Below are 104,723 nucleotides of genomic sequence, written 5' to 3'. Positions count from 1 at the left end.
AAGCAAGTTCAATATACCGATATCATTGATTTATTTCAAGTGCAAAATGTTTCAAAACTGTATATTCAATGCAACTTTTTCACGGATTTAGGTATATCCTCAACAATGTTCGCCATTCGTCCCAGGAAAGCAGTTCAACAGACAACAAAAAACCGAATGCTAAAACGCATCCACCGATGCCGCACCAGAAATCGCCCCAGCTCCAGTGCCCTTTACTCCAGACATCCAGCGACTCCTTGACAACAGTGACGATCAAACCCGAGAGCAAAAGCGGCTGCCAATACACACCACAAAGCGTCAAAACAAATCCCCAGAAAAAATGCAGCTGGAGATCCCATCTGAAAAAATTCACGATCAATTCGCCGTAATAGCGATACCTTTCCAACAACGTCATATGCACGCCTCTCTCATGTCTATTCTAAGAGTTCACCTTGATTGAAACAGACTTGTTCTGGCCAGATTTATGACCGCCAGGACAGCGGGGTGTTTCAAACGACGCTCAGGGGAAATAGCGAAAAAATTAAGATCTTTTTCTTCAGAACAACCAATAGCCACAACTGCATATTGTTTGACAACCTCGTCGGCCATAACCGACGGAACAGGGAAAAACCCCAACCCCCTTTGGCCGAAGGCTTTAAGGAGAGTTGTGTCATCAAATTCGGCGACAATCTTCGGCAGGAGATTTTTTCTTGATAGCCACCGATTAACGGCACTCCGCAAGGAGGTGCCCGCTGACGGCATCAACATTGGGGCTTTCTGAAGCAAGTTGGGAAAACTTTCCTTAAAATGGCCTAACAAGATAGGACTTGCACAAAAAGTTACTCCAGATTGTCCGAGTTCATGATTATATGCTTTAATAGCCATCTCTTTGGGCAAGGCACGGTCGGCGATCACCAAATCTAACTTGTGAGTGGAGAGATCCCCAAAAAGTCGTTCAGGCTTGTCATTATGGCAGACCAGACAAATTGGTTCTGCAAGTGTTAATGTCACACTGAGGAGTTGGGAAGCCATTGACTTGGGGACTGCATCGACGATTCCGACACGAAACAACGCACCTTCGGTTAAAGCAGAGGCTTTAATCAACAGCTCGAGTTCACTGCCAATTTGGAAGATGTCATCCGCACGCGACAATGCTACTTTACCAGCCGGAGTGAGTTCCAGACGCCTACCAACCCGTCTGAAGAGAAGGACTCCCAAGGATTTTTCCAAGTTAGCAACTTGCTGGCTGACAGTCTGTGGCATTACATGGAGACTCTCTGCAGCGCGAAGCACTCCCCCTAATTTGGCAACGTTCAAAAAATAGTAAAGCTGTTTATAGTTTAACATGAAGTCCCCTTTGTGATATCAGTTTTTTTGGAAGAAGTATTAAGTTTAATCCGACTTTTTTTTTTAATGACAACGTTTTAAAAGGCTAATTAGTCGATCATGAAAAATTGTTAAAACGCCACGTCAGGCACAGACCTGTACGGGCTAAACATTGGGTCGAAGTATGTGCCCAAGGAATTTGAGGCACAAAAAACACAGAATCCGGATGAACTTCCGGAAATTGAACGCAGCACAGGCCATGAACAGATTCACGGAGTCGCCGACCTGGCCTTTCGAGGATCAAGTTGATCGAGCAGATCCGGGCATAGGAAACTGCGCTGGTGGCCCGATTTTTTGGGCTGCATCGTTGATAACCTCGGAGTGATTTCGACCAGAAAAATGCATTTCGCACTGCATTACTGGTTATTCAAAATACGTTATTTCTGAGTATATTTCAATTAATTTCAGCACATTGTCATATTTTCAGGGCCGACTAATTAAGCGAAATACGTCTGCTCATTTTTCACCTGCTGGATCAGAGAACCACGCGATTTTCGGTCTGAAAATTTTTAATTGAAGAGCAATTATCGCCTCAAAAATTCCGAGAACTGACTTTTTGCAGTTTTCAAACGCACTAATACTAGGAATGTAGCCTAATGGCCCTTTCGTTACGCCGTATTGAGACAATAAAACAGGTCAGAGGCCACCTTAAATCATGCCTTCGGGCAGGAGACATGCAGGATTACCTTGCGTGCATAGTGGGTAATCCGGGCGCAAATGCTCATCATGCTCCGCATGACCGTCTTGGTTCTTCGACGATTGGCTTTTTTCAGCCCCTGCATCCGAGCCACAACCAAGTCAACGGAGGCTACCCGAAGCATGTTGTAGGCCAGCATGCCCAAGCGCAGAAAGGTTGCATTCACGCAAAACTTGCCCGACGGTGGGCGCTCCATGGCCATCTCGGTTTTGAATGCCCCGTGATGCTGCTCGCTGGTACTCCGATTGCGATACAGCGTCAAAGCTTGGCCGGCATCAAATTCCAGGTTGGTCCACAAAACGCAGACGCGGACCTCTGAAATCATCATGAACACACCGTCCTTGCTCAATACTTCCGTGACCTCGAAAATCTGGCGGACCGCCCTGCGAACCCCTGTCGCACCCAATGGGTGCAAAAACTCATTCTGGAAAAGCAAGTTAAAAATGCCTGTATCACTGATTTATTTCAAGAGAAAATGTTTCGATACGGTATATTCAATGCAACTTTTTCACGAATTTAGGCTAACTGTTTAAGGCTCAAAAAAATATAAGGAGACATAAATTTGAACTATTTGTCGTTATATAGTGAGCGAAATGTGTTTCAGGAAGCAATATCTACTGCGGTTGAAACGCTATTGCGCGGCGGCTTGATATCATTTCCAACTGAGACAGTATATGGATTGGGTGCTGACGCTTGCAATTTTAATGCTGTTAGTCGTGTATTTCTTGTTAAGGGACGTCCATTAGGTCATCCGCTGATTGTGCACTTGGCTGGTGAGGCTGATGTCGAACGTTGGTCAAAAAAAGTTTCTGGTGTTGCATTGCGAATAATTCAACATTTTTGGCCGGGACCACTGACGCTGATCCTCAAACGTCACCCCAAGGTTTTGGATATTGTAACCGGAGGGCAAGATACCGTGGGTTTAAGATGCCCGGCTCACCCTGCTGCCCTGGCACTGTTGCAAGCATTTGGTGAAGGGATAGTGGCTCCTTCTGCTAACCGGTTTGGTCGTCTGAGCCCAACGTGTGTCGCAGATGTGGTGGCGGAACTCGGGGGAGCCATCGACAGCCATATTGATGGCGGCGCGTGTCAGATTGGTATCGAATCAACCATACTTGACCTCAGCGGTGGAAACCCACGCATATTGAGGCCTGGTGCGGTTACCGCGTTGGCAATAGCGGAGGTTTTGGGGGAAATTCCTAAGAGGGCCTCTGCATCTTCGCTGCGGTCTCCTGGATTGTCGCCGTACCATTATGCTCCATTGTCACCTCTTCGATTGGTTGAAGACGATAGCCTTGAAAACATCGCTCTGTATTATTTGAAGAAAGGTTGGGGAGTTTCCGTATTGTCCAAGCGTCAACCCAAAGAAAACTTGGTCGGCGTACGTTGGTGCCAGATGCCGACTGCGCCGACTTCTTATGCTCGCAGACTTTATGCACAACTGCGTGCCGTTGACACAGGCGCCCGGCAGTACATCTTGGTTGGATGCCCGCCAGCCTCTTCGGAATGGGAGGCAGTAATTGACCGTTTAGATCGCGCATCTGCTGGCAGCAGCGTTAGGGAGGTCGCATTGTGATCTGTCTTACTCTAGTGAATTCCATCGAAGATATTGCTCGCGCCGGTAGAGAAATAGAAAATCTTCTCTCCATGCGCTGTAAAAAGCGGCAAGAAAATTTGTTACAGCATCACTTGGGCATTTGGGTTCATCGGCGAATGACTGTACAGCCTCCCTCCTGTCTTGTTCGGACGACCACCTCAGGGGTTGTCTGTAGATACAAACTTGTACAGACCGCCTCATTGCTCGGCATATGGACTCTTTGCTGGTTGGAACCCGTACCGCCAGCGCCATCTCCTCCGTCGCAACAGGAACTTTTCAATTGTCTACGCGCAACAGCAGGAGAAGACGCTGAAAACGGGCTATATCTCCCTTTATACACTTCTGGCTTAAATTTGGCCGAAGCTTTGACGTTGCGTAACACTAACCCTAAAAGTGTCCATCCTCCGCTATTTTGGGATTCCGAAAAGAGCAGGTTTTCGCGAGTGAGGCTGGTGAGACAGACTCCCCGCAGCGAAAAACAGTCTGGCTGAACCCTCTCGATCAACCCGACGAAGGAATTGAAATGGACGTAATTATACTATTTTTCTTATTTGGACTTGCGGCTGGACTGCTGCGCTCGGAGTTGCGTTTCCCAGCCGCCCTCTATGATTTCCTCAGCATTGTTTTATTGCTGGCTATCGGGCTCAAGGGGGGGGTCGAGCTGGCCAAGCAGCCGTTTGCCGACTTGCTGCCTCAGATACTGGTCGTGATCGCCATGGGTCTCACCCTCCCGATGATAGCCTATCCTGTTTTACGTTACGTCGGCAAATTCAAACGGGCCGATTCCGCGTCGATAGCCGCCCACTATGGTTCTGTGAGTGTCGGCACCTATGCCGTGGCGATCGCGTATCTGGGTAGCCGTCACGTCGAGTTTGAAGCGCACATGCCGCTGCTGCTGGTGGTGCTCGAAGTCCCCGCCATCCTCGTCGGCATCATACTGGCCCGCGGCGTTGACCGGCAAACCCAATGGGGGAAGGTCGCCCATGAGGTTTTTTTAGGAAAAGGGGTCGTTCTGCTGCTTGGTGGCGTGCTGATTGGCTGGCTTGCTGGCCCTGAAGGCACGGCTCCGATCAGGCCGCTGTTTTTTGATCTTTTCAAAGGGGTACTGGCATTATTTCTACTTGAAATGGGGCTTCTGACAGCCGTCCAGTTTGGCAGTCTTCGGCGGTATGGGCTGTTTCTGCTCGGTTTCGGCGTGGTCATGCCGTTGTTTTCGGGGGTAGTGGGCACTTTGCTGGGCTATCTGCTCGGGCTGTCGGTGGGCGGCACGACCATGCTGGCCATCCTTGGCGCTAGCGCCTCCTACATCGCCGTGCCGGCAGCCATGCGGATATCTGTCCCCGAAGCCAATCCCACCCTGTCTCTGGCAGCTTCACTGGGGGTAACCTTCCCCTTCAACGTCCTGTTCGGCATACCGATCTACCACCTGCTGGCCATACAAGCTCACAATCTGCTGGGAGGATAAGATGACATCCCGTTCGCGCAAACTGTTGACCATCTTTACTGAAGCCGCGTTGGAAAACACCATCATCCGCGATATCGAGCGACTTGGAGCATCGGGCTACACGATTTCTGAAGCCCGAGGCAAAGGGACTCGGGGTGCTCGAAATGCCCGTTGGGAGGCAAACAGCAACATCCGCGTGGAGATCATCTGTGATGACGAAGCGGCTGAAACCATAGCCGTTTTTCTTCAGGAGCAATACTACGACAACTACGCCATGACCATTATTATGGTGGATGTTACTGTTCTGCGCCCGGCAAATTTTCTATCAACCCAGTCAAAAAATAAGTGGGGTTGATCGATCAGATTTGTGTAGTGTCCCTCGGTGCTAATCTCGGAGTGATTTCGACAACAATGCATTTTTTGCTGCATTACTGGTTGTTTGAAATACAAGATATTTTCGATTAAATTTCAATTAATTTTTGGCATATTGCTCTAATTTCAGGGTTGACAAACAACGCTAACACGGGAGGATTTGCATGAAAACAGCAACGTACAAAGTGGTTGTTGGACCGGAGGGGTATTTACCACCAGCGGCCGCAACGAGGGGAGTGACGCTTCCCGACACCGGTCAGGCAATTATGGAAGGGGCGTTGGTTGACGTCGATGCCGCCATGTCAGCAATTGCACAAAAGTTGGTTTCGGCTAAAAATCCGGTCTTTTTTCCAGGTCCCCTGATTCTTTGGGACTGGAAGCCAGGAGTGGCGGAGAAGGCGATAGCCCTTAAAAGCCTGGCAGAGGTGGTAGGCGCCAAAATCATTCCGATGCCTGATTACCGGCCGAAGTACCCGATGATCAATCCAGCCATCGAGGTCAATCCGAACCACCCAAACCTGACCATCTGGCACAATAAGATCGACGTCTGTCTTTTTATTGGCGTCCACTGTCACTACGCGAATGTGGCGCTGAAAATCATCCGTGGCGGTACCGACTGCTACACGGTCGCCCTGTGCGCGGAAGCGGGCCATGAAGATGCGATGATTTCTCTGCGGGATAGCGGGATCTGCGAACTGCAGCGCTTGAGAGAATTGGTGAACGAACTGAAGGCAGGACGAGCAAATGATTGAACAAAAAATAGTTGATCCTGATTTCCTGTTTTTTGAAGCGCTGCGAACCAGCGAGTACATCACTGGCAGCGAGGCTGTGCGAGAGGCCATAAAGCGCGCCAATTTGGATATGGCCATCGCCTATCCAATTACCCCTCAGTCTGAAAGCATGCATCTTGTCGGCGATCTCTATGCCGAAGGTTATGTGAAAGAATATTATCGAGGGGAGAATGAATTTGCCGTCATGTCGGCGGTGGCTGGAGCCTCCATGGGCGGCGCAAGGGTCTTCACCGCCACCGGAGGTCCCGGCACAATGCGGGCCTTTGAAATGTTTCCCACTTGGTCCGGCGCCCGCTTGCCAATTGTCTGCGCCTTTATGACTCGGGGAATCAATTCGCCGCTGACTATTCAGCCGGACAACATTGAAATGGCTTTTCTGCTGGAGACCGGCATGATCATGCTACATGCGGAAGGCTCTCAAGATTTGCACGATATGATTCTGATGGCGTTCATGGTCGCGGAAAAAACCGATGTGCATATTCCGGTGGGAGTATTCGTTGACGGCTTTTTCGTGACCCACACCCGAACAAACGTGAACCTTTTCCCCGAAGACTGCAAGCTTCCCACATACAATCCTTACGATTCTCCAGTTCCAGTAATGGACATGGAAAATGTTCCGATACGGCAGATGCGAGATCCTTTTGTCATGAAGAGCAATTTCATCAGTTATGCCGCCCATGCTTCATGGCAGCAAGAAGTTGACGCGGCAATGGAACGTTCACGCAAGTATCTGCTTCACTACCTAGGCGGCCTGATTGAGACTGAACACGAGGATGCCGACATTCTCGTCGTGGCCTCCGGTACCGCCGTCAGTCAGAGCCGTGAGGCCATTCGTGTCGCCCGAGATGAAGGAATTCATGTCGGCCTAATCAAGATCAAAAGCATCCGGCCCTTTCCGCGCGAGGAACTCCGGGCACTGACTTCTCGGGCCCAAGCTGTCGTTGTGCCGGAATTTAATCGGACGGGGTGGCTTGCCAGGGAGTTATGTAACGTCATCAATGAGCCCCGCAAGGTGGTTCAAGGACCTAGGGTCTTTGGTGGAATGACCATGCCGCCGGAGCTGATTCTCGAAGAAATAAGAAGGAGTACTCGATGAAGACCGGAATGCTGAGAATATCGCCTGGATTCGATGACATCATGCCTTCGGAATACCGGGAGCTAGTTGATAATGGTCCGTACGGGCAAGGTTACGCCATCAAGGATCTTGGTTCTTTTAAAGAGTTGTTGGAAGAGCATCCCCTTTGCGCTGGATGCGGCTTAGCCCTTGCACTAAGGCTGACCCTGGCATCGCTGCCCGCGCCAGAAGACACAGTTGTGGTCGGCTCTACTGGTTGCAGCGCGCTTGCATTCCCGCAGGTCGCGCTTCATAATATTCATTCCCTTTTCGGCAACCAGAATGCCGTGGCCACTGGTTTGAAGCGAGCGCTGAGGCTGAGATTTCCGGACAAAGTAAAGGATGTGGTGGTTATTGCCGGAGACGGCGCCATCGCCGACATAGGCCTGGACATGGTCATGCAGTCCTGGCTGCGTCGCGAGAATCTCACCACCATCATGCTGGACAACGAAGCCTACGCCAACACGGGCGGCCAGGAAAGCGGCATGTCCGTGCAAGGGGCTGTACTAAACATGGCTCCCAAAGGGAAAAATTTTCCGAAACTGTCACTTCCTGAAATTGCCCAGGCCTCGGGCTGTGCATATGTGGCTTCGGTTTCGCCTGCAAAACCTAAACAACTTTCAAAGGCGGTTAGACGGGCAATTTTGGTCGCGCGAGACACCGGACCGACCTATGTGCAAATCTACAGCCCCTGCCCCACAAATTACAAGATTAATTCCAAGGAAACCATTTCGTATATCAAGTGGCGGGAGAGGGAGGGATTGTACAAGACTACGGAGTTAATATCGCAGCAAGCCCAAGCGTTTCTGGACACCATCGAGGAAAAATCATGAATTCGATAGAAAAAACTTTTATCCGTATGTCTGGCCTCGGAGGGCAGGGCGTGGTGACAGCAGCTCACATTCTGGGAAGTGCTGCTAATAAGGACGGCCTGGAAAGTGCAGTAAATCCTTTTTTTGGCGCAGAAAAGCGGCTGGCGCCTGCGGAAAGTTATGTCCGCATCTCTTCAGAGAAAATTTTTGAAAAAGGAGAGATTTTATATCCTAACATCATTATGATCTTCCATTCCCACGTCATAACTCTGGGTAAATGCTACACCATGCCTTTTTTCGATGGGATCCAAGAAGACGGTTCGATCCTGATCAACGCCGATTTGCCTCTTGCCATCGCTGACGAGGATCTCGAACGCCTGGCAAAGCTTAACGCAAAGATTTACTATGTGCCGGCGACGACAATTGCCAAACAAATTGCCGGATCTGAACTGTCAACCAACATCGCCATGCTCGGTGCTCTCTATGGGATACGGAAGCTGACCACAATGGAGGCGCTACAGGTCGCCATTCAAGAGCGTTTTGGGGGCGGAAAATTTGTCGCTTCCGGTACCACAGCAGTCCTCGACGACGCAGTTAAGAGCAAATTCGCCAAGATCAGTCAGATGATAGAGAAAAATAATGAGTTAATCACTGCCGCCGGGGCCGCACTGTCTGAATTCTCTTTATTAAAATAATAAAAGGAGGAATTAAGATGTATTTTTCAGCCAGAGTTGACAATGACAGATGTATAGGGTGCAAACTTTGCATTACAGCCTGTCCAGAACCCAACGTCATCGCATTCCTGCCTGAGCAGAAGCTAGTAGTAGTTAAAGAGAGTCGCTGCAAGGGCTGCGGTCTTTGCGTTACTGTTTGCCAGAAGGAGGCCCTTGAAGTCACCTAGCCAGGTCGAGTTCCTTAGTATTATTGTGGTTCCTCTGGCTGGATCGTACTTTTGACAAAAAGAAAGGACATGGGGTTCATTGAGTTTTCACGCCAATGAAAACCAAGAGGATGAACCGCCATGTCCACTAACTTCTTTTACCATGCGTTCGGGCTGTCTGGCTATGACTACGGTCGGCAGGAATTCGTAGGGGGAAGCGTTCTCCTGCATGTGCGACCCAAAAGTAAGTTGATCCGCAGCCCACTGCCGAAGCCGCGATGTCCTCCATCGTGGCGTGTCAAAGCGATGGCTGCGTAAGGTGCCCGTTGGCTTCAAGCCTGCTTGGCTGGTCGTCGAGGTGCCACGGATTGGGTGTGCGTCACGTGGACTTGTCCGTCGGACCGAGTTGCGTATTGCCGAGCCACGGCGACGGCACGCCAAGGCGTTCGCACGCTTTGTCCTGGCGCGGACCTCGGCTTGCCGAAATGCCTGTGCAGATGCCGTCACATCCCAGCCGCCGCCCAACAGCGTGGCAACGTCCAGCATCGTCATCGCCGAGCTTGACCGGTCTTGAGTACTTCGCCATTGACGAGATCAGTGTCCACAAAGGTCACAAGCACCTGACCCTGGCGATAAATCTGCGCAGCGGCAAGGTTGTCTTCGTGGGCGACGGCCGAGGAGCTGACTCTAAAACCGCTCTGAGAACGACTGAAACGCTCTCGGGCCAGGATACGGGTGGTGGCGACGGATATGAGCGCAGTCTATATCGGGCCCGTGGTCGAACATCAGACCGGCGTAGCAGTGGTCCTTGACTATTTCCATGTGGCGAAGCTGATGAACGACACGCTCACGGAGGTGCTGCGCAAGCACCACCGCGAGCTGCAGGACACGACGGGTAAGAGCGTGCTCAAAGGCAGCTGCTGAATAATCCGGAAAGCCTCAATCCCTAGCGGCAGGAGCACGAGCGATTGCAAGAGGCGCTGGCGGCTAATGAGCCGCTGGCCAAAGCCTACGACCTCAAAGAGGAACTGCGCCAGATCTGGAAGCAGCCGAGCAAGGCCGCTGCGACCGAGCATCGCGAGCAGTGGATGCGTAGCGCCCTGGCTTCAGATGTGGGGCCGTTGGTGTAGATGGGCAAGACCATGACCATGTCAGGAGGTTTATTTTGTGTGCATGCAAAAAGAAAGATGACGATCCGATTGCGAAGCTGTTGTACGGTCCTCGCACAAAATCCTTTATCACCGGCAGCGAAGCCGTAGCCGAGGCGGTGAAGCGGGCGTCGATCGACATGGCGATCGCCTATCCAATTACGCCGCAGTCGGAAAGTATGCAGCTAGTGGGAGATCTTTACGCCCAGGGTTATGTTAAAGAATTCTACAGAGGTGAAAACGAGTTCGCTGTTATGGCGGCTATTCATGGCGCCGCACTTGGAGGAGGTCGAGTGTTCACCGCCACCAGTGGACCTGGCACACTGCGGGCGATGGAAATGTTTCCGGTTTGGGCCGGTTCCAGGCAGCCCATCGTCTGTGCTTTTATGTGTCGTGGCGTCTCTCTCCCTCCCTCGATTCAACCTGAAAATATCGAGATGGGGATGTTGCTGGATACCGGTATGTTGATGTTTCACGCCGAGAATAGCCAGGATTTTTATGATATGATCCTTCAGGCCTACCTGGTGGCGGAACAGCCCGAGGTACACCTACCTGCGGGTATTTTCGTGGACGGTTTTTTTGTCACGCACTCCAGGGAAGAAGTGTTGCTTCCGCCACCTAACACCACCCTTCCTCCCTATGACGCAGGCCTTGCGCCGGTGCCTGCGTTCGATATGGAAACCCCTCCGATGCGCATCACTCGCGACCCATTGCTCATCAAAAGTAACTTTATCAGCGGTTCGGCCAATGCCAGCTGGCATCAGGAGGTGCTGGCCGCTGCGGAGCGTGCCCGCAGGCACATTGAACGCTTCATGGGCGGGCTGTTGGAGACCGAAAACGTGAACGCAGAAATAATGCTCATCGCCTCCGGCACCGCTGCCTCCCAGTCCCGCGAAGCGTTGCGTCTGCTGCGGAGTGAAGGGATTGATGCTGGGCTGATCAAAATCAAAGCGATTCGCCCTTTTCCCGAAGAGGAATTACAAATGTTTCTCGAAAAGACTAAGATCATCGTTGTGCCTGAATTCAACGCTGGGGGCTGGCTGGCACGCGAAGTCAAGGCGACCCTCGACCGCAACCGGCGCGTCATAGGTGCGCCTCGGGTTTTTGGCGGAATGAGCATGCCTCCTGGGCTGATTGTTGATGAAGTTAAAAAGGCCATAAAGGCCGGATACCTCCGGGGAGGAAATTGAACCGTGTCGAAAAAAATCATCACTCCCGTATCGGCTCTGGCAGACATTCTGCCCAAAGATTACCAGGATTTGGTTACTGAAGGCCCCCACGGTAAATCTTTGGGAATCCAGAACCTGGGAACATTCAAGGAGATTACCGAAGAGCACCCACACTGTGCCGGATGCGGCGTTTCTCTCGGAGTGCGTCTTGTTTTGGCGGCGCTTCCGGCTCCCGAGGATACGTTGATTGTCGGAACTCCGGGTTGCTCTTTCTTTGCCTTGTCACAAACGTCGCTGAATTACGCAACATCCGCCTTTGGCAATCAAAACGCTGTCGCCTCGGGGCTGAAAAGAATGCTCAAGATTCGCTACCCGGAACAGATCAAAGACGTAGTGGTAATGGTTGGTGACGGCGGCATTGCCGATATCGGCCTGGACTTGACCCTGCACTCCTGGTTTCGAGGCGAAAACATAACCACCATTATGCTCGACAATGAAGTTTACGGCAATACCGGCGGACAAGAAAGTGGCATGTCGTCCCAAGGGCGAGTGCTGTCCATGGCTCCCAAGGGAAAAAACTTCCCCAAGGTCCCTGTTTTTGAATTGGCTCGGACATCAGGTTGCGTCTACGGTTCGAAAGTGACCGTCGCCGACCCTAAACGAATCGGCCAGTCGGTTGTCAAAGCCATCCTAATCGCAAGAAAGCTTGGGCCGACCTATGTGCAAATATATACCCCCTGTCCGACAAATTTGAAATTCAATCCTTCCGAGACCATCAGTATCGCTTGGAAAGCCCAAAAGGACCATTATGCCTTTGAAGAATTTATAACTGAAGAAGCTGCCGAGTTGATGGCTGCAAGGGCCGCTACATAGAGAATCCATAAGGCGGCAAACACGAAATAGCTCAATATACGGAAATAAATCATGTGTTCACTTGGCCCTGACGTGGCATGACAGCCATGAGGCGATGTCCTGCCACGGAGCGGCATGGGTGAACGAGTAGCTGAGACGCACCGACGGCAACGACAAAGACTTGGGTTTTGCTGACGATTCCGGTTAGGGGATCGATAATCTCCATGGTCGGGCCAGCGAAGTCCACAAAGGTCTTCTCGCCTGCCTTGTGCTCGACACGTGTGACGACCGTTTACCGCCAGCCCCGGCTCGATAGAGCTGACAGAACCACGAGAGCTGTACCCGTCGGGGTGCTCCTGATGGTATTCGAGCCGGAGGATCCGCAACGTCACGCCCTTGCGGGTCTGTGCATGGCGGACGTGCTACCCAGTCGGGGAGCGTTTTGCCCTTCTCGGCTTCGACAGGCAGCAGGGATCGGGGAAAGAGCAAGGCGTCGAGCGCCATCCAACGCGCCAGTGACGCAGGCATCACTTGATCTGCTGTTTCCCGATTCAGTGGGCAACTGCTCTTCCATCTGCTGTCAAGGCACTACAAGCAGACGTCGGTGACACGCCCGGAGGGGTCCAGAATTGGACGCCGATGGCCGGTCACTTTTCGATGCCGTTTTACAATCAATGATGGGATGGCCCCACCCGCCTAAAAGCGGTACATTTGCTGAGCGCAAAGCGATGATCGACCGCGAGCACGAGGTTTCAATCAAGCGGCAGGCCGAACTGGTCGGGATAAGTCGCGGTAGCGTGTACTATCAGCCTCGGCCGGTGAGCGCCGCCGACTTGGAGCTCATGCGCCGCATTGACGAGCTGCATCTTGAGCATCCGTTTATGGGTGCCCGGATGCTTCGGGATCAACTGAATCGCTCAGGTGTCGCTGTTGGGCGTAAGCATGTCGGCTCGTGGATGGCTCGCATGGGGATTGCTGCGCTGTACCGGAAGCCTGGCACCAGCAAGGAGCATCCTGGACACAAGGTATATCCCTATCTGTTTTTGCTGAGTTGGATTATTTGCGGGGAGATCGTAATAGGAGGTTGTATGTATTCAGGCGAAATTCAACGTGCAGCTTTGCTTACAAAACATGGCAAGGAGCGGGTGATTACTCCGGTGCTTGAACTAAAAATGGGCTGGCAGATTATATTGATCGATACTTTTGACACCGATCATCTCGGCACGTTCACTCGTGATATACCACGTTACGGCTCACAGTTAGATGCAGCCCGCAAAAAGGCCCGCATCGGCATGGAGCTGTCAGGCCTGCTACATGGGCTTGCTAGTGAGGGCAGATTTGGAGTCGACCCATTCATAGGGATGTTTCCATGGAACGTTGAGTGTGTGATTTACGTCAACGACCAATTCGGTTTTGAGGTCGTCGGAGTGGCGCAGGGCAAAGCGATAAGCGATCACTGTTTGGCGGAAGATTGGGCCGCAGTGGAAACATTTGCACGCGCCGTCGATTTCCCCAATCACAATCTCGTGCTCAGGCCGCAAGGCGAAGACGATCCGCGTATCCGCAAGGGAATTGCTGATTGGACGTCGCTCAAGACAGCCTACTCCTGCATGGCACGGCAGTCGGCAACCGGTCACGTGTTTCTTGAGGTGGATGCACGCGCGCATGCCAATCCCACGCGCATGGAAATGATCCGCCTCGCGGCCGAGGATCTGGTGAAGAAACTGCTGTCGCCATGCCCGGCCTGCGGCGCGCCGGGCTTCTGGCTCGTCGAGCGCGTGGGCGGCCTACCCTGCGCCGATTGCGGCGCGCCCACCCGCGAGACCCGAGCCGAGGTGCACGGTTGCGTCAAATGCTCGCATCGCTTGACCCGCGAGCGCACCGAGCTACGGTTCGCCGATCCCAGGCGTTGTGATTACTGCAATCCATGACCTGGCCTCCAAATCCACGAATGCCCAGAGGACCACTGGCCGCTAGCGACTCTTTCCGCGTAAGGCGGGCACGGCATCCAGTAGGTCCAGGCAGGAATCGAGGTGTGCCCGCACAGCACCGCCACCAACACCCGCAGGTACATGCTATGCCCGCCCGGCCGGAAGCCTTCGAGCCGGTCGACGGGCGGCATGTCGCGTTGCGGGTCGGTGAAGGTCACCAATTCCCCATGGATCAGATCCCAGTCACCGGTAGGGCGGCCGAAGCGTGGCGTGCCGATCTCCTGTTGTCTGCGGGCGTCGGCCAACGGATCGGCGGTGCCCCGGGACAGGATCAGCCCTTCCGGCACTTCCAGGGCCGGGAACCCGGCGTTGAGATGGTAGAGCCTGCCCCAGACCACGGCCGGTTCGATGCTGCGGGCCTGGGCGCAGAAGCGTTGATGGTTCCAGTAGCCCCGCTTCAGGGTGCCGTAGACGAAGAGCCGGAGGATGGTCTCGGGGCTGTCTTCCGGGTTTGTGCTGACTCGGGCCGTCCCTGGCCCTCGCCCTGCGGGCGCACTTTCAGTGCGTCCAAATTCGATGTCCTGCGGATTTGTCAGCTTCGCGGTGTCTCCAATGTTCATGCATTCACTCCTTCGGGCAATGTCCCTTTGCGTTCCTGGGGGATGAAGCGGAATTCGCTGTTATCGATGGCCCGCACATCCGCGTGGCGGATGGTGAGCATGGTCATGGGAGGCACCTCCAGTTCGCGCCAGCCCTTCTCGTTGTCCACGGCAAAGTCGATAAAGGCGTCGTCTGAGGCGTAGAGCACCACCCGATGCTGGCGGTGGATGCGCAGGCAGAGCGGCTTGTTACCCTTGAGCACGGTGATGGTGCCGGGGTCGAGCCGTGAGGCCAGCACGGCGCTCATCTGGCCGCGACAGAGGGCAAGCGCCTTCTTCAGCCCCTCCTGGTCGATGGAGCCTTCGGACGCGAAGCGGTCGGCCAGGCGGAAAATCAGTTCGCTGTCCACCTCGGCGTAGCGCGGCAGCCCGAGGCGGCGGAACAGATAATCGGCGTTGTAGATGGTGCCGTTGTGGGTGCCGATGACTATCCCGGCCCGGATGGGATGGTTGTTGCGGTTGTTGAACTCGTTGCCCCGGGTGCGCCAGCGGGTATGCCCCATGAGGATGGTGGTCTCGTTGTCGACCTGCCCGAGCAGCTCCTGGAACGGTTTCTCGTAGACCAGCTCGTGCGCCCGCATCGGCCGCTTGAAGATGCGGTGGCTGCCGTCGGTCTTGAGCCAGGCGAGACCGGAGGCGTGCGGGCCGCGCTCCTCGCTGTGCAGCAGCATGCGGATGAAGAGCTCGCGCAGGGTATCCCGCTCGTCGGGCCGTCTGCGCTTGCGGCCGAAGATGATGCCTACTTGTCCGCACATGGAGCCGGGTCCTCCTTGCCGCCGAAGTTCTTGCCGAGCGGTCTCGTCCCCTCGAGAACGAAGGCCGCGTATTCACGCCGGTGGTCCGCCAGCCACACGGCCACCTCCGGGTAGCCCATCTCGGCGGTCAGCCGGGTCACCTCGGGGTGATCGAGCATGTTGGTGCGCCCGGAGAGCCGCACCGTCTCCAGGGCTTCGAGGAAGCGTTCCGGCCAGGGATCGCTGGCCTTGTCGTCGGGGAGGAATTCGATCAGGCCGTGCCGCGCCAGACGGGTGAGAAACTCGGCGGCCGCAGCGGCGGTGTCCTCCGGCAATGGCTGGGTCGGTCCGCCTTCGATGCCTGAGAGCACCTCGGTCATGTAGTCCCGGGGCGCTCGGCTGGCGGTAAACGGTGTCTGGCCGCGCATCAGCTCGACAACTTCAAGGCAGTCGGCGGCTTGCAGGGTTTCCCCGCTGCCAGGGATCGGATCGCCGTCCAGCGTGGTGGAGCGGATCAGAATCTTCATGGGGCACCTCCTTAAACAGTGAGGCCGGGAACTTGCCCGGCCTCGTTGGTGAGAGTGGTGGTTTCGGTTTCATCCGGAAGGACGTCCTCCGGTTTGGGCCGTCCGTTCTTGAAGGCTGCGTCGCCGGGCATGTTGGCCATCAGATGCTTGCGGGCGGTCTTGAACTCGTCGCCGATCAGACCGAGGTGGAGCAGGAATACCCGGAAGTCGTACTTGGCGCTCTGGGGATCGAAGTCCCGCTTGCGGCTGGAGGCCGCCCGACCGTTGAGCGCCTTGGCTGCGACGGCGAGGCAGAATTGCAGGTAAGCCTTGATCCGCCCCGCGTGAAGGGTCGCCTCGAACCAGCGGAACTCCACCGTGCCCCGGTACCAGACGTTGTGCAGGTTAACCCCGTGGTAGCGGCTGTTGTCGTAGTGCTGGGGCTGGCGGTTGTGGTAGCCGTACCAGATGCGGTTGAGCTGGTCCTTGGTGCGGGGGCGATGCTGTTCGATACGCTGGATCAGCTCGTCGCTGACCGGCCGGGTGTAGCGGTTGAGCCGGTCGCGGCTGATGCCGAGGGCGTGGAGGATCAGCGGCTCCTGCTTGTAGATGATCTTGGCCAGGTTACCCAGGTGCCTGCCGTCGAAGGGCGCGGCGTCGATATGAATGTGGATGCCGCACTGGCTGTTGATCTTGCCTCCGGCGCGGCGGATGGCCCGAACCACCTCCTGCAGTTGCGGGATATCGTCATAGCCGAGCACCGGGCTGACCACCTCGGCCCGTAGATGGGCCGGGACGCTGGTCAGGGAGGCGTCCCCCACCACCTTCCAGACGCGGCCGCGCAGGTCCTCGACCTCCCAGGGGTCATAGCTGCTGGGGATGCCGACATGGCGGACCGTGCCGCCCACCACCGAGTGGATGGCCCAGGCGATCTGCTCCTGGGTGCGTTTTACGGTCTCGATCTCGATCCCGTAGTGGATCTCTTTCAGGTTCATGCGTGCCTCCGTCGTTCGTGGCGCTTATAAGTCGGTGTCTGGCAAGGCTTTTCAGCCTCCGCTTACACCATGAATGAATGCTTCTTTCCGGACACAAATCAAGTAGAAGAACAGCCGAAGACGACATTTAACACGTTTATTTTCAATGACTTGCGAGATTGGCCGGATTGGGCGGCGCACAGGCGGCAGAAACCCCGGAACGGGCTGGCCGTATCCGGGGTTTCTGGGTTGGCGGTGGCAGTGATCCGGTCAGCCGGAGGCGGTATCGGAGGTGATCAGGCTGGCGTGCAGCTCGAGGTTGCGCGACTCATCGGCCCGCATCCGCGCCAGCAGCGCCGTGAAGGCCTCCGCTTCGTCGGTCGGGAGCTTTGATGCCCGTTCCAGCCGCGCCAGGCGCTGGTGCAGATTCTCCAGTAGTCCCAGGGCGTGGTCGCGGATCAGGCCGTCGCGCTTCTCCTGCGGCGTGGGGATGAACTCGGTCAGGCCGCCTTTGCGTCGAACGATCATGGCCGTGCCTCCTTAGCTCAGGGTCGCGCCCAGCGAATGGATGCGCGGGTAGATCAGCGGCGTGCCGGTCATCTCGGCCTTGTAGCGGACCTTGTTGCCGGTGTTGTCGGTGAAGGTTCGCACCAGGGTGTACTCGGTCCAGTTCTCGTCGATGGGCCGGGTCTCCTGGATGGTCATCGCCTCCCAGGTCAGGCCGCCGTCGTTGCTGGCGAACCATTGCAGGGTGGTGCCGCTGGGGATTTGCATCTGCACATAGGCCTTGGTCGATTCCACCCCCTGGGTCAGCTCGTTCTCACGGGTCAGATAGGCCCCGGTGGTTTTGTTGAGGTAGCCCACCAGGTTGACGTCGCGGAAGTTGATGGCCGGGGTGTCGTTGGAAAGCGAGCTGCTCAGGCGCACGCGGATCTGGACCCGGGTGGCGAGGTTGGGCAGCCGCTCCTCCTCTGCGGGAACCATGGCGTCCCAGGTCACGCCGCCGTCGGTGGAGTATTCCCAGTCGAAGCCGGTGCCCTGGGGGATGGCCGAGTATTCGTCGAGGTTGATATCGGAGAACTGCACGCCGGTGATCGGCTGGAAGCGGATCATGCCCTCGGATTGAAAGTTGTAGCCGTAGATCTTCATCGCCAGGTCGGAGCCGTTGAGCGGCGTCCAGGTTTCGGCGTTGGAGCTCTCCAGCAGCACGCCCTCCATGTAGGTCTGCCGGGTGATGATGCCCCAGCGGCCCATCTTGCCGAGGGTGGCGGTGCGGACCTTGTAATTGGTGCTGTTGGTCAGCAGCACCACGGCATAGCTGGTGTTGGCCTCGGCGTAGAACGGGTCGTCGAAGCGAATGCGGGTCTCGCCACTCAGGCTGATCTCGTTCGGGGCCAGCACCTTTTCGGCGAACACCACGCCGTTGGGCAGACCGGTGGTGACGCCGCGAATTTGCACCGTGACCGGGATGCTCGGGTCCCTGGCGGTGAACTGCAGTCCGATGCTGGAGATCACCTGGTTTTGGGTGAAGCTGAAAGTCTGGGCCAGCGGATCGCGGGGCACGAAGATGGTCTGGGTGCGCCAGACCACCTGCACCACGGGCACGCGGATGATGCGGTTTTCGATGATGCGCTCGATGCGGGTGATGACCAGCGGATCGTTGATCTGCAAGCTGGCCCGTGCCGAGTAGACGCCGTCGGCCATCTCCACGATGCGGTTGCCGTTGCGGGCGTTGGTCGGAATGGTGAAGGAGGCGCTGACCCGACCGGCCTCGTCGCTGATCAGGTTGCTGGCCATCACTTGGCCGTCGCAGCGCAGCACGATGCCGGACTTGCTCGAGGTGAAGTTGATACCGGTGACGGCGATGCCGGTCTGGCCGCGCCGCCCGAGGTTGGGCGTGATCTGCAGCATGGCCGGTGGCTTGTCGAATACCGCGTAGGGGTTGATGTTGCGCTCCTCGGACCAGTCGTTCTGCTCCACCAGCACGGTCTCGTTGCCCGGCAACAGCGCCAGGCTGCCGAAGAAACTCGCGTTGCTGCCCGCCTGATCGACCGAGAGAACGGTGGAGTGTGGAATGCGGTCCGGCGCGACGAAGCGGGCGATTTCGTTGACCCTGGCGTCCCATTCGGCGTGGTAGATGTCCGACTGGGCGGTGTTCGAGAAGTCGTCCGAGTAGATGCCTTTCTTGGTCTGGGCGTCCCGGTTCTGCAGTTCGTTGTTCATCTGGTACTGGGCGTCGTTGTACTTCAGGTCCTCGACGTCCTGGATGATGTCGTGAATCTGGTCCATGGTGATGCGGGTCAGGCCGAAGTTGCGGATCTCCATGTCGGTGGAGTTGGGCGGGCAGTCGATGCTGCACAGCCCCAGGGCGTTTTCCGGCACGATGGGCAGCTTGGGGAAATCGGCCGGAGCCCCTTCCAGCCGCTTGATCTCGGTGGTGGTGGCATAAACAATGTCGCGGCGGCCAAGGTAATAGTCGTAGTCCAGGCTGCAGTTGGAACCGTTCACCGGCTGGTCGCCGAGGCTGCCGCGCCCGAAGTTGATCACGTTGAGGTTGCCCAGCTCGAGCTGGACCGCCGACATGGTGAGTCCGGCCGTGTTGGTGGCCAGAGGCGAAGCGGTGCCGATCTCCTCGACACCGTCGTCGACGTAGGAGAGCGCCTCGCTGCCCAGTTCCATCAGTCGCTTGTAGTCGGTGCGTGCGCCGTTGGTGGCGGCCCGGTAGACGCGATAGCCTGTCGCGCCGCTGACCGGCAGCCAGGAGAGCTTGTTCATCTCACCGGCGGTGGTGGCCCGGGCAACGACCGCAGCGGCGTTGAAGGCCGTCTCGCCGGTGGCGTTGTAGGCGGTGACCAGATAGAAATAGTTTCCGGCCGCCGGATGGTTGGCCTGCCCGAACCAACCGCTGTCCACATAGTCGGTGCCCTTGACCATCTGCTTGGTGTAGGTCCAGCGCACCGTGTAGGTGGTGCCGATGGCCGGTTCGTTGCCGGAGCCGAGCCAGTCGACATGGTTGCCCGACTGCTGCCAGTCCACGCCCTCCTGGAAAATGGTCGCTCCCTGGCTGACCTCGAGGATGTCCACGACGGGATTGGGGTCGAGCAGGTCTTCGCCGCCGCCCACCGAGCCGCGAGTGACGTTGCGGGTGATCTCGACGATGGCCTCCACCTGGGTCGTCTCCTTGAGCGGCGTGGAGTTGACCGGATAGCGGCGCTTGTTGATATCGAAGGTCTTCTGCTCGCCGCGCACCGACTTGGTGGCGATGGATTTGGGCACCAGGGTCGAGGTGGGCAGATCGCGCTGATGCCGGAAGCCCTGGATGTAGGCGCGTCCGGCGTTGGTGATCGCCTCCACGCTGTCGTCGTCGACGCCGCCGATGAAGGTGTCGAAGCCCCGCACCAGATAGCTTCCGGCTTGGTCGAAGGTGCGCTCGGCCAGGTTCTGAATCAGTGAGTTGAGACCCTCGGCGGCGGCGAAGGAGAGCTGGTCCTCGGTGATCGAGGAGACGGTGATCCGGCTGCCCGGCAGCGTGCCCAGCAGATCCCGCAGGTAGAGGTTGGACTTCTCCTGCACCGTGGGCGTGACGTCGCCGCTCTCGCGGTCGAACTTGTAGATCGGGATCACCCGGCGCTCGGCCACGTTGTTGGGCAGCGTCTGGCCGCTGGTGTCCGTCGCCTTGAGGGAGAGAACCCATTTTTCCCGCTCGGCGGTGGGCTCGCCGGTGGCCGGATTGATCAGGGCCGGGTCCTGGGTGTAGCCGTAGTTGTACTTCAGCAGCTCCACGTAAACGTAATCGGCCCCGCTGGTGGTGGCCGGGTCATAGGTCAGGGTCGCGCCGCTCACCTGTTCCAGATGGCCGTCGATGTAGACCACGCCCGGGGCCAGGGTCAGGACGTTGGCGGCCGCGCTGACCTCCAGGCCCATGATGATGGAGCCTTCCTTGAACAGGATGTCGGCGATCTTGCGCCGCTCCAGGTTGATGATGTCCTGTTGTTCGTTGAGTTCGGAATCCAGCAGGTCGCGATCCTGATGGTAACGGATGCGCTTGTAATTCTTGGTCGGGTCGAATGTCTCGCGTGAGATGCTCATGTTTGAATCCTCCAGTTAGATCTTGATGATCCCGACCAGCTCCACGCGGGTGTCGGAAATCTTGTTGAAGTCGGGAATGTTCTTCACCTCGTACAGGTAGCCCGGGTGCAGCACCTCGCCGGTCGGGTTGGTGTCCTGATGGAACACGCCGCTCATGGCGAGATCCCCGGTGACGCTGGCCGTGTACTGCACGTCGCCGCCGAAGACGCCGTATTCGCGGATGGTGATGCCGTTGGCCTCGGCCTCGTCGAAGCGAAAGAAGACGCCGATGGTGTTGGTCTCCTCGCCGGTTTCGAGATAGCGCACGCCGTTGACTAGCAGCGCCCCTTCGGCGTCCTCCTTGAGGAAGGTCCGCTTGTAGTTGCGCTTGCGGGCGCGTTCGTTTCTGAGCCCGGTCTGGCCGATGTCCGGCGCGGGCGGATTCTGCGGGTCGGTGAAGCTGGCATCCCCGTCGCCGATGGCGCAGTGGGTGATGCCGTCCACGGCCTGGCCGAGGAGGAGTTTGGCCGTCAGTATCCGGCCGGTTTTGACGATGAGTCCCAGTGCCATTGCTGTTCTCCTTTAGGTCTGAATTTCGTGGTCTTGATCGATGAGCACCGCGAACAGGATCTGGCGCGTGTCGGCAAGCAGCCCGGCCGGGATCGCGATGCGCTGGACGGTGTCGGATCGGCTGATGTGTGCGCCGGATGTTCGAACGCTGGTGTCGATACTCCGCAGCCAGGGGCGCGTCACCCGCACCGCCGCGTCGGCATCGACGCCCAGACGGCCATGGATGACGAGCCACCGGTCGGCGCTCCGGTTCAGGCGGTTGTGGATGACTTGGCCGGTCGCGAGCAGCCTGGCGACTTTGGCGAGGACGACAGCCTGAGTCTGCGCCAGCACTTCGAAGGACTGGTGGATACGACACGCCGCATCCATGTCAGCTTCAAAAGCGCGAACAACCCGGTTGGCGGTATCTGTATCCACAAGAAGTGAGCCCAGGAGCACCGGACGTGTGTCCAGGTCACTTGCCCAAGGCCGGGTCACCCTCGCGGAAATATCGATATCAATCGTGATGCCAGCCATCTATGCGCCTCAGAGAATCGGGTTTTCCGTGCCGGTCAGGCGCAGCTTGATGTCGAGTTTGTTTTGCACTGGAGTGCCCGGGAGCACGGTGCAACGCCGCCAGAAAGACAGCGTCTGCTGGAAGGCCTTGTCTCCGAGATTGAGCGGTGCGCCCTGGGTGGCGGTGTCGAGTCCGGCCTGGGTCAGGGCCAGGCGGTACCAGACCGATTCGTCGGTGCTGGTCTCATCAATGGGATCGAGCACCAGCCCGGTGTAGTCGTAGCCGGAATAGACGGTCGTTCCGGCGTCGTGCGCGGCCGGAGCGGTGTTGGCCACGCCCCGCTGCACGGTGAGATTGGCGGTGCCGCCGCCGCTTTCGATGAGCATCTGCTCGCCGTCGATGATGATGAGTTCGCCGTCGGCAAAGCGCGGTTCGGCCAGGGCGATGGAGGTCTGCGACGCGTCTATGGCCGAGGCGAGGCTCGTCTGCTCGTTGGCGACGTAGAGCTGCCGATCCTTGATGTCGCCGTCGGTGCCGTTGTAGCTCTCGGCCTCGGGGCGGCTGAAATCCCCCTCGGAAATCTGCTGAGTCAGCGCTTCGTCAAGATAGAGATGTATCGCCATGGGTTCTCCTTCAGGTGGGCCACTGGGTGGCGCGATAATTATTGGTGGCGGCCTCGAACCCGGCCTGCGTCGGCGCGTGCAGGTCCTGCTGACGGAACAGCCAACGGTAAGACGGCCGCGACCAGCGGAATCCGGCCTGGTTGAGGCGCATGCGGCTGACGCGCATGGGGCGGGTCCGATCCACGGAGAGGCGCAGGCCGGTGGTGTTGAGCGGGCTCGCGCCCAGCTTCATGGTCTCGACCCGATGGCGCTGGAGAGAACCTGTGTCCACGTAGACTTCAAGCGAGGCCCGTTCGCCGGTCAGATTCGCATTGCTCAGATACCGGGTGTTCAGGGTGTTCGCGTTGAGCCGGAACATAGGCCCTCTCCGCCGCCATCGGTCGATCCGGTCGACGGCCAGGGTGACGTCCGCGTCGCAGCCAGCGGTGGAGGCGAGCAGCAGGTTGCTGATGCCGCCCTGGTTGGCGGTGAGGTCGAGACCGGCGTTGAGCCTGGAGCGGCCAAGCTGGAAGCAGAGGCGGTGCCGGGATTCCAGCGGCAGGCGCAGGTCGTACTTGGCTTCCGCTCGTTCAACCGGTTCCGCCTGCGTGTCGAAAAAGAAGTCCTTCTGCCGAAAGCAGTAGCGCAGCGCGGTCTCGCCATGGGTCAGCGGCTTGCGGTTGAGATGGTTCTCGCCCAGCCCGAAGCCGCTTTCCAGTACATCCCCTTCGAAGTCGCGGCCGGTGTAGATGGGCGTGCAGAAGGAAACCCGGTCCTCGCCGACGCGGGTGTACGGAAGCCGCCAGTCGTTGAGGGCCTTGTGGTTCAGGCGCATCCGGTTCTGGCGGCCGTGAAAACGGGAGACTTTTACGGTGGCCCGGTCGATTTCCGGGACCATTTCCGTGGTACTGGTGAGCTGCAGCAGCTCCCAGGCCCTCTGCTTGTTGGTCAGGTGACGGCAGGAACCGAGCGAGGAGCGGCCAAGGACGAAGGTCTCGTCGAGAAACGCCAGCACGATCCGGCGCACGGCGTTGGCGTGCCCGAAGTCGAGCATTGCGCCGCCTTCGATCCATTCCAGGAGGAACTGGAACCAGAAACAGCGCGTGCCCGCCGGGTGGTGAAATACCAGAGCGTCGCGCAGCCCCTCCGTCTGGTTGAGACACAGCACGCGAAACACGCCGAGGCTGAACACCAGCCCGGGTAGTTTGGCGCTGCTAAGTCGGGAGCGGGCATTGAGACGCAGCGCCGAGCGGAAGGTTTCCTGGAGTTCCCCCTGCCAACCGAGCGCGTCGAAGTCGCGTTCGATGGCAGGAATGGTGCCCTTGCGGCGATAGATTTCGACCGCCTCCCGCACGCGGCGGCGCTGGCAGTCTGGCGAACAGGTGCCGTCCACTTCGAGGCCGACGAGCCTTGCCAGCAGCGGCAGAAAGCGCTCGTCGCAATGATCCACATCGAAGATGGTCGGGAAGTCGTCGATGGCCTGCTTGAGTTCGTCCAGCGTTCCGGCTGGAAGGCTCAGAAATGTGCGCAGGTCAACGGCCCCGTCGTTGTGCTCGTAAAGCGGCGGCAGCAGGCCGAGCAGATTGTCCTTGAACCAATCCGACATCAACCGGCCCTCCGCAGATCGAGGTTGACTCTGCCGAGAACCGGAATTTCGCCGTGGCGCAGCTCGATGTCCTGCTGGGGCGCGTAGAGATGCATGTGGCTGACGCCGCGCACGCCGTCGATCAGGGCCACCAGGTCGGAGAAGTGAATGGTCTGCCCGAAGGAGACCCGGTCGAAAGAAAAGAAATCGGTGAGCGCGGCTTCGATGCGGCTGCGTACGTTTTCCAGCGGTTCACCGGGCCAGATGTAGACCTCAGCGTCGATGGAAACGGGCCGGTAGATCGGGTCGAACAGGTTGATCTCGACCGTGATGACCTTGCGGCGTTCGAGAAACTCGGCGAGGTCCCGTTTGAGCAGCGCCGAGGGCATTCCGCCGCCGTTGGGGGCGATGGCCAGTTGAACGTTGTAATAGCGGATGTTCTGGCAGGCATTGGTGTCGAGCACCTTGGCCTTGGCGACGCCGGGGTAGCCCTCGGCGAGGGCCTGGTAATCCTCCAGGGTGACGGCCTTCCAGAGACTGCGCAGCTCCGCCGGTGCCTGTCGGCGGGCGTGTTCGAGTGCTTCCCGCGAAGCGCCACCGGTGGCGGGCACCGGGTTGGTGACGGTCAGAGAGACCTGGCCTCCGTCAAGGTAGATCGGGCTCAGCAGTTGAGTGATCCGGTTCGGACCGAGATTGCCCTGGTCCCCGATGGTCTGCAGATAGCTGACGGCGATGGCGCTTCCCTGAGCGGGTACAGCGCCGCTTTGCCCGTCGCCGAAAATCAGGGTGGAGATGTCGAGGGCGTCCAGGTCGGCCATTAAATGGCGGCTGTCGGCCAGGCTGTCCTGGAAGTGATCGACCTCGCTCCAGGCGTCGTCCCCCACCGTAACGGTGATGGTGCCCTGGGCGATGACGTCGCCGGTCAGGCGGATGCGCTGGAATGGCAGCCCCGTCGAAGTGAAGGTCTCGGTGCGGCGCACGCCTTGCCGACCCGGGATGTCTACCGAGAGTACGCCTCGCGGGATCAAGCCGTCCTCGACCGTCTCGAAATCCGCCTCGCCGTCACTCAGCAAGGCGCGGCAGGCCGTCCCCGCCGGAATGGTCAGATCCTTGCCGAGCGGGGCGGAGAGCCGGAAACGCAGCGTGGTGGTGGAGGCCACCGGCGAATCCAGCCGGTAGCCGATGAGTTTGCAGAGGTTGATGACGTTCTGGCGCTGGCGGGCCGTGGGCAGAAAGGCCTCCGCCGCCTGGGCGTCCAGGTAGTAGGCCAGCATGTCGCCCACGCCGCAGAACAGATCGAGCAGGACGACGCCGAGATCGGAGTGGTTGAAATCGGTCCAGCGGTCGGTGAGTTGCGGGATCTTCGCCAACAGCTCCTGGCGGATCGATTCGTAATCCTTGTTGATGTATCCGATGCTTGCGCGGCCCATGGTCTCTCCGGTTTTCGGCGGTTATGCGAGAGCGCCTGATGCTCTCGCCACGCCGGTTACTTACCGGAAGGGGCCTGGATGTGTCGGAGGCGGGATGCCTCAGAGCGGGCCGCGCAGTTGCCAGACGGGATTGGGCTGTCCGGAGGTGTTGTTGAGGTAGTGGGATTCCTTCTTGCCCTCGAAATAGAACAGGCCGATGCGACCAGACTCCGACGTGGTGATCCGGTGAACGGTGCCAGCGGCGTTGTCTTCCGCCTGGCTCTGGGTGTTGAAGCCCAGACCGCTCGCAGCCAGATAGAGGGCATGCTCGGCCTGGGGCGCTTCCGTTTCAGGCGCTCCCTCGAAGACCAGGTAATGGCCGTGATTGTCACCCGGATCGCTGACGATCCATTTGCCGTTGCGGTCCTGAAAGGCTCCCTCGATGTAGGCGATCTCGTATTCTCCGGCTGGCCAGATGAAGGAATCGTCCGGATCTGGACTCATTTCGGCCGCGTCGAACCAGAGCAGATTGAACAGTGAGCGCACGTCCGGCGACAGGTGCACGCTGCGCACCGGCGGTGGTTCCGGCTCGGGTTCCGGCGGTGGTTCCGGCTGGGGATAGCTGGGCGCGGGATTGTTCGGGTCTTCTCTGTAGAAGGGATAGACCAGGTTGCCGTCCACCTGGCTCTGGATCACCCGGTAGGCGATATGTACCAGCAGCAGGTTGCCGTCGATGTTCAGCGGCCGGTCGTCGAAGCGCACCTCCGTGATGATCACCCGCTTTTCCCAGCGCTTGATGGCGTCGATCACGTAATGGCGCAGCAGGCCCTTGAGCACCTCGTCGTTCTGTTCGAACACCAGATCCTTCAGCCGGGAGCCGAACTCCGGATTCATGAACCGTTCGCCGATCCGGGTGCCGAGGATCTGCAGGATGCTTTCGCGGATATGCTCGTGCTCCCGCGAGGTGGCGGTCGAGACCTGGGTGCCGCCGGATACCGACTGAAACCGGAACGGGTAACGCAGCCCCTTGCCGAGAAAGTCGTAGCTCATCAGGTACGCTCCTCGCAGTCGAGGCCGCACTGTCCCGAGCAGCCATTTTCCGGTGCGCCGTCGTCGATGGCTTCTCCCTGGAACCGGACCACCAGATCTAGACCGCTCTTGAGTCCCAGATGGATGGTTCCGTCCGCCTCGATCAGCCCGCCGTGGTCGGACTGGCCGCACTGGAATCCTTTGGCTCCGCCGGAGAGCAGACGGACAGCGATGGTTTCGCCGATGCCCTCGATGCGGCCGATGCCGATGATGTCGATAGGTCCGGCCGGATTGATGAGGGTGATGAACCGCTCCCGGTGATTGACGTCGAGACGGATGCCCTCGGGTAGATCCACCGCGAAGCGTTCCGCGCCCATGGCGGTCGGCTCGATCCCGGCGGGCAGTCCGCTGATACCGGCTGCCTCCTGGGTCGCGCTCAGATAGGACTCGACCAGGGTGTAAAGGCGTCCCGGGGCGACCTCTATGGCCGTGCCGGGTCCGGGGGTGATGACCTGCTGTTCCCCGCCGTCGATAACGCAAATTCGCTGGTCGTCCGTGGTCCGCAGGATCATGCCGTCGGGCAAGGTGAAGAGCCGGTTGCCATCCGGCAGATCCCGGGGTTCGGTGCCCGCTGGCAGTTCGACAAAGGGATAAAAATCGGGCTCCGGCTCGATCTGTACCTGCTCCAGGTACTCCTGGGTCCTGGCCTGCTGGGCCTCAAGATAGGCCTGGGCCTGGCCACGCATCGCCTCCGAGGCGGCGTGACTGGCCTCCAGCAGCGTGCGGATGCCGGAAAGTTCTTCACGGATGCCGGACAGGTGATCGCAGAGCGCCCGCAGCACATACTGTTGTTGGCCGGAATCGGTTTGTTCGATGGTGGCCTGCAAGTCGGCGGGTTCTTCGGAAATCATGGACAACCTCCATTACATGCCGACGTTGGCGGGTTGGGATTGATAGCTCATGGCGTTGACCGGCGTCACTGTTCCAGTCGCGCCGTCGATTTCGAACACGGTCCAGACCGTACCCGGGGCGTTGGGAACGGTGAAGGTCTGCTCACGGCCATCGCTCAGGAACACTTTCACCGTGGCTCCGGACTGCGCCAGGCCGGTGCTCGGATTGGTGTTGCGGTTGGTGTAGTCGTGGACCGCGTAGCGGTAGACGCCGGGGATGAGCCGATGGATGGTGATGGTCTCCGGCCCGTAGGAGCTGGTGTCGTCCACGTCCAATTCCGCCGCCTCGTTTTCGATGGTGTGGGAATAGAACACATGGAAGCGACCGCCCGATGGCGTCGGTCCGGTGAGATGGGAATCGAGATCCCGGGGGTTGAGCCCCCACTGCAACACGATGCGGGCGACCTGGCCGTCGAGTTCGGGCGAGAGAACGATCTGGATGTCGCCGGAGGTGTTGGTGTCGGCGTTCACCCAGCCATGCCAGGCGATGTATCCCGGCGCGGTGACCTCCACGTAATAGAACCCCTCGGGCACGGTCAGCTCGAACCCGCCATAGGCGTTGGCGAAGGTCTGGAACGCCGCCGGGCCGGTTTCCGAGCGGCGGAATTCGATCAGCGCGTTGCCGACGCCGCTGGTGTTGAGGGCGTTGACCACCATGCCGCTGAGGAAGACCGATGCTCCGCTGGCAAAGTCCGGGTGGTCGGCGAACCAGGACGGATCGCGGACCTCCACCAGAACATGGCGGAGGCTGTCCCGGAACGAGGATCGCCAGACCATGAGCACGGCGTTGCCGATGGTCCAGCCGCAGCGAATGACACCGTCCGGCCCGATCTCCGCGACCTCCGGATTGCTGGAGGCAAAGACCGGGGCGTCCACGTCGCCGCGCAGGGAGAGCGGAACCCGTTGCTCGAACTCGCCAGCGGAGAGGCGGATGGAGCGAGGCTGAACCTCCCAGTGGCTATAGTCTGGCGCGGTATCCGTCATGAAGGAACCTCCACCGGTGCGGAGACGCCACCGCCATAGACCTCGACCTGGACGTGACGCAGGCTGAGCCGCTCGGGCGAATCCCAGACCAGGATCATGGCCGCCCCGGGAACGAAGCCGCACTCGACATTGCCGTCCTCATCGACACTGGCCACGTCGGGATTGGACGATTCGAACACCGGCGCTTCGGGTAGACCACGGATCGAGAGCGGAATGCGCTGGACGAATGGGGATCGCGAGACCCGGATCAGTTTCGGGAAGACATCCCAGTAGTGCGGTTCCTGCGGCTGTTCGAGATTGTTCATAGCGGCCCCCTCAGTTGTCGATGGTGTCGGGACTGCCGGTGACTATGATGGCTCCGCAGGCGGTGATGTCGCCGATGCGGGCGTTGGGCAATCCTTCGGTGATGGTGTCGAAGCTGCCGGTCACAATGGGCGTCACGCCATGCCCAGGGATGGGACAGACGTGCAGATCACCCATGCGGGCCACTGGCATGCCGTTGTCCAGCGTCCGGCTCGCCCCGGTGATGATGACGCCGCCGTGACTGCTGATGTCGCCGAGCCGCGCCTGGGAGCTCATGGGTTCACCTTCAGCAGCAGATGGATCAGAAAGCCGACGAGTCCGCCGATGGTGCTGCCGATGGTCAGCACCAGGCCGACGATCTTCCACATGGTCTCGGTCCCCATCTTAGAGCCGACCCGGGCATGCAGCCGGTCGATCTCCTCGGCGTGCCGGTGCAGATCGGAATAGATCGAGCGGACCAGCACCTCGACGTTTTCCTTGTCCGATTTCTTCTCGATTTCACGCTCGATCTTCTCGAGGCGGTCCTGGATTTCCCGGCGGTGACTTTCGAGGATGCTGCGGAATTCCTCCCGCCAATGATCGAAGGTCCGGGCCAGCAATTCCTCGCTGGCCGAAAGTCCGGAGGGCGTTGTTGTTCTTTCTCCCATGCGATGCTTCCTTCAGGTGTTGATCAAGACGGTGTTCGTCGAGCGAATGATGATGTTTCCGGCCACCCCATCCATGAACACGAGGCTGCCGGACTTGTCGGTGGCGCTGATGCTCTCCTGGCCGGGCGCGGCGTTCATGCGCACCACCTGACCGGCCTTGTCGGTCAGCCGGATCTGTTCGGCGGCGGCGGTGGAATCGACGAGGATTTCCTGGGTGCCGTTGAGTCCCCAGATGTGAACCTTCTCCCGACCCTTGGTGGTATCGATGAGGATCTTCTGCCAGCGGGAGCGGCCCTTGTCGCACGAGAGGATGTGGACCTTCTCCTTGTCCTGCCAGGCTTCGAGGATCACCTGCTGGCGGCAGAGGTCGGTGAGCTGGATGCGGGCGCGGGAGCCGACGATCTGCGAGGCGATGTCGAGCTGGTCGCCTTTCTCGGCGTCCTTCGTGCCTCGGCGCAGAGCGTTGCCGCTCTGCATCTCCGGCTTCACCTTCCCTTCCATGGTGAGGATCTGTCCGGCGCGGTCGATGATCCGCAGCAGCTCGTCGCCGTCGCGGTCATCGGCCAGGATGGTGTGGCCGGTTTCGGTCTTGAGCAGGACCTTCAGTCGCGGGCAGTAATACGGCGGATGGCCGTGGTACTTCTTGTGTTCGAGATCGTCGTGCCGGTTGGCCTGATGTTCGACCTTGTCCTCGCAGTCATGGCAAAAGGCATTCGCGCAGGTGCGCTTGGATTCCTCGGGCTGTTCGCCGGGATTGCTCTTGGCCAGCCAGACCCCGGTCCAGATCGGATACTGGACAACGCCGCCCTCGAACTCGGCCCAGACCGAGGCCCCTTCCTCGGGGACCAGGAACATGCCGGTGTCGTCGTTGCCGCCGTAGGGGAAACAGGGAGCGGCCCATTCGGACCAGTTCTCCCGCCCGCTGCCAAGCACGGCGGGGATCTCCAGCCGGACCCGGCCAAGGCGTTCTGGGTCGTTGTTGTCGCGCACGAAGGCCCGGTACTTGCCGTACCAGCGGTTGCGGTAGCGCTCCTCGGATTGACGGTCGCGGGTTTCAAGCATGCTCCGTCTCCCGTTTTCGACTGGCGTCCCAGGCCAGCCAGCCGCCCAGGCGAACCGCCCAATACATGACCTGCCTTTTCCACAGAGGCACGCCCAGGGCAGCCATCAGTTCGAGAAAGACGCGGTCGGCAGCAAGCCGCGAGACCTTGCCGGTGTGGTAGAGGTAGTCGTGAACGACGGCGGCCGGGGAATATCGCCCCCAGGGTGGCACCACGCGCCAGAACAGGCGCGGCACCGAGGCGAAATCGGTCTCGAACCCGGCGGGCACTTCGATGATGCGGCCAGCGCCGGTGCGGACACGGAACGGCTGAGTCAGCCTGGCGGTCATTCCATTGGGAAGTATCTCTACCCGAAGCGGCCCGGAGAGACCCAGCGCGGTGCCGGAAAACAGGGTCTTGGTTTCGGCGCTCATGACCGCCACCTCGCCTTGCCCGACTGGCGCACGTCGAGATGGACCCAGGAGGCATAGACGCCGATGCCGCCCTCGCAAAAAAGAGGGATCTCCTCGGCGATGACCGCCAATTCCTCGGGCGAAACGCCAGCGGGACAGCTCACGTCGGCCGCCATACCCAGCGTGTGGAAACTCTGCTCCGCTCCGCCCACCGCCTTGTTGTGCCGGTTACAGCGGAAGCCGCTGGTGATGGACAGCGGTTTGCCGATGTGGTCGCGCAAAGCCTGCAGGGCGTCGACCAGGTCGGGATGGACCGCAGCCGAATGGCCGCAGCAACTCTTGCCCTTGCAGGCGAATTCCAAACGGTTGAAATTCTTGCTGAGATCACCCATTACCGCCTCCTTGTGTGACCGCGCCGGAATCCGCGTCGATGGTCACCATGGCTGGCGGCTCGTTTTGCGGCGTGGGCGGGGCCTCCTTGTCGTTGGGTTTGCCCTGGGACTCGGCGGACTTGTCGCCCGCGCCCTTGCCGAGGGCGTTCTTCTTGAGTTTGAGTTCGCAGAGATAGCCAGCGCCGCTGATGCTGTGGCGCACCGAGTGGCAGTAATAGATGCCGGAAAACTTCCGTCCCACGCCCTTGATCTCGACGTTCTTCTTGGCGCGTAGCTGGGGAATGCCGATGGTGGCCGCATCCGCCTCGACCTGGCGCAGTTCCGCCTCGCGGAATTTGCCTTCGGCGCTGTCCTGGGCGGGCTCCTGGCGCGGCTCTTCATGAAAGCCTTCGGAACGGTCGAAGCTCGGCACGATCTGCCCCGTCTCCTGTTCCTTGAAGCTGCCTTCGCCGGTGTTGCCGTCGACCAGATAAGTCTGCTTGCCCAAGGCCGTCCGCTCGGGCGTGGTGGCGTTGTTGGCCTTGTGCTCGACCACGTCCTTCTTGCGCGGGTCGACGCCGACCGTCTTGGTCTCGACACCCGCGCCCTTGGCCCCCTGCGATTGGGTGCTGGGGCGGAACGAGCGCAGCAGGCCCTTGGTGTCGGTGAAATATTCGAGGGTCAGAAGCGGCGTCTGGTCGAGCTCGCGGGGATGGAAATGGAGTTCGTCGTCCTGGATGTAGAAGACATAGCCGCTCACGCCGTCGCCATCGCGGTCGCGGGCCTTTTCCGCCAGCTCCTTGAGGAACTGGGCGTCCGAGATGTTGCTCTGGGTGACGCGGAGATGGGTCCCCTTGGTGGCCGTGACCACCGGCGAGAGGCCGTTGGCGGCGGCGATCTGTTCGGCGATTTCCGAATAGAGGATGCCGGGAGCGGGTTTCTGCCAGACTTTCTGGTTCTCCTTGCCCGCCAATTTGAAGCCCTTGTCGTAGGCCTTGATGCGGATGATCGGATCGCCGTTTTCCGGGAAGTCGTAATCGATGTCCTTGATGACCGCCTTCTTGCGCGGAGAGAGGTTCCCCACGTAGCCGAAGCGGGCCACGATCTCGTTGCCTTCCTGGAACAGCGGATCGTCGACGAACTGCAGGTTGCGGTCGGTCACCGACAGTTCGAGGACATCCAGCTCCTCCTCGTTGTCGGTGAAGACGAACGAGGTGATCTCCTGGGTGATGTCCTTCGAGAGGTCTTGCCCCTCGATCTGAATCAGAAATGTCGGCTTGAAGGTATCCAGATCCATGCGTCTCTCCGGCGGTTCGCAGTTCCCTGCTTACTTACCGGAAGGCATGGCGAGGTGTCGGATGCTTCAGTCGAGCAGGCGCATCTGGACGTGTTCGCGGGAGGGAATGCGCAGCGCCAGACCCGGCTCGAGCGCCAACGGGAAAAAGAGGTCGTTGTAGTCGCAGATGATCCACCAGAGCCGGGCATCACCCAGATAGCGGTGAGCGAGCAGATCCAGACGGTCGCCCTCGACTACGGTGTGTAGGCGGTCGTCGTGTCTGGGGGTGGTGTCGATGCGCTGGCGCATGCCGAGGGAGGTGCCGTCGCTGTCCCGGTAGAGAAGACAGCGGGCGTATCGGGAATCACGGCCGATCATGAACGTACCTCCGACCAGTTGATGGACTGATCCACATATTCCTCGAGGACGATGTCCACCTCGGCCCGTTGCGGCAGCAGGTTGTCCCGGTCGAACAGGCCGAAGAACCGCGCCTTCACCTGCCGGACGATGCAGGTCACGCCCGGGTAGAGATCGCCGAAAATCAGCAGTACGCGGTGCGGCGCATTCTTGAGCATGGTTCCGGCGTGCTCCGGATATTGCAGCGAGCGGAGCCAGTCGACCTTCTGTTTGACCGGCCCCTTGAACAGCTCGACCTTGAAGGCGATCCGGCGCGGTTCTCCGGCGACGTACTGGTAGCGCGGGTGGCTCATGCCGGGGATTTTGATCGTTGCGTAGTCGGTCGACTTCTCGTCGCTGATGGAGTTGGGGTTGTACTGGAATTCGAGCCGCTCCCCCGTGTCGGCGTCTACCAGATATCCCTTGATGGGCTGTTGATCCCATGCCATTCCTTACACCTCGGCGATCTCGATGATTGGCTTGCCCAGTTGTCCGGCCCGGTCGAGTTCCCGCCGCATGCCGCTGGAAATGCCGTTGCCGGTGAACGCCCACACTTCGTCGCAACATTCCATGTAGGCCAGGCCGCAGGCGATGCCCGTCTCTCGCTGCTCGGTGACGCTGTCATCGGTGAAGGTCGGATATAGCAGATGCGGCGCGAACGGCGCGTGACCGCTTCTCATGACCTGGCGGCAAAGTGCCTCGGCGACCTTCACGTTTCGGGCTATGTCGCCCGCGAACGGGCTGCAGACAAAGATGCGTTTCATCGGTCCTCTCACAGGGTTTCGTAGTTTCTGATCTTCCGCTCCCGCAGGTCCTTGTAGACGGCCTCGGCCACCTTCCGGCCATCGATGTTGGTGGTCACGCTCAATTCCACCGGGCGGTCGGCCAGGCCATCGAGGCGCGAGAGCAAGGATTCCAGCAGTTCGCGCACTCCCGGACCGGCTTCCTCTCCGCGCAGCGGTGTCGCGGGAGCGGTGCGAGCCGGAGCGATCAACTGTTCGGAAGGCACCGTCTCGGTGAGCCCGGATTGCAAAGGCTTCGCTATCGGAGTCGGAGCGGCGGTCATGGGCCGCTCGATCCCGGCCGGAGCCAGAGAGGCATCTCCGTTTTCCAGTGCCGGTTCCACCGCGAACGGCTGGATATAGCTCTTACTTACCGGCTCGACGGCCGCCGCGACGGTCTGCACGATGCCGTTCATCGGTTGCGGAGGCGGCGCGGCAGTGGCCATGACCGGCTGGAGCATCAGCATGGCGCTCAGGGCCTTGGGCACCAGGCGCTCGTCCAGACGCGGCACGAGACTCAGCACGCTTTCGATGATGCGTTGCCCAATCGATTCTGCGGGCTGCGCAGCACCGAGTGTTTGCTTCTGCTCGGCCACCTGCGGAATCGGGGTCCGGACTCCCAGCATGGCGCGAGCGGAGGAGAGCAAACCGTTGGCGATCCCAGCGCTTCTATCCTTGATCGCCTGAATGCCCGCGCTCGCGCCGCTGGAAAGCCTCTGCCAGAGGGTTTGCCCCTCGGCACCGGCGTAGGTAAAGATTCGACCGACAGCCCCGGGGACGGCCGACAGTGTGGCAACGATCCGGTTGCGGAGATTGACGGCTCCCGTGGCCAGCGCGTCCCAGGCATTGACCTGGGGCGGTTTGAGCGCCAGTACGGGCGTGTCGCCAAACAGGGATTGTTTGAGACCGCCGAAGATGGCGCCGGCCTTGGCCGCGACGGTTTGAGCCCCGGAGGTCAACCCATCCCAGAGTTTTCCAGCCATCCGGAAGGGAGCCGAGGCGGCGTCCATGAGGTTTCCGCCCGCCGTCTTGATCTGCTGCCAGGCTCCCGCAGCGGCCGAGAGAATCCCGCGAGCGGCGAAGCCGAACACTTTCGCAGGCAGCGACTGGGTAAGGCTCATGCCGTCGGCGAGGGTCTTGAGCAGCGCGGAACCGGAGGCGGTCAGGCTGGCGAGCGGTCCCTCGCGGGCATCGGAGAACGGCAGCAGATTGCGCAGCTTGCCCAAGGCGTTCTTGAGCATGGTGAAGGGATAGGTCACGGCCGACCAGATCCCCTCACCCAGGCTGATCAGCAGCTTCTTGCCCGCCTCGAAAAAGGTCGTGTCCCCGGCGAAGAAGGATCGCACGGTGGCAAACAGCTCACGCAGGGTGCTGATAATCGGGAGATTCAGAATCGCCTGGCCAATCTGTCCGGCGGCGTCGGCCACCAGGCGTCCGATGGAGGTGAAGATGACGGAAATGAAATTCCAGACACCGACCACCACATCCCGCGCCCAGCGGAACGGGGTGGCAAGAAAGTCGTAGACCGCGCCGCCAATGGACTTGAGACCGTCCAGCAGGGAGATGTCGCCGGTCAGCACCTGCCAGACCGCATAGACGATCTTCCCGGCGGCCATAAATGCCTCGCCGATCATGCGCAAGGGCAACAGGAACTTGTAGATGAACTTGGTCGCTCCAACCAGTGACCCGACGATGGCCTTGCCGACCCAGACCACGCTGCGCACCACCACCGCCAGGGCTCGGACGATGAGCGACAGGTTCCAGGCCACGATCTTCAGGGCGAACGCCAACCCCTGCAGAAGCACACCGGCGACGGTGCCAATAACAGTGCCGAAGGTACGCCAGGACGACCCATCGGTGGCGCTGGCGGCCACGCCGAAGATCTCCACCACCGAAAAGACCGCGCTGGCCAGCGCCGCATAGGCACTCATCAGTGTGCGGACGGTCGGTTCGAGGATGGCGCGGATGCGGCCAAAGGCATGGGAGAACGCGCCCCACAATCCGGCCATGGCCTCACGAACCCGGTAATAGGCCTTGAAAACGGTGACCACGAAGCCCAACAGCCCTGCGGATTCGAGCTTCTGTGCCAGTTCGGCCGACATCTGCCCGACGCCGCCGCTGAGAGAGCCCACCAGCTCTCTGATCCCCTGGAAGACCAGCGAGACCTTGTTCCAGGCCCCGGTGATGATCTCCTGAATGCCGCCGAAGTTGGTTTCCCAGGCGCGTTTGAGCAGATACACCGACAGGATCACGCCCGCGATGATCGCGGTAACAGGCAGAAAATAGGTCGCGACCGCCGAACCCACCCCGGCGAGCGCGGCGCTGATGGCCACGAACCCGGCCTTGATGGCGGGCAGCATGAGTCCCACCATGCCCACAGCGGCGGTGACGGCTCCGGCCACGACCAAAATGGTGCCGAGGGCCATGGATAGTCCAAGGACCACCCGGGTCACGCCCGGCATCGATTTGGCCATGCGCTGCAGGAACAGAATGACGCGGGAGACGCCGTTGATCACCGGCGTGACCACCGGCAACAAGGTGCGACCCAGGATTTCGCTGAGGTTGGCCATCTGCTGGCGCAGGAGCAGGAACCGGGCTCCGATGTCCTGGTTCATGGCGTCGGCCATCTGTTCGGTGACCGCCGTGCCGGTCTTCATGGCTCGGCCCACCGACTGGATATTGCCTTCGAGGCTCTCCGTGCCCGCCGACATCTGCAGCAGGAACTTGACCGCCTCGTCGGAACCGAAGGCCTTCTTCAGCTTCACCTGGGCGGCTGCGTTGGAGAGATCGGGGAACTGGCGCTTGATCTCCTGCAGGATGGGAACCACGCCCTTGAGACGGCCACTGGTGTCGGTGAAGGACAGGCCAAGCTCGTCACCGGCCTCGGCCGCCTTCATGATGAACGCCTTGTACAGCGTGCCCGCCTCGGAGCCGGGCATGGTGGTCTGGAGCTGGCCGAGCACGGCGAGCTGCTCGTTCAGGGGAATGTTGCTCGCGGCCGCCACCGCGCCGATGTTCTTGATGGCGTCGGCCATCTGGGTGCCGTTGGTCTTGAACGAGGCCACTGTCTGCGCCATGGCTCCGGAAAAGGCGGTCGCCCATTCCATGTCGTTCATGTCGGCCATGATGGGCTTGAAGATCCCGTAGGCCGTGGTGAAGGTGCCAACCATCTCCTGGGTGGTGGCCTTGGTCGCCTTGGCCGTCATGGCGGCCATGGAGGTGAAGACGCCCACCGCCTCGTCGCTGAGGTTGGACAGGGCCGATTTCACGTCGTAGGTGGCGGTGATGAAAGCGGCCTTGTCGGCACCGGACCATTGGTTGGTGAAGGATTCTGCGGCGTCCTCGATGGCCCGGAGGTCCTGCACGCCGAGGGACGCCAGCTCGCCCAGGGCTTTCTGGGTCGCGGCGGTGGAGGCGAACAGGGCGGCGGGTACTGCCATCAGGGCCAGTCCCGCCCCCAGCATCATGGTCCCTTGCTGGATGCGGTCCAGGTTGCGGGTCATCCGCTCGCTGGCATCCGCCACGGTGGAATCGAGGTCCATCATGGAACCACGGATGCGCTGCGCGTTCTGCGAGAACGCATCCTTCATCGATACCACTATGCCCAGTCCGAGATCGCCGTTCATCTATCGCCGTTCCGTTTGCTCACGTTCAAAATCAAGTTGCCGCTCAAGGGCCTCGACGAACTGACGCCGGACCCTGAGAGGCAGCGAGCGGGTTTCCGACCAGCCCCAGTGCAGTCCGCCGTAAGCGAGAAAGAATGCGTCGCTTACAAGCGAACTCCGGGGAACAAAAAAGCCGGTTCGGCCTCCAGGCGGGTACGGATCTTGGTGCCGCAGCCATCGCAATCGGTCTCGACCGAGGTGTCGATTCCCGCGTCGACCCGCGACATCTCCTGCCGCAGCGCGTTGCGGTCGCGCATCGACATTTCCGCCAGGCTCTTCTTGGAGGGAGCCTTGCCGTCGATGTCGAGGACGCGGATGAGCATGGCCGAGGTGATGTTGGGCTCACGCAGGCTGGCCAGACGCTTTTCCTTGTGGCCATCGAGATATCCGAAGCGCACGGTTTTCTTCGAGCCGGGCAGCTTGAAGGCGAACTCCCGCTCCTCGCCGTAGGGGGTGACCTTGAGATCCTCGAGATTGATGGTCACAAAGTTGGTCATGCGGCAGGAGCTGTTCGGGCAGCTCAGCTCCAGCTCCACCTCGTCGCCGAGGGAAATCTGGCGCAGGCGGACCAGCGCGAACAGCCGGTCACCCGAGAGCAGGTTCATCACCTCGGCGAGATCGGGATCGGTCTTCTCGCCCAGCCGGACGAAACAGTTGCGGAGCACCTGGTTGATCGCCTCTCCGGAACGGATCAGGCGCTGGTTGGTGAGCAGTTCTTCCTCGGCCCCGGTCATTTCCCGAAGCTCGAGTTCAGTGCCGCTTGGCAGTTCAAAGCTGTACATGGTCGATCCTCCGGTTTAGGTCCAGTATTGGAAGCAGATGGTGAGCTTCTCGATGGTGTTCTCGGTGTTGCCGCCTTCGAGCTCGTCGTATTCGAGCGCCTTCACCCAGGCACCGTGCAGGGTCCAGCGGCGGGTCTCGTTGCCGGTGCGGTCGTAGCGGACAACGTCGATGTCGCGCATGTAGTCGGCCGGAAGACCGCCGGTGACGGCGTTCACGTCCACCTGTTTCTTGATCCATTCGCGGGCCGCCTCGTCGGAGCCGTCCTGCAGGTTGCCTTTCTCGAGGGTGATGTCCTCGAACTTGACCCGCCCTGCCACCTTTTGGTCGAACATCGAACCGGCCGGGGCAAAGGCCACTTCCTCGAATTCTGTTTTTGGCTCCTGTCCCTTGTGGAACAGGGCCACGTCGAAGCCATTTACCTCGATGGCGAATTGCCAGTTCTGGTAAAGGCTCTTGGGCATGTTTCCGCTTCTCATAGCCGTGTTCTCCCGTTAGATGATTTCTTTGAAGTCCGCGCCGGTGCTGGTCAGGATGAAGTTCAGCTCGATGAACTCCGCCGTCTTGGTCGGCTTGACGAACACGCGGGCCACCATTTCGTTGCGGTCGATGACCGCCGGGGTATTGGTCTCCTCGTCGCACTGGAATGCGAAGTCGTAGAGGCCACCCTTGTCCTTGATGTCCTGCAGGAAGGGGTTGATCAGGCGGCCGAGGGCACGCCAGGTCTGGGGGTGATTCGGCTCGAACACCACGAAGCGGGAGGATTCCGAGATGGCTTCCTCCATGAACATCATCAGACGGCGCACGTTGATGCGGTCCACGGCCGAGGGCTGGCTTTGCAGCGTCTTCTGGCCCCAGATGTTGATGCCGGTGTCGGGGAACACGGCGATGACGTTGACCCCTTCCGGATAGAGCACATCGCGCTCGCCACGGCTGGTCTTGTAGGCCAGGGAGAGCGTGTTGAAGATGCGGCCACGGTCGATACCGGCGGGCGCGTTCCAGACGTTGGTCTTCTGGTCGCTGCGGGCGATGCATCCCGCCACCGCGCCGCAGGGCGGCACCAGCTTCTTGCGCGAGTTGACCGGATCGCTGATCTCCAGCCAGGGGTAGTAGAGCGCCGCGTAGGAGGAGTTGAAGGCCGCGTGGCTGTACATCCCTTGTCCCTTGCGGAAATCTACCGCTTCGAGCGGCTCCAGGTGCATGGGCGTGTCGGCGATGAACAGCAGATCCTTGCGCCCCTCGGCATAGGCGATTCCGGCGTTGATCACCGGCACCGTCGTGACGCCGGGGACCATCAGCAGGTTCAGGGCGTCGATCTCGTCAAAGCCATAGAGGCCGGTATGCTGCGAGGGATCGCCGATGAAGTCCGCATCGGCCAGATCGGTCAGACCATTGTCGCCGCCGCTGAGCGTGAACACGCCCAATGCCGGACGGTCGCTGGGCGTTCCCATTGCTGCGGCCAGATCCTGGACCAAGATGAAATCCGAGCGGTCGTTGATCGCCAGCTCCACATGGTTCGGCAGCGTCTCGTCCATGCTCAGATCCTTGAACACCTCGACCACATCGCCTTTGTGCCGGACCACCAGGTTGAAATGGTTGGCCGGATCGAGAGAACCGTCCTCGATGGAGATGGAGAGTCGGTCGCCCCAGACGCCTTCGTTCACGGCCTCGATCCGCAGGGCGTCGGCGGGCGTCGCCTCCCGGTTCTGCAGCACGATGGAAGATTTGAGCGCCGTCAGGGTGTCCCGGTCGGTGGAGTCGGTGAGATGGGCGATGCGGGTGACGTAGAGGACCGACCCGCCGTTGTCGAAAAACGCCCGTGCGGCGTAGGCCAGATAGCTTTCGTTGATATAGGAGCCGAAACGGTTGATAAACTGTTCCCAGCTCGTCACCAGCACGGGCTTGTTGATCGGGCCTTTCTCGGCCACTCCGACCATGGCAGCCGACGAGGTCGAGATCTGCTTCACATAGAAACTGAAGTCCGTTTCCCGGGTGTAAATCCCGGGCGATAGATAGGTCGGCATGGTTATTTCCTCCGCTTGCTGGTGGTCTTGGCCTCATCGGCTGCGGCGTCATCGGTTGCCGTGGGCTTTTCCGGTTCTGGTTCCGCGCCGCCGGTCAGGTCGGTGATGCGCACCAGGCCGCGTTTTCCGGCGGTCTTGATCTCGGCGGAGAGGTCCTTGCGGGCGATGCTCTTGCGTTCTCGCGGCCCGAGGTGAAGGGTTCCCTGGCCGGAGAGGTTGAACGTCAGGGGTTGGAACTGCAGGTTTCTGATCTCGATCACGGTTGTTCTCCTTTACGGTTGAATGGTTCGTTGCTCTGTCACGTCGCCGTGAAACTGGAAGGTCCGGTCCCGGATCAGCCGACCGTCGCGCAGGTCGCCGTCGTACACCGGGCAGGATTCGATGCGGATGCGTCCGGAGCTTTGCCGGAGGTTGGAGAGGTTCACCCGGGCCAGGCCGCCCAGAGGAACCAGTTCGGTAAGGTTCAGGCTGCCCTGGTCGGCGATGGCGATCTCCGGGTAAAGCTGGAGGAACCGCGACACCGATTCGTGAAAACCAAGCAGTTCGGCCTCCCGGTCCACGGTCACCACCAGGTCGAAATCGAGGTGATAGAGACGGGGAAACCGGCACTCCTCGAAACTCAGCTCCGCGACATTCTTCTCAAACAGGCGGCTCTGGCTGCGGCGGAAACGGTCTTCCGCCAGCTTCGGCCCCTGGAGGATGACGCTGGGGGTACGCTGGACCTCGAACAGGTCATCCGGGAACACCAGCACGGTGTCCGGGTGGATGGCCTGTTTGGCCAGGCGGATCAGGATTTCTGTGACGGTCTGTATCGTGCTCAAGGGACGCCTCCGTTTTCTGCCTGGTTACTTACCGGAAGCGCTGGCGATGTGTCGGAGGCTCAAAGCGCGGAGCGGATCGCCTCGCGATAGTTCTGGAGGATCTGCTCGCGGTACTTATCCATCACCGGATGCAGAAAGGGTCTGGCGGGGATGATGATGGTCGCGCCGTTCGGATGTTTGATGGTGGCCCCGTACTCCATGACGGCACCGATGTTCACCATGTCTTCCCCGTCCTTGTTGACGGTGCCGCGCAGCAGGCCGACGAACGCCTTGTCGGCCATGATCTTCTGGGTGATGGCGTTGACGAGAAAGCCGGTGTCGATGAGCGCCTTGCTTGAGCCTTTGCGCTCGATGGTGCTCTCGGCGAGTTTCACGAAGGCCTGTCCGCCCGGGGCCTGGGAGCGAATCCCCCGCTGGATCTCGCGCACCAGAAAAAGGGCGTTGCGGATCGTGGCCTGTCGCAGGGCCGTGGCCAGACGTGGCCCCATGCCGGTGGTCAGCTTGGCGCGGGCCTTGTCCCAGTCACCGGTCCGCCTAACGCCCATTGAGCTTCACCAGTTGCAGGTTCTTATGAGTGACGGTGCCGAAGAAGTGTTCTTCTTCCACACTCTGTATGCGATAGGTTTCCCTGTCTGAGGCCAGGCGGTCTTCACCCCGGACATCGGCATCCGGAAGGACACAGGCGAGCGCGTCGATCTTGCCGCTCAGCTCCTCCGGCGGGGTTTCGTTCAGTTCGAGGGGGATGACGGAGATTTCCGTGTATTCGGCATCGTCGGTGCCGTAGAGCCGCTCGCCGGGAACCACGCGCAGGATGCGTGCGGTCTGGCCCGAGGAGAGGATCAGCCGGGCGACATCGGCCACGGCTTCGGCGCGTTCCCGGTCATTCAACAACATCGAGATCGATCCCTTGTTCGTAGATGACCGGCGTAAGGCCGCTCGGGGTCAGGATGTAGGCTTCCTGATCGAGCTGGGTGGCCGGACGCAGCTCGGTGAGCCGCTGCCGGTAGTCGGCGAGCAGATCGGCCTCGAGCTTGGCCCAGTGGCCGGGCTGTCCGGTTTTATCCACTCTCTTGTCGCCGCTGGAAAAGGAGAAGGCGTTGGCGGTGGCCGAACGCATGACCTGGCAGGCGTGGATCTGCGCCATGATCACCAGGAGCTCGCGGACCTCGCCGGTGGGATCGGGGGTGATCTCTCCGACCGTGATCGTCAGCGATTGGTCGAGGTCACGGCCGACCCGGAAAACGGCTTTCCGGACGCATCTCTCCAGAGTCTGGTCCTCGAAGAGAGATGCGCCCGGATCGGACAGGTCGAGCCGCAGGTCGGCGATCAGGTCACTCAGCAGCACCTTGCAGGCCCTCCAGACGGCTCTTGAGCGCGTCGATCACCGTGCGGCGTTTTTCGGTTTCCATGTAGCCCTTGAGGGTCTCCGGATTGGCCTCCTCGTTGACCTTGGAAATCGCGTCGGTGGCGGAGAGCTTGCTCAGGTCCACCGGTTCCGCGTCCTGGTCTGGCTCTGGAGGGGCGAGCGGTTCCTGCTTCGGTTTGTCGGCCATGGCCAGGCGGCCGTTCTTGAGCGCCGCCTGGATCTGCTTGGTGAGGCGTTCCACCTCGACTACCTGGCCGGGCTTGAGTTTCAGCCCGGCGTCGGGGATCACCAGAACGCCGGGACGGATGTTCTTGATTCGATTCATCTCACGTCACCTCCCGGATTACGGAACCAGTTTGACCTTGGCCATGATGTCAGGGCGGGTAATGCCCTGGCCGATTTCGGACCACACCAGCCAGCCGGTCTTGAAGCGGGTCTTCTGATCGATGGACTCCGTCTTCAGGTTTTCGCGCACCGGCATCTTTCCGACCTCTTCATCCGGGACGATGATGATCTCGTCCAGCGGCATGGAGGCGGTCAGCAGAATGCCGCCGGTGCCGTAGTTCTTGATGACACCCTTCTGGCGCAGCTCGAGCTTGGTCTGGGGATCGAGGTTCCAGCCGCGCATGTCGTTGAACCGGCGGCCGCGCATGACGATGTACTTCACCGACAGCTCCAGGTCCTCGATGATCGAGATGGCCTCGTTCAGCGCCTCCTCGGTGAGCAAGTCGCCAGTGACCTCGATGGTGTTGATCGCCGGGATGGCCGAGGAGAGCACCGAGATGGTGCGGCGGTCCATCTCCTTGCGGATGGCGTCGGCGGCGCTGGTCTGGATGTCCATCAGCGTGCCGATGTTGCCGTTCTTGAGGACGGAAACGTCCACCATCGGATTGGAGTGGATGCGGTTGGTGGGGAACTCGACCTCGTCCTTGCCCACCTCCTGCTCCTGTGCGTCGCCGTCCTTGCTGATCCAGTGAGCCTTGACGGTCGGTTTCTTCTGGTAGACCGGACGTTCGCCCTTGGGCAGCGTGTGCTTGGTGAGCAGCAGCGAGGAAATCTCCTTGCGCTTGATCTCCTGTTCGATGGGCGCGGCAATGGCGGCGGCAAGTGCCCGCATGCCTTCGGGCGACTCGAGAGCCTCGCTCATGAGCCGCGCCATGGTTTCCATGTACTCCTGGGAGTGGATTTTCAACTGATTGGTTTTCATGTGCGTTGGCTCCTTGGGTTAGACGAGCAGGCGAAATTTGAGGACGCCGCTCTGTACGGAAATGGCGTGGGCGACCACGTGCTCTCCGGCCGCGACGCCGTTGGTCAGGCGACCGTTCGCCGAAACTTTCAGGTCGTCTCCGGCGACGACGGTCCCTTCGAAGGCGTCGGTCTCGTAGACGCCGCCATCGCAGTAGATACCGGGCATTTCGCCACCGGCGTAGTCCTTGATCAGGATGCCGAAGGAACGCTTGGTGGGATCGGTGTTGACGGCGAACAGGTCGTCGCCGACCACGCGGACCACCTGGCCGAGTTGGCCGTCGCCCTGGATGTGGCCGTCGCCATAGGCGAGGCTGCGGTGACACGGATTGATGAATGACATGGTGTTTCCTCCTTATGCGTTGATTTGCGAGTGTTCGGGAGAGTCCTCGCCGACACGGTTGCGGTAAGCGGCCATGAACCCGTCGCGCAGACGGTCCTCGAGGGACACCTTGCGGTCGTCCACATCGTGGGGCCGGACACCGGCGTCGCTGCGCAGCGGGGTTTCCGTCGATGCCTTGGCGGCGGGCTTGCCGCCCTGGTCGCTGTCAGCGGGTTTCTCTTCCTTGTCCTTGTCCGCCTTGGCCGACTTGGGCAGGCGCTCATAAGCGGCTTCGGTGGCGGCGAAGGCTTCGTCGGACAGTTCGGCCAGGCGTTTCAGCTCGGCTTCCCGGTCCTCATCGGACGCAAAGGAGAGCCCCTGCTTCTCCAGACGGGTGAGCAGTTTCTTGGCCCGGGAGCGGCAGGCGGCCGCCTTTTGTTCGGCTTCCAGTTCCTGGACGCGTTTCTGCAGCTCGGCGACCTGGGCCTTGAGCTGCCGGTTTTCCTTTTCCAGGTCGGTAACGCGGGCGGGATCGCCTTCCTGCTGGGCGGGTTTCTTCTTGGCCGCTTCGACGGCCGGTTCATCGGTGGGTTTGGTTTTGTCTTCCATCGTGGAATCTCCTTCGGGTTGGGATTGGTCGGGCTGGCTCTGAAGGGACGCCACCTGCAGAATCCTGGCGTTCTCGTCCGCGCCTTTGCGGTCGAGCAGTCCCAGTCCGGTGAAAGTGACGCCGTGCAGAATCTCGAAAACGGGTTGGCCGCCCACATCACGGCCCTTGAACTTGCGCAGGTGGGTGCAGTAGTCGGCCTTGTTCTGGAAGCGCTTGTGGCAGACCGAGCATTCGCCCTCCTGGTAGTCGCACTCCATGGAGACCTGGGAGATGATCCCGCGCTTCATCAGCTTGTAGGCCAGCCGGGCAGCCGGGGTGTCGTGGACGTACAGCTCGCCGACGCATTCCACGCGGCCGCCGTTGTCGTCCTCCAGGTAGTCGGCGGCGACGATGCCACCGACGATGTCGTTGAACTCCTGCGAATGCTGCAGATCGACCTTCTTGTTCACGGCCGTCATGTGCCGACCGGACAACTCCTCAGCGGTGAAGTGGTCGCCGTTCTTGTTGGTCCCGGTGCGGCAGAGCACGAAGCTGAACTGGGGGTCGCCCGCCGAGCCGACATCCATGGCCTCGGTCGCGAGGCGTTCGCCTTCACCCAGCCGGATGTCCACGGGAATGCTGGTGTGGAAGTTCGCTGCGGCGGCCATCGGAACGGGTTTCTCCTCCCGCTCGGCGCTGGCCTTGGCCCCGGGAGCGCAGACGAACAGACGCTCCTTGGCATTGGAAGCCTCGCCGTGCTTGGAGGTGATGGCGTAGTGGTGATCCTTGGACTTCATCCGGCTCTGTTTGCCGAAGGAGCCGATGATCCGCTTCATCTCCTGCTCGTTGGGATAGGCGTGATCGCGGTAGGAGATCAGCCAGTTCGGGATGTGTTTGGCGTTGCCGAGAAAGGTCTGGAAGAACTCGCTGGCGTTGGCCTTGGTGACGGTCTTGTGGTCGGTCTCGTAATACTTGACCTTGGTGTCGGCCTTGATTTCGAGCCCTTCCCAATAGGTCATGAGCCCCTCCACGAAGTGGTAGGCCCGCTCGTAGTTGGTAGTCGAAAACTCGGTGGCGTAGGGCGGATCGAAGTAGGCCAGATCCGCCTTGGCTTTCGGCAGCAGGTCGTTGATGTCCTGCCGGTGCGCCTTGTTCTCCTTGTCGTTGTCGAAGACCAGGGCGTTGATGCGCTGCAGGTTCTTGCGCAGACGATCCTTGAACTCGTCTGGAGTGTCCTGGCGGCGGCCATAGTCGGTGGAGGACGAGAAGTGGCCGAAACCGCCCTTGCCGCTCATGCAGGTCTTGCCAAGGCCGAACAGAGCGATGTCTTTCTTGAAGCCGGAGAGCTTGTCGCAGTTGGCGCGGATGGTGTCGATCAGCGCATGGACGCCCTTTGCGAAGAAGATGCCCTTGAAGTTGTCCTGGACGAAGCTGCCCGCCTTGGCGTTGTCGGCCAGAAGCGCTTCGATCTCGTCCTCGCTCAGGCGAACCGAGTTGTTCTCGATGATCGCCTTGGCGGCGTGGTGGCAGTAGCGGAGCCGGTCGTTGGCGATGACCTGGAGGCCCTTGGTCTTGTACATGTAGGCCACGACCGCAGACCCCGAAAATGCGTCGAGCACGGTGCCAACGCCTTCCGGGGTATGCTTCCAGATCCAGTCGACGAGCTTCTGCTTACTGCCGATGTAGTTGGTGATGTACTTGGGGCGTTTCTCGGGAGGGAGCTCTTCAGGAGCGGACTGTTCGGCGGCCTCGGTCCCAAGCGCATCGGGATCGAGAGTCAGCGCCGCATCGGCCTCCAGTAGAAACGCCAGCCTTTCCAGGTCTGTGGCGAACAGTTCCATCAACGTCTCCGGTCAGTTTGCTGTGCTCTCCGCGACCTGCGGGGAGCGTTCAGCGGTTACTTACCGGAAGCGTCGGCGATGTGTCGGAGGGTGACGGCGAAATTCAGCGGACGGGGTTCAGCCGGGCCAGAACGGCCTTGCCGCAGGCGTCGAGGGAGGGGTATTCGTCGCTCTCGGTGATCTCGGAAAAGACCCCGTCATAGGGGGATCGAGACAGCCGGTGGTATTCGAGAAAATCTGCCGGAAGCGAGGTGCCCCCGGCCTCGACCAGACGGTTGACCACCCAGGCGGCTTCGTCCTTGCGGTCGGCAAGCCCGCTCGGCCCCCGGTCGAGGTAGTACATCTCCACATCCAGACCGGGACCCGGCCCCTGAACCCAGACGCCCACGGGCACGTATTCCGGGACGGTGGCCTCCCGATCGGCGACTATCGAGTCGATCATATAGCGCAGTTTCATGACCAGTCCTCCGCGATCCGGAGATGCTCTGCCAGAAGCTGGGCGTCGATCCGGTGGAATCTTTCGGCGTTTTTTTGTCGGTAGGCGATCCAGCGTTGCCAGTCCGCCGCGAGCTCGGGCTCCGAGACCGGCTCCATCATTTCGATATGGTGAATCCGGCCCAGATCGTCGGCCAGCTCGACAATCAGCCAGCCTTCGGCCTCCTTGCCGTCATGTTCGGCCATCAGGGTGTCTTCGACCCGGACATCGACCACTTTGATGGTGTGGGCGTGCTGAAAACCCTCGTCGTAACCGAGTGCCTTCCACAACAGCCAGAAATCGGTACGCAGATGGTTGCCAGCGGTGTCGAAATGGGGTGCGATCCGGGTGACGGTGAAACTGTCCACCAGGGTATCCAGAAAGAGATCCCCGGATTCCCTTACGGTCATGCGGCTGCCCCGGTTGTTGAACCAGTGCAGCGCTTCCTGCAGCCGCTGTTTCTCTTGTTCGATAAAGTCCTTCATGGTCATTGTTTGCGTTTGCTCCAGCTTTGAGGGGTATGGACGATGTCCTCCACCTTGCGCCCGTCGGGTAGTTTCTTGATGCCGCGCCGGGTGAAACTCTGGATGATCTCCCGGCGTTCGTTGTCGCTTCTGGCGACGATGAATTCGATGTTGTCCAGCAGCGTCACCGAGTATTTGAAGATGGTCTCGTTGCCATGGCGCTGCGAGAACCGCTTCCAGTCGTCGATGCTGGCCCCCCGGTTGCGCTGCACGTAGTCGTCAATCACCTTGCCGTAGGCGTCATGGTCATAACTGATGGCGTCCATGCGCCGCAGCAACTGTTTCTTGAAATAGAGGGCCGGTGAGGCGTCGCTGGCCGGTTGCTTCTTGATCCGGGTGAAGAAATAGCTCGCGCCGCCGGTCTGCATGTCAGCCACCGGGGACATTCCGCCCGGAGCCACGCCCATGCGCATCTTCTCGACCGTGCTGACCATGGCTCCGTTGTTCTCCATGATCAAGTCGATGAAGCCGGACATGCTCTCGCCGTTGGTCAGATCGTGGACCAGCGAATAGCCCTTCATCTGTTTTTCCAGCTCCTCATCGGTGATGTCGAACCGGAACTGGTGCCGGTATCCGCCCTTGGCGTCGCGGTCCAGAAAACCCGCCTGGTATTCGCCCAGCGGGTTGTATCCGGAAAGCTGGGTGATGTCCTGAACTCCCAGTTCCTTTTGCCAATAGCCGCGCAGAGCCTGGACCCGTTCGGTGGTGGTGGCATTGCGGTCGTCGAGGGATTTCTGCAGTCGTTTGTAGTCGGCGCTCTTGTCGGTCTTGCGGATGTAGGCGAGCTTTTCGAGATACATCTGCTCGGCGTTTTCCGCCGTGGCCACCCGGGTATCGATCCCAAGCTGTTCGAGCTTTTCCAGCATCGCCTCGACCCGTCTAGGGGTGGCGTCGCCGTCCAGGATCATTTCCAACTCGCCGCGCTGGGCATAGAGGTTGGTGTCGGACCAGGGGCGATAGCGGACCCGGGTGCCGTCCTCGAAGGTGACGGTGTACTGGTGCCCGTCCTGCATGCGGGAGTTGTGATTGAACAGCGTCCGGTTGTCGATGTCGTCGGCCTCGACGGTAATGGTGCCGGACCCGATCCTGCGCTTGGTATGGGTAACCTTGCCACGTTCCACCTTGAACGGCGGTTTCTCCTTGGGTTTCTGCGCGTCGAGCTTGGGCAAGTACTGATCGAATACGCCGTTGGTGGCCCGGTCCCAGTCGACGGACTCTTCGATCTCCTTGACCCATTTCAGATAATGGTCCGCCATCTCCTTGACCTTGGGGTCGGCGCTCTTTTTTAGGGTCTCCAGTTTCTTGCTCAGGCGCAGGGCCTTGTCGATCTTGGTCCGGTTGTACTTGCCGTCGCCCACGTGGAAATTAACGTTTTTGACGGCGTCCAGAATCGTCGGAAAGAAGCTGTCTTCGACCAGCGGTTGTCCCTTTTCCCCGGCCGCCGTCTGCACATACCTGCGTAGCACCTCGTCGATGCGGCGATCAGTGTCCGGCCGGATCTTCATCTTGACCACGGTGCGCTTCTTCCCCTTGAAGCTCTCGGTGAAGATCAGCGCGTTCTGGTCCTCCACGTCGCCGCTGTCGAAGGGCAGCGTCTTGCCCTGCCAGCCGAGTTTGCGGGCCTCCTCGACCAGGGTCTCTTCGGCGGAGGAGAGCAACTTTTTCTTCCCGGTGGCGGTACTCAGCTTGTCGAAACGGAAGCCCCGATCCCCCAGCACATCGGCGTAATAGCCTTCGAAGTCCCGCCTGAGATTGTGTTTCCGCTCCAAGACCAGATCATAGAAATGCCGCAGCCCGGCCGGGTCCTTGGAAAACCGTCCCTCGGCGTAGGGCCGCAGCAGATCGAGGTAATCCTCGTCGGCGATCTTTTCGACTTCCTGGATATAGCGAAAGGTCGCGTTCGGATCGACCCGTACCTTCCCTTCCTTGGCCGCCCGGAAGACCTTGTTGTAAAACGGCTCTTCCTCGCCGCAGACACCGTTGGGGTGATAGTCGAGCGAGAGCTTGTCCTGCCCCAGAAACTTGAATGCCTGGCCTTTGTCGATGCCGTAGACGCGACCGTCCCGGGCGCGGATGAACTGCTTGGAATGTCCGTCGTGGTTGGCGATCAGCCAGTCGACCACATGCTCGCGCTGGATCTGCTCCAGTTCGATGGTGGTCAGATCCTGGGGCAGGATGTTGCGAAAATCGAAGTCGTCCCGCAGATCGGTGCGCCATTTCTGGATGGAGCCGGTGCGGCCGTTCAATTGGATGGTGCGCACCTCGATGGAATGGGGGTCGATCAGGCGGCCAATCTTGTAGGCTGCTTCCTCTCCGAAGGCGATGAACTCATCGTCCTTGCGGCCAACGGGCTTGAACAGCCATTTGTCGCCGTTTTCGTCGGTCCAGAACTCCTTTTCATGTGCGCCGCCGACAGCGGCCTTGCCGGTTTTCTTGAATTTTGACGGCAGACCTTTCTGCTGCCACGCTGAATCGACTGTGGCGAACTCCGCGCCTTTCTTGCCGATCTTGGCCTCGGGCGGCTTAACCGGGCTCGGCTGTGGAGCCGGTTTCGGCGGATCTTTCTTCGGCGTGGCGGGCTTGGCAGGAGCGGTTTTCTTCTTGCCGCCATGCTTTTCGGCCCAGGCGGCGTGCTTGGCGTCGATGCTGGCCTGAACCGCCTTGATTTTCGCGGGATCGGTCTCGGTGAAGAGCGTGGTCAGCTCGTCTTTGTTGGCCCACTGCCAATACTGAACCTTGGTCTCCTTGGCGAGCGTCTTGAGCTCCGTCGATTTCAGCTTACCGACCTGGTCCTGGAAGAGCTGTTTCTTGAGGGCGATTTCCTTGCTGTGGGCCGCCAGCAGATCCTGGGGTAGATCGGTGCCACCGGAAACCGCCTGTTCCGCCTTGGCAATCGCGTCGAGGAAATCCTTGTAGCCGGTCGGCGTGTCGGGAACGACCACGGCCTTGGCGGCGTCTTCGAGTGCCGTTTTCTGTTTCAGGATCAGCTTTTGTTTGGCCTCGTCGACTGCCTTTTTCTTGACCGACTCGACCATGTCGGCACCGGCCTTCTTCTGCAGCGCCTCAACGAGCTGCTGCTTGTTCTTGAGGATGCCGATGCCGTGCTTCTGTTTGGCCGCCGCGAGTTCCTTGCCCATCAGGCCGCTATGGTCCACACCGGGCTCCAGCTTATCCAGCAGCTCGATGGTCTCCTGTTTGGTCATGTTGAGGGAGATGCCGTTCTCCTTCGCCATCTCCTTGAGCTGATGGGCAGTCATGCCCTCCAGCCCCTCGGCGGGAGGGATCTTCGCCATCTGGGCGGCGAGCAGCTTGGCCTGTTTGAGTTCCGCCTGCTTCAGTCCGAGCAGCTCGACCAGTTCTTCCTTGGTCCGCAGCAGACCGATCTTGTGTTCCTTGAGCTTGGCGCTGAGCGCCGCTCCGGCCAGGTCGCCGTGATCGATCCCCGGTTCGGCCAGATCGAGCAGCTTGATGAAATCGGCCTTGGTCCGGGCAATGGCCACGCCGTTCTGTTTCGCCAGGGTCTGGAGTTGTTTCACCGTCAGCGAACCGAGGTCGGCGATGTCGCCGTTTTCAAAGGCGCTCTTGAGCTTGGCGTTCTCCTTGGCCTGGGCGTCGGCCATGCCTTCCAGCACATGGGGCGGGAGAATGCAGGCGTCCCCCTGCGATGCCTGGGCGGCGGCCTTGGCTGCCATCTCGCTACCGCAGACGGTCATCGGCCAGGCCACGATGTTGGTGCAGCGGCAGTGCGGATGTGCGGGTTGCTGGGGGAACTTGTCGATGGGAAAGGTCTTGCCGTCCAGGCCGCCGCAGACCGGGCACATGCGCTCGTCCTCCATGGCCAGCCATTCCAGCTTCTGGATGCCGACCCGCTCGTGGAACTTGAGCCTGCCCATGTTGTGGGCGCGGAGAACCTCGGTGCGGGCGATCATCTCCATGCGGTACTGCGCCTTGCTGAACACCCGGCTTCCTGCCTGGCGAAAGGAGTCCTTGTCGACGATCACCTTGCCCATGTCCCGGACGATGTCGTCGGCTCCCTTGCCCGTGGCGACGCCGTTCAGGATGGTTCGCTTTATACCGTCTGAGAGTTCGCGGTGGACGTCACCGGCAAGGGTAAGGTTGTACTGCGCCATGAAGTCGAGGGCATTGGTGTCGACGATGGTGAACACCTTGGTGGCCAGCTTGTCGATGCCTTCGGGCTTGAGGTCGGCGTAGAACGGCAGCGCTGCGTCGGCGAGTTCTCCGATACCCTGTTGGATACCGAGCTTGAAGGAGTCCTTGGTCGTCTTGCGAAAGACCAGGGTCTGCTCCCGCTTGAGCCGCTTCATGGTGTCGTCGAGTTCGAGCTGGAGCTTTTCCAGCCCCTTGAGGGCGGCGAGCTTGTTGTCCGGCAGGGAGCCGAGGGAGCGGTACTGGAGGATGGCGCGGGCGACCTCGTCTTCGGCCTGTTTCAGCGCCTGGGTAAGCTGGGCCGTAACCTGGTCGTTGTAGCGGTTGCGGGCCGTCAGGCTTTTCAGGGTGGCCGCCTGGATACGCTGCTTGAGGTCCGACGGCATCAGCGGGACTCCCGGCGGTCGATGAAACGACAGGCCGGGGCGTCGAAAGTACGCTCGCTGTTGTGGACCCGGCAGTAGTTGGTGTCAGCAATGAAGTGGCTGCACTCGTCGCACACGGCAGCAATGCCGGTGGACTCCAGGTCGCCCGACCAGACCAATGCCGCCTCCGCCGTTGGTTCATCGTCCTCGGTAGGAATCCCGAGCATCTTCCGGGCGCGAGGCACGCTGAGGATGCCGGAGACGACCATATCCACCACCGGTTTCACCTGCTTCTCGTCCATCAGGTCGATCTGCTTGCGTTCGGTCTCGCGGTTGGCGGCCTCGATGTCCGGGTCCAGGTCCATCTTGAGCTGAAGGCTGGAGCGGCTGATGAGCTTGCGGTCGTAGAGTTCGATGAGGAGCTTCTTGAAATCGACCGCGTCGCTGGGGTCGAGGTCGTTGAAGATGAACTGGATGCTTTTGTCGCCATGGCCGTTCAGCTCCATCCAGTCGTCGAAAACCCAGTCGAGGAGCTTGCGTGCGGCCTGTTTGATCTCGCGGATCATGACCATCATCTTCTGCATGCTCACCGAGGCGGTGGCGAAATTCGGGCCGTCGCCGGTCACCAGCGAGCGTGACAGACCCAGGGCCACCACGATGTCTTCCTTCACCTCCTTGACCTTGTCCTCCACGTTGAGGACTTGGCCATCGGTGCCGTGGGTTTCGACATTGACGTAGAACGGGACCACCAGGCCGCTTTTCATGTCCATCTTGTTGACCATGTCGCGGACCTGTTCGAGCATTCGCTGGTCCGGCATCACCATCTTCTGGCCGAACGCGCCGCCCACCTTGAGCAGGCGGAACGGCGTGGCCCAGCGCTTGGCGATGGCCTGTTCGGCCCGGCGGTAGTCGCGCAGCAGTTCGATGGCTTGAAAGGCTGGAAGCACGAGGGAGTTGCCCCGGGGCGAGAAGGCCGGAGCATCCCATTTGAGGTGGACCACCTGTTCGACGGGCAGCGGGATGGATTCCCCGCCGCCGGGGGTGTCCTCGGGAAATTGCCGGGCCTCGATCAGTTCGCCCTGGGCGTATTTGACCTTGACCGAAACCGGGTTGACGCAGACCAGCTCCTCGATGTCCTGGCCGGACTTGGTAAAGCGCTTGAAGCCGATGGCGTCGCCTTTCACCAGGAGTTGAAGAACCATGTCCTTGATGAACTGCGTGATGTTCAACCGCCAGGCGGCCTCCAGGGCCTGCTCCTTGAGGGTCTCGTCATCGCTGGTGATCTTGATCTCGTCGCCCACAGCGAAGGTGCGCCAGGAGTTGACGCAGTTCTTCACCAGCGGCTCCTCGACGTAGTATTCCCAGGCCTTACGGGCGCGTTCTTCCCAGGTGGCAGGAATCGCTTCGGCGGCGTTGACCTTGGCGAAGGCTGCCGAGTCGAGCGCTGCCGCTGCGGCCAGCGGCGCGATGACAAAGCCGGTAGTGTCCAGGCTTTCGGGTTGTTCGTCCTGATGGGCGGTGCTTTCCACGTGATCCTCTCGGTAGTTTCGGCCATGACAGCCGCACATCCGGCCCGTGTGGGCCGAACCCGGCTTGATGCCGGTTACTTACCGGAGCGGGGTGGAAAGCGTCGGAGGATGCGATCAGATGAAGACCGGATTGGTGAGCACGGGTTTGAGCGAAACCACCTCTTCGCCGACCGGGTCGAGGTTACCTTCTTCCCGGATCAGCATGGCGCAGCGCACCGCGTCGATGATGTGGTCGTTGCCCTTGGAATAGATGATCTTGCCGTCCCGCAGGGTGTAGGTGTGGGTGGTGAACTGGTCTTCCACCTCCAGGTCGTCCGAGGGGAAAATGACCTGCTTACGCTGTAGGGCTCCGTTGATGAGGCTGGTCATCAGCTCCTTGGTTCGCTTCTTGATTTCCTTGCCGTCCCGCACCGCCAGCCGGGTCATGCCGCCGAAGTCGTATCCCTTGAGCCTGCCTTCCAGCTCCAGCCCTTTGTACTTGTCCAGGGTGAGCAGCTCCTGAACCACCGCCAGACCGTTTCCGCCGTTGTCCACGCCGATGCCCGCCGGGGTGTAGTAACGCTCCAGCAGCGCGATGATCTGGGCGATGTGCGGATAGGAAACGTGTTCAAGATGCACGCGCAGGATCATCTTCAGCAGCGTCCGCTCGCCGATCTCCGTCTCCTGGAATACGACGATCTCGGTGGGGTCGTTGGTGTAGCCCAGGTCGCCGCCAACCCAGAACTGCCCGCTGCGGGGAGTGAGGTTGAGCAGCATCTCCAGCCGGTCGTGGGCCGCTTCCTCGGTGTCGCAATCGCGTAGCTCGGAATCGGTGATGACGATCTTCTGATACTCCAGCAGATCCTGCCGACAGAGGTTGAACTGCTCGACATTGAAGGCCCCATAGGAAGGCTTGCCGTGTTCACCGGCCACCTCGTGCTGCCAGCCGGAACTGTCGCGGCCGCCGTAGAACTCCAGCAGTTCGGCCTCGCGATCCTCAGTCCAAAGAGGGTTGAGCCAGGACGGCCAGCGGAACACATGGAACTGGTCCGACGAGGTGAGCCGGTAATAGGTGGTGTCGCGCAGGCCGTTGGGCGTGGAGTAGATGCGTAGCGTCCCCCCGGCCTTGAGGCACTGGCGCAGCGCCTTCCAGGCCCGTTCGGTCAGCCAGGCTCCTTCATCGACCCAGACGCGGCCGACATGCAACGAACGAAAGGCGTCGCCATAGGCCCCGGCCGGGCGGAAATAGAGCACCGAACCGTTGGTGAACTCCAGTCGGAAATAGGGTTTGCGGTGGATCTTGGGCTTGCCGTACTTGGTCAGAGCGATGCTGTTCATCAGATCCGGGTTGCTGTCGAGCTGGAACTCGATCTCCTCGATGATGGTGTCGAGGTGCCCCTGGTGCGGAGCCGCGATGAGGCCCTGGCCGCCTCGGGTGGTGAAGGCGTAATGGAGCGCGTCGGTCGAGAGCACGATGGACTTGCCCACGTCCCGGCCGTCGAGGTGGATAATGTTCTTGGCCGGGCAGCGCAGGTCCTCCACCTGGTGCGGCCAGTAGTCGCGGCCTGAGCCATCCCGGTTGTAGAGGTAGGCTTGCCCCCACAACACGGGATCGCTCAGGGTCGCCGCGAGTTTGCGCTCCTTGTCGGTTACCGCCATCAGTGCATTCCCGTCCTCAAGGCGTTGCCGAGGATGGTGCCCACCAGTTCCGTCAGGATCTGCTGCACTGCCAGGGTGTTCTTCCGGTCGTGGACAGCCTCCTGAATGTCGATGATGGCCTGGTCCAACTCCGCCCAGGCCCGGTACTGCTGCTGAGCCGCTTCCAGACGACCGAGGGCGTTCTCGATCCGTCCCGCCGCCAGTTCGGTGCCGATTTCGACCAGGGCCTCACCGGCCTGGCGGACGGCATCGCTGTTTTCCTGAAGGATCTCTTTCATTGGCCTGCCTCCTGGTTCGAACCGTTGGCCCACTGGTCAAGGGCGTCCACGGCGGTCTGCAGGCGCAGGCCGACACCAGTCAGGCGCTCGGCGTCCGGGTGGCCGACCTCGCGCAGCGCCTTGTTGGCCTCGGTCACATACTCGGGTGTGTGGCGGTTGACGGTGGCCACCGCCGACTGGATCTGGGCCGGAGGTCGGTAGGTGGCGCAGCCGGTCATGATCCCGGCCAGGGCCAGCGGGATGGTCCATTCGAGGGTCTTCTTCAACATGTTGATCTCCTTTGGTTTATGGGTTTGGGGCACATGCAGAAAGATCTCTGCAAACACTTGATTTCCAACGAAATAGAAGCGTCATTGGATGTGACGCGGGATGGTCCCGCATCCACGAAAACCGGAACCGGAGGCAGGCCATGACCTACGACAGAAACCGCCAGCAGGCACTCAAGGCGTACCGAGAAAAGCAGGAGAACATCGCCCGGCTGATCGAGGGCATTCGCGGCAAGCTCGAAGCGGACGCGAAGCAGCCGGACATCACCTGGGCGAGCGTCGGCTCCCTCGGCCACGTCGAGGAACTGCTGCGGGAGCTGGACGAGTTCCTGTCCTGAACACACCGGGCCACCGACAAAGGAGACATCGACATGACCGAATGCACCGTGCATCAAGCCGCCGAGGCTTTCATCGGCTACCTGCGGGAATCCGGAAAGAAAGAGCGGACCCTTTACACCTACCGGAAGGACCTCGACGCGGTGGAGGCCTTCTTCGGCGCGGATCGCCAGCTCGCCGAGATCCGGCTTCCCCAGGTCGGCAAGTTCTACAAGTCGGACTTGCTGCTCAAACTCCCCGACGGCAAGGAGCGGGCCGAGCGCACCGTCGCCAAGACCGTCCGGGTGTTCCGCATGATGATGGTCTGGGCCAGGGAGTCGGGGCGCATCGAGGAGCTGCCGCTGCCCAAGAGCACGCCCATGGGCCACAGCCGGGTAAAGGAGTCCAGCGATGAGCAACCGAACGGCTGACCTCGATCTGACGGGCGCGACAGAGGCGTTCTGTGCCCGCCTGTCGGCCGAAGGACGCTCCCCGGCGACCATAGCCGCATACCGCCGGGACCTCGCCCTGGTAGTCCGCGTGGCCGGGGAGCTGGCCCCTGGGATCGTCTGCCGGGAGGTCACGGTCGGGTTCCTCGACCAGGTGTTCTCCGCCGGGGCGGTCACTGAGAGTGAGCGAGGCCCACGTTCGGCGGCCTCGCTCCATCGGATGAAGGCGGCGGTGCGGGCCTTTTTCGCCTGGGCCGCCGAGACGGGCGTGGTCGGTGACAACCCGGCCCGGTCCATCCGCATGCATCGGTTGCCAAGAAAGCTGCCAGTCTTCCTGACCGCCGCCGAAAAGAAACGTCTGCTCAAGGAGCTCAAGGGGCGGACCGATTTCTCCACGCTGCGCGACCGCGCCATGATCGAGGTGTTGCTGGGCACGGGGATCAGGCTTGGTGAACTGGCCGCGCTCGACATGGATGACATCGACCTCGACGCCAAGCATCTGCGGGTGCGGGCCAAGGGGAATGTGCCGCAGGTCAAGTTCATCAAGACCGACCTCCGCACATTGCTGCGCCGTTACCTGGCCGAGCGTCGTCGACACGGCCGCCCAGAAATGGAAGCCCTGTTCCTGTCGAACCGGGACGGCAGACTCTGCCAGCGGCAGATAGCCAACCGGCTCGCCCACTGGCTGCGGAAGGCCGGGATCGAAAAGGAACTGACGCCGCACGGGCTGCGGCATACCTTCGCCACCCACCTCTACGGCGCGACCAATGACCTGCTCGTGGTGCAGCGGGCCTTGGGGCACCGGGACGTGTCCACCACCCAGATCTACACCCACCTCGTGGACGGTCAGCTCGAGGAAGCCCTCGAACGCCTTTGATCCTTCCGGACCCGACGATGGGAGCGGCCTCGGCTGCTCCTGTTTTCGTTGGGCGAGACAGTGTCGAAGACAGTGAATGACAGTGCCCGCAGAAGAACACATCCGCCGATGATGAATGATCATGACGGAGGGTCTCTACATCCCGGGTGGGGCGGGAAATATCGATTGACCGGAATTTCTCCTTCGCTGTCTGTCGGCCGCACATCGCTATAACTGCTTGGCTTGTGCGCTCCAGTCGCGGAACACACATGGCAATATCTGCTTGGCATATGCGAGGGCCGTTGCCGAAGGAATGGCTGTTTGCGGGGCTTGTCCGGTTCGGCCTGGGTCTCGACATGCCAATATCTACTTGGGTTGTGTGAGAGAGCCCCGGCGTGAACATGCCTATATCTGCTTGGGTTATGCGGCTCGGCTTATGTGCACACATGCCAAGCGGATATCGGGAGCTGCTGGAGGAAGTCGAGGAGTGGAAATGATGATCGGCAGCCGGAGAATGCCGATTCCGAAAGTGCAAGGAACACGTCTTATCCGCAATTCCTGGTGAAGCTGTCTGCCGCAAGTCGCCGTGTGCCGGGGTCATCGGAAAAGCCCTCCATGGTGTTATCCGCAATTCTTTCCGTGTTTCTTGCGGCCGGAGGGTTTCGCGCCCGGGGTGTTGGCAGCCTCGGCCACCTTCTCAAGCAGTGCCGCCGCCCATTCCGCCGGAGAGGTCTGCGGGCCTTTCGGCTCCTCACCCTCGCGAGCAATCTTGGTGGTCTTGAGATCCTTCATGTGGCAGCGGATCATCCGGTCGAGCTTTTCGGCGGCGTCGGTGTTCCCCTCGATCTGGGCGCGGACCAGCTTGACCGAGTAGACGCCCACCAGCTCCACTTGCAGGAAGTCGCTGGACTTGTTGAACTCGAAGTCCTGGTTGAGGCGGTCGATGATCGCGTCGAACATGACCTTTTCTTCCGGCGTCAGACAGCGGTCGGCGAAGATGCCGTGACGCAGCCGGTTCTGGTTGCCCTCGGGCGCACCAGGCCCGCGCCGGGGCGGTTCGGTCTTGCCCTCGTTGCGGTGCCAGCGGTCCAGCGTCTCTTTGTCCGGTTTGTTCAGTGCCACGTGGAAATCCTGCCGAATATTGTTTTCCCAAGCCGGGATGCGGGGCGGGAGGCCGATTTAGCCTCCAAACGCGCTCCCGCCGGTTCAGGGGTTACTTACCGGAAGCGGCGGCCAACTGTCGGTCCCGGTCCTGTTTTCGTTCGGCGGCGATGATCTGGTTGACCCGGCGGGTGGTCACTCCAGCGAGGTTGGAGATCTCCTGGCTGCTGATCCCCTGCAGATGAAGGGCAAGCACCAGGTCGCGGCGCTCCTGGTAAAAGCGGCTCGGAGCCGGGACCCAGAGAATCCCGGTGTAGTGCTTCTGGATCTGCTCGAAGAGTTCCTCGGGCAGGACATCCTTGGCGTTGGCGTAGCGTTTCTTTTTCTTCACGGCTCAATCCTCCACTTTCTTCATCCACGGCTGCGGCACGTCCGGGTTGTAGAACCGCAGCGTGCTGGGACGCCCGGACTTCGGCCCATGGATAATTTCGATAGAACGCTCGGTGACCTCGCCAATCTCCTGATCGCCATCGACGAAACAGACCAGACCGTAGTCCTCGCCGCAGGGAAACCGGAAGCGGCCCTGGTTCTGATAGAGGCGTGCCTCGGACCAGCCCATGGCCATGGCCTCCTCACGGATGGCGTCGACCTTGGCGACTGCCTGGGAAGTCACCGGCTGCTTACATTTCCAAGCTTGGTTGCCGGGATAAATCCAGTCCTTTCTGGGAACTTCGACGGGTTTCTCCTGGGGCTCGGGACGAAGCGTGGGTGGCCGGTAGTTCTTTAGGGAAAATGCCTGCAGGACCTCCTGCAGGCTTTCCTTGTCGAACTCCCTGATGGCCAGCTCCTGCAGGGCGTTGAATCTCTGCCGCAGCGTGTTCCAGGCATCCTCGGGGAGCTTTCCGGCCTTGTGCGCGGCTTGGGCCGTGACCATGCGGGAACGTAGCCATGCAAAGTATTCAGGAGACAACAGACGAAAAACCTTACCGTTCTGCTCGATGTCGATCTCACCCGTCCGGACCCAGGCGAACTTCTTGATTTCAAGATCGGTGGTGACGAAAAGGGACTGGCAATGTTGCGAGGTTTCGGAAACAGCGAGGCAGGCTTGGCTGTCGGCTTTGGGGGCATCCGTGCCGAGGTGACGGATCATGGTAGTCAGAAGGCTCATGGTAATTCTCCGGAAACGTTGGTAGTCATCGTTTCCCGTTACTTACCGGAGCCCCTGTGCGGGTGACGGAACTGTAGAAAGGGGTTTCTACGCCTCAGACCCTTTCTACGGCACCTTTCTACAAGCTAAAATAGTCTTGTAATCAATAGGTTATGATTATGATTGTAGAAAGTGTAGAAAGGTTATGGAAGTTACTTACCGCATGGGAATTTTTTCCGTGAGCCGACTCCGAGGTCGAAGAGCACGAAAAAATAGTGAGTCAGGGGGAGTGACCCCGGAAACCTTTCTACCATTTCTACGCATTTGCATAAAATACCGTTAAACCAGCATGTTACTTCGTAGAAAGTGGTTCCAGGGACTTTCTACGGCGTAGAAAGGTCTTTCTACCGGAGGCTGTGCATCCTCCGCCGCATGCCGACGGCCTCAGTAACTGTTTTCTGAGAGTGCAGCCCATTTGTAATCATATTTTTAGTTGCAAACACGTTTTTTGAGAACCGCCCCCATTTTGACCTCACCCCAGGCATTTCAAACAATTCTCTTGAAAATTGCAGCCAATTTAACTATATTTTTAGCTTAAAGGCTTCTCGTAATCGTTTTTTGAGAACCGTAACGATTTTTTGAGGTGTTATGACATTGGACACGAACCAGAACCGACTGGCGGGATATGCGATTCTGATCTCGCGTTTCGGATTGAGCGCTTTGCCGAACTGGCATACGTCCTCCGTCAGCCCGACCGGGACGCTGCGCTCGACTATTCAGGATGGGCAAGTGGAGTCCGTCTATCCTCAGTCCTATTGGCCCGGAGACGGAACGGGAGACCACCTGGAGTTCGCCCTCAAATACGACGGCGTTAATCTTGGCATCCTATCGGCTCTTTTCGACGTGGTCCCTGCGGATGAGATAACGGCCTGGATCAGCTCGAAACCGACTGGGAAATACGCCCGCAAAATTTGGTTCCTGTATGAATTCCTGACCGGACGGGAACTTCCGCTGCCGGATCTGACCAAGGGGAATTACACGCCGCTGCTGGAGCCGGACCATTACTACACCGCAGCGCCCGGCCGTCGCGTGCAGCGTCAGAGGGTCATCGACAATCTGCTTGGCGGGAAAGATTTCTGTCCCATCATCCGGCGAACCGAGAAACTCGCCGCCATGGAGGGGATCGACCTGCGGAAAAAGTGCGAGGAGGTCGTGACCTCCTATCCACCGGAGCTGCTCAGACGGGCACTGAGCTACCTGTACAACAAAGAGACCAAGTCCTCATTCGAGATCGAACACATCAAGCCGAGTGCCTCCCGAACCGAGAAATTCATCGGCTTGCTGGAGATGGCCGAGCACAAGGATTTCTGCGAAAAACCGCTCCTGATCGACGTGCAGAACCGCATCGTCGATCCCCGATTTCGAGACACGGACTATCGGGCTAACCAGAACTACGTTGGTCAGACGATTTCCTACCAGAAACAACTCGTTCACTTTGTTTGTCCAAAACCCGACGACCTTCCGGAACTGATGGCGGGATTGCTCGCTGCCCATCAAGTGATGAAGGACGGCGAGGTTCCAGCCATTATCCATGCCGCCGCCATCTCCTACGGCTTCGTCTTCATGCATCCCTTCGAGGACGGCAACGGCCGAATTCACCGGTTTCTCATTCACAACATCCTGTTCCTGCGCGGTGCGATTCCGAAAGGGCTGATGTTCCCGGTCTCCGCCGCCATGCTGAAAAATCCGGCGCTTTACGACCACTCCCTTGAGGCGTTCTCAAGCCCGTTGATGCGGTTGGTTGAATACGACCTGGACGATCTGGGTCAGATGACCGTGCCGGGCGAGACCAGGCGTCTGTACAGGTACGTCGATATGACCGCTCAGGCGGAGGCATTGTATGATTTTGTCAAGCTCACCATCGAGAACGAATTGGTGGAAGAACTCGATTTTCTGGCGAATTACGACAGGACCAAGCAGGCCATTCAGGAAATCGTTGATATGCCTGACCGCCTCATCGATTTGTTTATCCAGCTATGCCTGCAAAACAATGGTCGCCTTTCGGCACGAAAGAGGGAATCGCATTTCGAATTTCTGACCGATGACGAGTTGGCTGCCATGGAGAACGCCGTCCGGGAAGGATATGCGAGGGACTGAGCTTTGAGGAAATTGAGATTGAACATGCAGAAAACCGCTCAAAACGAGCAGAGCAAACATTCTGCTGCGTTACAAGAAATACTTGCCCTTGGCGAACGCCAGATCAGGGATGGCAAGATCCAGCCCGCCGCAGAGGTCATCAAGCGACTACGAGAGCGGCGGAGGGAACCCTGAAGAGAAAAGGTATCCGTTTCTCTCTACCAGATCATTCAATGCGACGGATTGTGTAGAGCTTGGTGCCGTACCGTTTCTGCCCGATTTCAATCTCAAATCCTGCCCCCCGGATAGTTTCCAGATCATTCACCAGCCTCTGTGCGAATTGCCGGGATGAATCCATCTCGAAACGCAGACCGAAATCCCTGGCAACCCTCTTGAGGGCGACGAACAGATCCCGGGATAGAACCTCCCGTAAACTTCCATCGTCTTCAAAGCGGATCTGATACCGCTGGACGAACTCCTGAACCGGGTCCGTCCGGCGGTCTCCGTAAACATCCCGCGCATTGGTTTCGGTCGCAGTGCGCCACGCGTTGAACAAGGTCGCCAGCGCGGTGGCCGTATGATTCGACTCCCTGGCCGTATCCCGGCTGGTCCGATTGAGCGACTCGATCTGCCGGGCAAATGCCGGTGCCAGCGTTTCCAATCCCTGTTCCATCTCCAGGCGGCTCGATCCAGCCAACATCATCAGGTACATCAGGCTGAGATATTCATTGCAGCGACGTTTGTCGTGGTTCCCCAATGCATCGTGCAGAAGCTTCATGGCATGGCGTCTCATGCCGTCCCGCATCATGGCCAGGACCACCCGGGTTCGCTTCATGATGGCTGAAATGATAAGGTCGCGCTGCTGCTGGATACCCGCGACAATCTCGGATTCGATGAAACAGTCATTGCCCTGGTTGGTGACATCGAAGTTGATCACGAAACTACGGGATTGGATCTCCGAAAGCTCCCCGCACAGCGGCTCGATGCCGGTGGTGTTCAGCAGGCACTTGGTCCGCTCGGTGATGGTCTCGCTGTCGGTGCCGCTCTTGCGCTTCTCTTTGGCGATGCCGGTGATGCTGGTAAGCATGAAGGTGGTCAGATCCTCGGTCATCTGCTTGACCTCGATGTTGTCGAGGACGATGAGCGGGTTCTGCGAGCCGTCGGTGTAGTTCGCCGCGTCGGTGGCCTTCTTGTGCTGGGGCTCGCCGTAAAGCAGCGTCGACGTGATCTTGCTGGCGGTGGTCTTGCCCGATCCGGCCGAGCCCTCGAAGCGAGTCATGGGCCGCGTCCCGGCGAAGTCGATCAGCAGGAAACAGGAGAGCCAGGAAAGGATGAGAAAGCGATCCCCCTGCGGACAGGTCATGTTGCCCACCAGCAGATCGACCAGGAGCCGGTCCGCCTCTTCGAGGTCGGCGTCGGGCAGGAATTTCAGCGGCTTCATCTTGCGCGAGCCGTCCAGGATGATGCCGTCCTCGTTGCCGCCGTTCTTCATGATCTGAATTTCGTCCGGGGTGATCTTGGCGATCTCGTGCTCCGGATTGTTCAGGTTGAAATAGACGGTGTAGGAAGCCACATCCGTGTGCAGCCAGGAAAAATGGTCGCGCACCTGGCCACGGATCATCGCCAGGCTTGGCAACACCTCGAAAAATGTCCGTCCGCCGTTGGAGGTCGGCACCATGCCCGTGTGCTTATAGAGCATGGCCGCGTAATGGCGCTTGCGGCCCCGGTCCGGCGAATCCATCCAGTAGATGGCGTTGTCGAAATACATGAACGGCTCGCCCTGCAGGGTGTGAAAGAACTGGGCACCGTTGGCGGTAAACCAGTCGTAGGCGGCCTCGGCGGCCAGTGTGTAGTCGGGAGCGCCGTTCTCCAGTTCTGTGTCGATCAGCACCTCGTCGACCCGGGCGCGGCATGATCCGGGCATCGCGCCGGACATCCGCTTGGCCTTCTTCTTTTCGTTACGGAACTCGACCTTGCGGTCCTTCTGGATGGCGCGGATCTGCTCTTTCAGGGTGGCCATCGAAACGCCACCGCCGATGCGTTCCTGCACCAGCTTCAGCAGGCGGGACTGTTCCAGCGGCGACTGCTCGGAAATCTCCCCCAGGATCGGTTCGAGCAGGCGGTTGCGTTCCTCCTCTTCAGCGCCCTCGGGCAGCGAGCGCACGCCGAACTCGATGGGCGTGCTAGCCTCGGCGAGCAGACGTTCGAAATCCTCCCGGGTATGCCCGGCGGCAATGTAATCGTTGACGTCGATCTTGGCGGTGGCGAGAAGCGCCTCGGCCGCCTGGATTTCCTCGGCGGGCCGTCCAGCCAGCAGCTTGGCCAGCTCCTTCGGCCCCACGCTCGCCGTCAGGCCGAAGCGTTCGGTCAGCTCCTGCCGGGCTGAGATCTGTGTCTCCGACAAGGGCAGCGTCACCAGGCGGGTGTCGATCTTGTGTTCGGCCAGGGTGCGGGCGGTTTGCAGTGCCCCCTTGAGACCGGCTTGGGAGAGTTCGTTGTCCTGACAGATGTAGACGGTTTCGACGCCGCGCAACTTGGGGATCAGGCGCTCCCAATCGGCGGCCCGGATGCGGACGGTGACCGGCGATACGGTGGGCAGGCCCAGTTGCATCAGCGCCAGGCAATCGGTCACCCCCTCGGTGATGATCACCTTGCCGGGCCGGGCCAGCAGACAGTCCTCGTTGAACAGCAGCGCGTTGTTGATGAAGTCGGCGACGTAGGGCCGTTGGTGTTCGTCATGAACCGGCAGTTTCTTGTATTTCCCTTGCTCCCAGCCCACGTCCGGGGTCCACGGCGTCTTGCGGCCGATCATGAACACTACCCGGCCACGGCTCCAGTAGGGAAAGACGATGCGGCGCTCGAAAAATGGCGTCAGGCCGTCCTGGCTGGTGGGACGGAAAGCGCCGGTGGCGGCGAGCTCCCGCTTGGAAAAACCGTCCTCACCCCCGGTCAGTTGGGCGACCGCGCCGGACGCGTTGTCCGCGTAGCCGATCAGGAGATCGTCGATGGTCTCCTCGCTCAGGGCGTATTTGGATTTCAGCCAGTCGAGGACCTCCGGCGACTCCTTGAGCCTGGCGTGGTAAAGCCTGGCCAGCGAGGTCAGCGCGTCCTTGACCCGCAGTTCGAAGGCGCGGTCGGCCTCCGTCTGGGCCAGACGCTCCTGGCTGAGGCCATAGCGCGACAGCGGAGGCAAGCCCGCCTTCTTGGCGAGATAGTCCCGGGCATGACGGTGGCTGTCCGGCATCGGACCAGATTGCCCGGCGGTGACCGAGCCTGTCTGAATGAACTCAACGAGCTGCAGCACATCACCGCCGACTCCGCAGCCGAAGCAGTACCAGCCCTGCTTGTCGAGCATCACGTGCAGCGACAGACGCGACTGGCTCTGATGGTTGGGGCAGTCGCACATCAAGCGCTGGCCGGTCTCTTGGGTGATCCGTCCCGGCAGGAGTTCCCGGGCCACGTCACCGATGTCCATCTCGGTGACGAGCCGGTAATACTCCCTGACGTTATCCGTTCCGCCCATACTCATTCGACCTCCGCGACACGGGCGAAATCGGCCTCCGCGTGCTGGGCGGCGTCCAGAAACAGGGGCAGAAAGGTCCGACGGTCATCCACCTGGCAACGCTTGGCGCAATTCTGGATGCCCCAATGGTCGCCCAGGACAATGGCGGTGCGCCGGGCGCGGGTCACCCCGGTGTAGAGCAGATTGCGGTGGTGCATGAAGGAATGCGCCTTGTGGACCACCACCACGGCGCAGGGGAATTCGGACCCCTGGGTTTTGTGGATGGTGAGCGCATAGGCGAGCTGCAGATCCTGCAGGTCGGGCGAACCCTTTTCCAGTTCCACCGGCATGCCGTCGAAATCGATGACCAGGGTGCCGTTCGTGAGAACATCGACCACATAGCCGATGGCACCATTCATCACGTTCAGGTCGTAGTTGTTCCGGGTCTGGATAACCTTGTCGTGCTTGAGAAACGGGGCGCGGCGGCCCATGGCGACCGGCGGCACTTCGGTGTCCCAGAGCTTGCGCTGGATGAGCCGCTGCAGTTCCTCGTTCAATTCCTTGGTGCCGAGCGGCCCCTTGTGGGTCGGCGTCAGCACCTGCACGTCCTTGATGATGTCGAAACCCAGGGCATCGAGCCGCTCCTGAAACAGCTCCAGCAGGAACGAGCGTGCCGCCATCGGGTCGGTGAACTGATCCACCAGATACCAATCCCGGCATCCGCCCACCGACGCCTCGCTGGTCTTGCGCACCTCGCCCTTCAGAACGGCAGTGCAGTTCTCCTTGAGGACGCCAGCCTGACGCACGACCTTGTCGAGGATGACCGTGGGGATGGCGCGTGTCTGGATCAGATCGCGCAGGATGTTCCCTGGACCTACCGGCGGAAGCTGGTTGTGGTCACCGACCAGCAGCACCGTGGTCCGCGACAGGTCAACCGCCTCGAACAGGTGCCAGGCCAACGGCACGTCCACCATCGAAAACTCGTCGACCACCAGGACGTGGGCATCGACGGGGTTCTCCTTGCTGCGCGAGAAACCCTTGCCGTCATAGCCGAGCAGACGGTGGATGGTGGTGCCGCTGCGACCGCTGACTTCTTCCAGGCGCTTTGCTGCCTTGCCGGTCGGCGCGGCGAGCACGACCTCCAGATCGCTCTCCTCGCAGATGGTGTTGATGACCGAAATGGTGTAGCTCTTGCCCGAACCGGCTCCACCCGAAATCAGGCTGATGCTGTGCTGGAGGGCCGAGCGGACCGCGTCGAGCTGCTTCTCGTTCAGCGTCGCCGCGCAGCGCCGAATCAGGGCATCGAGTTTCTTGACAGAGTGGAAATGCGGGTTGGGTGTTTCGGCCTGGCCGAACAGCGAGGCCAACTCCCGCTCCATTCGGACGATCTCCGGCAGAGCGACCACGAAACGTCCGCCGTGGGAATCGCAGGCAAGCGCCTGTTCTTCGATGAGCGCGTCGAGGGCGCTCTCGATACGAACCCGGCTGTCCAGGGCATCCATGACCAGCAGCAGATTGGCCTGGTCGACCAGATCCTCGTATTCGATCCAGCAGTGGCCATTGTCCAGGGCTTCACGGACGCAGAAATTCAGCCCGGCCCGGATACGAGGGGTATGGTCCTTGGGGGTTCCCAGCTTGCGGGCAATCTTGTCGACCTTCTTGAAGCCGAATCCCCGGATCTCCCGAATGAGGATGTACGGGTCTTCTTTCAGGATATCGAGGCAGTTGCCGCCGAGTCTTTCGACCAGGGTGGTGACCTGATGATGGGTCAGGCCGAATGCCGACAGCCAGGCCATGACGGTGTTGACGCTGCGGTTCTTCAACCATTCGTCACGCAGCCGCCGGGCCGCGTCCAGAGGCAGTCGAGCCTTGAGCGCGATGCGTTCGGGGTCATTCAGAAGGGTTTCTTCAAAGGCGTCGCCGAAACTCTCGACGATCAATCTGGCCTTGGCCGGACCAATGCCCTTGATCTCCGGATGGTTGGCCAAATAGTGGATCAGCCCCTCCGGATCGAGTTCGAGGTCGTGCTCCATCCCGTCGACCTTGAACTGACGGCCATATTTGGGATGGGTGGACCACGACCCGAGCAGGACCACAGGCTGATTTTCCCGGGCGAACAAATTGCCCGCGAACTGGACTTCCTCACCGGTCGGGGTGAGCAGTCGGCCTGCGGAGAACTTGGGTCCGGCATAGTAAACGCGCTCTATTCTTCCCCGGAGTCGCGCCGGGTTACTCTCATTTCTTTTTGGCATCTCGCGATCCTCCGGTGAAAACGTGTCAGGTACTCCTCGACAAAACGGCAGGCGGCCTGCCGGTCCGAGCAGAAGTAGACGGGGACACCGAAGTCGACGACGATGGAGGCGACCGTTCCGATCAGCGCGTGCGGATGGGCATCGCTGCGATAGCGGCCATCGACCAGATCGCGAAAGTTGCACTCGACAACCACGCAGGCGGCTTCATAGGCGGAGAGCTTTTCCAGTTCGCGGTGGAACCGCTTTCGCCCCCGGATGACGGTGGAGACGAAATCCGTCAGGGATTTGCGCTCCACCGCCACCCGTTCCTCGAGGCCGACCAGCGAGTAATCACCGGCGGGCAGCGCCTTGCGAACCGCCGAAACCTTGTCGCTATCGAAGCTGTAGGGCTCCTGTTCGCGGGTGTCGACGACAACGGTGATCCGGTCCATCATCAGAACGGGATCATGTCGTCCATCGCCGCGCCGGGAGCTCCGGCATCGTCGGCCATGACAATGCGACGGTTGAAGTAGATGTTCTCGTTTTCACCGCGAGTGCGTTTGGTCACCTCCAGCTTGATGTTGAGAAGCTGCTCGAGGTAGCCCGGCAGGTCGGAGAGCTTCTGAAGCTGCAGCCCGCAGGTGTAGAGGTCCTGCTTGAGCCACTTGATGTTCTCGTTGCTGGCCATGACGTTGTTGCGCCAGAGCAGACGGCCCTTGTGGGTCGGCGCGAGAATGCGCAGGGTCCACTTGAGCATGGGATTGCCCGAAGTCTGGGCGCGGGTCAGTTCGACCCGGTCGACGTTGACCTGGTACTTGCCGTCGGGGACGGCTTCGAATTCACGTTCCTCTACTTCGGCGGTTTCGAAGGCGTCGTCGAACTGCGCCAGGTCGAGGTTGCTGTTGGATTGGTTTTCGTAGTGTTCCATGGTCGGATCTCCTTACTGTTGAGGTTTCGCCGCCGCACTCGCGGTCGGCTCCGGCTTCGGCCGGGCGGCACTCGCCGCAGCTCCGGCTGCCGTGTTGTTGAAGGCTTTCATGAAGCTCGAAAAATCGAGGGGGATGACTTCAGGGAGTCGGCCGGTGCGGTCACCGGCGTCGTAGTTGGGACTGGGCTTGGTGCGCATCACGCGCTGCCAGACCGGCTTGCCGTCCTCGCCGGTTTTCATGTCCAGGTCGCAAAACAGGATCAGGTCCACCAGACCGGTGACCAGCTTCCGCGCCTTTTCCGGCAGCGTCGGCACGATGCGGGTGTGTTTGCCGGTCCGGGTCTCGATGTCCCGTTCCTGAGAGTGGGAGATCAGGATCAGCCCATAGGGCAGGAAGGCGAGCTTGTTGATGACACGCTGGAACTCGTTGTTGATCAGCGCGTAGCCCTTGCCGTAGCCCAGGTCGGATTCGTGCTCGATCTTAAATTTCTTGCAGACGTAGTCCGAGCACATCTTGTAGGCGTTATCCACCGTGTCGACGACGATGGTCTTGAACTCGTGCTTGCCCTCGGCGATTTCGGCGCAGGCCTGCAGAAGGTCGTCCCAGCAGGTGATCGGGGTCTGGAACACCTCCAGGGCGTTCAGGCCCGGCTCGGTCGCCAGGAACAGTGCGTCATCGGCCTTGGAGCACCAGGTGCTCTTGCCGATCTTGCTCGGGCCGTACACCAGGGCGGTGAGGTCCGAGAGCGTGTGTTTGGGTTTGCTTTTGGTCTTGGGAAGCATGGCTTCGTCTCCTTATGGTTGGGATTTCAAAACACCGGAGCGGCGTCTTCACCGGCTCCGTCCCGCAGCTCTTCGTGCGGGGCGATCCGTTGGAAATGGTTTTCGATGACGTTGGGGTTGCCGCCCGAGCGGCAGAGCTGGAAGTAGGCGCAGGGCCTTCCGTACTGGAAGCAGTAGCTGGTGTTGCGGTAGAAGGTGTTGCGCCGACGGGCGTCGAGCATGGCCTTGGAGAGTTCCCACAGCTCCGCCCGCAGTTCCTCGAACTGGTCGCGGGAGATGTAGAGCACCTCGCGGTGGAACATGCCCGGCTCGAGGTACTTCTCCTGGAGCCGCTGCTGGAAGGTGTCGTCATCCTCCGGCAGCTTGCGCTTGGCGCTGCTCTTGCCGGTTTTCGACTTGGCGATCAGATCCGCCCGGCGGGCCTCGAATTCGGTCTCGGTCTCACCCTTGCCCTGGCGCAGCTTGGCCTTGACCAGGACGTTGTAGATGATGCCGCTGACCGTGATGCCGAGGGTCTGCTCCAGGTACCAGGCGTAGAGGATGATCTGGAAATCGGTCCACAGCCGCTCCAGGTAGCTGGCGTCGATCTGCGAGGCGGTTTTGTGTTCCAGTAGGAAATACTGGCCATCCTGACGGACGATGCCGTCCACCTTCCCGGCGAGAATGAAACTGCGAGACATGGCACCGGTCGCCGGGTTGACGATGGGACCTTCGAAGGTTTTCTCGAGCGCGACGACCTCGAACTTTTCGGCCGGGTAGTGTTCCGCATAGGCGCTCATCATGGCCCGGGCGAGATGCCAGTCGGCCTGTTGATGGTCGTCCTGCGCCCGGTTCGGATAGGTCCGGTCGATGTGGTCGAGGACCTTGGCCAGATCCCGCTCGCCGTGCCAGCACTCCAGGCAGTCGTGGATGACCGAGCCGAAGGCCAGATTGGGGTCGCGCTCAAGCGGCACCAGCTCGTCGATGTAGCGCCACTTGCAGGCCATGCGGCAGTTGCGGAACAGCCGCCACATGGAATAGGTGGTGGTCATCAGCTCGCTCATACCGCCACCCCCGCCTCGGTGGCGGACGCTGCGCGATGCTTTGAGGCACAGGCGCAGCCCGACGGCTGGGTTCGTTCGATCAGGACCGAGCGTTCGCCGTATTCCTTGGTGGCGAAGCCGGTGAAGATGCGGGCGAGGTCGCTGCCGACATCGGTGGAGGCGTCGATCACGCAGGTGCGTCGGGCCTTGTCCAGATTGAACCGGCTCTCCATCCGCACACGGGAACGGCCATGCAGGCTTTCGACGGCCAGCATTGCCAGCATGAAAGTGTCTTCCAGTTCCTGGGCCGGGACCGACTCGTCAAAACGGTACTTGTAGGTGTCGTGAGTCATGGTTGAACTCCTCTTTTGTTCAGGTTCTGATTTCCGAGGCCCCGGATAGCCGCACCATGCGGCACGGTGCTTACTTACCGGAGCCGGAGCCGATGCGTCGGAGATCACAGGTAGTCGGTCAGGCCAGCCTCGCTGAAAGCCTCCCGCAGCTTGCTCAGCCGGTCGTAGAGGGTGGTTCTGGGAATGCCCATCTCCCGGGCGATTTCGGCCATGGTGCTGTCGTGCAGGCGCACGCACAGATCCCGGAGCTCTTCCGGCAGCGAGGCGATGGCCCGGTCGAGGTCCATGCGGATCTCATGGGCGAGACGCTCCCTTGTCTCGCGGGTGCCGCCTCCCAGGGAGCCCTCGCTGTCCAGGAAGTCGATCCGCTCGGTGGTGTTGCCTTCGCCGTTGTCGAGGGGTTCGTTGAGTGAGGTTTGGCAGAGCCGCCAGTCCCGGCATTGGGCGAACCGGGCCTCCAGGATGGTGGAGATGTGACGTTCGACGATCCGGGCCATGAAGGTGGTCTTCTTGGCCTTGGCGGGATTGAAATGCCGCATCCGCTGCAGCAGATCGATCATCAGTTCCTGTTCGAGGTCGGGTCTGTCGTCCTCGGTGAATCCGGCCTTGCCTACGAGTTGACGTGCTTTGTGCCGAATGAGGTCGGCGGCATACTTGTCGATGCCGTCGTAAGAATTCTGAGAAACCATCGGGGCCTCCTCGGAGCGAGGAGGAGGTCCGCGTGGGTGTCGGCACGGGCCAGATCACAGGACAAAGCTGTCGCGTGGGCGAAGGGGTCGCAGGTACGCCGCCAATTGCCGTATTCGGCTCGGCGACACCCACAACAGCCTCCGCCATGCGTCCAGCTTGTTGTCCAGTGTCTAAGGGTTCAGGTCGTTATGTGTTCAGGCTGCCCGTTCCTCGATGCGCATCAGGAACGGGAGACCGTGCTTGATCTCGAGCAGGCAGACTTTTCCGCTGCCCATCTGCGCGAGGTGCTCCAGCAGCGCCACGACCTCTTGCTTGAGGATGAAGTCATCCTGGTCGCGCTCGGGCCGGGGACCGCTCTGTCCGCCCAGCTTGATTTCGCGCTCGATGACCGTGTCAGGGGTGAGTTCCGGCTCGCCGTCGCGGACCGGAATGTTGGTGATGCGGCCGAAGTTGATGTCCTGCATCAGCTCGATGAGTCGCCGCTTCGATGGGGTGAGATTTTTTTTGTTCATCGTTCTGCCTCCTAAGCATGGTTTGATGTTTCTGGAGGGCAGAATAAATCCGGTTTTCATGAAGCCCTGTTTTCTGGACTTGTCTTTGGACTGTCCAAAATGAGCGGCCCAAAAAAACAAAAGGCCGCTAGGTTTTTCACCTGCGGCCTCGGTTGCGCGGAAATATTTTTTAAGAAAAGTTTCTTTGGACTGTTATTTGGACTTGACTATGTTTTCGGGAAAACGCACGCCTTTCCCCTTGCGAAAGTCTATACCAACACCTAGTTTTTTCCGGATATTAGTCAGTTGTCGTTGCATACGGCCTGGGTCTGCCGAAGCGGGAAAATACTCATCTTTCTTCCACGCACACGCATTCATAAAAGTCTTATGCTGCACCCATCCGTGGCCGATCTGATCATAAAGAATTTCCATGATCTTGGCGACGATGGACTCATTGCGGACAAAAATGTGTCCTTTATCCACCCCGTTCACGAACCAGTGGACTCTCTCGCCGATTTCTTTTCGTTCGAGAACGATCTTATCCTCTTCGGTTATTGTATTTACAGAATCGTCTCTCGATTCGTCTTCCCGCAGTGCCTCTCCGGCGTGATCAATGGAATGTGCAACATGCAAATCCGCTTTCTTGGCAATGGCATGCCAATCCAGCAAGAAAGCACAAGAAGAGTTTGTTGTGATGGCGACCATAATAATTCCAAGTCGTTTCATCTGTTGGCGGATTTCTGGGGAAAGTGCGATGCCGCCTGGGGTTAAAATGACAATCCCCACGGTATCAAGCTCTCGGTCAAGTCTCCTGCATCGAGCAATAACATCATCTTCATCCAGGTTTGGAATCGAAAGAAAAATTTCCAACGTCCCGAGGCTATCAAGTGTCTTAAGCCCCATAGGAATCAGGCCGTGATGATTGGCAAACCCGCTGCCTTCAATGCCATTCGCTTGGCGGATCACTGTCGTGAGTTTTGGAAGGGAGAGTTCATACTGCCGGACGTCGTCCTCGGTGAGCGGGATCGGATCGAAATAATTGTCCTCATCAGCAACCCCAAATATGCCCTTCGAGGTCTGGCGGACAATCAGATCGCCACCTAGGGGGAAACGTTTCGGTCGAGGAATCTCCGTTGCTCTTGATGTTTCCCTCAGGATTCCTTTCTCTCGAAGGACACGGAACTCATCTTCTGGGTAACACTCCAGTTCCCCGTGCAGAAAGACAGGACTCTCGACTTGGTCGAGACGCTGAAAGATGAAGTTGAGGAGCCCCTCAGTCAACGACGATCCCCCAATTCTTCAGATATCGGAATACGTCTTCGGCATGTGTGGCCCGTTTGAACTTGATTTTGTTGGTGCCGGACAATTCGATGCGTTTTCCCCGTCGGTCATCGGGGAACATGATTTTAAATACGGCCCGTCGGATCGTGCCACCCCCCAAACGCTTACGCAGGTAAGTCTTTTCAAGCGTCTCCATCACATTCTTGGACCGCACTATAAATGATGGGAACGGCGCTTGCGGAAGGTTGAAATGGATCTCGGCGAGGATGACTGAATGATCTTCGTCAACCGGCATGTCAAAGTCCTCCTCCGCGATCCTGGCGAGGTTTAGTCTATCTGCTGATCCGGGCGAGTCGAAAAAGTCTTCGTCTTTGAGGCAGCACTCAGCAAAAGCCTTGCGGAGAGCCGTCTCTTCTTTTTCAACAGCAGCCTCAATTTCAATCTGGCCGGTCTCGTTGTTATAGCTGATGAAATCTTGCTGGGCCGGACGTAGGATGGTCGGGGAGACTTTCGGACTTGCAGTGGTTCCTTTGAATATCAGTTCCGCTTTGACCCGCTTCTCGTGGTAAATGATGAAATTAGTGTATGCTCCTTCTTGATAGTAGCGGACGAGAACACGGTCACTGTTTTTATGATTTTTGAAAATCTCGGCAAGTTTTGATTGAAAGACTCCGGAAGCTGTATCTACGTCTGCAATGGCTGCTGCAGTCTTCCCGCGAAATATGGTGAATCGTTCTGCACGCCAAAGGGTATACCGATCATATGCGAGATTAAAAGCCTCCTCATTTTCAGTTCTGACCTTAAGGCTCAGGCACTCGACCGGCAACTCCCCGTTTCCTTCCGGCGAATAATTGCATTCCTGACAAGCTGCCAAGAGGTCTTCATGACCTCGCTCTGTACAGAGGTCATAAGCCATATAGAGACTCTCAAGCAGATCATCCTTGCTATAGCCATCGCCATTAACGAGGAATTCTTTGAAGAGGGGAACATCAAGCGATGCGGAATCAAGCTCAAGATGGCCATTCCAAAGTTCAACGAAACTGCGGAGAATGGGCTCATAGCCTTGGAATTTATCCAAAAACCGCTCTGCGTTAAAGGTTCGATGTTTCGGCTTCCCCATTTTTCTTACCTCCCTTGTTTATGCCTAACGGCAACGACCTTACCCAACACGCGAAGATCATCCTCCGGCCTGATCTGGATCTTTCTTACCTCCGGGTTCTCGGGCACCAATTCGATGAGCTCGTCTTTGATTTTCAGGCGCTTGACAGTCGCCTCGTTGTTGAGCAGCGCGACAACGATGTCTCCGTCCTCGGCGATGGGCTGCTGCCGCACGATGATCAAATCACCATCGTTGATACCGGCACCGACCATGCTGTCACCCACCGCACGGAGTGCGAAGTGCTGACCGGAACGAACGACGTTCGATTCGACCAGTACTTGGCCGATGATGTTCGCCTCAGCCAGGATGGGGCAGCCAGCCGCCACCATACCCACTACAGGTACTGAAACCAGGGAGGCAGCCATCTCGCTGGGACGGCGGGCGACGGCAATGCCGCGAGACTTCCCGTCCTCTCGCTTCAGGTATCCCTTGCGCACCAGTTGGTTGATCCGGTCGTGGGCACTCGCCGGGCTGATTTCAAAGATCTCGCTCAGTTCCTTCACCGTTGGAGGGAAGCCCTTGGCATCGACAAAACGACATATCGCTTCAAGCGTTTTCCGCTGCAACGGCGTTATCTCATCCGTCTTCGCTTTGCCCATGGCGTCTCCATTTCTGTTGAAAGACAAAAAGGCGCAATGCGCCAGCAAATCCTAATAATATAAACCTGATGCATATCAGGTCAAGAAATAATCTCACACCTGATTTCCGACACTTCCACGAGCCCCTCGGTAGGTAAGGCCTGAAGAATGCCGGTTTGAAACCGGACGAGCAGTTAGAAACCAGATAACCGACCAGAGGCGGAGCTGAGGCGGTTGTGGGTGCCATCGAACGTGCATCCCGACCGCCGCCGTTTTCTGGCATCCACACTATCCAGCCCCCCGGTCCCACCGGAGGTGTTCGATGTTGGATGTACAGGAAATGAATGATGTGCCGGGGTTGGATGACCTTGGCGAAAACGGCAAACCCGGCCGCCTTTCGGGTGAGGCGAGGCTCCAGTCAGCCGCTTCCATTCTTGCCACTGCGATCCTGCGCCGAAAGGCCAAAAAAGTATGTGTAGGCAGTGAGTTAGAGTTTTTCGAAGATTCTTCCCCTGTGCTCGGAGAAGGACTTGATTCATTGCCGGAACAGAGCATTCATTCATGACAACTCGTCCGGAAACCAAGATAAGGAGTGGAAAATGAATGAGTTACAGAACGCCGCCACAGGCGGCAAGAATCAGGACCGAACCCGAAACTCGGTCCTTCGGCAGATGGCCCTGCTGCAATCCATGTCCCTGGAGCAGCTCCGGGAAAAATGGCTCGACCTCTACGGCGAAGAGCCGCCCCAGTACAAGAAGCAATTCCTCATCAAGCGGCTGGCCTATCGCATCCAGGAGCTTTTTTACGGTGGGTTGTCGGAGCAGGCCAAGGTCCATCTTCAGCAGGCCGCCAAGGAGGACCCGGTCGCCACTGTCAATCGACGCATCCCAGAGGAGCGGAAATCAAACGAGGCGATCCTGCCCGGGACCAGGCTGGTGCGGGTATGGAACGACCGGCGCTATGAGGTGATCGTCCTTGCCGATGGCTACGAGTTCGAAGGCCGCACCTTCCGGTCGCTCAGCGCGGTGGCCAGGGAGATCACCGGGACCAGGTGGAACGGCAAGGTCTTTTTCGGACTGAAGAAGGTTTACGGCAGAAAAGTCGAGGGAGGTTCGGATGCTTGATAACAGCAATGTCGCGCCGGGCAAAAACAAGACCCTGCGCTGCGCCATTTACACACGCAAGAGTCATGAGGAAGGGCTCGAACAGGAGTTCAACTCGCTGGATGCGCAACGGGAATCGGCGGAACACTATATCGAAGCTCAGAGGATGCGGGGCTGGACGGCTCTGCCGGATCGCTATGACGATGGTGGTTTCTCGGGCGGGAACATGGAGCGTCCGGGGCTGCGCCGCCTGCTGGCGGACATCGACGCCGGGAAGATCGATGTGATCGTCGTCTACAAGGTCGACCGGCTGTCCCGCTCGCTGCTGGACTTCATGAAGATGATCGACCTCTTCAACGAGAAGGGTGTCAGCTTCGTCTCGGTCACCCAGCACTTCAGCACCACCGATCCCACCGGCCGGATGTTTCTCGGCATCCTGATCACCTTCGCCCAGTACGAGCGGGAGGTCATCGCCGAACGTATCCGGGACAAGGTGGCGGCTGCCAAGCGCCGGGGGAAATACTGCGGCGGCGTACCCATCCTCGGATACGACGTCGACAGGGACAACAAGAAGCTGCTGGTCAACCCAGATGAAGCCAGGACGGTGCAATACATCTTCCGCCGGTTCATCCAGATCGGCTCGGCCAAGAAGCTGGGCCAGGAATTGAACGAACAGGGATACCGTACCAAGGCCTGGACCACCAAGAAAGGAAAGGTGCGCGAGGGCTCCGAATGGAACACCGCCCACATCTACCGGCTGCTCAACAACCGGATCTATATCGGCGAGATCGCCCACAAGGATCGCAGTTACCCCGGCGAGCACGAAGGGATCATCGACCGGGCGACTTGGGACAAGGTGCAGGCCATTCTGGAGGACAACAAACCGGTCAAGGTTTCCATGGCCAGAACCAAAATGGTCGCCCCGCTGAAAGGCGTCATCCGCTGCGGCCACTGCGGCTGCTCGATGGGGCCGACCTACGCCCGCAAAAACGGCCGCCATTACACCTATTACATCTGTCAGAAGGACAGCAAGCGGACCGTGAGCCGGTGCCCGCTCAAACGGATTCCCGCCGGGGACATCGAGCAGGCGGTAATCGAACAGTTGAGCGCCGTGTTCCGCACACCGACGCTGGTGGCCAAGACCTACTTCGCGGCCCGGGACATCGAGCAGGCAGAGCGGGAGCGGTTGTTCAAGCAGAAAGCCCAACTCGAGATGGAACTGTCGCAGGCGCGGGAGCAGGCACTCGAATTGATGAAACCCGGCAACGATCAGCCGGGCAAGACCGAGATGCTGACGACGGTCAATCGCCAGGCGGTCGAGCTCTCGAAACAACTGACCCATGTGAGCGAGCGCTGCAAAGCCTACCAGGGGAACAGCATCACGGAACAGGACGTTTCGGAGGCCTTCCAGAATGTCGAGGGCTTCTGGGAGGACCTTTTCCCGGTGGAACGAAACCGGCTCATCCGCCTCCTGGTGGATAAGGTCGAGATCCGCGAGACCGGAATCGACATGGAGCTGCGCACCAACGGGCTGACAACGCTCATCGCCGAGCTTGCCGGTCTGGCATGCGAAGTCACTGAACGGAGGGCAAGCCGATGAAAATGAAGCCGACTATTACCGTAGCCGACAACGGCAACCTGCAGATTCACATCCCGATGCTGATCCGGCGCATGCGTGGCCGCAAGACGGTCATCGCTCCCCAGGCCCTGGATGGAGAAATCACCGGAGCGCAGGAACCGGTGCAGTCCGCCATCCTCCAGGCGCTGGGAAGGGCCTTTTCCTGGGCCGACATCCTCGAATCCGGCCAGATCAAGTCCATCAGCGAGCTTGCCCGTACCCTCGACGTCGATGGCTCGTATGTGGCCCGCATTCTCAAGCTGACGACCCTGGCCCCCGACATCGTCGAAGCTCTGATCAACGGTGAGGAACCCAATGGGCTCTCGCTGGCCAAACTGACCCAGACCTTTCCCGAGGACTGGATCGAGCAGCGCCGCCAGTTCGGCTTCGTCACCGACTGACGACCGGACCGGAGACCGCCCCAGAGAGCCGACCATCAGCGTCGGCTTTTCTATTTTGGGTGGTAGGAAACCGGAGTTGACCACGCTTCTTTTTATGGCCGAAGCGGGTGATTTCGAAAAAAACGTCCGGTTGCGGCATCGAACGATGACCAAAGACAACCGCCAAAAACGGCAACCAACCGCAAACCCATATCAATCAAGGATGTAGCTTTCCGGACGAGCTTCGGACTTGGTCCGGAGAAAACAGAGAATCAGGGGCCAAACAGAGAAAGAAAGGCGGGAGGATGGAGAGAATCGATGGTGCGGAGAGGTGCTTTGGAAAGATGTGAAACGGGCGCAAACCCTTTAGAAACAAGGGGAAAAAGAAAACCCGTCACCCCGGAGAATGACCCCAGAGAGACGGGTTTGTCTTTTCTAAATGGTGGAGCCGGGGAGAATCGAACTCCCGTCCGAGAATGCTCCGCGCAAAGCTTCTACAGGTTTAGTTCAGGTTTTGCTTCTCGCTCCACGGTTAGCCCCTGAACGGGCTTCCTTGGCGCCAGCCTGGAAAGTGTCTCGCGATTGGTCATCCAGACAGTGACCTTTCGCCAGCCTGATGGGGTTTGCCACCCGGATACGGATTATCAGACATCCACCGCACGGATGTGACGACCTTGGTCGTCATGCAAGGGTTACCTATTTACTAGGCAGCCATTGCGTAGTCATAATTGTCATTGGCAATTATGTTTCTGCTGGGTTTTGACGAGGACCTCCCAGCACCTCGACCTGCAACTTTGGCCTCATCACCCCCGTCGAAACCAGGGCGGCCCCTCAAAGAACACTTGTCTCTTATAAATCCGTTATTGCTAAAGGCAAGGCAGAGAAAGTGAAATCATCCCGGTTCATGTTGAACCCGGGACCTGCAAACATCACGAATGTCCAAGCCTGTCAAGTGATTCCGGCGGCGATCGCACGCCATCGGCCATGATGCGTTTCGGCGTCATTCCCAGATTTGGCGAGCGGCGTCTGATCTATCGTGTTCTGCACGCATCAAGGTCTATCGGCTTGCTCATAGAGCCACCCATGCCTGTGGCAATGAATTCTTCCTTGTCGCCGCTCAAAGGCGGTCTGCGCGATGATGCGGAAGTCCGTTTGCATGAGGCTCAAGTTTGATTTTCACGCAGGGCTATTTCCTTAAGCAAGCAATCGATGGAATTTTCGAGCGATTCAACGCAGGTTTTGAAATTTCCGGCGTCGTTTTCCATGCAGCACCTTTCCATGTCCTTGGCGGCATCTTGCAGAATTCCAGCTCCCAGATTCGCGGCCGCGCCGCGGATGCTGTGTGCGTGCAGGGATGCCGTTGCCAGGTCGTTGTCTTCCAGTCCGCGTTTCAGGCCTGCGATGCGCAGGGAAATGTCCTCCGCAAAGCCTGCCAGGATCTCCTTGGCCAGTTGCTCGTCATCCAGCAACCTTTCGAGCATTGCCTTCTTGTCCCAGATGAGCGGCCTTTTGTCCTCTTTTTTCTTGACCGCACAAGTCGGAATTCCTGCTTCGTCGTCCCTGATCGGCAGCCACTTGCCGAGGACCAGCGACAGGGACTTTGGGGAGAGAGGCTTTGAAATGTAATCGTTCATGCCCGCCCGGAGGCATTTTTGCTTGTCGCCGGGCAGGGCGTGGGCGGTCATGGCGATGATCGGCACATCGTGGTCGCGGACCGGGGAAGATGGATCACGGATGACGCAGGTGCTTTCGAATCCGTCCATTTCCGGCATCTGCACGTCCATGAGCACCAGATCGTAGGGGATGTTTTCCAGAGCACTGACCGCCTCGGCTCCATTGGCCACGGCGTCGGCGCGCAGGCCCAGCTTGCTCAGGATTCCAAGGGCCACCTGCTGGTTCGTGATGTTGTCTTCGGCCAGGAGGATGCGGAACTTGTGGGCGGTAAACGTGGTCAATGCGCACTTAGCGGCTTCACGGGCCGCGTGCCGCGTGATCAGGTCTTCGGATATGTTTGCGGCCATGACCAGGTTGAGGCAGGTCTGCAGTTCGCCGTGCAACAGGGGCTTGGAGAGATGCGCCGAAAAACCGGCGTCCCTGAATCGCCTGGCGGTGCCTCGCTGGCCAAGGGAGGTCATGATGACCGTGCGCGTTTTTTGAAGTTTCGGATCCGAGTGGATGACCCGGCCCAGGGTCTCGCCGTCCATGCCGGGCATGCGCATGTCCAGGATGGCCAGGCTGTAGGGGTCGTTCTCGGCCAGGGCCGCGTAAAGCAGGCGCAGGGCTTCAGGGCCGTCCATGGCCTCGTCCGGGCGCATTCCCCAGGACATGAAACGGTCCAGCAGAATTTCCCGGTTGGTCGCGTTGTCGTCCACGACAAGCACCCGTCGGTCGTGCAGATCGGCAGAGATGGGCATCAGGTTATCCTGATTCGCGGCGGTTTCAAGCCGGGCCGTGAACCAGAAGGTGGAGCCGCGCCCCTCGGTGCTCTGCACGCCGACCTCGCCGCCCATGAGCTCAGCCAGTTGCCTGGAAATGGCCAGCCCCAGTCCCGTGCCGCCGAACTTGCGGGTGACCGAGGCATCCACTTGCGAGAAGCTCTGGAACAGGCGGTCCAGTTTGTCCTCGGGAATGCCGATTCCGGTATCGCGGACCGAAAACAAAAGGGTGACTGACTGTGCGGAAGAGGAGGGGGGCGCATTGTCCGCGGCATCCCTGGTCAGGCTGACGCGCACGTCAACCTCGCCTCTTTGGGTGAACTTGAGGGCGTTTGTCGTCAGATTGTTCAAAACCTGGCGCAGGCGGCCGGGGTCGCCGGAGAGGCGATCCGGCACGTTCTGGTCCGCCGAGCAGATGAATTCGAGCCCTTTTTCTTCAGCCTTGATGGCGCTTATGGACGCGAAGTCATCGAGCAATGCCCGCAGTCCGAAGTCCAGTATCTCAAGCTCCATCTTGCCCGACTCGATCTTGGAGAAGTCCAGGATGTCGTTGATCAGGCTGAGCAGCACCTCGCCGCTGGAGCGGACGGCTTCGGCGTAGCGGCGCTGAGTTTCGTCCAGGGGCGTGTCCAGGAGCAGGCCCGTCATGCCGATGACCCCGTTCATGGGCGTGCGGATTTCGTGGCTCATGTTGGCCAGAAAATCGCTTTTGGCCTGGGTGGCATTTTCCGCCTTGGCCAGGGCGGCATCGAGTTCCAGGTTTTTCAGGGCCATCTGCTGGGCATAGTTGTGCAGCTTGTCCTCGGTGTGCCGGCGATGGGTAATGTCGCGAAACGACCACACCCGTCCGACAATCCGGTCCTCGATTTTCTGGGGCAGCGAGTAGCGCTCGAATATGCGTCCATCCAGAAGCTCGATCTGATCAAAGCTTGTCTCTTCGGGATGTGCGTACAGTTCCCGGACTCCGGCTTCAAATTCCTGCCGATGGGGCACCTGTTCAATGATGTTGGCAAGCAGCGAGCGTTCGTCGCGCATGTTCGCCAGGTCGTGCGGAAGATGCCAGAGTTCAAGGAAATTGCGGTTCCATTTCGTTATCGCGCCGTTGCTGTCGACCACCAGGATGCCGTCGGTGGTCGATTCCAGGGTAGCATCGAGGAGCGACAGGGAATGCCGCAGGTTGTCCTCCACCTTTTTGCGGGCGGTGATGTCTTCAAGGGTGGCGATGACTCCGGTGGGGTTCTGTCCGGGCGTGATGGGATTGAAAATTACATGCAGATATCTTTTCAACCCTCCGGTGACGGACGTGTATTCGCCCTCGAAGACCGCTGCTTCCCCGGCCAGGGCTTTCGCGATTGTCTCGCGCATCCGGGGCGTGCTTTGAAGCGCCGTGTTGAAACCGATGAGTTTTTCGCGCGATGAGCCCATGAGGCGGACGCAGGATTCGTTGCAATCGACAATGATCCCCTCGTTGTTGAAGAGAATCATGCCCAGCGGAGCGTTTTCAAAGATTATGCGGTGCTGGGACTCGCTTTTCGTGAGCGCGTCCTGGATCTTCTTGTGTTCGGTAATGTCCCGTATGGCCAACACCCGGAACGTTTCGCCGCCGATCATGAAATTGCGGGCTTCGATTTCCGAAAAGAAGATCTCCGCGTTCTTTTTCTTCAATCTGATGCAATACGGACTGGTATGCTCTCTTGTCATGTTCTCGCGAGCGGTGACCAGGTCATCTTCGAAAACCGCAATATCCAGGAAGCTTTTTCCGGTCAGTTCTTCATATCCGTATCCCAAAAGGCGTAACAGCGCGGGATTGCAGTCCGTGATGATTCCGCCATGATGGATCAGTATTCCTTCCATGGTGACATCGGCAAGCAGGCGATAGCGGATTTCACTTTCCTGCGCAGCCTGTTCCGTAGTTCCTGGTTTTTTGATGCCGCGACCGGCAGGCGAAAGGGGATCTTGCGGTTTCATTTTGGAATCATTGATCATTTTCTGATAATGCAGGTTTATTGTTTTTGGCATGTGTCCATGCGGCGTGCGGTAAGGAGGGGCCTTCGGCAAAAAAACATCTTTGTCGACAGTATGGTAGCCACGCGTCTTGGAGCAAGCTGTTTGTAAGACAATTTAGCGATGACTGGAGGATGTTCCGGTCGTTTTACGGGGCGGGGCGAGCGTGATGGTGCCTGTGGCCGATCGAGGCGTAAGACGGGAGCGCCGTTTCATGTGTCGCGGCCAGAACGACGGTCCGCCAACGGTGCGGATCGGACGCGCGGTGACGGGACAATTTGAAATTGCAGGGAGGTTTGTCGCCAAGCGGGAGAGGAAGACGGGGCGTACGAGGGTTTGGGGACAAAAAAAAGGGATCGCTGAATGATCAGCAATCCCTTGATTTTCTGGTGCGCCCGGCATGATTCGAACATGCGACCTACTGATTCGTAGTCAGGCACTCTATCCAACTGAGCTACGGGCGCGTCGAGAAGTCGGTTACTATGGACAAGAGGCTTCATCGTCAAGCAGTTTTTTTCTCGAATTTCATTTTTTTCTTTCCCCTGGCTGCACACGTTCCAAATGCCATTTTCCCGCGACCGCCTTGACAAGGCCGGGGGAGTGCCCAACTTGAATGCTTTATTCACGCGCCATTGATGAGATTGATAAGATTGATGAGCGCACCCAATAAGGAAGATAACATGCAGGAAATGCGCGGAACAACTATTCTGGCGGTCAAGGACGACAAGGGCGTTTCCGTGGCCGGCGACGGTCAGGTCACGCTGGGCCAGGCCATCGCCATCAAGCACGGAGCCCGCAAGGTCCGGCGTCTGTATCGTGACCGCATCGTGTGCGGTTTTGCCGGGTCCACGGCCGACGCCTTTACGCTGTTCGAAAAATTTGAAGCGAAACTTGAAGAATTCGGCGGAAATCTGGTCCGCGCCAGCGTGGAGCTGGCCAAGGACTGGCGCAGCGACAAGTATCTGCGCCGTCTTGAGGCCATGCTGCTGGTGGCCGATGCCGAGAACATCCTCATGCTCAGCGGCACCGGGGATGTCATCGAACCCGACGACGGAGTGGCCGCCATCGGCTCCGGCGGGGCCTACGCCATGTCCGCTGCCCGCGCATTGCGCCGCCACACGGACCTTCCGGCCGAGGACATCGTGCGCAAATCCATGGCCATCGCGGCCGAGATCTGCGTGTACACCAACGACCACATCATCTTTGAAACCGTGACCAGGAACTCCTGATGAATACATTGACCCCCCGTGAGATCGTGTCCGAGCTGGACAAATACATCGTCGGCCAGAACCAGGCCAAACGCATGGTCGCCATCGCCCTGCGCAACCGCTGGCGCCGTCGTCAGCTCGACCCCGAGCTGGCCGAGGAGATCGCGCCCAAGAACATTCTCATGATCGGCCCCACAGGCGTGGGCAAGACCGAAATCGCCCGGCGTCTGGCCCGGCTCGCCGGTTCCCCGTTCATAAAGGTCGAGGCCACCAAGTTCACCGAGGTCGGCTATGTGGGGCGCGATGTGGAATCCATCATCCGCGACCTGATGGAGATCGGCGTCAACCTCGTCCGCCAGGAAGAGGAGGCGAGCGTGCGCATAAGGGCCGAGGTTTCGGCCGAAGAGCGCCTGCTGGACCTGCTTTTGCCCACCAAGCCGCTGGAATCGGCCGGGGTCGATTACATCGGCCCCGAATCCCAGGCCGCTGACTCCACCCGCGAGAAGCTTCGCCAACTGTGGCGGGCGGGCAAGCTCGACGACCGCCTGGTCGAGGTGGAGGTCTCCGCCGGAGGCGGCGTGCAGGTCATGGGCGTGCCGGGCATGGAAGGCATGGAAATGCAGATGCAGGACATGTTCTCCAAGGTCTTCCCCAAGAAAAAGAAGACCAAGAAGGTGGCTGTAAAGAACGCTTACGACATCCTCATCCAGTCCGAGTGCGAGCGCCTCATCGACATGGACAAGGTGCACGAGACCGCCCGTGAGCGGGTCCAGGAATCGGGCATCGTCTTTCTGGACGAGATCGACAAGATCTGCGGCGGGAACAGTTCGGGCAAGGCCGACGTTTCGCGCGAGGGCGTGCAGCGCGACCTTTTGCCCATCGTCGAGGGCAGCACCGTCAACACCAAGTACGGCATGGTCCGCACCGATCACATTCTCTTCATCGCGGCCGGAGCCTTTCATATGTCCAAGCCTTCGGATCTGGTGCCCGAGCTGCAGGGGCGTTTTCCCTTGCGTGTCGAGCTTTCGGCCCTGACCAGGGATGATTTCTACCGCATCCTGACCGAGCCCCAGAACGCGCTGACCGTGCAGTACAAGGCGCTGCTCGGCACGGAAAAGATCGAGATCGCGTACACCGACGAAGCACTCCGCGAAATCGCGCGTTTCGCCCAAAAGATAAACGAGGAGACCGAGAACATCGGCGCGCGCAGACTTTACACCATCATGGAGAAGATCGTCTCCGACCTGTCTTTTGAAGCCCCGGACATGGACGCCGCGACGGTGACCATCGATCGGGATTACGTAAAGGCGGCCCTGCACGATGTGCAGGAGGACAGGGATCTGACGCGCTACATCCTGTAGGCTTTGGCAAAACAGGCCCGCTGAAAAAGGGACGCCTGCTGATTTGCAGGCGTTCCGTCCATCACGGCGTCATCCCCTCCAGTGGGATGGCGCCGTTTTCGCATTTTCATCAGTTCCGGAGTCGCAAAAGCTGGTCCTTGCTCCGTCCAAGCGTTCCGGGTTGGTCCGGGGCAGGGTCGCCGACTGTTTGACTGAGCCAGGCATCGTTTGTTGAATCGTTGCCAGGCGTGCTGACCGGGCTTGCCGTCCTGCACGCAGCGATTCAACTCTACGAGGCCCGCGATGGAGTTTCGGCGGTCCCTGCCCCGGACCAACCCGGAGCGCGTCCGCCCAGCGAGCCTGTCTCTGCAGATTCTTCATCTTTGCGGATCAGTGATCCCGCCCCCAAGCCTCGTTCATCATTGTGCTTGAATTTTCCCCCCCTCCTTGCCAAGGTATTCCCGCACGCCGTCAAACCGGCCCCATTCCCCACCTTTCACGTCCACGAGGGAGCCATGTCACAAGAAGCCTTGAGAGCCGCCTTTCTTCTGGAGGCGCTGCCTTATATCCGCGAGTTTTACGGCCAGACCATCGTCATCAAATACGGCGGTCACGCCATGAAGGACGAGGCCCTGCGCAAGAGTTTCGCCCTGAACATCCAGCTTTTGCGCTACATCGGCGTCAATCCGGTCATCGTGCACGGCGGCGGGCCGCAGATCGGAAACATGCTCAAGCAGCTCGGCATCACCTCCGAGTTCCGCCAGGGTCTGCGCGTCACCGACGACGCGACCATGGACGTGGTCGAGATGGTACTGGTGGGCAAGGTCAACAAGGAGATCGTCAATCTGATCAACACCCAGGGCGGCCGGGCCGTGGGCCTGTCCGGCAAGGACGGGCGGATGATCTGGGCCCAGAAGCTGGAGATGGCCGTGGAGCGCGCCGACGCGCCGCCCGAGATCATCGACCTTGGTAATGTCGGTGAGGTTGTGGCCGTGGACACGTCGGTCATCAGCTCCCTGCAGGCCGCCAATTTCATTCCGGTCATCGCCCCGGTGGGCGTGGACGAGGAAGGGCACACCTACAACATCAACGCCGACTCCGTGGCCAGCGCCGTGGCCGTGGCCGTGGGCGCCAAGAAGCTCATTCTGCTGACCGACGTGCCCGGCGTTCTGGACAAGAAGGGCGAGCTCATCTCCTCCATGACCCTGCATCAGGCGGTGCACGCCCTGGAGCAGGGCGTGGTCACGGGCGGCATGATCCCCAAGATCAAGTGCTGCCTGGAGGCCGTGGACGGCGGCGTGTCCAAGGCTCACATCCTGGACGGCCGGGTGGAGAACGTCATCCTGCTCGAAATGTTCACCCAGGGCGGTATTGGTTCGGAGATCACGAGCAAATAGTCACGGCTCGCGCCTTGAGGAAGCCCGGCCCTCCATGCGTGTGACGGCCGGGCTTTGTTGCGTTCGGCGGCATGCTTGAGGAATCTGCGCTGGATTCTTCTTGCCAACATCCCAGGCACTCGGCAAAGCCTTGGAAAGTCATTGCAATCTTGGGGCAAGCCGGGCGTGGGCAACGCACCGGAGCCCTGCGGCGGCCGGCATGGAGGTGTTTGTGCGCATTGTCCTTGGCATCCTGATTTTGCTTTCCTTTCTCGGCGCTCTTGACGACTGGTGGCGCAGTCCGGTCCTGCTTGTTCTTCCGGTCCTGGGCGTGGTCTGCTTTGTCCTTGCGTCCCGGATTGCCGCGCAGGACAGAAAAATAAGGGAACTGGAAAAACTGCTCCGTGCACAATTCCGGGAACAGAAGGCCACGGCACATGCCGGTGCGACGACTGCTTCCGCTCGGAGCGGAAGCGGGCGGCAATTTGCCGCCCCTACCGATGATGAGGCCGTATTCGGATGGAACGAAGGGGCGGATCCCGGCGAGAACTTCACTTTTTCAGACCAGGAAGAAATCTCGCCCGCAGCCCCGTCGCAGACGGTTCGCGAAGCGAAGCCTGCGGCTCCGGAGTGGCTCGCCACCGTCTGGTCCCACGCCGTGGCCTGGATCACCGGCGGGAATCCGGTGGTCAAGGTCGGGCTTGTCGTGCTTTTCTTCGGTGTTTCCTTCCTGCTCAAGTACGCTTCCGATCACAGCCTGCTGCCGGTGGAGCTGCGCATGGCCGGGGCCGGAATGCTGGGCGTTGCCTTGCTGGCCCTGGGCTGGCGGTTGCGGCACGGCAATCCCGTTTACGCCTTGCTGGTGCAGGGCGGGGGCGTTGGGGTGCTGTATCTGACCATTTTCGCGGCAGCCCGGTTTTTGGACATGATCCCGCCGCTTTGGGCTCTGATCCTCATGTGCGCGGTGGTTGTCTTTTCCGGAATCCTGGCCGTGCTGCAGAACGCCTCGGCCCTGGCCGTGTTCGGCGCGGCGGGAGGCTTTCTGGCTCCCATCCTGCTGTCCACGGGACAGGGCAGCCATGTGCAGCTCTTCGGCTACTATGCCTTGCTCAACCTCGGCGTGCTCGGCGTCGCCTGGTACAGGACGTGGCGGGTGCTCAACCTGCTCGGGTTCGCCTGCACCTTTGGCATCGGGGCGCTGTGGGGAGCCCGGTTCTACGCCCCGGAATACTTTGCAACCACCGAACCCTTCCTGATCCTCTTTTTCCTCATGTACGGGACCGTCTCCATCCTCTTCGCCCGCGCAAACAGCGAGCAGGGGCGTACCCGGCTCGACAGCGCGCTGGTCTTCGGTCTGCCGCTGGCGGCCTTTGGCCTGCAAATGGCCCTGGTGCGGGACATGGAAATGGGCGGGGCTTTCAGTTGTCTGGGCCTTGCGCTGTGGTACATCCTGCCCCTGAAGCTGATGTGGAAGAGGAGCGGCGGCCTTGGGCTCCTGGCCGAAGCCCATCTCGCCCTGGGGGTGATCTTTCTTTCCCTGGCCGTGCCCATGGCTCTGGATGCGTCATGGACCGCGTCAACCTGGGCCCTTGAAGGCGCGGGGATGATCTGGCTTGGTTTGCGACAAAAAAGGCTCATCACCAGGATTTTCGGTCTGCTGCTGCAGATCGGGGCGGCCGTGGCCTTTGCCGCCTCGCTGTCCCTGTGGTCCCTTCATTTGAACGAAGGGCATCTCCTGGCCGGTCTCTTTCTGGGGCTTGGGGGCTTTTTTTCGAGCTGGTCCTACTGGGCCTGCCCGGAGGCCCGGCTGTCCCGCGAGGAACCCTTGCCTCTGGCCATGGGGCTGTGGGGCGCCGCGTGGTGGTATGGGACCTGGTTTTTCTGGGCCGGGGAGCAGGTGCATCCGGATCCGATTTTCCTGGCGGCGACCCTGGGCACTCTTGGCGTCTGGGCCGTGATGCACAGGCGGACCTTGTGGTTCATGCCCCGTCATCTGGCGCAGTTCACGGTGGTGCTGCTGCTTTGCAGCGCCGTGCTGTGGAGCGGTCATCCTGCGGCGGACTGGGGATGGATTGGCTGGCCGCTGGCCCTGCTTGCCCAATTCGGGATGCTTTTTGCCCTGGAAGAGAGCTGGGACGCGCGGGTGCGCGGCTGGGTACATACGCTCAGCGCGATTCTGGTCGCGGTGCTGGCCCTGCGTGAAGCGCACAGGCAGGTGCTCATCCATATCGTTCAAAGCGGAAGCTGGGCCGATGCCGCAGCGGCCGTGACCGGAGTCCTGCTGCTCATTGTCATCGTTTTCCCGCGCCTGGACTGGCCTCTGCGCAGGCATTTCGCCGCGTATCTCCGCGCCGGTGGGGCTCTTGCGGCGTTTCTGGCCCTGTGGTGGATCGGGGCCTGCTTTGTCAGCGGCAACCCTCGCCCCTTGCCGTATGTTCCGATCCTGAACCCCCTCGATCTGACCCAGGCGCTGGTGCTGGTCACCGTTGCGTTCTGGGCGCGCAAGTCGGCCATGCACGACCTGCCGGGTGTCAGCCATGCCGGGCGCTTTTTGCCTGCCATCCTGGGCGCTTGGGCCTTTGTCTGGATGAACGTGGTCGTGGCCAGGACGGTGCATTTTCTTGGCGATGTGCCCTATGCCCTGGACGCCATGTTCCGCTCCGACGTGTTGCAGGCGGCCTATTCGGTGCTCTGGTCCCTGGCGGCGCTGGGGGCCATGCTCCTTGGCCGCAGGCGTGCCTTGCGGCAATCATGGCTGGCCGGGGCCGGTCTGCTGGCGGTCGTGGTCGGCAAGCTTTTTCTGATCGATCTGGACGGGCGTGGCACCGTGGCGCGCATTGTCTCGTTTCTGGGGGTGGGACTGCTCATGCTTGTGGTGGGCTATTTCTGTCCGTTGCCGCCCAAGGGGGGAAAATCATGATGTTCATTGTGCTGCTGGTTCTGCTTGCGCCTTTTTCCGCTCAGGCCGCCTCGCCCATGGATTTTGCCCGGGGCTACCTTCTGGAAACGCAGGCGGATTTCGCCCTGCAACGCCTGGAACTGCCCTTTGAAGTCTACAATGCCAGCGTGCGCGCCGATCTGGCTGATCTGCGCGTGTTCAATGCCGAGGGTGCCGAGGTGCCCATGCACCTGCGCCGCATTCAGGTACTGCCTGCCGCTGCGCAGGAACAGCCTCTGCCATTGTTCAGGGTCGCGGGCGGGAGTGAGGGCGTCCAGGATTACGATTTTCGTATGCAGGTGCGCACCTCCGATCAAGGGGCCGTGCTCGAGACCCGCATGTCCGCGCTTCCCCCGGAGACGGAGCAGGCCCTGCTGCTCGACGCTTCCGCCATCACCGAAGACCTCGTCGCGCTGCGTTTCGAGGCCGGGACCTCGTCGTCGGCCTTCCTTCGTGTCGAGGTGCGCGGCAGTGACGACCTGTTTTCCTGGCGTCCGTCCGGAAGCGCGGTGCTGGCCTTCATGGAGCACGAGAACGGGCGCATCCTGCAGGACAGGGTCATGCTCCATGGCAAACGCTGGAAATATTATCTGCTGACCGGTCCGGCCGACCTTTCCCTTCTGACTGGGGCCCATGCACGCAAAGTCAGCGGTGATGCGGGTTTGACCCGTCGCTTCCTGCCCTTGACCGGCGAACTGATCGAGGAAGGTACGTACGAGTATATCTTGCCGCCTGCCTTGCCTGTGGATGTGCTGGATCTGGGGGACGTGGAGAATGCGGTGCTGGGCGTGAAAGTGCTCTCGCCCTTGAAAGACGACTGGCGTCAGGTCGCGGCGGGAGCGTTATTCCGCCTGACCGTTGACGGGCAGTCGCTGGCAGGTCCGGGCCTTGCGCTGCATGGCCCGCATGAGCGTTTGCGGATCGTGATGCAGGGCGCGCCGGTGCCTTTGCGCGTCGGGTGGCTGCCTCACGAGCTTGTCTTCATGCCGCAAGGACCCGGACCCTTCACCCTGGCCGTGGGCAGCCGTTCCGCCAAACGCGGCCCCGACATGCTCGCCGCCATGCTGGGCGACAAGAAGATCGGGACGCTGCGGCTGGGTACGGCCGTGATCGCGGCGCCGGTTGTTCTGGGCGGCGAGGACCGTCTGTTGCCGGAATCCAATCATGCCGCATTTGTGCTTTGGGCGGTGCTTGGCCTGGGGGTGGTTCTGCTCGGGTTCATGGCGTGGCGGCTGGTGCGGACCCTGGATCAAAAAAAATGACTGCCGGACGTCACAAGTTCCGGCAGTCGATAAAAGCAGCGCAGGTCTAGTTCAGGGTCGCCTGCACCAGGCGCACGTTGTTCATGACGTCATCTATCAGCCCGGGACTCAGCAGGATTTCCCGGGCTTCCTGTTTCGAGACGATCTCGCGGAAGCTGGGGTCGAGCTGGTCGAGCCTGCGGACGTCGTCGAGCAGGGTGCCGTGCGGCGAAATGAGCTTGGCCACCTGGTTGGCCAGGAAAAGCACGGTCATGCTCTTGGCCTGTTGCCCGTCGCATTCGAGCTGTGAAACCGGCAGCAGGCCGGGGAGGTGATGGCTCAGGACCAGGGTGCGTAGCTGATCCGGTATGCCGCCGCTCCTGGCCATGATCTGGGCGGCCTGGATATGGGTGGCCATGAGGCGCTCGTATTCACGGTCCAGGGTTTGGGGATATACTTCACCCTCCTCGGGATCCTTGACCAGCAGGATGAGCACGAGCTTGCCGATGTCGTGCATCAGCCCCGCCGTGTACAGGGCGCCGCTGTCCAGGTCCTGCCTGGCCCTGGCCATGTATGAGGCGGCGATGGCGGTGGAGTTCATGTGCTGCCAGATGCTTTTGAACATGCGCTGATGTTCGGGATGCTTGTACAGCGAATAGGGCATGACCCCAAAGGCGATGAGGTTTTTCAGATTGGTCAGGCCCAGGATGTTCACGGCCGTGTGGATGGATTTGACATCCGTGGCCACGCGGAAAAACGGGGAATTGATGGTTTTCAGCACGCGCGAGGAGAGCAGTGGGTCGCGGGTGACCAGATCGCCGAGTTCCTTCATGCTGACGCCGGGCTTGTCGATGGCGGCCAGGGAGGAATGCAGGGTGCCGACCTTGTCGAAGGCCTTGACCAGATTCGTGATGGCGGTTTGAGCCAGCGCCGAAGGCGGTTCGTAGACGTGGGTCATCTGGTTGCCGGTGGTGGACGGCGTACCGGAGTAGATGTGATCCAGGGCGCGGATCAACACCGATTCCCACTCATTGAATGTATTTGGCTCAGTGACGATCGGGTTTATCTTTACGGGATCATGGTCCTCGCCGACGATGGGTTCCAATTCCGGCTTGCGCGACACATAAAAATACATGAGCGCTGCAAAAGCAAGCAGTGCTGGTACTACGAAAATGTATGACATGATTACCCCGTGAGAAAAGAAAATATGTGGAATTTCCTTAAGCACGCGGGTGCGTGATTGCAATGAATTTTATCATGCATCATATGCATCGTAAAATTGTCTGAAATATAGAATGGATCATTATGCAACGCCATGAAAAAAGCCTCCGATGGCGGAGGCTTTTTTCATGGCGAATGGAATGGAATCAGAGTCCGGCGTCGTCCACAAGCTCCATGCTTCTGGCTGCGCGGACCTCGTCGAGGCGCTCCACTGGAGTGGTCACGGGAGCGTTTTGAATTGATTGCGGATCGGTATCGACACGTTCGAGTATCTCGATCAGGTCATCGACGAATCCATCAAGGGTTTCCTTGCTTTCCGTCTCCGTGGGCTCGAACATCAGGCATTCCTTGACGATGAGCGGAAAGTAGATGGTCGGGGCGTAGTGTCCCTTGTCGAGCAGTGCCTTGGCCAGATCCAGGGCGCGCACGCCCTTTTCGGACTGTTTCGCGGCCGAGGCCACGAACTCGTGCATGCAGATGCGGTCGTGGGGGATTTCAAGATGATCCTCCAGACGCTTGCGCATGTAGTTGGCGGCCAGGACCGCGTTCTCGGAGGCGCGCACGATGCCTTCGCGGCCCAGGCGCAGGATGTACGCGTAGGCTTTGAGGATGACCCCGAAGTTGCCGTAGAAGGGCGCGATGTACCCGATGGATTTGGGATAGTCGTAGTTCAGGTAGTATTGGCCGTCTTCGAGCTTCACCACGCGCGAAACGGGCAGATAGTCCACCAGACGCTTGCTTACGCCCACGGGGCCGGAGCCGGGTCCGCCGCCGCCGTGGGGGGTGGCGAAGGTCTTGTGCAGGTTCAGGTGCACGACGTCGAAGCCCACGTCGCCGACACGCATCTTGCCCATGATGGCGTTCAGGTTCGCGCCGTCGTAGTAGAGCAGTCCGTCCACGCCGTGGACCAGCTTGACGATGCGTTCCAGGCCGCACTCGAAGAGCCCCAGGGTGTTGGGGCAGGTCATCATCAGGCCCGCGACCTCGTCGTCCAGGACCTTTTCCAGCTCGTCGGGGTCGATCATCCCGTTCTTGGATTCGATGGAGACGACATCGTACCCGGCGATGGCCGCCGAGGCGGGGTTGGTGCCGTGGGCCGAGTCGGGCACGATGATCTTGGTCTTCTTGTTGCCCTTGTCGTTGTGATAGGCGGCCATGAGCATGACCCCGGTCAGCTCGCCGTGGGCTCCGGCCATGGGTTGCAGGGTGAAGGCGTCCATGCCGGTGATCTCTGCCAGCAGCTGCTCGGTCTCGTAGAGTACTTCAAGGGCGCCCTGGGTCATGTTTCCGGCTCCCTTGAGCTGTGGAATGAGCGGGTGCACGGAGGTGAACCCGGGCTGGGCGGCCACGGCCTCGGTGAATTTCGGGTTGTACTTCATGGTGCACGACCCGAGGGGATAGAAATTGCTGTCCACGCTGTAATTGAGGCGCGAAAGCCGGGTGAAATGACGGATGACGTCTATTTCGGACAGTTCAGGGAGTTTCGGGGCGCAGCCGCGCAGCAGTTCGTCCGGGATGGTGGACGACGGATTCCCCTTGGGGGCGTCGGGCCACACGCCGGTTCTGCCCTTGGCGGAATCGGAGAACATGGTTTTCACAGGGCACCTCCAATCAATTCGGCCAGGATGCCGACGCTCTGCTGTGTGGTTTTTTCGGTGCAGGCCACCAGAAGGTGGTTGTCCATGCCCTGATAGTAGCGGCCCAGCGGGAATCCGGGGACGTATTTGGCGACCAGGAGCTTGTCGATGACCTCGTAGGCGCGCACGGGAAGCTCCACGGTGAATTCGTTGCCGAAGGGCTGGTTGACCACGCGCACTCCGGGCAGCTGCTCCAGACGCCGGGCCGCGTAATTGGCGCGTTCCATGCCGACCTGGGCCGTGCGCTTCAGGCCTTCGGGCCCCAGGAGGCTCATGTACATGAGCGCGCGCAGGGCGCACAGGGCCTGGTTGGAGCAGATGTTGGAGGTGGCCTTCTCGCGGCGGATATGCTGCTCCCTGGCTTGCAGGGTCAGCACGAAGCCGGTCTTGCCGGTCTTGTCCACGGTGCGGCCGACGATGCGGCCGGGCATCTGGCGGATGAGCTGCTTGTTGCAGGCCATGATGCCAAGGTACGGTCCGCCGAAACTGAGCGGCAGCCCGAGGCTCTGGCCCTCGGCCACGGCGATGTCCGCGCCCATTTCGCCAGGAGTCTTGAGCAGGGACTGCATGATCGGGTAGGTCGAGATGATGGAGACGATCTTGTGTTCGCGGGCCTTGGTGAAAAGGGCCGTGAAATCCTGGATCGTGCCGAAGAAGTTGGGATTCTGGACGATGACCGCCGCCGTGTCGTCGTTCAGGGCGGCAAGGAGTGCGTCCACGTCCGTTTTGCAGTTTTGGTGAGGGATGGTCACCAGATCGAGCTTCAGGTTCGTGGTGTAGCTGTCGAGCATGACCCGGTAGATGGGGTTCACGCTCTCGGAGATGACGATGCGTGTGCGTTTGTTCTGACGCACGGCCATCATGATCGCTTCGTAGAGCGCCGTTCCGCCGTCATAGAGGGAAGCGTTGGCGTACTGCAGGTCCAGAAGACGGGCCACCGCGGTCTGATATTCGAATATTGCCTGCAACATGCCCTGGGAGGCTTCGGCCTGGTAGGGGGTGTAGGCGGTGTAGAATTCGCCCCGGCTGCAGAGCGCGTCCACGGCGCTTGGGATGTAGTGATCGTAGAATCCGGCCCCCAGGAAAGAGGTCAGATCCGTGTGGTTTTTGGCCGCCGTCTTTTCGAGCTTCTGGCGGACTTCCATTTCGCTGAGGCCCCGGGGCAGGTTCAGTTCAGCGGCCCGGAATTTTTTCGGAATGTCCTCGAACAGGGCTTCCATGCTGTCCACGCCGACGGTGGCCAGCATCTCGCTCTGTTCGGCAGGTGTATGCGGTATGAAGGGCATGTCGCCTCCGGATGATGGGCTGCGTCCATCCGGCCGGAGGCGATGAGTTCAGGCGGAAAAGGGTGAACGTTCGCGCAGCGGAAGGGCAGCCTCGATGATAAGGGTTAGTGCGCTTCGGCGGCGCACAGGGCTGCGTAGGCGTCGGCGTCCAGGAGTCCTTCGGGAGCGGAGGCAAGGCGGACCTTGAACAGCCAGCCTGCGCCGAATGCATCCTTGTTGACCAGCTCGGGCGCGTTTTCCAGTTCCGTGTTGACAGCGGTGATCTCTCCGCTGACCGGGGAGTATATTTCGCTGGCGGCCTTGACCGATTCGACGGTTCCGATCTCGGCACCGGCCTCGGCCTGGTCGCCGGGCTGGGGGAGTTCGACGAAGGTCAGGTCACCGAGCTGTTCCTGGGCAAAATGGCTGATGCCGACCACGGCCTCGTCGCCTTCGATTTTGACCCATTCATGGGATTTTGCGTATAGAAGTTCCTTGGGATTCATGACAGCCTCCAGTGTTGTCTTTTGGAGATTCGGCGCTGGATCTTTCCAGCCCCTTGAGTTCGCGCTGACATAAATATATTGCCACGAAAGCGCAATAAAGAGATGAGGGGCGCGGAAAATAGATTATGCATTACTAATCGTTCTTCGAGGAGGGAGTATGAAATTGGTGCGTGTGGCGGGGCTTTTCATGATGATGTTGTGTGTTTCCTCAAACGCGTGGTGTTCCGGGCTGACTGCGAGTGACGTGCAGGGTTTTATTGCCTCCATGCAGGAACTCAAGCCGTATTTCGATCAGTATGCCGAAGAGAGCGGAGACGACGGTGATTCTGCGAGCACCGCTCAGGTCGTGACCGATTGGGCCCAGGGCCTCAAGGAACAGCGCGATGTGGAGGCCATTCTCGGAAAGCACGGGTTTGACTTCAACACCTGGTCCACGGTCTCGCAGCAGGTGACCCAGGCTTACATGGCCGTACGACTCGGCAAGGATGGACAGGATGTCATGGGTCAGATGCGGCAATCCATCGCCGAGATCGAGGGGAACAAGGACATCCCGGCCGAGTACAAGACCCAGATGATTGCCCAGATGCAGACGAGCATGGCGGAAATGGAGAAGGTGCTCACTGCGTCGCCGCAAGATCAGGACACGGTGAAGCCCTTTGTTTCCGAATTGGACGCAATTTTCGAAATGCAGGAATAAGGGCGCGCGAGCTTTGTCGGGCAGGTGCCGCCTTCGGGCGGCACCTGTGTTTTGTGGCTGCCTTTTATCGGATTTTGCTTCCATCGAATTTTCAGCAGGCAGCAGGGGCGGCAGGACCAATTTTGCCGATCCGTGCCAAAATTGCTGCGGAATTGATTTTTGAACAGGAGAATCTTCCCAAGGTCGGATAAAGTCTGCTATGAAGTGGAAAATTTGACGATGGGGAGGCTCTTATGGATCGGAAGACGGTTTTGGTGATTGACGACGAAGAGCATGTGCGAATGCTTTATGCCGAGGAACTTCGTGCCCTGGGCTATGATGTCGCACTTTCGGACGGGAGCGAAGATCCGCTGAAACTGGTCGAGGATCACAAGCCCGACCTGATCATTCTTGATATCAAACTTGAGAGCAGGTCGGGACTCGACATGCTTCAGATCATCCGTTGCAGGCACGCCACGCTGCCCATCATCCTGTGCACGGCCTACGACAGCTTCCGCTTCGACCTCAAATCCATCGCCGCCGACGCCTATCTGGTCAAATCGTACGACAGTTCCGAGTTGATGCGGGCGGTTGAAAAGCTCATCTGAAAAAACTCGGCCCGCCCCTCTTTATTGCCCTGCATTCGTGACAAAGCGCAAATCATCGGTCTTTGCGCTTTTTGAGCGTGCCCTTCCACGCGCCCTGCGCCCTTCGATCATTTCCCGGATAACCTCCCCACGTGCCGGAAAAGAGCACTCTTCCGGAACCATGCCTCTTCATTCTCAATCCCCATAATTATCGAAAAAAACTACACATTCTCCCCAATGTGCGACGCGGTAATCGCTGGCAAACTGGTATGAAAAAGCCCGCCGTTTACCGTTACACAAGGAGAATCCATGCCGCATCCGTCAGCAAACAGCCCGTGGTTCACATTCGACACTCCCGCCCATTCCGATCTGCGTGTCTACGCCTTTTCCGGCACCGAAGAAGTCCACAAACCCTACGAATTCGAAATCGAACTGGTCCACGATTCGGCGTGTCTTGATTTTGCCGAGCTTCTGGGCCGGCCCGCCTGCCTTGGCATCGCCGACAAAAGCGGCGGCGTGCGTCATGTCAACGGCGTCATCCGCCGTTTCACGCAACTGCACACCGCCAATATCCGCACCCACTACCTGGCCGTTCTGGTCCCGCGCCTGTGGTTTCTGGGGCTGGTCACGGACCACCGCATCTTCCAGAACATGAGCGTGCCCCGGATCATCGAGCAGGTGCTGAAAGAGCAGAACTTCACCGGCGATTCCTACGCCTTCAAGTGCTTCTTCGACTACGCGCCGCGCGAATACTGCGTGCAATACGGCGAGACGGCCCTGCATTTCATCTCAAGGCTCTGCGAGGAGGAGGGCATCTATTTCTACTTCGAGCATTTCCAGGACCGCCACGTGCTCTGCTTCTCGGACCGGGAGGGCGGCCCCCTGATCGGGGGCGAGAGCCTGCTGCGCTTCCATCCCGGAGCGGGTACCGAAACGGATGCGCCAACCGTCAGAACCGTCGAACTGCGCCGGACCATCGGCAGCGACGCCTGCACCTTCCGGGAATGGAATTTTGAAAAAACGCGCCTGAACCTTGAGGTCGGCCAGCTGGAGGCGGACCCGCTCAAGGCCCCGGTCCCCGTCGGCATGACCCTTGAGCAATACCATTATCCGCACCTCTACCAACTGCAAAAGGACGGCAACCGTTACGCGGGCCTTGAGCTTTTGCGCCACTTCAGTCTGAGCCGCCGCATCAAGGCGACGACGGACGTTTCCAGAATGACTCCCGGCCATGTCTTCGAGCTTCACGAGCATCCAAGGCCAGACCTCAACGACCGCTGGTGGGCGGTGCGCGTCACGCACCGGGGCGAGCAGCCGCAGGTATTGGAGCACGAGGCCCCGGACCGAGGCATGACGTACCTTGCCAGCCTAATGGCCATCCCGGACTCGACCCGCTTCATGCCCGCTTCGGACCATCCCAAGAATCCCGTCATCGGCGACCAGACCGCCATCGTGACCGGCCCGGGCGGCGAGGAGATCTTTCCGGACAGGCATGGCCGGGTGAAGGTGCAGTTCCACTGGGACCGGCTGGGCGCTTTCGACGAAAAAACGACCTGCTGGATTCGCGTCTCCCAGGGCTGGGCCGGAGGGCAGTACGGAACCATGGCCATCCCGAGGATCGGGCAGGAGGTCATCGTGTCTTTTCTGGAAGGCGATCCGGACCGGCCCATCGTTACCGGCCGGGTCTACAACGCCGCAAATCCGGTTCCTTACCCGCTGCCCGAGCACAAGACGCGCACGGTCTTCAAGTCCATGTCCACACCGGGAATCGAAGGCGAATCGCGCGGATTCAATGAGATGCGCATCGAGGACAAGAAGGGGCAGGAGGAGATCTACGTTCACGCCGAAAAGGACGTGAATGCGTACGTCAAGAACGATTGGAAAGAACACATCCTCCATGACCAGCATCGCACCGTGGACAACTTTTCGTATTCGGTGGTGAAGGGCGAGGACCAGCAGACGGTGGAAAAGGACCGCAAGATCGAGCTCCTGTCCGACGACCACCTGACGGTCAAAGGCAGCAGCCACAGCCGCTTTAGCGACAAATGGCTCCTGCGCACGGGCGGCGAGGTCCACATCAAGGCCGGAAGCAAGGCGGTCCTTGAGGCCGGCACGGAGCTGACCGTCAAGGCCGGGGGCAGCTTCATCAGGCTCGACCCTTCCGGAGTGACCATTGTCGGAGCCAAGGTCGGGATCAACTCCGGCGGAAGTCCGGGTTCGGGTTCGGGGGCGAGGCCGCTTTTGCCTGTGGACAGCCTCCTTCCCGAGGAAGGCCGGGCGCCATTCTGCCAGAAAGTGATCTTCGATCAGGCCCGTGTACTGGATGAGCCTGTCGTCAGTGAATGTCCCATGGAGCAGGAGCCTAAAGATGCATGAATCGCAGATGAATGAAGTGGTGCGCGAAGTTGGTGATCCCAAAGCCGTGCTTGAAGAAATCCGGAACAAAGGCTGGAGCGCATGGCTTGTTCTGGACCCCGGCTGTCATCCGGATGCCCTTGCGCAACTCTACTCCCTGGAACCCGAAACGAAAAAGACGCTGCTCTTCCTTGATTCCCGCCTTGAGCACATGCACGAACTCTCTCCCCGCATTCTTCCCCTGACGCCCGGTTCATTGATCCTGGACTGGCTCGAAGAACACGATCCGAGGGGCTGGGGCATGGTCGTGGCTTCAGATGCCCCGATCGAAGATGTATTGGCCCATCTGCGCAGCTTGCTGCTGGTCAAGACGGAAGGGAAAAATCTCATCTTTCGCATCTGGGATGGGCGCATCCTCGCGCGTATCTGCGCCGCCATGTCCGAAGAAACCCCTTTGCTTCTGGGTCCGGCGCGGCTGGTCCTGACCCGCACGAGCGCGGGGGGCTGGGCCCGCATCGACCATGCCCCCGATAACCCGGACGCTCCCCGGCCTGTCCATCCCTGCCCGTGGTACATGTTTGGCGCACGCCATGCCGAAGTCTTCCGGGAAGGCCGCGCCCAGATTCTGGCCCGCAATATCGTCTTCTCCCTGTGCGGCCCGACGCCGGATGCGCCTTTGCCCATGCCGCCCGGGGATGAACCGCTCCTGGCCTTCACCGTCCGCCATGTGCAAAGGGGGCTCGCCCTTGGATTGTCCAGCGAACAAGCCCTGGAACTGTTCATCCACTGCTGCCTGCTCCACGGGGAATCCTTTCCCGACACCGAATCCTTCCCAGGCCTCAAGCCTTTCACCACCAGGATCGTCAACGAAGACGCGGCCGTCGCCGCCATGCGCAATATCTGCACCCAAGGAGGTTATCGTGGCTGAACCCATCTGTCTGAACTGTCCGAAAGAGTACTGGATCGCCTTTGTGCTGGAATCACAGGGAGAGGAAGAACTGGCAGCCGATTCGGCGCGGACTGCCATCCCTGCCGTTGGCTTGGAGCTGTTTGCATGTTTTCCGGTTTCGGACTCCGAGGCAAACGCCGCGCCCTTGTCGCTGGTCCACAATGTCGTCTGGCTTGATCCGCAGGGCGTGCCGACCAATGATGTGACCATAGACCACTTTCTTTGCCAGGACATCGAAGCCCACGTGAACCTGTACGAAGAACCGGCCTGCCGAAAGGTGCTGCCATGAAAAAAATGGTCAGGATCAAGCGCGCCAAGGATGAATACGTCAGCCCCAGAATCCATGAAAAGACGCCGCAGGAAATGTTCAAGCCCCGCGTCGCCTCCAACTGCGAAGTGAACCGGACCCATATTTTTCGGGTCAAGCGGCAGACCGTGGCCATAGTGGTGGTGCCGGGGGTCATGGCGTCGCGGTTGAGCAATTTGGACGATGAGCCCGTATGGGATCCGGACGATTTGTATTTCATGTCAAACGCGTACTTTTGGTGTGCCCCGGAGAAGCGTTACAACCTCCTCATCAAGAAAGGCCGCAAAGTCATGGATCGAGGGGATTCGAAAACATTCAAGAAGTACCCGAAAGCCAAAGAGCGCGGGTGGACCGGCCTGGCCTGGGACTTTTTCGGACAACTGCTCGGCGGCCTGCATGACTGGAAGACTCCGCTGAAGGTGTTTCTGGATTTGCCGGTTTATGCCTTCGGCTTTGACTGGGTGGATTCGTGCCGAGATTCCGGCAAGGCTCTGCAGGAATTCATCATGGGCATCAAAGCGGACAGGGTCATCATCATTTCCCATTCCATGGGTGGACTGGTGACGCGGTATGCCCTGGCCGGAGAGGGCGGGGAAGCATTGGCCAGGAAAGTACTGGGCGTCGTGCATGGCGCCCAGCCCGTGCACGGAGCGCCGGACGCCTATCATCGGGCCATAGCGGGCACGGGAGCGGAAGGCGTGCTCGGCAGGGTTGTCAGCGAGGTTCTTGGCCCCAGCGGTCCGCACATGACCGCCATCATGCCCCACGCGCCAGGAGTCCTGCAGCTCCTGCCCAACCAGTTCTATCTAAACAACAGGGGGGATCAGGCCTGGTTGCATATCCAGGACCTGGACGACCCGGAACTGTTCACGTCCTACCCGGAAAACGATCCGTATGAGGAAATCTACGCCAAAAGCCACCATAAGGACTATTGGGGCCTCATCCATGGCGAATGGTTTCAGCCGCATGCCGAGGACGGTGAGACGATTGAAAAGGCCCTTCGCGGTGAAAACAAGAGCGGCAATGGTGGTAATAATCCCGGTATCGGCGAACAGATGGGAATGTTTATCTCGGACGCCAAGGAAGTTCACAGTCTCATCGGACCATACAGTCATCCGCGCACGATCCAGCTCTTCAGCAACGGCGAACATACGACCATCACCGAAGTGTGCTGGCTTGCAAGGGATATCACGCAGCATGTCCTGGACGCGCAAATTGAAAGATATTCACGCGATGACGAGCCGCTGCGGTACCTGAAGGATCTGAGCTGCGTGCCCGATTTCAACCGTTTCGGGAAATACGGCGAGGTGCGCTGGAGGGACGCTGACGGCGCGTTGGGCGATGTGGTTCCCGGCAACGCATTGCTCTTCAAGCTGCAGAAACGCATCCGCGAACAGGGTCTGCGCCTCTATCTGCTGCGCATGACCGCGGCCGGAGAAGAGGTTTCCGGCCTGACGGACGACCCTCTCCGCCATCAGGGCGACGGAACGGTGCCGCTCAGTTCCGCAACGGCCATGGACCCGGAGGTGGATGACTGGGGCAAGCACCTGCATCTGCTGCCGATCTGGTTCGGACCGAACGGGGAATGCAGGCTTTGCACCGGGCAGGTCAATCATGAGGTTCACGCGTCGTTCTTCGTCGACAGGAAGGGTGATGCGCTGGCTGCGGTCAAGAGAGTCGTTCACAATCTCTGCATTGGCTGGCTGAAAGGGGAGTTCACATGAGGCTGAACCCTTTCCCGACCCTGTCCATCTTGCTGCTCACCCTAATTCTTGGAGGATGCCATTACATGACCATCGACACCGCCGGCCCGAATCCAAACTTGCCTCCCTGTCCCGTGACCATGTTCCCCGTAGGGCGCTTTATGGTCCCTGTTCCCAAGGATATGAAACTGGGCGCAGGCATTCACAATATCAATAAAATAACCATCGAGGAAATTGCCTGGAAAAAAGGCCGGGATCGTGAAGAGTACCTGAAGGAAGTTTGGATGCCGGTAAGAACGAAAGCCTGGGAACGATATGTTGAAGGCGGAAAGCTCGGTCCCGCCAGCCAAGGTGGTTGGGCCGAAGAAGATGTCAGTCATCTTTTTGGATACCCGGCAATGCTTTTTTGCTATCGGAGTAAAACTGCCGATCACAACATCGACGTACACATAGGCCTGCCTGAAGCCATTCTGCGTCTGACGGAAAGTCGATTCTACCCGATTGGCAATGCATGCCTCGACATGGAAGAACGAATCCTGAACCTGTTCAAACACTACCGCTTCGGCAACAAGAACGTGGCTCCGGACAGCTTCTTTTCGGCCGGGGGCAGGGTGGAAGGGCTGAAGACCTGGTATGAGCAGGCGAGCCTTGGGGCCAAACGGCACGCCAGCGAATCCCGGCCCAAGATTTATCTGCGCTTCGACACTCTTCCCACTGTCACTTCCGAATTCCCCAAAAGCATCTCCGTCATTTCGGGCGTGGTCAGGAAATACGGGATGAAACTGCATGTGCTGCGTTCACGGAAACGCGTGCTGGCCGGAATGGAAGGGCTGGAAGAAGTGTACGTCGGCGGCAACAAGGATGACGACGAGCTCAGGCTGACCGCTTTTTGGAGATTTCAGGGAGTCCCAAAAGATCCGGAAAAACCCGATGTTGAGATTCAAATGACCTGCCCGGAGAGCGCCAAAGAAGACGCCCTGCGCATGTGGGACGCTGTCATGACCAAGTTCACCACAGTGCGGGAATACTACGGCAGAAGATCGTGAATCGGACAGAATGAAGGATGAACCAGCGGAGCAGAACCGGATGGATTTCGGTTCTGCTCCGCTCCTTTGTTGCTCGCATGAAATCCACAAATATCAAATATGGCGACACTGCAAAAATTAGCGAAAGTGCCCAAGTATCATTCTCGAGCAGGCAAGCTATGTCGGTAAATGGCAAAAAATCCATTCATTTCAGACGACACTGCAAAAAAGTCGCAAAAGAACCCGAGTGTCATTCCCGCGCAGGCGGGCCATGTCGGGCAATAGCGCGAAATCCATTCTTTTCAGATAGTTAAAAAGGCATGGATCCCCTTTTTCAAGGGGATGACGACTTTTTGCAGTGACATCTTTAAACTAATGAATAATTTTGTAGTGTCTTCATGTATGAATGCGATGTAAGAAAAGTAACGATAGAGCCTGGGTGTCATTCCCGCGCAGGCGGGAATCCATTCCTTTGAGATAAATAAAAAGTCATGAACACCATTCTTCAAAAGGATGACGACTTTTGCAGTTTCTTCATACATGCTTTGATTGTAATTTTAGTATGTAATGCTGCTGTATATAATCATGAATTATTTGGGTGATTCTGCGAGTAGTGTATGACCTGCTGATTTCTGACGATTATTCCCGCCAGTAAGTTCTTCAGACTTCCTTCTGCAAAGTGGAGTTGGTGGAGCCGTCCGCCAGCGAAGAGAAGTAACTGGAAATTTTCGCCTCGTGAATCTTGAGTGCGGCCTGCATTTCCGTCACTTCAATGGTGCCGTTGCCACTGGTGTCGATGTTGCTGAAGGCAGATGCGGATAGGGACGCCTCAGCCCTGGACAGAACGCCGTCCTTGTTTGCGTCCATGCTTGCCATATACTGTTTGGCCGCTTTTCCAGAAGCTGACGTATCCTCGCTTGTTGAGGATTCACCCAGAATATTGCTCAGAAGATCAAGGGAGTTGGCCCCGCTTTTCTTTGAAGTGTAATAGGAAAAGACGTCCTGCCCACGCCCCGACATGGCGGCAGTTATTTCCTCCTCGGTGACGTTGCCGTCCTTGGAGGCGTCGAGCCGCGCAAAAGCTTCGGCAGACAGGCTCACCTCGTCCTTGGTAATGACCCCGTCCCGGTTCGTATCCCCGTCACGAAAGCATTTCCGCGCTCCGAGCTTGGCGAACAACTCGTTCTGGGATGTCTCGCCATTGTTGGATAGCTGTGACGTAGCCTCTAGGTATTGCTTGGAACTGACACGCATGACGCACCTCCTGAGAGGCATTAAGCAAAATGTACGCCAGTGAAGAATATGAAGCTGGGGATCTGGAAATTTGATTTTCCGCAGAGAATTATCGCCTCCTAATCAGACCAGAATACTCCAAAATAAGACAAGGGATTTCAGTTTTCACGCTGAAATCCCTTTATTACTTTGTGGGCTTTGCCTCATCGGCCAGAACCCGGACATTCCGGATGGAACCATACGGCAATGGGTGCCTTTTTGTTTACGAGTAGCGTAAAAGAAAGGTCAACGTGAGGCTTGCTCCTCTTTATTCTTGATCGCTGACGTGTGATATTGTGTAAGAATCCAGGATTTGAAAAAAATCAGGTTCTTTGAGATTGGGGAGACTCCATCTTGGGATAAGCTGATATATATGCGATTAAGTCTTGCTGCAACTTGGATAAGTTGTCCTGTTTGCGATAGATCAGAAAAAAAGACATCATCAGCTTGGCTTCCCGCAGAAGAATCTCGGAAAAAATACCTTCTGTAATTTCCTTTCGAACCATGAATTCCGGCAGCAAGGAAATGCCGTAACCATCTTTTACCAGCTCTTTGATGGCATCGTTGCTCTCTGATTCGCAAACAACTTCAAATTCTTGTGCGTATTCCGGTCCAAACTGACCACGGATTCCGGCGGAAACTGACCACCGATTCCATGGGAAACTGACCACGGATTCCACGGCAAACTGACCAC

The 104,723-nt window shown here is 59.6% G+C and carries 102 protein-coding genes, 1 tRNA gene, 1 other RNA gene and 2 pseudogenes; 35 read left to right on the top strand and 71 right to left on the bottom strand.

Annotation, left to right across the window (positions count from 1 at the left end; genetic code table 11):
* Positions 1–79: 79 nt before the first annotated feature.
* From H4684_RS10645 to H4684_RS10635, 3 genes are all read right to left on the bottom strand, one after another.
* Positions 80–394, bottom strand: a complete 315-nt coding sequence (locus H4684_RS10645; protein WP_225940366.1) for a hypothetical protein — start codon at positions 392–394, stop codon at positions 80–82.
* 32 nt (positions 395–426) lie between these two features.
* Entirely contained in the window at positions 427–1,326 is a 900-nt protein-coding gene (locus H4684_RS10640; RefSeq protein ID WP_192623709.1) for a LysR family transcriptional regulator, read from the bottom strand.
* A gap of 692 nt (positions 1,327–2,018) precedes the next feature.
* Positions 2,019–2,411, bottom strand: coding sequence for a transposase (locus tag H4684_RS10635; protein WP_192623708.1), 393 nt, complete (start codon positions 2,409–2,411; stop codon positions 2,019–2,021).
* 213 nt (positions 2,412–2,624) lie between these two features.
* Between H4684_RS10635 and H4684_RS10630 the strand changes: the two genes are divergently transcribed.
* The 14 genes and pseudogenes from H4684_RS10630 (at position 2,625) to H4684_RS21140 (ending at position 14,172) form a co-directional block, all read left to right on the top strand.
* Positions 2,625–3,638, top strand: a complete 1,014-nt coding sequence (locus H4684_RS10630; protein WP_225940365.1) for an L-threonylcarbamoyladenylate synthase — start codon at positions 2,625–2,627, stop codon at positions 3,636–3,638.
* A 544-nt stretch (positions 3,639–4,182) separates the two neighbouring features.
* Positions 4,183–5,124: a sodium-dependent bicarbonate transport family permease gene (locus H4684_RS10625; protein ID WP_192623707.1), complete on the top strand. Its 942-nt coding sequence runs from the start codon at positions 4,183–4,185 to the stop codon at positions 5,122–5,124.
* A 1-nt stretch (position 5,125) separates the two neighbouring features.
* On the top strand, positions 5,126–5,458 hold the full coding sequence (locus tag H4684_RS10620; RefSeq protein WP_192623706.1) for a P-II family nitrogen regulator: 333 nt from the start codon (positions 5,126–5,128) through the stop codon (positions 5,456–5,458).
* Positions 5,459–5,639: 181 nt separating this feature from the next.
* Complete coding sequence (locus H4684_RS10615) at positions 5,640–6,227, top strand: carbon monoxide dehydrogenase beta subunit family protein (protein ID WP_192623705.1); 588 nt, start codon at positions 5,640–5,642, stop codon at positions 6,225–6,227.
* Positions 6,220–7,362, top strand: coding sequence for a transketolase C-terminal domain-containing protein (locus H4684_RS10610; RefSeq protein ID WP_192623704.1), 1,143 nt, complete (start codon positions 6,220–6,222; stop codon positions 7,360–7,362). The genes H4684_RS10615 and H4684_RS10610 overlap by 8 nt, the downstream gene beginning before the upstream one ends.
* Positions 7,359–8,213: a thiamine pyrophosphate-dependent enzyme gene (locus tag H4684_RS10605; protein ID WP_192623703.1), complete on the top strand. Its 855-nt coding sequence runs from the start codon at positions 7,359–7,361 to the stop codon at positions 8,211–8,213. Before H4684_RS10610 ends, H4684_RS10605 begins: the two co-directional genes overlap by 4 nt.
* A complete protein-coding gene (locus tag H4684_RS10600; protein ID WP_192623702.1) occupies positions 8,210–8,887 on the top strand; it encodes a 2-oxoacid:acceptor oxidoreductase family protein in 678 nt (225 codons plus the stop codon). The genes H4684_RS10605 and H4684_RS10600 overlap by 4 nt, the downstream gene beginning before the upstream one ends.
* Before the next feature lie 17 nt (positions 8,888–8,904).
* Positions 8,905–9,093, top strand: coding sequence for a 4Fe-4S binding protein (locus tag H4684_RS21255; RefSeq protein ID WP_192623701.1), 189 nt, complete (start codon positions 8,905–8,907; stop codon positions 9,091–9,093).
* A 687-nt stretch (positions 9,094–9,780) separates the two neighbouring features.
* Entirely contained in the window at positions 9,781–9,996 is a 216-nt protein-coding gene (locus H4684_RS20985; RefSeq protein ID WP_264080948.1) for a transposase, read from the top strand.
* 41 nt (positions 9,997–10,037) lie between these two features.
* A pseudogene (locus tag H4684_RS20980) lies at positions 10,038–10,202 on the top strand (DesA/ISL3 alpha bundle tail domain-containing protein); the annotation flags it as partial.
* Positions 10,203–10,237: 35 nt separating this feature from the next.
* Entirely contained in the window at positions 10,238–11,410 is a 1,173-nt protein-coding gene (locus H4684_RS10580; RefSeq protein WP_225940364.1) for a transketolase C-terminal domain-containing protein, read from the top strand.
* A 3-nt stretch (positions 11,411–11,413) separates the two neighbouring features.
* Positions 11,414–12,262: a thiamine pyrophosphate-dependent enzyme gene (locus tag H4684_RS10575; RefSeq protein ID WP_192623698.1), complete on the top strand. Its 849-nt coding sequence runs from the start codon at positions 11,414–11,416 to the stop codon at positions 12,260–12,262.
* A 692-nt stretch (positions 12,263–12,954) separates the two neighbouring features.
* Positions 12,955–13,281 (top strand): annotated as a pseudogene (locus H4684_RS20640) (IS3 family transposase); the annotation flags it as partial.
* Positions 13,282–13,329: 48 nt separating this feature from the next.
* Entirely contained in the window at positions 13,330–14,172 is an 843-nt protein-coding gene (locus H4684_RS21140; RefSeq protein WP_318779632.1) for a DUF6671 family protein, read from the top strand.
* Here H4684_RS21140 and H4684_RS10565 read toward each other — a convergent pair.
* The 44 genes from H4684_RS10565 to H4684_RS10350 form a co-directional block, all read right to left on the bottom strand.
* The gene (locus tag H4684_RS10565) at positions 14,157–14,792 is read right to left on the bottom strand and encodes a gamma-glutamylcyclotransferase family protein (protein ID WP_225940363.1); all 636 of its coding nucleotides are present in this window, start codon (positions 14,790–14,792) and stop codon (positions 14,157–14,159) included. The genes H4684_RS21140 and H4684_RS10565 overlap by 16 nt on opposite strands.
* On the bottom strand, positions 14,789–15,586 hold the full coding sequence (locus H4684_RS10560) for a glucosamine 6-phosphate synthetase (protein ID WP_192623696.1): 798 nt from the start codon (positions 15,584–15,586) through the stop codon (positions 14,789–14,791). Before H4684_RS10560 ends, H4684_RS10565 begins: the two co-directional genes overlap by 4 nt.
* Positions 15,571–16,092, bottom strand: coding sequence for a DUF5049 domain-containing protein (locus H4684_RS10555; protein WP_192623695.1), 522 nt, complete (start codon positions 16,090–16,092; stop codon positions 15,571–15,573). The genes H4684_RS10560 and H4684_RS10555 overlap by 16 nt, the downstream gene beginning before the upstream one ends.
* A gap of 11 nt (positions 16,093–16,103) precedes the next feature.
* Complete coding sequence (locus tag H4684_RS10550; protein ID WP_192623694.1) at positions 16,104–17,066, bottom strand: amidoligase family protein; 963 nt, start codon at positions 17,064–17,066, stop codon at positions 16,104–16,106.
* 249 nt (positions 17,067–17,315) lie between these two features.
* On the bottom strand, positions 17,316–17,573 hold the full coding sequence (locus tag H4684_RS10545) for a hypothetical protein (RefSeq protein ID WP_022993020.1): 258 nt from the start codon (positions 17,571–17,573) through the stop codon (positions 17,316–17,318).
* A 12-nt stretch (positions 17,574–17,585) separates the two neighbouring features.
* Entirely contained in the window at positions 17,586–21,134 is a 3,549-nt protein-coding gene (locus H4684_RS10540; protein WP_192623693.1) for a DUF4815 domain-containing protein, read from the bottom strand.
* A 15-nt stretch (positions 21,135–21,149) separates the two neighbouring features.
* A complete protein-coding gene (locus H4684_RS10535) occupies positions 21,150–21,683 on the bottom strand; it encodes a hypothetical protein (RefSeq protein ID WP_192623692.1) in 534 nt (177 codons plus the stop codon).
* A gap of 12 nt (positions 21,684–21,695) precedes the next feature.
* Entirely contained in the window at positions 21,696–22,199 is a 504-nt protein-coding gene (locus H4684_RS20635; protein ID WP_225940362.1) for a hypothetical protein, read from the bottom strand.
* Positions 22,200–22,208: 9 nt separating this feature from the next.
* Positions 22,209–22,802, bottom strand: a complete 594-nt coding sequence (locus H4684_RS10525; protein WP_192623691.1) for a hypothetical protein — start codon at positions 22,800–22,802, stop codon at positions 22,209–22,211.
* 10 nt (positions 22,803–22,812) lie between these two features.
* Complete coding sequence (locus tag H4684_RS10520) at positions 22,813–24,387, bottom strand: phage tail protein (protein WP_192623690.1); 1,575 nt, start codon at positions 24,385–24,387, stop codon at positions 22,813–22,815.
* Positions 24,387–25,796 (bottom strand): baseplate J/gp47 family protein, encoded by a 1,410-nt coding sequence (locus tag H4684_RS10515; protein WP_192623689.1) that lies wholly within the window; start codon positions 25,794–25,796, stop codon positions 24,387–24,389. The genes H4684_RS10520 and H4684_RS10515 overlap by 1 nt, the downstream gene beginning before the upstream one ends.
* 99 nt (positions 25,797–25,895) lie before the next feature.
* A complete protein-coding gene (locus H4684_RS10510) occupies positions 25,896–26,825 on the bottom strand; it encodes a GPW/gp25 family protein (RefSeq protein ID WP_192623688.1) in 930 nt (309 codons plus the stop codon).
* Positions 26,825–27,715, bottom strand: a complete 891-nt coding sequence (locus H4684_RS10505) for a hypothetical protein (RefSeq protein ID WP_192623687.1) — start codon at positions 27,713–27,715, stop codon at positions 26,825–26,827. The genes H4684_RS10510 and H4684_RS10505 overlap by 1 nt, the downstream gene beginning before the upstream one ends.
* Positions 27,716–27,727: 12 nt before the next feature.
* Positions 27,728–28,738, bottom strand: a complete 1,011-nt coding sequence (locus tag H4684_RS10500; protein WP_192623686.1) for a YfaP family protein — start codon at positions 28,736–28,738, stop codon at positions 27,728–27,730.
* Positions 28,735–29,043 carry a hypothetical protein gene (locus H4684_RS10495; protein WP_020886740.1) on the bottom strand — a complete coding sequence of 103 codons (309 nt, stop codon included), beginning with the start codon at positions 29,041–29,043 and terminating at the stop codon, positions 28,735–28,737. The genes H4684_RS10500 and H4684_RS10495 overlap by 4 nt, the downstream gene beginning before the upstream one ends.
* Positions 29,044–29,053: 10 nt before the next feature.
* A complete protein-coding gene (locus H4684_RS10490) occupies positions 29,054–29,317 on the bottom strand; it encodes a PAAR domain-containing protein (RefSeq protein WP_011366988.1) in 264 nt (87 codons plus the stop codon).
* Complete coding sequence (locus H4684_RS10485; RefSeq protein ID WP_015721232.1) at positions 29,314–29,688, bottom strand: hypothetical protein; 375 nt, start codon at positions 29,686–29,688, stop codon at positions 29,314–29,316. The genes H4684_RS10490 and H4684_RS10485 overlap by 4 nt, the downstream gene beginning before the upstream one ends.
* A gap of 12 nt (positions 29,689–29,700) precedes the next feature.
* Positions 29,701–30,750: a phage baseplate assembly protein V gene (locus H4684_RS10480; protein WP_011700611.1), complete on the bottom strand. Its 1,050-nt coding sequence runs from the start codon at positions 30,748–30,750 to the stop codon at positions 29,701–29,703.
* Positions 30,743–31,162: a DUF1353 domain-containing protein gene (locus H4684_RS10475; protein ID WP_192623685.1), complete on the bottom strand. Its 420-nt coding sequence runs from the start codon at positions 31,160–31,162 to the stop codon at positions 30,743–30,745. The genes H4684_RS10480 and H4684_RS10475 overlap by 8 nt, the downstream gene beginning before the upstream one ends.
* Positions 31,159–31,533, bottom strand: a complete 375-nt coding sequence (locus tag H4684_RS10470) for a YcbK family protein (protein ID WP_192623684.1) — start codon at positions 31,531–31,533, stop codon at positions 31,159–31,161. Before H4684_RS10470 ends, H4684_RS10475 begins: the two co-directional genes overlap by 4 nt.
* Positions 31,526–32,809, bottom strand: coding sequence for a phage late control D family protein (locus H4684_RS10465; protein ID WP_192623683.1), 1,284 nt, complete (start codon positions 32,807–32,809; stop codon positions 31,526–31,528). Before H4684_RS10465 ends, H4684_RS10470 begins: the two co-directional genes overlap by 8 nt.
* A 66-nt stretch (positions 32,810–32,875) precedes the next feature.
* Positions 32,876–33,166, bottom strand: coding sequence for a LysM peptidoglycan-binding domain-containing protein (locus tag H4684_RS10460; protein ID WP_192623682.1), 291 nt, complete (start codon positions 33,164–33,166; stop codon positions 32,876–32,878).
* The gene (locus H4684_RS10455) at positions 33,163–33,633 is read right to left on the bottom strand and encodes a CIS tube protein (RefSeq protein WP_192623681.1); all 471 of its coding nucleotides are present in this window, start codon (positions 33,631–33,633) and stop codon (positions 33,163–33,165) included. Before H4684_RS10455 ends, H4684_RS10460 begins: the two co-directional genes overlap by 4 nt.
* Positions 33,634–33,636: 3 nt before the next feature.
* Positions 33,637–33,948, bottom strand: coding sequence for a DUF7768 domain-containing protein (locus tag H4684_RS10450; RefSeq protein ID WP_192623680.1), 312 nt, complete (start codon positions 33,946–33,948; stop codon positions 33,637–33,639).
* An 8-nt stretch (positions 33,949–33,956) separates the two neighbouring features.
* Complete coding sequence (locus H4684_RS10445; protein WP_192623679.1) at positions 33,957–37,592, bottom strand: phage tail tape measure protein; 3,636 nt, start codon at positions 37,590–37,592, stop codon at positions 33,957–33,959.
* Between the two features lie 143 nt (positions 37,593–37,735).
* A complete protein-coding gene (locus H4684_RS10440; protein WP_192623678.1) occupies positions 37,736–38,413 on the bottom strand; it encodes a T4 family baseplate hub assembly chaperone in 678 nt (225 codons plus the stop codon).
* A gap of 15 nt (positions 38,414–38,428) precedes the next feature.
* Positions 38,429–38,875 (bottom strand): phage tail protein, encoded by a 447-nt coding sequence (locus H4684_RS10435; RefSeq protein ID WP_225940361.1) that lies wholly within the window; start codon positions 38,873–38,875, stop codon positions 38,429–38,431.
* A gap of 30 nt (positions 38,876–38,905) precedes the next feature.
* Positions 38,906–40,435, bottom strand: a complete 1,530-nt coding sequence (locus H4684_RS10430) for a phage tail sheath C-terminal domain-containing protein (protein WP_028577511.1) — start codon at positions 40,433–40,435, stop codon at positions 38,906–38,908.
* A gap of 2 nt (positions 40,436–40,437) precedes the next feature.
* Complete coding sequence (locus H4684_RS10425) at positions 40,438–40,695, bottom strand: hypothetical protein (protein WP_028577512.1); 258 nt, start codon at positions 40,693–40,695, stop codon at positions 40,438–40,440.
* Positions 40,696–40,707: 12 nt separating this feature from the next.
* Entirely contained in the window at positions 40,708–41,256 is a 549-nt protein-coding gene (locus H4684_RS10420) for a hypothetical protein (protein WP_039644722.1), read from the bottom strand.
* Positions 41,257–41,315: 59 nt separating this feature from the next.
* The gene (locus tag H4684_RS10415; RefSeq protein ID WP_092193098.1) at positions 41,316–41,801 is read right to left on the bottom strand and encodes a phage virion morphogenesis protein; all 486 of its coding nucleotides are present in this window, start codon (positions 41,799–41,801) and stop codon (positions 41,316–41,318) included.
* A complete protein-coding gene (locus tag H4684_RS10410) occupies positions 41,791–42,150 on the bottom strand; it encodes a hypothetical protein (RefSeq protein ID WP_028320580.1) in 360 nt (119 codons plus the stop codon). Before H4684_RS10410 ends, H4684_RS10415 begins: the two co-directional genes overlap by 11 nt.
* Positions 42,137–42,601: a hypothetical protein gene (locus H4684_RS10405; protein ID WP_028320579.1), complete on the bottom strand. Its 465-nt coding sequence runs from the start codon at positions 42,599–42,601 to the stop codon at positions 42,137–42,139. Before H4684_RS10405 ends, H4684_RS10410 begins: the two co-directional genes overlap by 14 nt.
* Complete coding sequence (locus tag H4684_RS10400; RefSeq protein WP_011366970.1) at positions 42,588–42,947, bottom strand: hypothetical protein; 360 nt, start codon at positions 42,945–42,947, stop codon at positions 42,588–42,590. The genes H4684_RS10405 and H4684_RS10400 overlap by 14 nt, the downstream gene beginning before the upstream one ends.
* Before the next feature lie 18 nt (positions 42,948–42,965).
* Complete coding sequence (locus tag H4684_RS10395) at positions 42,966–43,829, bottom strand: HK97-fold major capsid protein (RefSeq protein WP_192623677.1); 864 nt, start codon at positions 43,827–43,829, stop codon at positions 42,966–42,968.
* Between the two features lie 18 nt (positions 43,830–43,847).
* A complete protein-coding gene (locus H4684_RS10390) occupies positions 43,848–44,210 on the bottom strand; it encodes a hypothetical protein (RefSeq protein WP_192623676.1) in 363 nt (120 codons plus the stop codon).
* Positions 44,211–44,222: 12 nt separating this feature from the next.
* Positions 44,223–46,619 carry a DNA adenine methylase gene (locus H4684_RS10385; RefSeq protein ID WP_192623675.1) on the bottom strand — a complete coding sequence of 799 codons (2,397 nt, stop codon included), beginning with the start codon at positions 46,617–46,619 and terminating at the stop codon, positions 44,223–44,225.
* A 103-nt stretch (positions 46,620–46,722) separates the two neighbouring features.
* Positions 46,723–47,076, bottom strand: coding sequence for a hypothetical protein (locus H4684_RS10380; RefSeq protein WP_192623674.1), 354 nt, complete (start codon positions 47,074–47,076; stop codon positions 46,723–46,725).
* The gene (locus H4684_RS10375) at positions 47,073–47,585 is read right to left on the bottom strand and encodes a hypothetical protein (RefSeq protein ID WP_192623673.1); all 513 of its coding nucleotides are present in this window, start codon (positions 47,583–47,585) and stop codon (positions 47,073–47,075) included. The genes H4684_RS10380 and H4684_RS10375 overlap by 4 nt, the downstream gene beginning before the upstream one ends.
* Positions 47,582–52,171 carry a minor capsid protein gene (locus H4684_RS10370; RefSeq protein WP_192623672.1) on the bottom strand — a complete coding sequence of 1,530 codons (4,590 nt, stop codon included), beginning with the start codon at positions 52,169–52,171 and terminating at the stop codon, positions 47,582–47,584. The genes H4684_RS10375 and H4684_RS10370 overlap by 4 nt, the downstream gene beginning before the upstream one ends.
* Complete coding sequence (locus H4684_RS10365) at positions 52,171–53,679, bottom strand: phage portal protein family protein (RefSeq protein ID WP_192623671.1); 1,509 nt, start codon at positions 53,677–53,679, stop codon at positions 52,171–52,173. Before H4684_RS10365 ends, H4684_RS10370 begins: the two co-directional genes overlap by 1 nt.
* A 114-nt stretch (positions 53,680–53,793) precedes the next feature.
* A complete protein-coding gene (locus tag H4684_RS10360) occupies positions 53,794–55,317 on the bottom strand; it encodes a terminase large subunit domain-containing protein (RefSeq protein ID WP_192623670.1) in 1,524 nt (507 codons plus the stop codon).
* Positions 55,317–55,595, bottom strand: a complete 279-nt coding sequence (locus H4684_RS10355) for a hypothetical protein (RefSeq protein ID WP_192623669.1) — start codon at positions 55,593–55,595, stop codon at positions 55,317–55,319. Before H4684_RS10355 ends, H4684_RS10360 begins: the two co-directional genes overlap by 1 nt.
* Positions 55,592–55,864: a hypothetical protein gene (locus tag H4684_RS10350; protein ID WP_029917946.1), complete on the bottom strand. Its 273-nt coding sequence runs from the start codon at positions 55,862–55,864 to the stop codon at positions 55,592–55,594. Before H4684_RS10350 ends, H4684_RS10355 begins: the two co-directional genes overlap by 4 nt.
* Before the next feature lie 140 nt (positions 55,865–56,004).
* On the opposite strand from H4684_RS10350, the gene H4684_RS10345 reads away from it, so the two are divergent.
* From H4684_RS10345 to H4684_RS10335, 3 genes are read left to right on the top strand one after another with little or no spacing between them, the layout of a single operon-like run.
* Positions 56,005–56,199, top strand: a complete 195-nt coding sequence (locus tag H4684_RS10345; RefSeq protein ID WP_011366959.1) for a hypothetical protein — start codon at positions 56,005–56,007, stop codon at positions 56,197–56,199.
* 33 nt (positions 56,200–56,232) lie between these two features.
* On the top strand, positions 56,233–56,607 hold the full coding sequence (locus H4684_RS10340) for a hypothetical protein (protein ID WP_040200626.1): 375 nt from the start codon (positions 56,233–56,235) through the stop codon (positions 56,605–56,607).
* Entirely contained in the window at positions 56,588–57,502 is a 915-nt protein-coding gene (locus H4684_RS10335) for a tyrosine-type recombinase/integrase (RefSeq protein WP_192623668.1), read from the top strand. The genes H4684_RS10340 and H4684_RS10335 overlap by 20 nt, the downstream gene beginning before the upstream one ends.
* A gap of 600 nt (positions 57,503–58,102) precedes the next feature.
* On the opposite strand, the gene H4684_RS10330 is transcribed toward H4684_RS10335, so the two are convergent.
* The 3 genes from H4684_RS10330 to H4684_RS10320 form a co-directional block, all read right to left on the bottom strand.
* Positions 58,103–58,603, bottom strand: a complete 501-nt coding sequence (locus tag H4684_RS10330; RefSeq protein WP_013219077.1) for a hypothetical protein — start codon at positions 58,601–58,603, stop codon at positions 58,103–58,105.
* A 91-nt stretch (positions 58,604–58,694) separates the two neighbouring features.
* A complete protein-coding gene (locus H4684_RS10325; protein ID WP_011367837.1) occupies positions 58,695–58,973 on the bottom strand; it encodes a hypothetical protein in 279 nt (92 codons plus the stop codon).
* Between the two features lie 3 nt (positions 58,974–58,976).
* The gene (locus H4684_RS10320) at positions 58,977–59,750 is read right to left on the bottom strand and encodes a hypothetical protein (protein WP_192623667.1); all 774 of its coding nucleotides are present in this window, start codon (positions 59,748–59,750) and stop codon (positions 58,977–58,979) included.
* A 627-nt stretch (positions 59,751–60,377) separates the two neighbouring features.
* Here H4684_RS10320 and H4684_RS10315 point away from each other — a divergent pair.
* Entirely contained in the window at positions 60,378–61,886 is a 1,509-nt protein-coding gene (locus H4684_RS10315) for a Fic family protein (RefSeq protein WP_192623666.1), read from the top strand.
* An 18-nt stretch (positions 61,887–61,904) separates the two neighbouring features.
* Complete coding sequence (locus H4684_RS10310; protein ID WP_192623665.1) at positions 61,905–62,060, top strand: hypothetical protein; 156 nt, start codon at positions 61,905–61,907, stop codon at positions 62,058–62,060.
* 31 nt (positions 62,061–62,091) lie between these two features.
* On the opposite strand, the gene H4684_RS10305 is transcribed toward H4684_RS10310, so the two are convergent.
* The 12 genes from H4684_RS10305 to lexA form a co-directional block, all read right to left on the bottom strand.
* Positions 62,092–65,394, bottom strand: coding sequence for a CHC2 zinc finger domain-containing protein (locus tag H4684_RS10305; protein WP_192623664.1), 3,303 nt, complete (start codon positions 65,392–65,394; stop codon positions 62,092–62,094).
* Entirely contained in the window at positions 65,391–67,619 is a 2,229-nt protein-coding gene (recD2, locus tag H4684_RS10300) for an SF1B family DNA helicase RecD2 (RefSeq protein ID WP_192623663.1), read from the bottom strand. The genes H4684_RS10305 and recD2 overlap by 4 nt, the downstream gene beginning before the upstream one ends.
* On the bottom strand, positions 67,571–68,053 hold the full coding sequence (locus tag H4684_RS10295; protein ID WP_013219082.1) for an ERCC4 domain-containing protein: 483 nt from the start codon (positions 68,051–68,053) through the stop codon (positions 67,571–67,573). Before H4684_RS10295 ends, recD2 begins: the two co-directional genes overlap by 49 nt.
* Positions 68,053–68,526: a DUF669 domain-containing protein gene (locus tag H4684_RS10290; RefSeq protein ID WP_192623662.1), complete on the bottom strand. Its 474-nt coding sequence runs from the start codon at positions 68,524–68,526 to the stop codon at positions 68,053–68,055. Before H4684_RS10290 ends, H4684_RS10295 begins: the two co-directional genes overlap by 1 nt.
* 12 nt (positions 68,527–68,538) lie before the next feature.
* Positions 68,539–69,309 (bottom strand): ATP-binding protein, encoded by a 771-nt coding sequence (locus H4684_RS10285; protein ID WP_022661692.1) that lies wholly within the window; start codon positions 69,307–69,309, stop codon positions 68,539–68,541.
* Positions 69,310–69,335: 26 nt separating this feature from the next.
* Positions 69,336–70,352 (bottom strand): PD-(D/E)XK nuclease family protein, encoded by a 1,017-nt coding sequence (locus H4684_RS10280; RefSeq protein WP_192623661.1) that lies wholly within the window; start codon positions 70,350–70,352, stop codon positions 69,336–69,338.
* Complete coding sequence (locus H4684_RS10275; protein ID WP_192623660.1) at positions 70,349–70,684, bottom strand: hypothetical protein; 336 nt, start codon at positions 70,682–70,684, stop codon at positions 70,349–70,351. The genes H4684_RS10280 and H4684_RS10275 overlap by 4 nt, the downstream gene beginning before the upstream one ends.
* Positions 70,685–70,788: 104 nt before the next feature.
* Positions 70,789–71,373, bottom strand: a complete 585-nt coding sequence (locus tag H4684_RS10270) for a sigma-70 family RNA polymerase sigma factor (RefSeq protein WP_192623659.1) — start codon at positions 71,371–71,373, stop codon at positions 70,789–70,791.
* Positions 71,374–71,568: 195 nt separating this feature from the next.
* On the bottom strand, positions 71,569–71,886 hold the full coding sequence (locus H4684_RS10265; protein WP_192623658.1) for a hypothetical protein: 318 nt from the start codon (positions 71,884–71,886) through the stop codon (positions 71,569–71,571).
* A gap of 192 nt (positions 71,887–72,078) precedes the next feature.
* A complete protein-coding gene (locus H4684_RS10260; RefSeq protein WP_192623657.1) occupies positions 72,079–73,146 on the bottom strand; it encodes a hypothetical protein in 1,068 nt (355 codons plus the stop codon).
* The gene (locus H4684_RS10255) at positions 73,139–74,266 is read right to left on the bottom strand and encodes a hypothetical protein (protein WP_192623656.1); all 1,128 of its coding nucleotides are present in this window, start codon (positions 74,264–74,266) and stop codon (positions 73,139–73,141) included. The genes H4684_RS10260 and H4684_RS10255 overlap by 8 nt, the downstream gene beginning before the upstream one ends.
* 5 nt (positions 74,267–74,271) lie before the next feature.
* The gene (gene lexA / locus H4684_RS10250) at positions 74,272–74,904 is read right to left on the bottom strand and encodes a transcriptional repressor LexA (protein ID WP_192623655.1); all 633 of its coding nucleotides are present in this window, start codon (positions 74,902–74,904) and stop codon (positions 74,272–74,274) included.
* 301 nt (positions 74,905–75,205) lie between these two features.
* Here lexA and H4684_RS10245 point away from each other — a divergent pair, with 301 nt between their 5' ends.
* From H4684_RS10245 to H4684_RS10230, 4 genes are read left to right on the top strand one after another with little or no spacing between them, the layout of a single operon-like run.
* Entirely contained in the window at positions 75,206–75,448 is a 243-nt protein-coding gene (locus tag H4684_RS10245; protein WP_192623654.1) for a hypothetical protein, read from the top strand.
* Between the two features lie 34 nt (positions 75,449–75,482).
* Entirely contained in the window at positions 75,483–76,007 is a 525-nt protein-coding gene (locus tag H4684_RS10240) for a DUF2924 domain-containing protein (RefSeq protein WP_192623653.1), read from the top strand.
* Complete coding sequence (locus H4684_RS10235; RefSeq protein WP_192623652.1) at positions 76,000–77,586, top strand: recombinase family protein; 1,587 nt, start codon at positions 76,000–76,002, stop codon at positions 77,584–77,586. The genes H4684_RS10240 and H4684_RS10235 overlap by 8 nt, the downstream gene beginning before the upstream one ends.
* Positions 77,583–78,005, top strand: a complete 423-nt coding sequence (locus H4684_RS10230) for a hypothetical protein (protein WP_192623651.1) — start codon at positions 77,583–77,585, stop codon at positions 78,003–78,005. The genes H4684_RS10235 and H4684_RS10230 overlap by 4 nt, the downstream gene beginning before the upstream one ends.
* A gap of 419 nt (positions 78,006–78,424) precedes the next feature.
* Here the strand turns inward: H4684_RS10230 and ssrA are convergent.
* From ssrA to H4684_RS10215, 3 genes are all read right to left on the bottom strand, one after another.
* Positions 78,425–78,815, bottom strand: a transfer-messenger RNA (tmRNA) gene (ssrA, locus tag H4684_RS10225).
* A 332-nt stretch (positions 78,816–79,147) separates the two neighbouring features.
* Positions 79,148–82,387: a response regulator gene (locus H4684_RS10220; RefSeq protein WP_192623650.1), complete on the bottom strand. Its 3,240-nt coding sequence runs from the start codon at positions 82,385–82,387 to the stop codon at positions 79,148–79,150.
* Between the two features lie 423 nt (positions 82,388–82,810).
* Positions 82,811–82,887, bottom strand: a tRNA-Arg gene (locus tag H4684_RS10215).
* 216 nt (positions 82,888–83,103) lie between these two features.
* On the opposite strand from H4684_RS10215, the gene hslV reads away from it, so the two are divergent.
* The 5 genes from hslV to H4684_RS10190 all read left to right on the top strand — a co-directional run bounded on the left by hslV (position 83,104) and on the right by H4684_RS10190 (position 90,547).
* A complete protein-coding gene (gene hslV, locus H4684_RS10210; protein ID WP_092193132.1) occupies positions 83,104–83,652 on the top strand; it encodes an ATP-dependent protease subunit HslV in 549 nt (182 codons plus the stop codon).
* A complete protein-coding gene (hslU, locus tag H4684_RS10205) occupies positions 83,652–84,992 on the top strand; it encodes an ATP-dependent protease ATPase subunit HslU (RefSeq protein ID WP_192623649.1) in 1,341 nt (446 codons plus the stop codon). The genes hslV and hslU overlap by 1 nt, the downstream gene beginning before the upstream one ends.
* Positions 84,993–85,486: 494 nt before the next feature.
* The gene (argB, locus tag H4684_RS10200) at positions 85,487–86,368 is read left to right on the top strand and encodes an acetylglutamate kinase (protein WP_092379581.1); all 882 of its coding nucleotides are present in this window, start codon (positions 85,487–85,489) and stop codon (positions 86,366–86,368) included.
* A 211-nt stretch (positions 86,369–86,579) separates the two neighbouring features.
* The gene (locus tag H4684_RS10195) at positions 86,580–89,267 is read left to right on the top strand and encodes a DUF2339 domain-containing protein (RefSeq protein WP_192623648.1); all 2,688 of its coding nucleotides are present in this window, start codon (positions 86,580–86,582) and stop codon (positions 89,265–89,267) included.
* Positions 89,264–90,547 carry a DUF3999 domain-containing protein gene (locus H4684_RS10190; RefSeq protein WP_192623647.1) on the top strand — a complete coding sequence of 428 codons (1,284 nt, stop codon included), beginning with the start codon at positions 89,264–89,266 and terminating at the stop codon, positions 90,545–90,547. Before H4684_RS10195 ends, H4684_RS10190 begins: the two co-directional genes overlap by 4 nt.
* 46 nt (positions 90,548–90,593) lie before the next feature.
* Here H4684_RS10190 and H4684_RS10185 read toward each other — a convergent pair whose 3' ends face one another.
* From H4684_RS10185 to gcvH, 4 genes are all read right to left on the bottom strand, one after another.
* A complete protein-coding gene (locus tag H4684_RS10185; RefSeq protein WP_192623646.1) occupies positions 90,594–91,709 on the bottom strand; it encodes an HDOD domain-containing protein in 1,116 nt (371 codons plus the stop codon).
* 184 nt (positions 91,710–91,893) lie between these two features.
* Positions 91,894–93,345 (bottom strand): aminomethyl-transferring glycine dehydrogenase subunit GcvPB, encoded by a 1,452-nt coding sequence (gene gcvPB, locus H4684_RS10180; protein ID WP_192623645.1) that lies wholly within the window; start codon positions 93,343–93,345, stop codon positions 91,894–91,896.
* Positions 93,342–94,670: an aminomethyl-transferring glycine dehydrogenase subunit GcvPA gene (gene gcvPA, locus H4684_RS10175; protein WP_092379569.1), complete on the bottom strand. Its 1,329-nt coding sequence runs from the start codon at positions 94,668–94,670 to the stop codon at positions 93,342–93,344. The genes gcvPB and gcvPA overlap by 4 nt, the downstream gene beginning before the upstream one ends.
* Before the next feature lie 104 nt (positions 94,671–94,774).
* Positions 94,775–95,155 (bottom strand): glycine cleavage system protein GcvH, encoded by a 381-nt coding sequence (gcvH, locus tag H4684_RS10170; RefSeq protein WP_092193150.1) that lies wholly within the window; start codon positions 95,153–95,155, stop codon positions 94,775–94,777.
* A 157-nt stretch (positions 95,156–95,312) separates the two neighbouring features.
* On the opposite strand from gcvH, the gene H4684_RS10165 reads away from it, so the two are divergent.
* The 7 genes from H4684_RS10165 (at position 95,313) to H4684_RS10135 (ending at position 102,778) form a co-directional block, all read left to right on the top strand.
* Complete coding sequence (locus tag H4684_RS10165) at positions 95,313–95,852, top strand: hypothetical protein (protein WP_192623644.1); 540 nt, start codon at positions 95,313–95,315, stop codon at positions 95,850–95,852.
* Positions 95,853–96,085: 233 nt separating this feature from the next.
* On the top strand, positions 96,086–96,439 hold the full coding sequence (locus tag H4684_RS10160; protein ID WP_192623643.1) for a response regulator: 354 nt from the start codon (positions 96,086–96,088) through the stop codon (positions 96,437–96,439).
* Positions 96,440–96,727: 288 nt separating this feature from the next.
* Positions 96,728–98,794 (top strand): type VI secretion system Vgr family protein, encoded by a 2,067-nt coding sequence (locus H4684_RS10155; RefSeq protein ID WP_192623642.1) that lies wholly within the window; start codon positions 96,728–96,730, stop codon positions 98,792–98,794.
* Complete coding sequence (locus H4684_RS10150; RefSeq protein ID WP_192623641.1) at positions 98,787–99,701, top strand: DUF4123 domain-containing protein; 915 nt, start codon at positions 98,787–98,789, stop codon at positions 99,699–99,701. The genes H4684_RS10155 and H4684_RS10150 overlap by 8 nt, the downstream gene beginning before the upstream one ends.
* A complete protein-coding gene (locus H4684_RS10145) occupies positions 99,694–100,011 on the top strand; it encodes a hypothetical protein (RefSeq protein WP_192623640.1) in 318 nt (105 codons plus the stop codon). The genes H4684_RS10150 and H4684_RS10145 overlap by 8 nt, the downstream gene beginning before the upstream one ends.
* Positions 100,008–101,753: an esterase/lipase family protein gene (locus H4684_RS10140; RefSeq protein ID WP_192623639.1), complete on the top strand. Its 1,746-nt coding sequence runs from the start codon at positions 100,008–100,010 to the stop codon at positions 101,751–101,753. The genes H4684_RS10145 and H4684_RS10140 overlap by 4 nt, the downstream gene beginning before the upstream one ends.
* Positions 101,750–102,778: a T6SS immunity protein Tli4 family protein gene (locus H4684_RS10135; RefSeq protein WP_192623638.1), complete on the top strand. Its 1,029-nt coding sequence runs from the start codon at positions 101,750–101,752 to the stop codon at positions 102,776–102,778. Before H4684_RS10140 ends, H4684_RS10135 begins: the two co-directional genes overlap by 4 nt.
* Positions 102,779–103,417: 639 nt before the next feature.
* On the opposite strand, the gene H4684_RS10130 is transcribed toward H4684_RS10135, so the two are convergent.
* Both H4684_RS10130 and H4684_RS10125 read right to left on the bottom strand, forming a co-directional pair.
* Positions 103,418–104,011, bottom strand: coding sequence for an EF-hand domain-containing protein (locus H4684_RS10130; protein ID WP_192623637.1), 594 nt, complete (start codon positions 104,009–104,011; stop codon positions 103,418–103,420).
* A gap of 341 nt (positions 104,012–104,352) precedes the next feature.
* The coding region (locus tag H4684_RS10125) for a LysR substrate-binding domain-containing protein (protein WP_192623636.1) at positions 104,353–104,723 on the bottom strand (371 nt) is incomplete at its 5' end.

Origin of the sequence: Desulfomicrobium macestii (genome assembly GCF_014873765.1) — a bacterium.
GTDB lineage: Bacteria > Desulfobacterota > Desulfovibrionia > Desulfovibrionales > Desulfomicrobiaceae > Desulfomicrobium > Desulfomicrobium macestii.
Note: the sequence above shows the minus strand (reverse complement) of the source record. Positions and strands in the feature narration are given on the sequence as shown.

Bases quoted from the DNA above. Each gene is read 5' to 3' on its own strand.
- H4684_RS10645 (WP_225940366.1), bottom strand. From the start codon at position 394: ATGACGTTGTTGGAAAGGTATCGCTATTACGGCGAATTGATCGTGAAT.
- H4684_RS10640 (WP_192623709.1), bottom strand. From the start codon at position 1,326: ATGTTAAACTATAAACAGCTTTACTATTTTTTGAACGTTGCCAAATTA.
- H4684_RS10625 (WP_192623707.1), top strand. From the start codon at position 4,183: ATGGACGTAATTATACTATTTTTCTTATTTGGACTTGCGGCTGGACTG.
- H4684_RS10620 (WP_192623706.1), top strand. From the start codon at position 5,126: ATGACATCCCGTTCGCGCAAACTGTTGACCATCTTTACTGAAGCCGCG.
- H4684_RS10615 (WP_192623705.1), top strand. From the start codon at position 5,640: ATGAAAACAGCAACGTACAAAGTGGTTGTTGGACCGGAGGGGTATTTA.
- H4684_RS10610 (WP_192623704.1), top strand. From the start codon at position 6,220: ATGATTGAACAAAAAATAGTTGATCCTGATTTCCTGTTTTTTGAAGCG.
- H4684_RS10605 (WP_192623703.1), top strand. From the start codon at position 7,359: ATGAAGACCGGAATGCTGAGAATATCGCCTGGATTCGATGACATCATG.
- H4684_RS10600 (WP_192623702.1), top strand. From the start codon at position 8,210: ATGAATTCGATAGAAAAAACTTTTATCCGTATGTCTGGCCTCGGAGGG.
- H4684_RS21255 (WP_192623701.1), top strand. From the start codon at position 8,905: ATGTATTTTTCAGCCAGAGTTGACAATGACAGATGTATAGGGTGCAAA.
- H4684_RS21140 (WP_318779632.1), top strand. From the start codon at position 13,330: ATGTATTCAGGCGAAATTCAACGTGCAGCTTTGCTTACAAAACATGGC.
- H4684_RS10565 (WP_225940363.1), bottom strand. From the start codon at position 14,792: ATGAACATTGGAGACACCGCGAAGCTGACAAATCCGCAGGACATCGAA.
- H4684_RS10560 (WP_192623696.1), bottom strand. From the start codon at position 15,586: ATGTGCGGACAAGTAGGCATCATCTTCGGCCGCAAGCGCAGACGGCCC.
- H4684_RS10555 (WP_192623695.1), bottom strand. From the start codon at position 16,092: ATGAAGATTCTGATCCGCTCCACCACGCTGGACGGCGATCCGATCCCT.
- H4684_RS10550 (WP_192623694.1), bottom strand. From the start codon at position 17,066: ATGAACCTGAAAGAGATCCACTACGGGATCGAGATCGAGACCGTAAAA.
- H4684_RS10545 (WP_022993020.1), bottom strand. From the start codon at position 17,573: ATGATCGTTCGACGCAAAGGCGGCCTGACCGAGTTCATCCCCACGCCG.
- H4684_RS10540 (WP_192623693.1), bottom strand. From the start codon at position 21,134: ATGAGCATCTCACGCGAGACATTCGACCCGACCAAGAATTACAAGCGC.
- H4684_RS10535 (WP_192623692.1), bottom strand. From the start codon at position 21,683: ATGGCACTGGGACTCATCGTCAAAACCGGCCGGATACTGACGGCCAAA.
- H4684_RS20635 (WP_225940362.1), bottom strand. From the start codon at position 22,199: ATGGCTGGCATCACGATTGATATCGATATTTCCGCGAGGGTGACCCGG.
- H4684_RS10525 (WP_192623691.1), bottom strand. From the start codon at position 22,802: ATGGCGATACATCTCTATCTTGACGAAGCGCTGACTCAGCAGATTTCC.
- H4684_RS10520 (WP_192623690.1), bottom strand. From the start codon at position 24,387: ATGTCGGATTGGTTCAAGGACAATCTGCTCGGCCTGCTGCCGCCGCTT.
- H4684_RS10515 (WP_192623689.1), bottom strand. From the start codon at position 25,796: ATGGGCCGCGCAAGCATCGGATACATCAACAAGGATTACGAATCGATC.
- H4684_RS10510 (WP_192623688.1), bottom strand. From the start codon at position 26,825: ATGAGCTACGACTTTCTCGGCAAGGGGCTGCGTTACCCGTTCCGGTTT.
- H4684_RS10505 (WP_192623687.1), bottom strand. From the start codon at position 27,715: ATGATTTCCGAAGAACCCGCCGACTTGCAGGCCACCATCGAACAAACC.
- H4684_RS10500 (WP_192623686.1), bottom strand. From the start codon at position 28,738: ATGACGGATACCGCGCCAGACTATAGCCACTGGGAGGTTCAGCCTCGC.
- H4684_RS10495 (WP_020886740.1), bottom strand. From the start codon at position 29,043: ATGAACAATCTCGAACAGCCGCAGGAACCGCACTACTGGGATGTCTTC.
- H4684_RS10490 (WP_011366988.1), bottom strand. From the start codon at position 29,317: ATGAGCTCCCAGGCGCGGCTCGGCGACATCAGCAGTCACGGCGGCGTC.
- H4684_RS10485 (WP_015721232.1), bottom strand. From the start codon at position 29,688: ATGGGAGAAAGAACAACAACGCCCTCCGGACTTTCGGCCAGCGAGGAA.
- H4684_RS10480 (WP_011700611.1), bottom strand. From the start codon at position 30,750: ATGCTTGAAACCCGCGACCGTCAATCCGAGGAGCGCTACCGCAACCGC.
- H4684_RS10475 (WP_192623685.1), bottom strand. From the start codon at position 31,162: ATGAGCGCCGAAACCAAGACCCTGTTTTCCGGCACCGCGCTGGGTCTC.
- H4684_RS10470 (WP_192623684.1), bottom strand. From the start codon at position 31,533: ATGGGTGATCTCAGCAAGAATTTCAACCGTTTGGAATTCGCCTGCAAG.
- H4684_RS10465 (WP_192623683.1), bottom strand. From the start codon at position 32,809: ATGGATCTGGATACCTTCAAGCCGACATTTCTGATTCAGATCGAGGGG.
- H4684_RS10460 (WP_192623682.1), bottom strand. From the start codon at position 33,166: ATGATCGGCCGTGATTCCCGATACGCCCGCTGTCTTCTCTACCGGGAC.
- H4684_RS10455 (WP_192623681.1), bottom strand. From the start codon at position 33,633: ATGGCATGGGATCAACAGCCCATCAAGGGATATCTGGTAGACGCCGAC.
- H4684_RS10450 (WP_192623680.1), bottom strand. From the start codon at position 33,948: ATGAAACGCATCTTTGTCTGCAGCCCGTTCGCGGGCGACATAGCCCGA.
- H4684_RS10445 (WP_192623679.1), bottom strand. From the start codon at position 37,592: ATGAACGGCGATCTCGGACTGGGCATAGTGGTATCGATGAAGGATGCG.
- H4684_RS10440 (WP_192623678.1), bottom strand. From the start codon at position 38,413: ATGTACAGCTTTGAACTGCCAAGCGGCACTGAACTCGAGCTTCGGGAA.
- H4684_RS10435 (WP_225940361.1), bottom strand. From the start codon at position 38,875: ATGCCCAAGAGCCTTTACCAGAACTGGCAATTCGCCATCGAGGTAAAT.
- H4684_RS10430 (WP_028577511.1), bottom strand. From the start codon at position 40,435: ATGCCGACCTATCTATCGCCCGGGATTTACACCCGGGAAACGGACTTC.
- H4684_RS10415 (WP_092193098.1), bottom strand. From the start codon at position 41,801: ATGGGCGTTAGGCGGACCGGTGACTGGGACAAGGCCCGCGCCAAGCTG.
- H4684_RS10410 (WP_028320580.1), bottom strand. From the start codon at position 42,150: ATGTTGTTGAATGACCGGGAACGCGCCGAAGCCGTGGCCGATGTCGCC.
- H4684_RS10400 (WP_011366970.1), bottom strand. From the start codon at position 42,947: ATGAATCGAATCAAGAACATCCGTCCCGGCGTTCTGGTGATCCCCGAC.
- H4684_RS10395 (WP_192623677.1), bottom strand. From the start codon at position 43,829: ATGAAAACCAATCAGTTGAAAATCCACTCCCAGGAGTACATGGAAACC.
- H4684_RS10390 (WP_192623676.1), bottom strand. From the start codon at position 44,210: ATGTCATTCATCAATCCGTGTCACCGCAGCCTCGCCTATGGCGACGGC.
- H4684_RS10385 (WP_192623675.1), bottom strand. From the start codon at position 46,619: ATGGAACTGTTCGCCACAGACCTGGAAAGGCTGGCGTTTCTACTGGAG.
- H4684_RS10380 (WP_192623674.1), bottom strand. From the start codon at position 47,076: ATGAAACTGCGCTATATGATCGACTCGATAGTCGCCGATCGGGAGGCC.
- H4684_RS10375 (WP_192623673.1), bottom strand. From the start codon at position 47,585: ATGACCATGAAGGACTTTATCGAACAAGAGAAACAGCGGCTGCAGGAA.
- H4684_RS10370 (WP_192623672.1), bottom strand. From the start codon at position 52,171: ATGCCGTCGGACCTCAAGCAGCGTATCCAGGCGGCCACCCTGAAAAGC.
- H4684_RS10360 (WP_192623670.1), bottom strand. From the start codon at position 55,317: ATGGCGGTAACCGACAAGGAGCGCAAACTCGCGGCGACCCTGAGCGAT.
- H4684_RS10355 (WP_192623669.1), bottom strand. From the start codon at position 55,595: ATGAAAGAGATCCTTCAGGAAAACAGCGATGCCGTCCGCCAGGCCGGT.
- H4684_RS10350 (WP_029917946.1), bottom strand. From the start codon at position 55,864: ATGTTGAAGAAGACCCTCGAATGGACCATCCCGCTGGCCCTGGCCGGG.
- H4684_RS10345 (WP_011366959.1), top strand. From the start codon at position 56,005: ATGACCTACGACAGAAACCGCCAGCAGGCACTCAAGGCGTACCGAGAA.
- H4684_RS10340 (WP_040200626.1), top strand. From the start codon at position 56,233: ATGACCGAATGCACCGTGCATCAAGCCGCCGAGGCTTTCATCGGCTAC.
- H4684_RS10335 (WP_192623668.1), top strand. From the start codon at position 56,588: ATGAGCAACCGAACGGCTGACCTCGATCTGACGGGCGCGACAGAGGCG.
- H4684_RS10320 (WP_192623667.1), bottom strand. From the start codon at position 59,750: ATGAGCCTTCTGACTACCATGATCCGTCACCTCGGCACGGATGCCCCC.
- H4684_RS10315 (WP_192623666.1), top strand. From the start codon at position 60,378: ATGACATTGGACACGAACCAGAACCGACTGGCGGGATATGCGATTCTG.
- H4684_RS10305 (WP_192623664.1), bottom strand. From the start codon at position 65,394: ATGAGTATGGGCGGAACGGATAACGTCAGGGAGTATTACCGGCTCGTC.
- recD2 (WP_192623663.1), bottom strand. From the start codon at position 67,619: ATGCCAAAAAGAAATGAGAGTAACCCGGCGCGACTCCGGGGAAGAATA.
- H4684_RS10295 (WP_013219082.1), bottom strand. From the start codon at position 68,053: ATGATGGACCGGATCACCGTTGTCGTCGACACCCGCGAACAGGAGCCC.
- H4684_RS10290 (WP_192623662.1), bottom strand. From the start codon at position 68,526: ATGGAACACTACGAAAACCAATCCAACAGCAACCTCGACCTGGCGCAG.
- H4684_RS10285 (WP_022661692.1), bottom strand. From the start codon at position 69,309: ATGCTTCCCAAGACCAAAAGCAAACCCAAACACACGCTCTCGGACCTC.
- H4684_RS10280 (WP_192623661.1), bottom strand. From the start codon at position 70,352: ATGAGCGAGCTGATGACCACCACCTATTCCATGTGGCGGCTGTTCCGC.
- H4684_RS10275 (WP_192623660.1), bottom strand. From the start codon at position 70,684: ATGACTCACGACACCTACAAGTACCGTTTTGACGAGTCGGTCCCGGCC.
- H4684_RS10270 (WP_192623659.1), bottom strand. From the start codon at position 71,373: ATGGTTTCTCAGAATTCTTACGACGGCATCGACAAGTATGCCGCCGAC.
- H4684_RS10265 (WP_192623658.1), bottom strand. From the start codon at position 71,886: ATGAACAAAAAAAATCTCACCCCATCGAAGCGGCGACTCATCGAGCTG.
- H4684_RS10255 (WP_192623656.1), bottom strand. From the start codon at position 74,266: ATGGGGAAGCCGAAACATCGAACCTTTAACGCAGAGCGGTTTTTGGAT.
- lexA (WP_192623655.1), bottom strand. From the start codon at position 74,904: ATGGGCAAAGCGAAGACGGATGAGATAACGCCGTTGCAGCGGAAAACG.
- H4684_RS10245 (WP_192623654.1), top strand. From the start codon at position 75,206: ATGTTGGATGTACAGGAAATGAATGATGTGCCGGGGTTGGATGACCTT.
- H4684_RS10240 (WP_192623653.1), top strand. From the start codon at position 75,483: ATGAATGAGTTACAGAACGCCGCCACAGGCGGCAAGAATCAGGACCGA.
- H4684_RS10235 (WP_192623652.1), top strand. From the start codon at position 76,000: ATGCTTGATAACAGCAATGTCGCGCCGGGCAAAAACAAGACCCTGCGC.
- H4684_RS10230 (WP_192623651.1), top strand. From the start codon at position 77,583: ATGAAAATGAAGCCGACTATTACCGTAGCCGACAACGGCAACCTGCAG.
- H4684_RS10220 (WP_192623650.1), bottom strand. From the start codon at position 82,387: ATGAAACCGCAAGATCCCCTTTCGCCTGCCGGTCGCGGCATCAAAAAA.
- hslV (WP_092193132.1), top strand. From the start codon at position 83,104: ATGCAGGAAATGCGCGGAACAACTATTCTGGCGGTCAAGGACGACAAG.
- hslU (WP_192623649.1), top strand. From the start codon at position 83,652: ATGAATACATTGACCCCCCGTGAGATCGTGTCCGAGCTGGACAAATAC.
- argB (WP_092379581.1), top strand. From the start codon at position 85,487: ATGTCACAAGAAGCCTTGAGAGCCGCCTTTCTTCTGGAGGCGCTGCCT.
- H4684_RS10190 (WP_192623647.1), top strand. From the start codon at position 89,264: ATGATGTTCATTGTGCTGCTGGTTCTGCTTGCGCCTTTTTCCGCTCAG.
- H4684_RS10185 (WP_192623646.1), bottom strand. From the start codon at position 91,709: ATGTCATACATTTTCGTAGTACCAGCACTGCTTGCTTTTGCAGCGCTC.
- gcvPA (WP_092379569.1), bottom strand. From the start codon at position 94,670: ATGCCCTTCATACCGCATACACCTGCCGAACAGAGCGAGATGCTGGCC.
- gcvH (WP_092193150.1), bottom strand. From the start codon at position 95,155: ATGAATCCCAAGGAACTTCTATACGCAAAATCCCATGAATGGGTCAAA.
- H4684_RS10165 (WP_192623644.1), top strand. From the start codon at position 95,313: ATGAAATTGGTGCGTGTGGCGGGGCTTTTCATGATGATGTTGTGTGTT.
- H4684_RS10160 (WP_192623643.1), top strand. From the start codon at position 96,086: ATGGATCGGAAGACGGTTTTGGTGATTGACGACGAAGAGCATGTGCGA.
- H4684_RS10155 (WP_192623642.1), top strand. From the start codon at position 96,728: ATGCCGCATCCGTCAGCAAACAGCCCGTGGTTCACATTCGACACTCCC.
- H4684_RS10150 (WP_192623641.1), top strand. From the start codon at position 98,787: ATGCATGAATCGCAGATGAATGAAGTGGTGCGCGAAGTTGGTGATCCC.
- H4684_RS10140 (WP_192623639.1), top strand. From the start codon at position 100,008: ATGAAAAAAATGGTCAGGATCAAGCGCGCCAAGGATGAATACGTCAGC.
- H4684_RS10135 (WP_192623638.1), top strand. From the start codon at position 101,750: ATGAGGCTGAACCCTTTCCCGACCCTGTCCATCTTGCTGCTCACCCTA.
- H4684_RS10130 (WP_192623637.1), bottom strand. From the start codon at position 104,011: ATGCGTGTCAGTTCCAAGCAATACCTAGAGGCTACGTCACAGCTATCC.